Origin of the sequence: Aurantimonas manganoxydans SI85-9A1 (assembly GCF_000153465.1) — a bacterium.
GTDB lineage: Bacteria > Pseudomonadota > Alphaproteobacteria > Rhizobiales > Rhizobiaceae > Aurantimonas > Aurantimonas manganoxydans.
Genome location: NZ_CH672387.1, coordinates 1744046 through 1858455 on the forward strand (window position 1 = coordinate 1744046; position 114410 = coordinate 1858455).

Consider the following 114410-nt stretch of genomic DNA (forward strand, 5'->3'; position numbering starts at 1 on the left):
GATTACATCCAGGAGAAAGACAATGGTTTGCAGCCTCGAACTTCGGTTCGGGTGACTGCCTGTTCTCAATCATCATCGTGAAGAAGAAGACGGATCTCGAAGGTCGTCATTTTGGCCAGCTTTGCTGGTCATGCCCCGCTCAGGGTTTGGACGATCTGTCGACGAAGGGTTCCGGTGAAGGGTTCATCGCCCGGCACTGGAGACAACAAGCCTTTCGTCCCATGATCGATGTGCCTGACCGCACATTGTCGGGGTCTGTCTCAAGAAGCTGGTCTTTCGTCGATCGGGTTTAGCCGCCCGGTCGACAGATAGAACACCGCTGCAGGATCTTGGACGAGGTTGCACACCTTGCCGGGATTTGCGGTGTTCGAAGAGGACATTGTGAATGTTCGCCTCTCTCTCCTGGTGCCGCTCAGGCGGGGCCGGGATGGTGGGCATTGACGATGAGAATGATCAAGTGACTTAAGGGCATTTGGTGAATGCCTTGGCATGCACAGGCGATGAAGGACGTGATACGCTGCGATAAGCCATGGGGAGCTGCGAATAAGCTTTGATCCGTGGATTTCCGAATGGGGCAACCCACCTTTGACGCCTGTTAAGTTCAAGCGGTTGGCAAGACTTCGTGTTTTGCGAACCGTTTGGATTAACAGGTGTCTATAAAAGGTATCTAGCTCTGAATACATAGGGGTTAGAAGCGAACTCGGGGAACTGAAACATCTAAGTACCCGAAGGAAAGGACATCAACCGAGACTCCGTCAGTAGCGGCGAGCGAACGCGGACCAGGCCAGTGGCCATCGAGAGAAGAAGCGGAACAGGTTGGAAAGCCTGGCAAGAGTGGGTGATAGCCCCGTACGCATAATGTCTCCGATGGTCCTCGAGTAGGGCGGGACACGTGAAATCCTGTCTGAAATTAGGGGGACCACCCTCTAAGCCTAAGTACTCGTGCATGACCGATAGCGAACCAGTACCGTGAGGGAAAGGTGAAAAGCACCCCGACAAGGGGAGTGAAATAGTACCTGAAACCGAATGCCTACAAACAGATGGAGCTCAAGGTTCGTCCTGGGTGACATCGTACCTTTTGTATAATGGGTCAGCGACTTAGTCTGGCGAGCAAGCTTAAGCCGATAGGTGGAGGCGTAGCGAAAGCGAGTCTGAACAGGGCGTTCAGTTCGTCGGATTAGACCCGAAACCGAGTGATCTAGCCATGAGCAGGTTGAAGGTGCGGTAACACGCACTGAAGGACCGAACCCATATCTGTTGCAATAGATCGGGATGACTTGTGGCTAGGGGTGAAAGGCCAATCAAACTCGGAAATAGCTGGTTCTCCGCGAAATCTATTTAGGTAGAGCGTCGGATGAACACTCCAGGGGGTAGAGCACTGAATGGGCTAGGGGGTCTCACCGACTTACCAAACCTAATCAAACTCCGAATACCTGGAAGTGCTATCCGGCAGACACACGGCGGGTGCTAACGTCCGTCGTGGAGAGGGAAACAACCCTGACCACCATCTAAGGTCCCCAAGTTATGGCTAAGTGGGAAAGGATGTGAAGATTCCAAAACAACCAGGATGTTGGCTTAGAAGCAGCCATCATTTAAAGAAAGCGTAACAGCTCACTGGTCTAATCAAGAGTCTTTGCGCCGAAAATGTACCGGGGCTCAAGCCATACACCGAAGCTGTGGGCTCGTCTTTGACGAGCGGTAGCGGAGCGTTCCGTAGGCCTGTGAAGGCGGACCCGTGAGGGCTGCTGGAGGTATCGGAAGTGCGAATGCTGACATGAGTAACGATAAAGGGAGTGAGAGACTCCCTCGCCGAAAGTCCAAGGGTTCCTGCTTAAAGTTAATCTGAGCAGGGTTAGCCGGCCCCTAAGGCGAGGCCGAAAGGCGTAGTCGATGGGAACCACGTTAATAATCGTGGGCCTGGTGGAGAGTGACGGATCTCGTGTATCGTACGGTCTTATTGGATTGATCGTGCGGTGAAGAGGTTCCAGGAAATAGCCCCACCGTATAGACCGTACCCGAAACCGACACAGGTGGACTGGTAGAGTATACCAAGGCGCTTGAGAGAACTATGTTGAAGGAACTCGGCAAATTGCACGCGTAACTTCGGAAGAAGCGTGACCCCCATTTACGCAAGTGGGTGGGGGTGGCACAGACCAGGGGGTAGCGACTGTTTATCAAAAACACAGGGCTCTGCGAAGTCGCAAGACGACGTATAGGGTCTGACGCCTGCCCGGTGCTGGAAGGTTAAGAGGAGGGGTGCAAGCTCTGAATCGAAGCCCCAGTAAACGGCGGCCGTAACTATAACGGTCCTAAGGTAGCGAAATTCCTTGTCGGGTAAGTTCCGACCTGCACGAATGGCGTAACGACTTCCCCGCTGTCTCCAACATAGACTCAGTGAAATTGAATTCCCCGTGAAGATGCGGGGTTCCTGCGGTCAGACGGAAAGACCCCGTGCACCTTTACTATAGCTTTACACTGGCATTCGTGTCGGCATGTGTAGGATAGGTGGTAGGCTTTGAAGCGTGGGCGCCAGCTCGCGTGGAGCCATCCTTGAAATACCACCCTTATCGTCATGGATGTCTAACCGCGGTCCGTTATCCGGATCCGGGACAGTGTATGGTGGGTAGTTTGACTGGGGCGGTCGCCTCCTAAAGAGTAACGGAGGCGCGCGATGGTGGGCTCAGACCGGTCGGAAATCGGTCGTCGAGTGCAATGGCATAAGCCCGCCTGACTGCGAGACAGACAAGTCGAGCAGAGACGAAAGTCGGTCATAGTGATCCGGTGGTCCCGCGTGGAAGGGCCATCGCTCAACGGATAAAAGGTACGCCGGGGATAACAGGCTGATGACCCCCAAGAGTCCATATCGACGGGGTTGTTTGGCACCTCGATGTCGGCTCATCGCATCCTGGGGCTGGAGCAGGTCCCAAGGGTTTGGCTGTTCGCCAATTAAAGCGGTACGTGAGCTGGGTTCAGAACGTCGTGAGACAGTTCGGTCCCTATCTGCCGTGGGTGCAGGAGAATTGACAGGATCTGACCCTAGTACGAGAGGACCGGGTTGGACGTACCTCTGGTGGACCTGTTGTGGCGCCAGCCGCAGTGCAGGGTAGCTATGTACGGTCGGGATAACCGCTGAAGGCATCTAAGCGGGAAACCCACCTGAAAACGAGTTCTCCCTATCAGAGCCGTGGTAGACCACCACGTTGATAGGCCGGGTGTGGACGTGCGGCAACGCATGAAGCTTACCGGTACTAATCGCTCGATCGGCTTGATCATTCTCATTCGTCAATGCCCACCCCCAAAAGGGTGCGCAACACAAACACAATGCCCTCTCAAGACCAGCTTCCAACTTGCCATTTGCCGACCTGGTGGTTCTAGCGGGGCGGCCGCACCCGATCCCATTCCGAACTCGGCCGTGAAACGCCCCAGCGCCCATGATACTTCGTCTCAAGACGCGGGAAAGTCGGTCGCCGCCAGGTCTGCAAATCGCAAGTTGCCCAGAGACCCCTTCTTCTTCACGCCGCAACACACAAAGCCCCTCGCGCCCCCCAGCCGAGGGGCTTTTTGCGTTCGGGGTATGAAGTGAGGGGAGGCGGACGATGATGGAAACGCATGAGATCGCAGCCGAGGGCGTTCGCGCCGTCATCCGTGACGCAGGGGCCGAACTGGTGAGCCTGCGCGACGCGGCGGGGGAGGAACTCCTCTGGCAGGGCGGCCCCGAATGGCCGCGGCAGGCGCCGGTCCTGTTTCCCATTGTCGGGAAGCTCGCCGGCAACGTCCTGCGCGACGGCGGGAAGGCGCATACACTCGGGCAGCATGGCTTTGCCCGGGATTGCCGCTTCACCTGGATCGCGCATTCGACGCGGCGGTGCGTGCTCCGCCTCACCGACGACGCGGTGTCCCGACGCGCCTATCCTTATTCCTTCGTCCTCGAACTCATCTACGAGGTGACCGAGGCGACCCTGACTGTTACGACGCGGGTGAGCAATCCCGGTGAGCGGCCGCTGCCCTGCGGCGTCGGCGCTCATCCGGGGTTTCGCTGGCCTCTGGTCGACGGCGTGGCCAAGACGGACCATGCAATCCACTTCGACCGCGAGGAGACGGGCGTCGCCCTGTCGGTCAGCGATGCGCTGCTCGGCGCCGAAAAACCACTGCCTTTCGATGGCCGGACGCTGCCCTTGTCGGAAGCGCTGTTTGCGCGCGATGCGCTGGTGATGCCGGCTGTCGCCAGCCGCAGCATGACCTATGCCGCGCATGCGCCGGATGGTGAGACTGTCCGTTCGATCACCATCGGTTGGGACGGCTACAAGGATCTCGGCATCTGGTCGCGATCCGGCGGTGCGCCGTTCGTGTGCATCGAACCCTGGTTCTCGATGGCGAGCCCGGTCGGCTGGGATGGTGCCTTCATCGACAAGCCGGGGATCCTGGTCCTGCCGCCCGGGGCCAGCCGCGACTTTGTCTGGCGGATGCGCGTCGATGCGTGACATTCTGCGGTTACGGAGATAGCCCGGACCCGTTAGCCGATCCGGCATCGCGTGAGGACGGGTGGCGTACAGCGCCCTGACACGTATGGACTTTCGATACCGTGTGGTATGCGATCAGGTGGGAACTGCGAAGAGGAGCATCATCCGCCGATGGCATTGTCACGGGATTCCGCCAGCCGCGTCGATCGGATCTGCCTCGCCATCCGGCGGGCGATCATCGAACGCGCGCTGGCGCCGGGCGACAAACTCCCGGAGGACGCGCTCGGCGAACGTTTCGGCGTCAGTCGCACGATCGCACGGCAGGCGCTTGGCCAACTGGCCGGCGAAGGGCTGGTCGATCTCCGGCGCAACCGGATCGCGGTTGTGGCGACGCCCACTTTCGAGGAGGCGCGCGACACCTTCGACATCCGTGTCGAGTTGGAGCGGCTGGTGGTCCGGCATCTGGCCGGCGCGCTCGGCCCGGAGCAGATCGCCGAATTGAACGCCCATATCGCGGCGCAGGACAAGGCTGCCGGAGGTCCCGAGGCCGCGTCGATCCGGCTCGCGACGGACTTTCACGTGCTGCTTGCCCGGATGACCGGCAAGCCGATCCTCATTCGCTATGTCAGCGAGGTGGCCTATCGCAGCGGCCTGTCGCTCTCGGCCTATGGCCGCCCGCATTCCCCGGAATGCGCCGTCAACGAGCATCGCTCCCTGGTGGAGGCGCTGGCGAAGGGCGATCGCGACGCGGCCATGCGGCTGATGGCCGGGCATCTGGAAGCCGTGGCCGACCGTGCGTTCCTCCCCGATGCCGACCGGGGCACTAGGAACCTCGTCGATATTCTGGCGCCCTACGTCGAGGACTGACGCGGCGCGATCGCGTCCGCCAGTTGGCTTGCGAAGGCGCAGATGGTGGGCCCGGCGGGGCTGATGGCGAACGCGCCCGGAGGTGGCGCGCAGTCGCGGGCGCCGCGCTCCACGGTTGCTGGAGGCACCGCCGCTCTTCGTTGCTGGGGGCGCGCCGGAAGCGAGCAGAGTCGTGGTGTTCCAAAGCTCTGCGCATCCGGAGGCCAGCGTTCACCGCTAGCTTGACCGCCGCTGGACATCCCCATGAGTGGGATGCCGGACGGTCCTCTGCCTTCATCGCGACGTTCGCGCTCGACACCGCATTTAGCGGCGTGCTGACCCGTCCATTCCCGAATTCCGGAGAAAATCTCCCTGCGGGATTGCGCGCAGGAATAATTCGCATACACTTTGTGCTCTCAAGTGCATGCGAAAAATATAGGCATCTGCATGCCGACGGTAGAAGCAGGTGCTGCGGGACGTCACGCCATCTAGTTCGATCTTCAGGCCGGCCACGCGCCGGTGCGCTCCACCAACGAGACAGGGAAGACTTGCATGATCCGGACCCACATGATTGCCGCCGCCACCACCGCGCTCCTTCTGGTCGCCGGTCCGTCGCTCGCCGAAACGCTGACGGCGGGCGCCAATATCGGCAACGTGCCCTGGGAGTTCCAGGACGAGAATTCCGAGATCGTCGGCTTCGAGGTCGATCTGCTCAAGAAGGTCGCCGACCGCCTCGGCTATGACGAGGTCGACATCCAGAACGTGCCGTTCAACGGCCTGTTCTCCGCCGTCCAGTCCGGCCGCATCGACGTGGCGATCTCCTCGATCACCATCACCGACGAGCGGCTCCAGTCGGTGTCCTTCGCGCAGCCCTATTACGACAGCGACCAGTCGCTCTCGACCCGGGCCGATTCCGGCATCGCCGGCAGCGGCGACCTGAAGGGCAAGACCGTCGGCGTCGACACGGGCTCGACCGGCGACATCTATTCGACCGAGCGCGAGAGCGAATGGGGCCTGGCCGGCATCAGCCGCTACGAGGGCCTGAGCCCGGCCATGCTCGATCTCGCGGCGGGGCGCATCGACGCCTATGTCTCCGACATCCCCGCAGTCGCTTATTATCTCAAGGACAAGCCCGAGATGAAGGTCGTCGAGCGTCTGGCCACGGGCGAGCAATATTCGATGATGTTCGCCAAGGACAGCGAACTGGCGGGCAAGGCCAACGAGGTTCTGACGACCCTGAAGGACGAAGGCTACATCGCCGATCTGCACGAGAAATGGTTCGGCACGCAGCCGGAGGCGACCACCAGCACGGTGGAAGTGCGCGAGATGCCGAAGCCGAAGTCGTAATCCGACCGATGGGCCGGGCGCTTCGCGTCCGGCCCCGACGCCTTTTTCGGAACAGTCGGCGGCCTGATGGATATCGTCCACACCTTCTTCAACATCGACGTGCTCCTGCGCTATTACCCGCTGCTCCTGGAAGGCTTGTGGCGGACGATCGCGCTCGGAGCCCTGTCCATCGTGCTCGGCCTGGTCGGCGGCCTCGTTCTGGCGATGATGCGGATCTACGGGCACCCGATCCTGAAATTCCTCGTCGTCGCCTATGTCGACGTGTTCCGCGCGCTGCCGGTGCTGGTCTGGCTGGTCATCGTCTATTACGCGCTGCCCTTCGTCGGCATCCGGCTGTCGGCCTTCGCCTCGGCGACGACGGCGCTGACCATGATCTCAAGCGCCTATACGGCGGAGATTTACCGCGCCGGCATCGAGGCGATCCCGCGGGGCCAGTTCGAGGCGGCCCAGTCGATCGGGCTCAGCCAGTGGTTCCTGATGCGCGACGTGGTTCTGCCGCAGGCGATCCGCATCGTCATCCCGCCGCTCACCAACAATTCGATCAATGTCATGAAGGACACCGCGCTCGCCTCGGTGGTGGCGTTGCCGGACCTCCTGAAGCAGGCGACGCAGGCGCAGGCGCTGGCGGCCAATCCGACGCCGCTGATCGGCGCGGCGATCCTCTATCTCCTGCTGCTGTTGCCACTGGTGCGTCTCGTCGCCGTCTTCGAGGCGCGCCATGCCAGGAAGGGAGCGCGATGATGGGGGCGTCCCGGCCGATCATCGAGATGCGCGGCGTCGGCAAGCGCTTCGGCAAGTTCGAGGCGTTGAAGGACATCGACCTCGAGGTCGCCGCCGGCGAGGTCGTGGTGCTGCTCGGCCCGTCCGGCTCCGGCAAGTCGACGCTGATCCGCTGCATCAACCTTCTCGAGCAATATGATGCCGGCGACGTCGTCGTCGACGGCACGCGGGTCGAGGCGGGACGCAGGCTGCAGAGCGTGCGTCAGGAAGTTGCCATGGTCTTCCAGGCGTTCAATCTGTTTCCCAACCACACCGTTCTCGACAATGTCGCGCTCGGCCCTGTGCGGGTGCGCGGCCTCAGCTGGCAGGAGAGCCGCGCCCGCGCCCGGCGCCTGCTCGAACGGGTCGGCATTGCCGAACAGGCGGAGAAATATCCGGTCCAGCTCTCCGGCGGCCAGCAGCAGCGCGTCGGCATTGCGCGGGCGCTGGCCATGGAGCCGCGCATCCTCCTCTTCGACGAGCCGACCTCGGCGCTCGACCCGGAAATGGTCGGCGAGGTGCTCGACGTCATCAAGGGGCTGGCGGGCGAGGGGGTGACCATGATGCTGGTGACCCACGAGATGGGTTTTGCCCGGCAGGTGGCCGATCGCATCGTCTTCATGGAGGCCGGCGAGATCAAGGAGATCTCGACGCCCGAAACCTTCTTCACGGCGACCCGGAACGAGCGCGCCCGCGCCTTCCTCGACGCCGTCCTCAATCACTGACTCGCGCGGACAATCCCGCTCATTCTGGCAGAGACCGAAAGGCACATCCGATGGCACTCGACATGGACTTCGTCCGCCGGCAGTTTCCGGCGCTTTCCGGCGACTGGGTCTTCATGGACAATGCCGGCGGCAGTCAGGTGCTGTCGCGGGTGGCCGACCGGATTTCCGACTATCTGCTGACATCCAACGTCCAGACCGGCGCGACCTACGCGCCGAGCCAGCGCTCGACGGAACGGGTGCGCGAGGCGCGCAACGCCTTCGCCCGCTATCTGAACGCCGCCGATGCCGGCGAGATCGTCATGGGCGCCTCGACCACCATGCTGATCCGGGTGCTGTCGGAGGCGATGACCGGCAGCCTGTCCGCCGGCGACGAGATCATCGTGACCAACACCGACCACGAGGCCAATATCGGCCCTTGGCTGAAGCACGAGGCCCGCGGCGTCGTCGTCAGGTTCTGGAACTGCGATCCGGAAACGCTGGAGCTCGATCTTGACGACCTGAAGGACCTGATGAGCGAGCGCACCAAGCTCGTCTGCGTCACCCATGCCTCGAACATCTTCGGCACCATCAATCCGATCGCCGAGATCTCGCAGATTGCCCATGCGAGCGGCGCGCAGGTCTGCGTCGACGGCGTCGCTTATGCGCCGCACCGCGCCGTGGACGTCCAGGCGCTTGGCGCCGACTACTACATCTTTAGCGCCTACAAGGTCTTCGGCCCGCATGTCGGGGTGATGTGGGGCCGGCGGGACCGGCTTCTCGAGCTTGACAACATCTACCATTTCTTCTTCGGCAAGGACGCCGTGCCGCACAAGCTGGAGCCGGGCAACATCAATTACGAACTCGCCCATGGCGCGGTCGGCGCCATCGACTATGTCGAGGAACTGGGTGTCATGGCCGACGCCACGGCGGGCCGCGGGGCGATCGAGGCCGGTTTCCGCGACATTGCCGAACAGGAGCGGGCGATCACCGCGCGGCTTCTCGATTTCCTCGGCAGCCGCAATTCGATCCGCATCGTCGGCCGCAATTCGAGCGCCGTCGAGGACCGGGTGGCGACGATCAGCTTCATTGCCGGCGATCGCGATTCCAAGGCCATCGTCGACCAGGTCGATCCGCACATGATCGGCATCCGGCACGGGGATTTCTACGCCAAGCGCCTGATCCTGGATCTCGGCCTGGCGCCGCAGAACGGCGTCGTGCGGGTGTCGATGGTTCACTACAACACGCTGGACGAGGTCGACCGGCTGATCGCCGCCCTCGAACCGGCGCTCTAGACGCACTTTCCTATCCCGCTGCCTGGCCGAGACCGCGCCGGGCAGCCATTCCTTCGTTTCATCGATCCGGACCGCCCATGCCCTACGACCTCGTCATCCAGAACGGCACGATCGCCACCGCGTCCGACGTGTTCCAAGCCGATATCGGCATCCGCGACGGCGTGATCGTGCAGATCGGCCGCGACCTCGGTGAGGCGGTCGAGAGCATCGACGCCACCGGGCGCTATGTCCTGCCGGGCGGGATCGACAGCCATGTGCATATCGCCCAACCCTCGGGCGAGGGGATCGTCATGGCCGACGATTTCGAGAGCGGCACACGCTCGGCGCTGTTCGGCGGCAACACCACCATCCTGCCGTTCTGCCTGCAGGAGAAGGGCCGGCCGCTGCGCGAGGCGCTGAAGGCCTATCACGCGTTCGCCGACGGCAATTGCTACACCGATGTCAGCTTCCACCTGATCGTCTCGGACCCGTCGGACGCGGTGCTCGGCCAGGAACTGCCGGCGCTGGTGGAGGACGGCTACACCTCTTTCAAGGTGTTCATGACCTACGAGGATCTGCGGCTCAGCGACGGCCAGATCCTCGACACGATGGATGTGGCGCGCCGTACCGGCGCCCTTGTCATGGTCCATTGCGAGAACGAGGACGCGATCCGCTATCTCATCGGCCGCCACGAGGCCGAAGGCGACGTCGCGCCGCGCGCCCATGCGACGACGAGGCCGGTGGCGGTGGAGCGCGAGGCGACCCATCGCGCCGTGTCGCTTGCCGAGGTCGCCGACGTGCCGCTGGTGATCGTCCATGTGTCGAACCGGGAGTCCATGGAAGAGATCGAGCGTGCGCGACGCCGCGGCCGCAAGGTAATCGGCGAGACCTGCCCGCAATATCTTATGCTGACCGCCGACGATCTGGACGGGATGGACTGGGAAGGCGCCAAGTTCGTCTGTTCGCCGCCGCCGCGGGATGCGGAGAGCCAGGAGGCCTGCTGGGACGGGCTCGAACGCGGTGTCTTCGACCTGTTCTCCTCCGACCATTGCCCGTTCCGCTATGACGACCCGGCGGGAAAGCGCAATCCGAAGGGGATGACCAGCTTCCGGCACATTCCGAACGGCATTCCGGGCGTCGAATTGCGGTTGCCCATCCTGTTTTCCGAAGGGGTGAACAAGGGCCGGATCGACCTGCCGCGCTTCGTGGCGCTGACGGCGACCAACCAGGCCAAGACCTATGGCCTCTATCCCCGCAAGGGCACGATCGCCATCGGCGCCGATGCGGACATCGCGATCTGGGATCCGGCGCTGACCCGCACGGTCCGGCACGCCGAGATGCACGACGGCGCCGACTACTCGCCCTATGAGGGGCTGGAGCTCACCGGCTGGCCGACGATCGTCGTTCTGGGGGGCAAGCTGATGGTCTCCGACGGGGCGCTGGTCGGGCGCAAGGGCGACGGCCGGTATCGCAGCCGGGACCGCTCCTATCTGGCGACGCGGCGGGATCGTCCGACGGCGCTCTGAGCTGCCGACCGGGATGGGGACCCACGAGCGGGCTCAGCCCCGATGGCGCATGCCGCCATCCAGATCGGCCATTGTTCCCGACAGATAGCGGGCCGCTGGCGCGGCCAGCATCGCAACGATGCGGGCGACTTCGTCCGGTTCCGACGGGCGGCCGGAGGGCCGGTTGGCGATCATCTCGCGCCAGTGCTCGAAGTCGCCGAAGGCGCTTTCGGCGCGGCCGCGTGCGATGCTGACGATCCGTTCGGCGGCCCGGCTGACGCTGCGCGTCTCGCAGATGTTCACGAAGAGCGCGAGGGAGAAGAGATCGTGGTTTCGCATGGGGGCATTAGAGAGCAGCGAGGCGACCGGCGGAAGCGGCCCTGTACAGAACCAGCGCACGGGCGCTACCAATAGGGTGTTCCTATTTCCCGGAGCCTTCCTTGGACTCACGCCAACTCGCCTATTTCCGCCAGATCGTCGACAGCGGATCGATGAGCGCGGCCGCGCGGGTGCTCGGCATCGCCCAGCCGTCGCTGTCACAGCAGACCCGCAATCTGGAAACCCATCTGGGCACCGAACTCCTGTCGCGAACCGCGCGGGGCGTGGTGCCGACCGAGGCGGGGCAGGTGCTCTACGACCATTCCTGCCGGATCGGCGGACTGATGGCAGAGGCCGAGGACGCGGTGCGGGCGATCGGGGCCGAACCGTCGGGCCGGGTCGAGTTCGGCATGCCGGCTTCGGTCTCCATGGCGCTGTCGATCCCGCTGGCCGAGACGGTGCGGGTGGAGATGCCGCAGGTGCGCTTCTGTGCCACCGAGGCGATGAGCGGTCATATCCGCGAACTCGTCACCAGCGGCGAGATCGACCTGGCGCTGCTCTACGACCAGGACGGGATCGGCGATTGCCCGTCGCGGCTGATCCTGATGGAGGATCTCTGGTTCTATGCCGCGCCGGACGACTGGCCGTTTGCGACACCGCCCGGTGTCCCGGTGCCGCTGGCCGAGGTGATGGCGCTCGACCTCGTCCTGCCGTCGCAGCGTCACGGCCTGCGTCGGCTGATCGACCGGGTGGTCAAGGCCGAGCGGCTGCAGACGCGGGTCGTCACCGAGATGGATTCGCTGCAGCAGATCAAGGCGCTGGTCGCCCGCGGCAGCGGCCACACCATCCTGTCCCCGGCGGCGGTGCATGATCTGGCCGAGACCGGCCGGCTGCTGGGCAGCCAGATCGTCTCGCCCCGCATGCGCCGCCCGGTCTATCTGGTGCGCTCGGCCAGACGGCCGGTCTCGGCGGCGACCCGGGCCATCGAAACCCACTGCATCCGGGTCATCGAGGATCTGGTGCGGCGTGGGATCTGGCAGGCCGAGTTCCCCGACAGTCAGAGCGCGAGCCTATGACCGGCGCGAAGACGGCCTATTGGACGGCACTCCGCGCCGCGCTCTAGTTTGCTGTCTCGTAAGGGGCGATCCCTTCAGAAACCGTCAGGACGAAAGACCGGCGGTTCGCGCGGGGCGCGTGCGGTGGTCCGGCGGCAAGGAAAAGGCAGACGAGCGATGGACGAGGCGATCCGCAGGGAATGCATGGCCTATGTCGGGCGCGAGCATGAAGCGACCGACAGCATGGCGCCCGAGACGGCGGCCAAGCTGGCGCATGTCCTCGGCGTCGCAGCGCCGGAGGCCGACCTGCCGGCGGCGACCTGGCACTGGGCCTATTTCAACCACGGCTTTCCGATCGCGAACCAGGGCGAGGACGGCCATGAGCGGCTGGGCCTGTTCCTGCCGCCGGCGCCGTTCCACCGCCGCATGTGGGCGGCCGTCGACGTGACGGTGCATCGTCCCCTGCGGATCGGCGTGCCGGCGACGCGGCGCTCGACCATCACGGATGTCGCCTTCAAGAGCGGGCGGACCGGCGACCTCTGCTTCGTGACGGTCGACCATGCGATCGAGCAGGATGGCGGGCTCGCGATCGCCGAACAACAGACCATCGTCTATCGCGACCGTGGGCTGCCGGAAAAGGCGCTGCGGGCGCCGGGCGATCCCGTGCCGGACGGCTATGTCGTCCATCCGGACATGGAGCTGTTCTTCTATTCGGCGCTCACCCATAACGGCCACCGGATTCACTGGGACCGGAACTTCTGCCGCGAGGTCGAGGGTTATCCGGGGCTGATCGTCCACGGCCCGCTGATGGCGACGAAGCTCTGCGACGCCATGGCGGGTGCAGCATCCGTCCGCCGCTTCGCCTTCCGGGCGCTGGCGCCGGTCTTCGACACGACGCCGATCCGGCTGGTTCACCCGGCCGCCGGCACCGGCGGCGTGGGGCGCATCGAACGCTCCGACGGGGTGATCTCCATGCAGGCGACGCTCGAAACGGCCTGACCAACGGCCTTCCACCGGCCCTATTGCTCTCCTGCGCGGGCGAGAAGTGCTTCGGCCTGGGCGACCAGCGGCCGGTCCAGCATGGCGCCGTCGAGCCGGATCGCGCCGCCGCCGGCCGCCTCCGCCGCCGCAACGATGCGGCGCGCCCGGTTGATCGCGTCGTCACCGGGCCGCATCGTGTCGTGGAGGGGACCGATCTGCGCCGGGTGGATGCAGAGCCGCGCGCCGAATCCGAAGGCAAGGGCCCGGCGGGTTTCCGCGACGACGCGGTCGACATCGTCGATCGCCGGGGTCACCCCGTCGATGGGAGGTGCGAGACCGGCGAGCCGGGAGGCCAGTGCCAGTTCGGCGCGGTAGATCGCCATCGCCTCCGCGTCCTCCGGCAGGCCGAGATCGAGCATGAAGTCGATGGTGCCGAAGGCCAGCCGCACGACCCCGGGGGCGTCTGCAATGGCTCGTGCCGCCGCCAGGCCACGCGCGGTCTCGATCAGCGGGATCACCGGCTTCGGTATCCGGGCGACGTCCTGCGCCGTTTCGGCCTTGGCCAGCATCACGCCGGCAATGCCCGGATGGGCGAGACACTCCATGTCGGCATCATGCCATGGCGTGCCGGCGGCATTGATCCGCACGAACACGCCGGCGTCGGCAGCGAGCGCGGCGAGCAGGCCGGCCCGTGCCGCCTCCTTGTCGGCCGGCGCGACCGCATCCTCGAGATCGACGATGACTGCATCGGCGCCCGAGGCGAACGCCTTGGAGATCCGCTCCGGGCGGGTCGCCGGGACGAAGAGGAAGCTGCGGGCGTTGGCCGGATCGCGCATGAAAGGTCTCGTTTCGACATTGGCGGGCAGGGCGAGCCGCTGGCACGACGCGGCTTTATCCGATGACCGATCCTACCCAGCCGAACCGCCGTTCGAAACGGGCTGGCGTCTATCGGCCCGATAGTCGCGCCCTATCCGCCAGCTTGCCGCCAGATGCGGGGGCAGTCTCGCATTGTGAATGACGTCAGGGGCTTGTACGCAACCCTTGCGAAATCGATTCAGCTTGTTCGGCCGGGACCGGAAGCGATAAACCGGTTTCGTGGCCAATCGCTCGGCCTCCATAGGAGGCGGCTATCCCCTCCATCGCCGGCGCGGTCTGCCGGTTTCCGCGCCGGACGCTATGCTGTCCTGGAGCACAGGAGCGCAGCATGACCACGATCGACACCCATGACGAGATCCGCGAGGCGGTGGGCCGGCTCTGCCAGGATTTCCCGGGCAGCTACTGGCGCGAACTGGATGAGCGCCGCGCCTATCCGACCGAATTCGTGAAGGCGCTGACCGAGGCCGGTTTCCTCTCGGCGCTGATCCCGGAAGAATTCGGCGGATCGGGACTGCCGCTTTCGGCCGCCGCGGTGATCCTCGAGGAAATCCACCGCCAGGGCGGCAATGCGGGCGCCTGTCACGCGCAGATGTACACGATGGGCACGCTGCTCCGGCATGGCTCGGACGCCCAGAAGCAGGCCTATCTGCCGCAGATTGCCGAGGGGACGCTGCGGTTGCAGTCCTTCGGCGTCACCGAGCCGACCAGCGGCACCGACACCGGGTCGCTGCGCACCACCGCCCGCCGGGAGGGCGACGTCTACCGGATCAACGGCCAGAAGATCTGGATCTCGCGGTCCGAGCATTCCGACCTGATGATCCTGCTCTGCCGCACGACGCCGCTGGACCAGGTCGAGAAGAAGACGCAAGGGCTGTCGGTCTTTCTCGTCGACATGCCCGAGGCCAAGGCGAACGGCCTGACCATCCGGCCGATCCGCACGATGATGAACCACGCCACGACGGAGCTCTTCTTCGACGACGTGCCGGTGCCGGCCGCCAACATGATCGGCGAGGAAGGGAAGGGGTTCCGCTACATCCTCTCGGGTATGAACGCCGAGCGGATCCTGATCGCCGCCGAATGTATCGGCGACGCCAAATGGTTCATCGACAAGGCTGCCGCCTATGCCGGCGAGCGGGTCGTCTTCGGCCGGCCGATCGGCCAGAACCAGGGCATCCAGTTCCCGATCGCCAAGGCCTATGCCCGCATGCGGGCGGCCGAGCTGATGCTGCACGAGGCGATCCGGCTCTACGAGGCGAACGAGAACCCCGGCGCCGAGGCGAACATGGCCAAGATGCTGGCGGCAGAAGCGAGTTGGGAGGCTGCCGAGGCCTGCGTCCAGACCCATGGCGGTTTCGGCTTCGCCGAGGAATACGACGTGGAGCGCAAGTTCCGCGAGACGCGCCTCTATCAGGTGGCGCCGATCTCGACCAATCTCATCCTCTCCTATCTCGCCGAGCACGTGCTCGGCATGCCGCGGAGCTATTGATGTCGATCGCCGCCCGTCTCGCCCGTTTCGCACTCGCCGAAGATCCCGGTTCGCCCGCCGCCCGTCGCTTCGCCCGGCTGTCGCTCTTCGACTGGGCAACGGCGGGACTGGCCGGGCGCAGCGAGCCCGTGGCGATCGCGGCACGGCGCATGGCGGTAAGTGAATCCGGCTCCGGCGCAAGCCTCATCGGCGGCGGGACAGCGACGCCGCGCGCGGCGGCACTTGCCAATGGCGCGACCAGCCACGCGCTGGATTACGACGACACGCATTTCCTGCATATCGGCAATCCGAGCGTCGTCGTGATGTCCGCAGCCCTTGCGATGGCGGAGAGGGAAGGGGCGTCCGGCCAGGCCTTCCTCGACGCGCTGGTCGTCGGGCTCGAGGCGACCTGCCGGGTGGGCGACTGGCTGGGTCGGTCGCATTACGAGGCCGGCTTCCATCAGACCGGCACTGCCGGCGCCTTTGGTGCGACCGTGGCGGCCGGGCGCCTTGCCGGGCTCGACGAGGCCGCGATGATCTTCGCGCTGGGGCTCGCGACGACGCGCGCATCCGGGCTGAAGAGCCAGATGGGGACGATGGCAAAACCGCTGAACGCGGGCTTTGCCGCCGAGGCCGGCGTGAGCTGCGCGCTCCTGGCGCGGGCCGGCGTCGCCTCCAACCCGCACGGGTTCGAGGACCGCCAGGGTTTCGGGCCGACCCATGCGGGAACCGGGCACATGGCTGCCTTCGATGGACTCGGCGCAACCTGGGTCTTCCCCGACATCTCCTACAAGTTCCACGCCTGCTGCCACGGCCTCCACGCGACGCTCGAAGCGCTGCGAACCCTGCGAGACGACGGCCTGACGCCCGACGCCATCCGCAGCGTGACGATCTCGACCAACCCGCGCTGGCTCGACGTCTGCAACAAGCCGGAGCCGGCGACGGGGCTGGAAGCGAAATTCAGCTATCGCCTCGTTACCGCCATGGCCCTTCACGGGCTCGATACGGCGGACCTCGCCGTCTACGACGAGGCCAACTGCGTGCGCCCCGATCTCGTCGCGCTGCGCGACCAGGTCACGGTCGAGGCCGACCCGACGCTGACCGACACGCAGTCCCGCGTGTCCGTGGAGACGGTGGACGGCCGGCCACTGACCGCCAGTCACGGCCTTCTGGCCGCCGCCGACCCGGACACTATCGAGACCCGGCTTGCCGCAAAATCCGCCACGCTCCTCGGCGATGACCTGTCGAGCGCCCTCCTGCAGGCTGTCGACGGCCTCGGCAAGGCAGACAGCGTCAATGCGCTGGCGGTCCTTCTTGCGACGAAGGCGCCGGCTGACTGACCCGGCCTCCGGGGTCTGAGCCACAGACCAGAACTCCGGCATCCGAAGCAGTGTCACGGGGAACCTTATGTTCGGACAAATGGGTATCCATGTGGGTCTCAGTCTTCCGCCCGTCCGATAGGTTTCATGGACTTCGGCTGTAAAGCGAATGGTGGCTCAGTCACACCTTGTTTTCTCTGGTCAAACGCCGCGTCCGACGAAATCGTGTGGCCCACCTTCGCGCTTTTAGAACGCTACCCCTCGAATCTTCAGCCGAATTTGGCATCCTTATAGTGTGAGAGATTCGGCATTTGCTTTCGGACATGACCACGCACGAAAATTTATGCCAGCCATGCAGGACGTGGTCCTGCATTCGCAGGGGGGCGTAGCCCCCGTGCACCCCCGGGAAAGATCATGAAGCGAACAGAGGTACTAAAATTTCGGACTGACCCAAACGCCAGCGATGCCTATCGGCGCGCTGCTGGCCGCTCGAAAAAGACCTTCTCAGCATGGGTCCGGCAAGCGTGCGAGCGAGAAGCTAAGGGTATCGTACTCGATGAGGCTGCAAGACTCGATTTGGTCCGCGTTAGGCTGACGTTGAACCGTATCCAGGATCTCGTTGGCCACGGGGCCGCATCAGACCTCGTCGAAGAGACGTGCGCAATTCTCGATCGGCGGCTTGGCCATTCGGGATGATCATCAAAGCCTACCGTCTCCGTGCGAAATGGTCTCTGTCAGCGTTTAAACGACACGTTTTCCGCGGCAGAGAGAACGAAGAGATTTCGGTTCTCCGCGGATCCGAAAGCGACCTCGACTTCTATCAGCGGGGTGCCCGCGCCGTCGGCCGAACGCATGGAATCCGGCATTTCATCATTGCGTCGGAAGAGGAGATTGGTTCTGACGGGCTGTTGCGTGTCGCGGAACTTCTGTCGAAGTAATTTGGGTTCGATCTCCGAATGTTCGTCGCCGTGCTGCATCGTAAGCTTCGACAAGACGGAAACGTCATCTCCCACCTTCATCTCATGGTCCCCGAGACCGACCCTGCCGGCGGAGGCGTTCTCTCCTCGTCGCATTCATTCCTTCGGCACGAGAAGATTGCTCGTATCGCTGAACATCAATTCGGACACGAGCATCAACGTGGACGTCATCTGCCGGCCGTCGCCACAGCATTACGTTCTGAGGCGCCGGCGGTTTATGAAAACCTTGTCGCTAGCTTTCCGGACTTGAGACCCGGTGTGGGGCAGCGCTTCTCGCACCATGCTGCGGCTCGCCTAAAGCGCGAGGCTCAGATCGACCTGAAAGCGGTGGCCTCGTTCGCAGGTGCGGTCTGGTCACGCAGCAAGTCTGCCGGAATGGTCGAAAAGGCCTTCGCCGACTTCGGGCTAACTCTTCGACCTGGTGACAAACCCGGGGTAATTCTCGTCATTCACGACGCAGTCCCCATCCAAGCTCTCCACCGCCTGCTTCAGGAAAGGTCGGCAATAGTCAGAAAGGAATTCGCGCATGTCTTCCAGCCAGCCGCCATCGACCAAGCCCAGCGTGGCGCCGGAAATCCTTCGACAGACCCAGGAAATCCTTCGCCTGCTCAGCCCAGCAGGCGCGACGGGAGCCGGAGACGACGCCGTCAACCAGCTGATCTCGCTCCAGTCCTCTATGCTAGCGGTTGTGCGCGAGACGAATGCAAGCTTGGAAGCACTGCATCGGAAGATCGACCGGATCGACCGGATCGACCGCGGGGGGCCGGGCGCCGAGCACAGTTCCGAGCCCGCGTAAGCGAACCCTCATTGGATAAATTGCGTATCTTCACCGAAGAGGCGCTTTCCCTTGCACCGAGCAATATGGATCAATGGCTTCAGTGGCGCCGGGACGAAGCGGACCGGTTGTCGCGAGCGAGAGCAGAATGCGGAGAAACTCACTTGGCCTCCGCCGGACCAAGTGAGGATCTTCAGGCTGCTCTGCGAACAGCGAACGATCTCGTGGCGCGGTGTCAGCGTGAGGTTCAAGAACGCACTCTCGATATGCAGATGAAGTCGCCGAAAGGATTTCTCCGCCGGATCCTTGCCGTTCTTTGGGCGGAGAGGGCATCTACACCAACTGCATCGGCCCAGCCGCTGCAAGCGGCACAATCTAGGCTTCAGGCCGCTAAGAATTTACGGAAAGCGGCACTGGAAAGGGTGCAAAGGGATACCGAAAGGCGACGTGCACGAATGGAGCATCAAATCCGGTCGAGACCTGCGCGCCTGCACGACATCGAACTACGCGAGACGGCTTTAAGGAGTTTAACACGCGAGGTCGATGCTGACCCCTCGGTGCTTTTCTGCGGCTTCGACTACATCAAAACGCGTTTTGAAAAGCTCGTGGGGACTCAAGCACCCGGTACGTTTGAACCGTCTCTGAAACCACGGATCGGAAAGCTGTGATCGTCGAGAACCAGTTTCATCCGAGTTCGCCGATGCTCGCCGAAACGGCCGTTCGTTTCCGAATAGAGCGGCGCTGCCGCAGGCGAGAGAAGGTATCCTCCCAGCAACCGAATTCCCATTCCGAGGGCAGCACCATCCCTGCGAGACGTTTGATTTCATCATGCCGCAGAGCTTTCATCCCGTACGAGAGCGCAACGCCATCGAGCGAGTGACCGGTCTGCAATGCAATCACCGGTCTGCAATGCAATCGTGCGCTCAGATACCTCCGCGGCCCTCGCTACGTCTTTATAGGTGTGGCGCAGCGCGTGAAAGACCTCAGCCCGGGCGTCTTTCAGATCCCATTCCTTGAAAGGCGCTGAAATCGTTTCGAGGCGGCCCCCGCAGGTTTCTTCGCCCGATGGAAGCCTGGAAAAAGGAAGTCGTCGCCGCTTCGAAACGAATGCACCCAGTCCGCGAATCCAAGTTCGACTAGCCGGTCATGAACGACCATGAAGCGCCTGGCATTTTCCGACTTAAATGATCGTCCCGTAGCAAGATGCGAATTTGTCAGATTGAATATGTACTTTCGTTGCGTCGAAACGAGGCCAGCTTTCTGGAGCCACACCAGTTCACCAATTCGAGCACCAGTCAGCAGTGCGAGCAGCGGGACAATTGCTTCTTCCGGCTTCTGTCGCTCCGCCGACGCGGAAAGGATGACGTTGATCTTCTCAGGCCAGAAGCCGTGTCGGACAACAGATGCACTCTGAGCCTTTATCCGGACCTTTCCAAATTTCTCATACGGAAAAGGCACACCTGCGGCCGCACACGCATAGCGCAGAGCGCTCTTCACTCGGCCGACATAGCCGGTCATGATCGTGACTTCCGTGATGAAGCGCTTGTGTCTCATCACATCGGAATTCTGCGTCGCCATTTCGATGATCTGCGACACCGACATCCCCCGAAGCTGAGGATCAATCGAATGACGTTCTGGCAGGTGGGTTAAGCGATAGGCAAAGCTCTGTAGGTCTTGGAGATCGTATGATGCGACGGGTTTATCACCGACAAGCTCGACGAAAATTTCGCATCGGCGCCGCAGGTTCTTTCGTTCTTTAGGCGAAACCGAAGAGATTGTGAGATGGGCGTCATAGGCATCGAACGTCGTCGAGAAGAGTGGCCCACGATTCTCCAGTCTCGCGTTGATTTTCTCGTTTTCCGATATGAGTTTCTCGTTTCTCTCTAAGACGACCCCAAGCCGGCGCCCGAGGCTTTCATCTCGTAGCAAACGCTCGGCGTATCCGTCTGCAGTTTTAGACGTTTCGGATAGCGCGGCGAATGAGTCTTCGGCGGAGGATTTCGCGATGGATAGATCGCGGGTCAGTTCCAGTGCTTCCGCATTCGCTTCATCCTGTTCATGCCGGAGCTTGCGCACGGTGCGCTGCGAGATGTCGAGATCGCGCTCGTAGTCCGTCGCGAGACGGCGCGTCCGATCGCACAAAGCCAGGAATGACGACGACAACAGCTCTGACCGTTCGGTCAACTCTGCGACGCGATCGGCATCTGTCGTTTTTCCTCTCTTCCGCGAATGTCGTTGTTCCGCTTCCGAGAGCATTTTGCCAAGGGTCGCGATTTCCTTCTCGACGCCTTCGAGGATCTCCGTTCGGTTCACCCCGGCACCGCCGAACTCGGCGAAAAACTCTCTCGACATCATGTCCTCCACGCAGACCGCAACTCGGCGAGCAATCCTCGACGCGAGCCGCGGCTCATTCACCGGCAATCGTGAGCGCAACGGTGTGCGGCCGAGGATTGGGATCAGGTCGTGGGGAATCGCGTACTGGAAGAAGAACGACGATCCGCGCTTCCAGACATAGGACGGGGCACGCATGTGTAGGCTCCTGTGTATGGAGCCGGAGTCGCGTGAAAATTCGGTAAATTAACCAAGGACATGGTCGTGGCGGAGAGGAAGGGATTCGAACCCTCGATACGGTCTCCCGTATACTCCCTTAGCAGGGGAGCGCCTTCGACCACTCGGCCACCTCTCCAATTGCGCGGATTACCCGTCGTGGCACGTGCTTGCAAGGGCGTCGGCGAGAAAACTCGTGGGGAATTGCCGTCTTCGCCAAATTCCCGGTTCTTGGACGAGGTTCGGTGGGTGGCGAGCGCCTGCGCGCCGGGCCGCCGCAGTTCGGCGCGGCGGGGTTCGCTTGTGACCGGGTCGGGGCTTCGCTAAAGATCACAGGGAGTTGTCCCCGGGGTTCAGCGGCCGTGCGATCGGGGCGGCGGCAATGGTGTGATCATGCAGAAAAAAGCTTTCGGAATCGTCCTCGTCTGTCTCGTGCTCCAGGCGGCGATCGTCGCCGGCTACTGGGACATGCTGAGCAGTGAAAAGCTGCGGGTGTCGCAACGCGGCGATCCGGCCGAGGTGACGGCCGGGGCTGCCGGTGAGGACGCCGGTCGCCAGACGGTGGATGCCGAGGCGGTCCAGGATGATTCGACCGAAATGGCGGCGGGCGATTCGGAAGCGGATGCGGACACTGGGACGCTTGGCGCACAGGGTGCGGCCGAGCCGCGGGCCGCAGAGGGAGATGCGACTGCTTCGGCAACGTCCGGCGCGGCGCCGTCCGTTGAGATGAGCGAAGAGGCCGGGCAAGACGCCGAGGCGCTGCGGCAGCCGGCGACCGAGCCGGCGCAGACGGATGTCGCGACCTCAGGTGAGGCAGATGCTGGATCTGTCGAGGACCCTTCGGCTTCGCCCGAAGCCGGTGCGGTCACGGGTTCGGATGTCACGGCCAGCGCAGCCTCCGCGCCGTCGGCCAGCGATGATGCCGGCTCTTCGGCGACGAGCGCTGCGGGGACTGTCGCGGAGACGTCCGCGGATGCGGGCGAGGGCGGTGCCGGCAGTACCGGCACGGGCGACGATGCCGGTGGAACGGAGCCTCCTGTGGGAACCGCATCCGACGGCGAGAATCGAACGGTTGCGGGGGCGAGCGATGCCGGTTCCGCGCAGAATGGCGATGCGGCGGTGACCCCGACAGCCGATGCGGACGCTGCCGATGCATCGGATGCGTCTGGAGACGGTCGCCCTGAGGACGGTGCTGATGGTGATCCCGCGCTGGCCGCCAGTGAGGCCGGCGTGGCGAAGAATCCCGCGGTGGCCGGCTCTGTCGACGCTGCCGCTGCCGCGGCCATGGAGGCGAGCGGTCGGGGTGAGGGGCGTGCCGACGACGCGGCCGCAGTGGCTGCTTCCGATGTGCCGCGCTTCGATCTGTTGCGGGTCGAGCCCGACGGCTCCACCGTCATTGCCGGGCGCGCGCCGGCCGAGAGCCGCATCGCGTTGATGTCGGACGATACGGTGCTCGGCGGCGATACCGCCGGGATCGGCGGCGATTTCGCGGTGGTTCTCGACGCTCCGCTCCCACCGGGCGATCATGCGATCACCATTCGCGCGACGTTGCCGGACGGCACCGTTAGCCGCTCGCAGGAAACCGCGATCGTCAGCGTTCCGCCGCCCGATCGCCCGGGTGAGCTGCTGGCAATGGTCGAGGCGCCGAATGCGCCGACCCGGCTCATCGAGATGCCGGCCGCAGGTGCAGAGGCTGCCGCGAGTGGCGCGGCTTCGGAAGCAGCGCAACCGGCTCTGCCGTCTGAGGCGGCGTCGCCGTTCGAGAGTGGGGCAAGGACCTCCGACCCGGCGGATGCCGCCGGTGCATCTCCCACGCCGCGCGAGACAATTGCGCGTCTGCCTGCGGAAGGCGGATCCGCTCCTGCGGACACGGTTACGGAGGGTACTCCGTCGATGGCGGTCCCGGCGGAGATTGCAGCGGACAGTGCCGCTGGCACGCCGGGCGAAACGGATGTGACGGCGAGCGATGCGCCGGCACAGCCGGGCGGCGCCGTCATGCTGCCGCGGGAGACGAGTGCCGACGTCGTGCCGTCGAGCCCGTCCACCGTGCCGCTGCTGCGGGTCGAGGCGGTCGAGGTCGAGGGATCGCAGGTCTATATCGCCGGCGCCGCCGAGCGCGGCGCGCGGGTGCGGGTCTATGTCGACAATGTCTTCCTGGCCGAGGACGAGGCCGGTTTCGGCGATCGGTTCCTGGTCACCGGCGATACCGGCATGAGCGTCGGCGAGCATCTGGTGCGCGCCGACCAGATTTCGCAGGACGGCCGCGTCGTGGCCCGCGCCGAGGTGCCGTTCACGCGCCCCGAGGGCGCGACGGCCGCAGCGGTGGCACCAGCGCAGCAGGCGACCACGTCGCAAACGACAGATTCGCAGGACAGTGCAGCTTCCGACGCGGCCGGGAACACCGAAGAGGCTTCGTCGGCAGGCGAACCGGACACGTCACCGTCGTCGATGGCGGATGCCGAAGATGCGAGCCGGGCGACGGCTAGTGCCGGGCCGGTGGATACGGCCGAGACTTCTCCCGAGGCAGGGACCGAGAAGTCCGGTCGGGTGACGGTTGCGGACGCAAATGAGACTGCTGCCGGTACGCCGGATGCAGCCGAGGCGACACCGTCGGAACCTGCGGCCGGCGTGTCGGACGAAAGCCGCGTGACCGCGCGCAACGCCGACGGTGAAGAAACCGACGCGGCCGACGCAGCCAATGCAGCGTCGGGCGAGTCGGACGGTTCTTCGCCGAAGGTCGCCGTGTCAGAAGCTCCCAAGAGCGCGGACGCTGCCGCCGGCCCGGAGCAGGCCGAAGCGCAGAGGCCGCAGGCTGATCCGGCGGGCAGCCGCGCCGGGGATCAGCCGGAAGCCGAGACCCGGGCCGGTGGCGAGGAGGCCGACGTGCCGGTCAACCGGCAGCCGGCCCTCGCCAATGCCGATGGGCGGGTAATCATCCGCAAGGGCGATACGCTGTGGGAGATTTCACGGCGGACTTATGGTGAGGGCCAGCGCTACACGGTCATCTATCTCGCCAATGGCGACCAGATCCGCGATCCGGACCTGATCTATCCGGCGCAGGTGTTCCGCCTGCCGGAGACGCCGGCGGACGGCGAGGCGGGTGAAGGGGGCGATGCCGGTGCCACCGAGGCGAAGGGCGATGGCGAAGGCTGATCGCGCCGTGCCCACGGTGCGCAGGCGGCGCAAGGCCGCAAGTTGCGCACCGTCGTTGTATTCGGCCGGGCGGTGATCTAGACGCGGACGGACACAGACCAGACGTCGACGGCGCGGCGGGACAACCCGGCGCGCCGCTTCGTTGGAAAGGATCGACGTGGCGTCAGACCCCGGTAAACGCGTGTCCGGCGATAGCGGCCGGACCTTCGAGACGCTGGCCAATCTGTGGCCCTATATGTGGCCGTCGGAGCGCCCGGACCTGCGGATGCGCGTCGCCTATGCGACGATCTTCCTCGTTCTTGCCAAGCTCCTGACCGTCCTCGTCCCGTATTTCTACAAATGGGCGACCGACGCCCTCGACGGCGCAGATACGGCGAATGAATGGCTGCCGCTGGCGCTGACCGGGGCGATCACGCTGGTCGTCTCCTACAATGTCGCGCGGATCATCTCGGTCGGGCTCAACCAGTTGCGCGACGCCCTGTTCGCGCGGGTCGGCCAGCATGCCGTGCGGCGGCTCGCCTACCGCACCTTCGTGCACATGCACCGCCTGTCCCTGCGCTTCCATCTGGAACGGCGCACCGGCGGCCTGTCACGGATCATCGAGCGCGGCACCAAGGGCATCGAGGCGATCGTCCGCTTCACCATTCTCAACACGCTGCCGACGATCCTGGAATTCGCGCTGGTCGCGATCATCTTCGGCTTCGCCTACGGCCTGTCCTATCTCGCGGTCATCGCCGCGACGGTCTGGCTCTATGGCTGGTTCACCATCAAGGCGAGCGACTGGCGGATTTCGATCCGCCGCGACATGAACGATTCCGACACCGACGCCAACACCAAGGCGATCGACTCGCTGCTGAACTTCGAGACCGTCAAATATTTCGGCAACGAAGGCATGGAGGCGGAGCGCTTCGACCATTCGATGGCGCGCTACGAGACGGCGGCGACGCGTATCTGGACCTCGCTCGGCTGGCTGAATTTCGGCCAGGGCGTGATCTTCGGCGTCGGCATGGCGATCGCCATGGTGATGTCGGCGCTGGAAGTGCGGGCCGGCACACAGACGCTGGGCGACTTCGTCTTCATCAACGCCATGCTGATGCAGCTCTCGGTGCCGCTGAACTTCATCGGTTTTGTCTATCGCGAGATCCGGCAGGGGCTGACCGATATCGAGGCGATGTTCGCCCTGCTCGAGGTCGATGCCGAGGTGAAGGATCCGGTCGGCGCGCCGGCGCTCACCGTCACCGAGGGCGCGATCCGCTTCGAGGACGTGCGCTTCGGCTACGATCCGGCGCGCGAGATCCTGAAGGGCATTTCCTTCGAGGTGCCGCCGGGGAAGTCGGTGGCGATCGTCGGCCCGTCCGGCGCCGGCAAGTCGACGATCTCGCGACTGCTGTTCCGCTTCTACGACGTGAAGTCCGGCCGCATCCTGATCGACGGCCAGGACATCGCCAAGGTCCAGCAGGCGTCGGTGCGCGGCGCCATCGGCATCGTCCCGCAGGATACGGTGCTGTTCAACGACACGGTTCTCTACAACATCCGCTATGGGCGTATCTCAGCGACCGAGGAAGAGGTGCTGCGGGCGGCCGAACTGGCGCAGATCGCCGGCTTCATCCGCGAACTGCCGGAGGGCTTCAACTCCATGGTGGGCGAGCGCGGCCTGAAACTGTCGGGCGGCGAGAAGCAGCGTGTCGCCATCGCGCGGACCATCCTGAAGGCGCCGCCGATCCTGGTCCTGGACGAGGCGACCTCGGCGCTGGATACCCATACCGAGCAGGAAATCCAGACAGCCCTCGATCTCGTCTCGCGGGAGCGCACGACGCTGACGATCGCCCACCGGCTGTCCACCATCATCGACTGTGACGAGATCATCGTGCTGAAGGCCGGCGAGATCGTTGAACGCGGTTCGCATCGCCAGTTGCTGGAATCCGCCGGGCTCTATGCCGAGATGTGGGCCATGCAGCGCGAGGCCAGCGAAGCCGAGGAAGCCCTGCGGCGGGCGCGCGAGGCGGACGAGTTCGGCATCGTCGATCGCCGGCGCACGCCTGAAACCTGATCGGACGTTATCGCGGGACTGCCCGGATCGCGCTAAGGAACCGAGTTCGGTTCGTCACCATTGACCCTGTTCGATCCGACGGTGTCCCCGCGTCGCCAGTTTTGAAGGAACAAGACAGCCAGTGACCATCTTCACCTCGATCCGCAACGCGCTCGTGCCGATCCACCGGGCGGGCTATCCGTTCATCGCGGGCTTCTTCGTCGTCTCGCTGCTCCTGGGCTTCCTGTGGGAGCCGCTGTTCTGGGCCGGCTTGGTGCTGACCGCATGGTGCGCCTATTTCTTCCGCGATCCCGAGCGCGTCACCCCGGTCGCCGAGCATCTGGTGATCAGCCCGGCCGACGGCCGTGTCTCGCTGGTCGGCCACGTCATGCCGCCGGCGGAGCTCGACCTCGGCACCGAGCCGATGCTGCGCATCTCGGTGTTCATGAACGTCTTCGACTGCCATGTGAACCGCGCGCCGATGCGCGGCCGGGTGCGGCTGATCTCCTACCGCGAGGGTGAGTTCCGCAATGCCGAGCTCGACAAGGCCAGCGAGGTCAACGAGCGCTCCTCGATGGTGATCGAGGGACCGCGCGGGGAGATCGGCGTGGTGCAGATCGCCGGGCTGGTCGCCCGCCGCATCATCTGCTGGTCGAATGTCGAGGACCGGATCGAGGCCGGTGAGCGCTTCGGCCTGATCCGCTTCGGTTCGCGCCTCGACGTCTATCTGCCGGACGGCTTCGTGCCGCGGGTGGCCGAGGGCCAGCGCGCCGTGGCGGGCGAAACGATCATCGCCGAGTTCGGTGAGAACCTGAAGACGTGGCCGTCGAGGCGCGACTGATGGCGATCGAGTCGCCGTTTCCTCCCTTCGATCCGGGCAAGCCGGACGCCGAGGACGACAAGGTTCGCCGGCGCATCCCGTTCCGGCATATCGTGCCCAACCTCATCACCATCCTGGCGATCTGCGCCGGGATGACCGGCATCCGGCTGGCCTTCGAGGGACGGTTCGAACTGGCCGTCGGCATGGTGCTCGGCGCGGCGCTGCTCGACGGCATCGACGGGCGCGTGGCGCGTCTCCTCAAGGGACAGAGTCGGTTCGGCGCCGAGATGGATTCGCTTGCCGATATCGTCAATTTCGGCGTGGCGCCCGGGCTCGTTCTCTATGCCTACATGCTGCACGATGCCGGTTCGCTCGGCTGGATCGCAGCGCTGCTCTACGCCAGCGCCAGCGCGCTGCGGCTGGCCCGCTTCAACACCATGCTCGACGACCCCAAGCGGCCGAAATGGCAGTCGGCCTTCTTTGTCGGCGTGCCGGCGCCGGCGGGGGCGGGGATGGCGATGTTCCCGATCTATCTGAGCCTGGCGGGTTTCGAATCCGGCCTGCCGGAGGTCACCGCGGTCGTTGCCTCGGTCTATCTGGTCTTCATCGGGCTTCTGATGGCCAGCCGCATTCCGACCTGGTCGGGCAAGGGCGCGGGCATCCGGGTGCGCCGTGATTACGCCATCCCGATCATGCTGGCGGTCGTCTGCTATATCGCGGTGCTGTTGAGCTTCTTCTGGGCGACGGCGACGCTGACGGTGCTGGTCTATGGCGCGTCAATCTTCTTCTCGGTCCGCGCCTATCGCCAGCGGCAGAGCCGCGAAGCCGGACGCAGCATGTCCGGCATGTCGCTCTAGGGCGACCCTCAGGCGGGGTCGCGGTAGTCCAGAAAGCGATCCTGCCGCACGTCGAACAGCTTGCCCGTCGCCGTGACGTCGGCGAAGGCGAGGGGCACGATCTTGGCCGCGACTTCGCGCGGGGTCGGCAGGGACTTGGCGTCCTCGCCCGGCATCGCCAATGCGCGCATGGCGGTGCGGGTAGCGCCCGGATTGACCGAGTTGACGCGCAGCGGCAGGTTCTCGGTCTCGTTGGCCCAGGACTTCACCAGCGCCTCGCAGGCGGCCTTGGTCGCCGCATAGAGCGACCAGTAGGCCTTGGCGGAATGCGCCGCGCCCGAGGACATGATGATGGCGCGCCCGGCGTCGGACTTGCGCAGCAGCGGGTCGGTGGTCCGGATCAGCCGCCAGGTGGCGTTGACGTTTACCGTCATCGTCTTGTCGAAGACCTTCGCCTCGATGTGGCCGATGGGCGCGAGAACGCCAAGGAGGCCGGCGTTGGCCACCAGCACGTCGAGCTTGCCCCAGCGCTCGTGGATCGCCCCGCCGAGACGGTCGATGCCGCCCATGTCGGTCAGGTCCAGCGGCACCAGGGTGGCCGAGCCGCCCAGCGCCTTGATCTCGTCGTCGAGTTCCTCGAGACCGCCCACCGTGCGCGCGACCGCAATCACATGCGCGCCTTCGGCGGCAAGGCCCTTGGCGATCTGGTAACCGATGCCGCGGGAGGCGCCGGTGACCAGTGCGACGCGATCTTGAAGCTGCTTTGTCATCTGCTGTCTGCCGGTAGAATGGATATGGTCTGGGGTCTCAGCCGGCGCCGCCGAGCAGCGTCAGGGGACGGACGTTCTCGACGCCTTCCTGATCGGTCAGCGAGGTCGGATAGTCGCCGGTGAAACAGGCGTCGCAGAATTGCGGGGCCATCTTGTTGCGCGACGGCTCGTCGGTGGCCCGGTAGAGCCCGTCGATCGACAGGAAGGCGAGGGAGTCGACCTTGATGAAGTCGGCCATTTCCTCGACCGTCATGCGCGAGGCGAGCAGCTTGGCCTTTTCCGGCGTGTCGACGCCGTAGAAGCAGCTGGCACGCGTCGGCGGCGAGGCGATGCGCATGTGCACCTCGGTCGCGCCGGCCTCGCGGACCATCTGGACGATCTTCTGGCTGGTGGTGCCGCGCACGATCGAATCGTCGACGAGGATGACCCGCTTGCCCTCCAGCATGCGCCGGTTGGCGTTGTGCTTGAGCTTCACGCCCATGTGGCGGATCGAATCCGTCGGCTGGATGAAGGTCCGGCCGACATAGTGGTTGCGGATGATGCCGAGCTCGAAGGGCAGGTTGGATTCCTGCGCGTAGCCGATCGCCGCCGGAACGCCCGAATCGGGAACCGGCACGACGAGATCCGCCTCGGGGTGGCTCTCGCGGGCCAGCTCGCCGCCGATCTTCTTGCGGATTTCGTAGACGTTGCGGCCCTCGACGGTGGAATCGGGCCGGGCGAAATAGACATATTCGAAGATGCAGAAGCGGGCGCGCCGCGCCTGGAATGGGAAGATGCTCTCGATGCCGTCGTCGCTGATGACGACCATCTCGCCGGGCTCGATGTCGCGCACGAAATCGGCGCCGATGATGTCGAGGGCGCAGGTCTCGGAGGCCAGGATCGGCGAGCCTTCGAGATCACCGAGGACCAGCGGGCGGATGCCCAGCGGGTCGCGCACGCCGACCATCTTCTTCGACGACAGGCCGACCAGCGAGAAGGCGCCTTCGAGCCGCGTCAGCGCGTCGACGAGCTTTTCCACGAACAGCCGGGCGGCACTGGTGGCCACCAGATGCAGGATCGTCTCGGTGTCGGAGGTGGAGGAGAAGATCGAGCCGCGGCGCTGCAATTCGCGCTGCACGGTCATCGCGTTGGTGATGTTGCCGTTGTGGGCGACGGCGAAGCCGCCGGCCGACAATTCGGCGAAGAAGGGCTGAACGTTGCGCAGGCCGCCGCCGCCGGTGGTGGCGTAGCGGGTGTGGCCGATGGCCGAGGAACCGGGCAGGCGCTCGAGAACCGCCTGCTTGGTGAAGGTATCGCCGATCAGGCCGGCGTGGCGCTCGACATGGAACTGGCTCCCGTCGAAGGAGACGATCCCGGCCGCCTCCTGGCCCCGGTGCTGCAGGGCATGCAGGCCGAGCGTGGTCAGTGCGGCCGCATCGGTCCGTTTGAAAATGCCGAAAACGCCGCACTCTTCGTGCAGCGAGTCATCGCCGAAAGGCGTGTCATCCATCGATTTTATCCGCCGTTTGCCGTTGTCGGTCGGCCGTCCGTTAGATGCCCCACCCTATACGCGCTTATGTCGTCGCATGCGAGGCGGTGAGCGAAGAGATCATGCCGCGGCCGCAACGCCGGCTAGTTCGCCGGCTGCGCGGGGGTGTCGGTGCCTTCGATGACACCTTCGATCGAGGTCGGCTCGCCGGGCGTCGCCGTGCCCTCGGGAACGCCATCCGCATCCTGCGGTCCGCGGATGCTGTCGAGGATGACCTCTTCCGGGTTGTCGGGCAGGGCGGCCACGAGCTGCTGGCCGAGGTTGTCGAGGAAGGGCTTGGAGCGCGCGCCGGCGATCCAGTCCGGCTGGTTCTCGGGAGCAAGCCAGTTGAAAAACAGCATCGCCACGACGACGAGGAGCAGGCCGCGCACGGCGCCGAAGATGAAGCCGAGCGTGCGGTCGAGCGCACCGATGCGGCTGTCGATGATGAAGTCGGCGATGCGCAGGGTGATGAAGGAGACGATGATCAGGACGACGAGGAAGATCGCCGCCGCGGCCGCCACCATGGCGACGGTGTCGGAGGCGATATACTCGGCCGCATAGGGGGTCAGCGGCTTGTAGAAGAAGAAGGCCGCGGCCGCCGCGACAAGCCATGAGACGACCGACAGGATCTCCCGCGAGAAGCCGCGGACCATGGCGAGCAGCGCCGAGACCAGCATGATCGCGAAGAGAATCGCATCGAGAAGCGTGACGGTCATGAAGGATGGCCCCGTAGGCATATGGATCGTGCGGGCGGGCGCGGGATCGTTCGGGCTGCCCCGCTCGCCCACGCTGTAGCGCTTTTCATGACAGTTTTACACTAGGGACTTGCCGGAAAATCAAGCCTCGCTCCCATTGCTGCCCGCCGCGACCCGCGCGACGAGATCGGGCAGGGCCTCGATTTCATTGGCGACCATGTCGCGGGTGCGCGGCAGGTCGGGGCTGCCCGATGGCAGGACGGCCTGCCGGAATCCCAGCTTTTCCGCCTCCTTCAGCCGCTGCGCCGCCTGGCCGACCGGGCGCACCGAGCCGGACAGGCTGATCTCGCCGAAATAGACGCAATCGGCGGGCAGGGGCGCGCCGCTGAGCGAGGAGACCAGCGCCGCGGCGACGGCCAGATCGGCTGCCGGCTCCGAAATGCGGAAACCGCCGGCGACGTTGAGATAGACGTCGTGCTGGCCGAGCCGCACGCCGCAATGGGCCTCCAGCACCGCCAGTACCATGGCCAGCCGCGGCTGGTCCCAGCCGAGGACGGCACGACGCGGCGTGCCGAGGGCAGACGGCGCGACGAGGGCCTGGATCTCCACCAGCACCGGCCGGGTGCCCTCCATGCCCGCGAAGACCGCGGCGCCGGCGGCCTTCTCGTTGCGCTCGCCCAGGAACAGCTCGGACGGGTTCTGCACCTCGCGCAGGCCGAGATCGCCCATCTCGAAGACGCCGATCTCGTCGGTCGGACCGAAGCGGTTCTTGACGGTGCGCAGAATGCGGTAGTGATGGCCGCCTTCGCCTTCGAAATACAGGACGGCATCGACCATGTGCTCGACCACCCGCGGGCCGGCGATCTGGCCTTCCTTGGTGACGTGGCCGACGAGGATGACGGCGGCGCCGCTGGCCTTGGCGAAGCGGATCATCGCCTGCACGCCGACCCGCACCTGGGTCACCGTGCCCGGCGCCGATTCGGCGAGGTCGCTCCACAGGGTCTGGATCGAATCGATGATGACGAGGTCGGGACGTCGCGCCTCGGCAAGGGTCGCTAGGATGTCCTCGACATTTGTCTCGGCCATCAGTTGAACGTCGGTATCGGCCGCGTTGAGCCGCTGGGCGCGCAGCCGCACCTGCGCCACCGCTTCCTCGCCCGAGACATAGACGACGCTGTGACCGCGCCGCGACAGGGCGGCCGCGGTCTGCATCAGGAGCGTCGACTTGCCGATGCCCGGATCGCCGCCGATCAGGAGGGCCGAGCCGCGCACGATGCCGCCGCCGGTCGCCCGGTCGAGCTCGTCGATGCCGGAGACGATGCGCGGCGCCTCTTCGAGCTCGCCCGATAACGGCAGCAGCGCCGAGGGCGTGCCCTTCCGGCGACCGCGCTGGGGCCCGCCGCCGATGCCGCCGGAGGCGTTCTCCTCAACGACGGTGTTCCATTCACCGCAGGATTCGCACTTGCCCTGCCAGCGCGTGTAGACCGCGCCGCAGCTCTGGCAGATGAAAGAAGGTTTCGCTTTGGCCATGGGGCCTTCTTGGTTTCCAGGCGCGCGTCAGTCAAGAACAAAACAAAAACAAGCCTGCGGTCGGCCTGACATTGCGCCATGATTTCCGGACCGGCCAGCGACCGTCGGCACGGCAAGGGTTCGGCAATCTCGCGATGCGATGATCATCGCCGCAACCTGAGCGCGAGGCGACGATGCTGATCATCGGTTTTTATCTCGTGGCGGTGAATATCGCCGCCTACTGGGCCTTCGTGTTCGACAAGACGAAGGCGCGGGCCGGAGTGCGGCGCACGCCGGAGAGCACGCTTCTGCGCTACGCGCTGATGGGCGGTAGCGTCGGAGCCATCGCGGCGCAACAGATCATTCGTCACAAGACGCGCAAGGAGCCGTTCCGCACGCAGCTCTGGGCGATCGCGGCCATGCAGGCGCTTCTGATCGTGGGATTCGGCATGGCGGTTTTCGTGCTGGGGGCCGATACGGTGCAGCAGTGGGTCGTGGGGCAGGTCGGCTAGACCCAGCGGCGCTCGACCCTCGGGCCGAGGCCGGTTAGCAATTCATAGGCGATCGTGCCGGCCGCATTTGCTACCGCGTCGATCGACATGTTCGGGCCGAAGAACTCGGCCCGGTCGCCGGGCACGAGCGCGTTGTCCGGGACATCCGTGACATCGAGAAGCGTCAGATCCATCGAGACCCGTCCGAGCACGGGAACGCGCTGCCCGGCGACGACGGCCTGCGGTCCGGGACGCACGTCGCGCACGGCCACCCCGGCTCCCGAGGCGGCGCGGTGATAGCCATCGGCATAGCCGAGGCCGACCGTCGCGATCCGCGTGTCGCGTGTGAGCGGCGCGGCGGCGCCATAGCCGGCGGCCTCGCCGGCATTGGCGGTGCGGATCTGCAGGATGGCCGCGGTGAGGCGCGCAACCGGCCGCAGGACGCCGCGTGAAGCCGGCCCCGCCTCGCCGCCATAAAGGGCGATGCCGGGGCGGGTGAGGTCGAAGCCGAACTCGCTGCCGAGGAACACTGCGGCGGAATTGGCCAGCGATCGCGGCACGCCGGGAAACAGCGCGGCCAGTTCCAGAAACCGGGCCTGCTGCCGCGCGCTCTGGTCCGTGGGTTCGTCGGCCGAGGCGAGGTGGCTCATCACCAGGGCCAGATCGAGTTCACCGGATGCGGCGAGGTCAGCTGCGGCTTCGGCATCGGCGCGATCGAGGCCGAGCCGATGCATGCCGGTTTCGAGCTGGATCGCCGCCGGGGCGCGCCGTCCGGCGGCCTTCAGCCCGTTACACCACACGGCGATGTCGCCGGGCGTCGAGAGGACCGGGATAAGACCGGCGTCGAGATGCAGGGAAACGCTGTCTGGCTCGAGCCCTTGCAGGACGAAGATGCGCGCCGGCGCGGTGCCGTCATCGGGATGCGTCAGGGCATCGAGCGCGGCCCGTACGATCCGGCCTTCCTCGGCCCAGGCGACGAAGAAATCGCGGCAGCCCGCGGCGTGGAGCGTGCGGGCGGTCTCGGCCGCGCCGAGGCCATAGCCGTCGGCCTTGACCGCGGCGCCGGTGCGCGCGCCGGGATTGCGTGCGGCCAGCAGGGCCCAGTTGGCGGCCAGCGCGGCGCGGTCGATTTCGACCACGGGCATGCGCTCGGAATGGTGCGGAGCAGTCACGGCCGCACCGGCTATTCGAACCGTTCCGGCAGATAGCTGTCGTCGGCGAGATCGGTGAAGCGGGTGTATTCGGCCTGGAAGGCGAGGGGCACCGTCGCGGTCGGGCCGTGACGCTGCTTGGCGATGATCACCTCGGCCTTGCCGCGGGTCTCGTTCAGCGCCTGCTCCCATTTCAGATGGTCGTCCGTGCCGGGCTTGGGCTCGCGGTTGGCCAGGTAATATTCCTCGCGATACACGAACATCACCACGTCGGCGTCCTGCTCGATCGAGCCAGACTCACGCAGATCGGCGAGCTGCGGTCGCTTGTCGTCGCGGTTTTCCACCTGACGCGAGAGCTGCGACAGGGCGATGATCGGGACGGCCAGCTCCTTCGCGAGCGCCTTCAGGCCGGTGGTGATCTCGGTGATCTCCTGCACGCGGTTGCCCTGGGTGCGGCTCGAGCCCTGCATCAGCTGGACGTAGTCGATGACCATGACATCGAGGCCGCGCTGGCGCTTCAGCCGCCTCGCCCGCGCCGAGAGCTGGGCGATCGAGATACCACCAGTCTGGTCGATATAGAGCGGGATCCGCTGCATCGTCTCGGAGCAGCCGACGAGCTTGACCAGTTCCTGATCGTTGATGTTGCCGCGCCGGATCTTCGAGGAGGAGATCTCGGTCTGCTCGGAGATGATGCGGGTGGCGAGCTGCTCGGCCGACATTTCCAGGCTGAAGAAGCCGACGACGCCGCCGTTCTTTGCCTTGAAGGAGCCGTCCGCCTGCTCGGCGGGTTCGTAGGCGGCGGCGATGTTGAAGGCGATGTTGGTGGCGAGCGACGTCTTGCCCATGGCTGGTCGCCCGGCAAGGATGATCAGATCCGAGGCCTGAAGGCCGCCCATGCTGCGGTCGAGCGCGCTGATTCCGGACGAGACGCCTGACAGGCCGCCGTCGCGATCCTTGGCGGCGGTCGCCATCTCGACGGCAAGCGTCACGGCTTCGGTGAAGGACTGGAAACCGCCATCGTAGCGGCCGGTCTCGGCCAGTTCGAACAGCCGGCGCTCGGCGTCCTCGATCTGCGCCTTGGGCTCCATGTCCAGCGGCGCGTCGAAGGCGATGTTGACGACATCCTCGCCGATGCGGATCAGCGAACGCCGGATAGCGAGGTCGTAGATCGCCCGGCCGTAGTCGGAGGCGTTGATGATCGTCGTCGCCTCGGCAGCCAGACGGGCGAGATACTGCGCCACGGTCAGGTCGCCGACCTTGTCGCCGGCGGCCAGGAACGTCTTGATCGTCACCGGATTGGCGATCTTGCCCATCCGGATCATCTCGGAGGTCTTGGCGAAGATCTCCCGGTGCAGGGGCTCGAAGAAATGGTCGGGCTTCAGGAAGTCGTGGACGACGTAATAGGCATCGTTGTTGACCAGCATGGCCCCCAGCAGCGCCTGCTCGGCCTCGATGTTGCTCGGAGCCTCGCGATAGAGCGCCGCCGCGTCGTCGTCCATCTTGCGCGCTGCATCCGCCATGCCGCGTCACCTCTGCCATCGCTTCAGGAAGCGTTCTGACTACACCAGAGGGCCGTCCGCTGCCAGCGATTCGCACTGCCCGCGACGTCGATCCGGCGGCGAGCGATCCGCATCAGCGAAACCACCACGATGCGCGGCGTGACGGTGGATAAGATCGGGGATAACCGGCGCGGCTGTTGACGGGCTCCGGCTGTCTCTTCGGCGCAATCGGCTATTCCGCGGCCTGCCGGTCGGCGTTGGTTCGTTCGGCAGCGATCGACGGGACGGTGTCCCGCCGTTCCAGTTCGCGCAGCCTGGCTTCGGCTTCCAGCATGTAGTCCCGGGTGATGGGCAGGGTGTCGACCTTCCTGGTCAGCTGGACCTGGAACACGACGCAATCCTGCCAGCGGAACGCGGTTTCGGAGGCGGCGAGGTAGAACTCCCACATCCGGCAGAAGCGCTCGTCATACAGCGCCTTGGCCTCGTCGCGGCGGGCGGCGAAGCGGTCGCGCCAGTGGCGGATCGTCTCGGCGTAGTGCAGCCGCAGCACCTCGACATCGCTGATGATCAGGCCGGCGCGCTCGACCGAATGGGCGATCTGCGACAGGGACGGCAGATAGCCTCCGGGGAAGATGTACTTGTTGATGAAGGCATTGGTGTTGGCCGGTTCGTCCCAGCGCCCGATCGTGTGCAGCAGCATCACCCCGTCCTCGTCTAGGAGGCGGGCGCACTGGCGGAAATAATCGTCGTAGAAGTCGACCCCGACATGCTCGAACATGCCCACCGAGACGATGCGGTCGAACGGGCCGGCGGTGTCGCGGTAATCGGCGATCTCGAAGTGCAGATGGTCGGAGAGCCCGGCCTCATCGGCCCGCGACCGGGCGATGCCCAGTTGCTCGTCGGACAGGGTGATGCCGGTGACGTCGGCACTCAGATGGCGTGCGAGATACAGGCCCATGCCGCCCCAGCCGCAGCCGATGTCCAGCGTCTTCAGCCCCGGCCGGTCGAAGGCCAGCTTGGCGGCGATATGGCGCTTCTTGGCGAGCTGCGCTTCGTCGAGCCCGGCGTCGGGCCGGTCGAAATAGGCGCAGGAATATTGCCGGTCGACGTCGAGGAAGAGGTCGTAGAGCTCCGACGACAGATCGTAGTGGTGCTTGACGTTCCGGCGCGCCCGCTGCGGCGTGTTGTTCTGGATGACCCGGCGATAGATCAGGCGCAGCCGGGCGATCGCCCGCATCCAAGGTTCGTTCTGGGCCTTGTTGCCGGCGTTGCGGAAGACCAGCGCCAGCATGTCGAAGATCGTGCCCTCGGTGATGTCGACGCCGCCATTCATGTAGGCTTCGCCGAATTTCAGGCCGGGGTTGATCGCAACGCCGCGTTCGGCGGCGGCCGTGTTGAAGCGCAGATGCACCGGATCGCCGGTGCCGTCGCCCCAACGGGTCACGCCGCCGTCACTGTCGGTCACGGTGAGATCGCCGAAGACGAGAAGATGCTTCAGATACGTCGCGAGTATGCGGTTCATGTCACCACTCCTGCGCCGGCCTGAGCCTTGCGGCTCGCGGCGTCACGGGAACTGTCGCTTGGTATGCACTGCCTTCCTTATCTTATGAACCTCCGGCACGATGGGAAGGGGGGCCGATCGCAACGCAAAAGGGGCCGGCGATCAATGCCGGCCCCTCGCGTTACGGGTCGCTGCGGAATCGCCGGTTCGGGCAGGGCCCGCCGGCGGCTGCCGATCAGTTGGTCTCGTCGGACTCTGCGGTCGCTTCGTCGGTCTCGCCGGCTTCGACTTCTTCGCCGTCCAGCTCGTCCTCGTCCAGCTCTTCCTCTTCCTCGTCGATGCCGTAGATCGCATCGGCGGAGGTCAGGTCTTCACCGCGCGCCTGGCGCTCGGCTTCGTCCTGCGAACGGGCGACGTTGATGGTGATGCTGACGTCCACCTCGGGATGCAGCGCGATCGTGATCGGGTGCACGCCGATGGTCTTGATCGGCTGGTTGAGCTGGATGTCGTTGCGGTTGACCTTGAAGTCGGCCGCTGCGAGCAGGTCGGCGATGTCGCGGGTGGAGACCGAACCGTAGAGCTGACCGGTCTCACCGGCCTGGCGCACGACGATGAAGCTCTTGCCGTTGAGCGACGAGGCGACGCCCTGTGCCTCGGCCTTGCGCTCTTCGTTGCGCGCGATGAGCTGGTCCTTCTGCGCTTCGAAGCGCGCAGCATTGGCTTCGTTGGCACGCAGCGCACGGCCCGACGGCAGCAGGAAGTTGCGGGCGAAGCCGTCGCGCACCTTCACGGTCTCGCCCATCTGGCCGAGCTTGGCGATGCGTTCGAGAAGAATGACGTCCATTGGTCTGTCCTTTCAGGAGGTTTGGTTCTTGGATCAGTTGCGACCGGTCGGTGCCGGATCGTCCGGGCGCCGCCAGGTTTCGTAAATTCCCATCGCCAGAAACAGGACGATCGGGAAGGAAAGCAGGATCAGCGCCGCATAGCTGGAGAACAGGACCAGAAAACGGCCCTGGCGTCCGCGGGTTCGGCGATGCAGCGCCGCGAGGCCGACCAGCGTAAAGGCGGCGGCGAAGCCACCGAGGAGCACGTCGCCGAGGAGCCCGATCGTGCCGCCGGCAAAAGCCGCACCGGCCGCCACCGCGAAAATCACGAGGCTGATCTGCGGCAGCTGCGCGCTCGTCGGAATGTCGTCCTTCGGCCGCGGCAGACGTCCCGACACGCGCACGATGGCAGCACCCAGATAGAGCCCGACGATCAGCGAGATCGCCAGGACGGCCGGCTGGACAAAGGGGACGAGGCCGATGATCAGCTGCGCGATGGCACGGCGCTCGTCGTCGGTCGCCGTGTCCATGGCTCCGCCGCTCTGGCGCAGGGCGTCGACGACGGCCGGGATGAAGTCCTCGGGATCGAAGCCGAGATACCAGCCGAGAAAGATGCAGGAGCCGATCGCCATCAGCGTGATCGCCATGAGGACGCGCGACAGCGGGTACCAGTCGAGGGGCGGGGCGGCGTTCGCGGCACCCAGCGGGCGCGGAGAGTCATCGGCCAGCGGGCGGGCCAGTCCGACGAGGTGACCGGCGACGGCCGTCGGCAGCGCCATGGAGGCGAGCAGCGTCAGCGCGCTCGGCACGGACTGGGCAATGGCATAGATCGCCGCGGTGGCGACGGCGGCGGAGATGAAACCGGCGGTCGATCCCCAGCCGAGGCTGGCAATGGCGATGGGAATGGGGGCGGCCAGCGCAAGGCTGACGGCGGAACTCGACTGCAGCACGATACCGGCGAACAGCAGCGCGCTGGCAAGGCCGGATATGATCGCGATGATGATGGCGGTGGGCTGCATGAACTCGTTCGCTGTCCTGCTCGTGGCAGTTAGAGGCGAGATGCCCCAACTCGGCTTGCGGACGGTCGCGGCACGATGCCGGCTGTCGTCCCGTCATTCCGGCGCCGCCTGATGCGTCCGGAATGCCGGCGGCGCTCAAGGCGCCGCCGGAGATCTGGTCGGTCCTACTTCAGGACGTAGGGCAGAAGGCCGAGGAAGCGCGCGCGCTTGATGGCCTGGGCAAGAGCCCGCTGGTTCTTCTGCGACACGGCCGTGATGCGCGACGGCACGATCTTGCCACGCTCGGAAATGTAGCGCTGCAGCAGGCGCACGTCCTTGTAGTCGATCTTCGGCGAATCGGTGCCGGCGAACGGGTCGGACTTGCGACGGCGATGGAAGGGCCGGCGGGTGGGAAGCTGGGCGATATCGACCATCTTGGCTTACTCCGAATCGGTGTCGCGGGGGCGGCGGGGACGGTCGTCGTCGCGGTCGCGGCGCGGGCCGTCTTCGCGGTCACGACGCGGGCGGTCGCCACGATCGCCACGGCGCGGACGATCGTCGCGCTTCTGCATCATGGCCGACTGGCCTTCCTCGTGCTCTTCCACGCGGATCGTCATGTAGCGCAGGATGTCTTCGTTGAAGCGCATCTGGCGCTCCATCTCCTGCACCGCCGCCGACGGGGCGTCGATGTTCATCAGCGTGTAATACGCCTTGCGGTTCTTCTTGATGCGGAAGGTGAGGGTCTTCAGACCCCAGTTTTCCACCTTGCCGATCTTGCCGCCATTGGTCTCGAGAATGCCGCGGAGCTGCTCGACGAGCTGCTCGACCTGCTGGTTCGAGATATCCTGGCGCGCGAGAAATACGTGCTCGTACAGAGCCATGCGCTATCGCCTTTCCGTTTCACGTTCGCATTCGCCCGGGTACAGCGGCTAAGCCTCAACGACTTTCGTGCGAAACCCGCGGGAAGCAGGACGATCGGAAAGGCGTCAGTACAAGAACGGTCGAGAGCGGAGACACGGGAAACCGATACCTTTTGGCATCTGTTGTCGACGACATCGACAGCTTTCCGTTCAGCCCCCAGCTGAGACCCGGACAATGAGGATGGTGCCACTACCCGCTTGCGCGGCGTTTGGCAAGTCCCGCCGGCCATTCGCCAGGTGGGTGCCGCGCCTCGGCCGGGCTTTCGGGTCCCTGCTCCAGCACGGGCCGGGCCGCCTGCTTGACAGGACGGGCTTGACCAAACCATTGCCTGCACTCGTTTTGCAACCAGTAACACAAGGGAGAGTCGCATGACCACCGCACTGGTCTTTCCGGGACAGGGCAGTCAGAGCGTCGGCATGGGCCGCACTCTCTATGACAGCTTCGACGCCAGCCGTGCCGTCTTCGACGAGGTCGACGAGGCGCTCGGCGAAAAGCTGTCGGAGCTGATCTTCGAGGGGCCGGAGGATCGGCTGACGCTGACCGAGAATGCCCAGCCGGCCCTGATGGCGGTGTCGATGGCGGCGATCCGCGCCCTGGAGGCCGAAGGCTTCTCCGTCGAGACCGCGGCTTATGTCGCCGGCCACTCGCTCGGCGAATATTCGGCGCTCGCCGCGGTCGGCGCGCTGTCGATCGGGCAGACGGCGAAGCTGCTGCGCATCCGCGGCAATGCCATGCAGGAGGCGGTGCCGAGCGGTGCGGGCTCGATGGCGGCGATCATCGGCCTCGATGCCGAGGCGGTCGCCAAGCTCTGCGAGGACGCTGCCGAGGGCGAGGTCTGCGAGCCGGCCAATGACAATGGCGGCGGCCAGATCGTCATTTCCGGCAATGCCGCGGCGATCGACCGTGCGATTGCGCTGGCGCAGGAGCGGGGCGCCAAGCGGGCGCTGCCGCTGTCGGTGTCCGCGCCCTTCCATTGCCGACTGATGCAGCCGGCGGCCGATCGCATGGCCGAGGCCCTGGCCGATGCCGAGATTCTGGTTCCGCGCGTTCCGGTCGTGACCAACGTGACGGCCGCTCCGACATCCGATCCCGCCGAGATCCGCGAGCGGCTGGTGCGACAGGTGACGGGCCAGGTGCGCTGGCGCGAAAGCATTGAATGGCTGGCGGCCAACGGCGTGAATTCGCTGGTCGAGATCGGCAGCGGCAAGGTGCTGACCGGGCTCGCGCGCCGAATCGATCGCAGCCTCGAAGGGCGCGCCATCGGCACCGCGGACGATGTCCGCGCTTTCACCGCCGGCTGATCATCCTATCTAGAGAGAGCCGCGGGCGCCTGGCGCTGCGGAGCAGACCATAACGGAGGGAATCCGACATGTTCGATCTGACCGGGCGCAAGGCGCTCGTGACCGGCGCCAGCGGCGGCATCGGTGAGGCGATCGCCCGCGCCCTGCACGGCGCCGGTGCGACCGTGGGCCTGCACGGCACCCGACGCGAGAAGCTGGACGACTTGGCCGCCTCGCTGGGAGCGCGCGCGATGGTGTTTCCCGCCGATCTGTCCGACCGGGCCGAGCAGAAGCGGCTGGCCGAAACCGCAGAAGCCGAAATGCAGGGCGTCGATATCCTGGTCAACAATGCCGGCATCACCCGCGACGGGCTGTTCGTGCGCATGTCGGACGAGGACTGGGACGCGGTGCTGGAGGTCGATCTGACGGCGGCGTTCCGCCTGACGCGCGGCGTGACCCATCCGATGATGCGGCGCCGCTTCGGGCGAATCATCAACATCACATCGATCGTCGGCGTCACCGGCAATCCCGGCCAGGCAAATTATTGTGCGGCGAAGGCGGGCATGATCGGCCTGTCGAAATCGCTCGCGCAGGAGATCGCCTCGCGCTCGGTGACGGTGAACTGCATCGCGCCCGGCTTCATCGCCAGCGCCATGACCGAGAAGCTGAACGACAAGCAGAAGGACGCGATCATGGGCGCGATCCCGATGAAGCGCATGGGCGAAGCCGACGAAATCGCCGCATCGGCGGTGTATCTGGCGTCCAACGAGGCCGGCTACGTCACCGGCCAGACCCTGCACGTCAACGGCGGCATGGCCATGATCTGAGGGCACGGCTGCCCCGCCGCTGGCCGCTTGGCCACCGCGGCAGGGCATGCTATGCGCCGGCACTTCGAATTTTCCGCTGTCGTTGCCTGCGGACTGGCCGCGACGAGGATGACCACAACGCTTGATAATGCGTCGTGCCACGTCTAACGAAAGCGGCGAAACCAATCGCAATAGAGGACTGACAATGAGCGATACCGCTGAGCGAGTGAAGAAGATCGTCGTCGAACACCTGGGCGTCGAGCAGGAGAAGGTCACGGACAACGCGAGCTTCATCGACGATCTGGGCGCCGACAGCCTCGATACGGTCGAGCTCGTCATGGCTTTCGAGGAAGAGTTTGGCGTCGAGATTCCCGATGATGCCGCCGAGACCATCCTGACGGTCGGCGACGCGGTCAAGTTCATCGAGAAGAACCAGGCCTGACCCAATCGGGCGGCCTAACCGCCTGGGCGAAGAGCGATTGATGAGACGAGTAGTCATTACAGGCGTCGGCATGGTCACGCCCCTCGGGGCGGGTGCCGGCGTCACATGGAAACGTCTGCTGAACGGCGAAAGCGGCCTGAAGCGTGTCGACAACTTTCAGGTCGATGACCTGGCGTGTCAGATCGCCGGGCAGATTCCGCGCGGCGACGGCCAGGACGGCACCTTCGATCCGGACCACTGGATGGAGCCGAAGGAGCAGCGCAAGGTCGATGACTTCATCATCTACGCTGTCGCGGCCGCGTCCGAGGCCCTCGACGATGCCAACTGGCATCCCGAGACCTACGAGGACCAGATCGCTTCCGGCGTTCTGATCGGTTCGGGGATCGGCGGCCTGCAGGGGATCGAGCGGACCTCGCTGATCCTCGCCGAGAAGGGGCCCCGGCGCATCAGCCCGTTCTTCATTCCCGGCAGCCTGATCAACCTGGCCTCCGGTCATGTGTCGATTCGCAACGGATTGAAGGGCCCGAATCATTCGGTGGTTACGGCCTGCTCGACCGGCGCGCATGCGATCGGCGACGCGTCGCGACTGATCGCGCTCGGCGATGCCGACGTGATGGTGGCGGGCGGTGCGGAATCACCGGTCGGCCGCCTCGCAATGGCCGGCTTTGCCGCCTGCAAGGCGCTGTCCACCCACTTCAACGACAACCCGACGGCCGGTTCGCGGCCCTACGACCGCGACCGCGACGGCTTCGTCATGGGCGAGGGCGCCGGTGTGGTCGTTCTGGAAGAATACGAGCACGCCAAGGCGCGTGGCGCGAATATCTACGCCGAGGTCATCGGCTACGGCATGTCGGGCGACGCCTATCACATCACGGCTCCCGCTTCCGACGGCGACGGCGCGTTCCGCTGCATGTCGGCGGCGATGAAGCGGGCCGGCGTGCAGCCATCCGAGCTCGACTACGTGAATGCGCACGGCACCTCGACGCCGCTGGGCGACGAAATCGAGCTCAGGGCGATCGAGCGGCTGGTCGGCGATGCCGCCAGCGGCATCACCATGTCGTCCACCAAATCGGCGATCGGGCATCTGCTCGGCGCAGCGGGCTCCGTCGAGGCGATTTTCTCGGCGCTGGCGATCCGCGACAATGTCGCACCGCCGACGCTGAATCTCGACAATCCGTCGGTGGAGACCAAGATCGATCTCGTTCCGCACGAGAAGCGCGAAAAGCGCATCGACGTGGCACTGTCGAACTCCTTCGGCTTCGGCGGCACCAACGCTTCGCTCGTGCTGCGACGCGTGGCCGACTGACAACGATGGCGGCGGCGCATGATGCCGCCGCTGCCGTTCCGGCTTTCGCCACAATCCGATGGTGCTTCGGCAGCCACGAGGCAATTTCATTCGGGGGTATGCGGTGACCGACGAACGCGGCGAGGGCGCTCGCTCAGGCAAGGGCCGTCGTGGCCGGGGTTCGGCTCCGGCGCACAAACGCTCGCGGGCTTCCCGCAACCAGCTCGTCATCTTCCTGAATTTCTGCCTGTCGACCGCGCTCTTCGTGATGCTCGCGGCCGGTGCGCTGATCTATTGGGGCGTCGGCCAGTTCGAGGGCGCAGGCCCGCTGCAGGCCGAGACCACCTATGTCGTGCCGCGCAACAGCGGCCTGCAGACGATTGCCAGCGGGCTCGAGCGGGAAGGCGTCATCAGCGACGCGACCGTGTTTGAATACGGCGTGCGCTTCGCCGGGACCGCGGGTGACCTGAAGGCCGGCGAATACGCCTTCGCACCGGGCACCTCGATGCGGGAGGTGATGGAGAAGCTCCGCGAGGGACGCTCCATCATGCATTCGGTGACCATTCCGGAGGGCTGGACGGCCGAACGGGCCTTCGAGCGGATTGCCGCCGAGCCGTCCCTGACCGGCGACATGCCGGAGATGGTGCCGGAAGGCACGCTGATGCCCGACACCTACCTGTTCCAGCGCGGCCTGACCCGCAAGGAAATCGTGCGGCGGATGCGCGAGGCACAGAACAAGCTCGTCGCCGAGCTCTGGGAGACGCGGGCCGACGATTTGCCGATCGACGATATCGGCCAGTTCCTGACCCTCGCCTCGATCGTCGAGCGCGAGACCGGCATCGCCGGCGAGCGCCCGCATGTCGCGTCGGTGTTCGTCAACCGGCTGCGCAAGGGCATGCGCCTGCAGTCGGACCCGACATTCCTCTATGGCGTCTATGGCGGCGCAGGCAAACCGTCCGACAAGCCGGTGACGCAGTCCGACATCGACAGCGATACGCCCTACAACACCTACAAGATCAAGGGTCTGCCGCCCGGTCCGATCGCGTTGCCCGGCCGCGCCGCGCTGGAGGCGGTGGCCAATCCGCTGGAGACCAAGGACATCTACTTCGTGGCCGACGGCACCGGCGGCCATATCTTCGCCGAGACGCTGGACGAGCACAATCGCAACGTCCGCGACTACCGTGCGCTGGAACGCCAGAACCGGGCCGAGCAGTAGCAACGCCGCCGTTCCCGACGGCGCGAGGGGAGAACCGCTATGCCGGTGCAAAGCATGACGGGCTTTGCCCGCCACGAGTCGACGCAGGCCGGCGCCGAGTTCGTCTGGGAGCTGCGCTCGGTCAACGGCAAGGGGCTCGACCTGCGGCTGCGTCTGCCGCAGGGCTTCGAAGCGATCGAGGGGGATCTGAAGCGCGCGGCCGCCACCTGGCTCAGCCGCGGCAACATCCAAGCCAATCTCCAGATCCGGCGCGACGAGACGGCGCCGGCCTTCACCATCAACGATGCGATGCTCGGCCAGCTTCTGGCGCTGTCCAGCCGGCTGGTCGCCGATGGTCACGCCGGCCCGCCGAGCGCCCACGGCATCCTGGCGATCAAGGGGATCGTCGAGGTCGCCGAGAGCCGGCTCGACCCCGAGGAGCGCGAGGCGCAGCTCGCTGCCGCCAGGACGACCTTCGTCGCTGCCGTCGAAAGCCTTGTCGCTGCGCGGCAGGCCGAGGGCGCCGCCCTTGCCGACATCCTCTCCGAACGGCTCGCCGAGATCGAACGTCTGGCCAATGTGGCCGAGGCCGACCCGTCCCGCAGCATCGAGGCCTGCCGGGAGCGACTGCGCGCACAGGTCGCCGAACTGATGGGCGCCGACGAGCGGCTCGACGAACAGCGCCTGCACCAGGAGGCGGCGATGATCGCCGCCCGCGCCGATATCCGCGAGGAGATCGACCGGCTGCAGACCCATGTGGCGGCGGCGCGGGCGCTGCTGTCGAACGGCGGGCCGATCGGCCGACGCCTCGATTTTTTGTCGCAGGAATTGAACCGCGAATCGAATACGGTCTGCTCCAAGTCGAATGCGACTTCGCTGACCGCCATCGGACTGGAACTGAAGGTGGCGGTCGATCAATTCCGTGAGCAGGTGCAGAACATAGAATGACGTCGATTTTCGAAACGGAATCGGGGGCGCCGATCGCACGCCGTGGGTTGATGCTGGTGCTGTCGTCACCGTCCGGCGCCGGCAAGTCGACCATCGCGCGCAATCTCCTGGAGTCCGATCCCGGCTTCCAGCTCTCGGTCAGCGTGACGACGCGCAAGCGGCGGGCCAGCGAGATCGACGGCGTGCATTACCGCTTCATCGACCGCGCCGAGTTCGAGCGGCTGCGTGACGGGGGCGCGCTGCTGGAATGGGCCGAGGTTCACGGCAATTTCTACGGCACGCCCCGGGCCGCGGCCGAAAAGGCCATGCGCGACGGTCGCGACATGCTGTTCGACATCGACTATCAGGGCGCGCTGCAACTGCAGGAGCAAGCCAAGGCGGACGTCGTCTCGGTGTTCATCCTGCCGCCGTCCATGACCGAACTGAAGACCCGCCTCCTGCGGCGCGCCGAGGATTCCGGCGAGACCATCGCGGTTCGCCTGAAGAACGCCAAGGTCGAGATCGAACGCTGGCGGGACTATGACTACGTCGTCGTCAACGAGGATCTGGACAAGGCGTTTTCGGCCGTGCGGTCGATCATCAACGCCGAGCGGCTGCGCCGCGACCGGCGGCCGGGCCTGTTCGACTTCACGGCCAAACTTCTCTCCCAGACCGTGTGCTGAGACGGGCGCGCTTGCGCCCATCACCGGCTGACAATCTGAGTCAGCCGGCTAGTCCAAGCCGTTGGCAAGGCGGACGAATTCACTGATCGAAAGGGTTTCGGCCCGGCGCTGCGGATCGATATCGGCCGCCACGAGAAGCGCTTCGCCGCCAAGGCTCTTCAGACTCTGGCGCAGCATCTTGCGGCGCTGGCCGAAGGCGGTGGCGGTCACGCGTTCGAGCGCGGCGAGGCTCGCCGGCTCGGGCTCGGCGCGCGGCCGGAGCTGGATCACCGAGGAGGTGACCTTGGGCGGCGGGGTGAAGGCTTCCGGCGGTACGTCGAAGAGGATCTTGGCCTGCGTCCGCCACCCGGCGAGAACGCCGAGACGGCCATAATGCTTCGAGCCGGGCACCGCCACGATGCGTTCGGCCACCTCGCGCTGGAACATCAGGGTCAGGCTCGACCAGACAGGCGGCCATTGCGGCGTCGCGATCCAGTTGAGCAGCAGCTGCGTTCCGACATTGTAGGGCAGGTTCGCGACGATCTTCAGCGCGTCGGCGCCGTCGGGGTGTGCAACCTCCGCCAGATCGAAGTCCAGCGCATCGGCGCGGCGGATGTCCAGCCGCCCGGGATAGTGCGCGGCGATGGCCTCGAGCGCCGGAATGCAGCGACTGTCCTTCTCGACGACCACGACATGCGAGGCACCTTCGGCGAGCAGCGCGCGGGTCAGGCCGCCGGGACCGGGGCCGATCTCGACGATTGTCGCCCCCTCCAGCGGCAGCGCCTGTCGGGCGATGCGACCGGTGAGGTTCAGATCGAGAAGGAAGTTCTGGCCGAGGCTGCGCTTGGGATCGAGGCCGTGTTCTTCCAGGACCGCACGCAGGGGCGGCAGGCTGTCGATGGGGCTCACGCGTTGGCCGTCACGGTGCTGCCTGCACTCTTGCCGATTTCGGCCATGCGCCCGGCCAGCCGGATCGCCGCGAGGAAGCTGTCGGGCCGGGCGTCGCCCGAGCCGGCAATGTCGGCGGCCGTGCCGTGATCGGGCGAAGTCCGGATGATCGGAAGGCCGAGCGTGGCGTTCACCGTCTGGTCGAAGGCCAGCGTCTTGGCCGGGATCAGCGCCTGGTCGTGATACATGCAGACGGCGACGTCGTAGTGGGCACGGGCCAGCGGATGAAACATCGTGTCGGCGGGCAGCGGCCCGGCCGCGTCGATGCCGGCAGCGCGCAGGCGCGCGACGGCCGGGCGGATCACCGTCTCGTCCTCGGTGCCGATCGCCCCCTTCTCGCCGGCATGCGGGTTCAGACCGGCGATCGCGAGACGCGGGCGCGCAATGCCGAGGCGGGCGCGGTAGTCCGCGGCGACGATCCGGCAGGTCGTCTCGATCAGCTCCGCGGTGAGCTGGGCCGGCACTTCGGCGATGGGGATATGGATGGTCACCGGGACGCAGGAGAGGTCCGGACCGGTCAGCAGCATGACGGGCGTAAAGGGACGTCCGAGCCGCAGCTGACACAGATGCGCCAGATATTCGGTATGGCCCGGATGGTGGAAGCCGGCGTCGTAGAGCGCCTTCTTGTCGATCGGTCCGGTGACGACCGCAGCGGCGCCGCCTTCCAGCACCAGTGCCGTCGCCCGGTCGATCGCCTCGATCGTGCCGGCGGCATTGGCCGGGTCGGTCCGGCCGGGAGTATCGGACTGGCGGTTGACCAGCGGCAGGACGGGCAGGGTGCCGGCGGGCACGCCATGCGCTTCCGCCGGATTGTGGATCATCGCGATGGCCAGATCGCGGCCGAGACGGCGGGCCCGCGACGCGAGGACGTCGGGATCGCCGATCACGAAGAAAGCCGGCAGATCGGCCCGGTGGTCGCCATGGATCGCGATCACGATGTCCGGGCCGACACCCGACGGATCGCCGAGCGTCACCGCGATCGGTGCATCCATCGCAAAATCCCGCATGAACTGCCCCTTAGCGGCGAACGATCTGAGCTCTATCGCGCAGCTTCTTCAGATAGGCTGCGTCGGGTTCGGCCTGTTCGCCGAGCTTTTCCATCTCCCGTGCCTGGAAGACGAGAGCCGCGGCCTTGTCGTCGGAGATGTTGCGGGTGTTGCACACGGCGATGAATTCGACACCGCGTTCGGTGGCCTGGGCCGGCGTGGTGCGTCCCACCGAGGTCGCCTGGATGTCCTTCTTCCAGCGCGGCGGCAATTCCGGCTGTGCGACGCGGCCGAGGTCGCGAACGGTGACGTCGCGCAGGCCCTTGGCGAACTCGTAGGTCGACTCGCAGGACTGGAAGCGCGAGCGCATGCTTTCGGCCTCGCGCTTGCGCTGTGCCATCAAGGCCGAACGCTGGGCGTCAGGGATGACGAAGATCACCTGCTGGAGGGTGTATTCGGTGGTGCTCGGCTTCTCGCCGCCCTGGGCCAGCATCCGCTGGACCACATCCTGCTCGCTCAGTCGCTCGGTGCTGCGCATGTTGGCCTGGACGGCCTGCCCCCAGCCCATCTGCACGCGGATGTAGTCCTTGAAGCCGTCCGAGGAGAAACCGGCGCGCGACAGCACCTGTCCGAGCTGCTCGCGGGTCAGTTTGTTCTCGGCAGCGAAGCGGCCGAAGGCCTCGTCGACCGCCTCGTCCGGAATGGCGATGCCGCGGCGCCCGATCTCCTGCTTCTTCAACGCCTCGTCGATCAGCTCGTCGGTCGCCTTCTGTGTGGCATTGCCGCCGACGCGGCGCAGCTGCAGGAAGGCGGCCCGCTGGCGGATCTGGTAGCTGGTGATCGGCATGCCGTTTACCACCGCCTTGATCTCGCTGGCGGCCTGTACCGATACGGTGGTGGCGGGCAGCGTGGCCGCGGCCGACCCGGCAAGGACGAATGCGAGGGCCGCGCGTCTGGCGACGTTTCCAACGATCATGACTGCTTCAACTCCCTGAATGCGGCGCGTCCCGCTCCGGCGCCCTGTCGTGCGCCCGCTCATGGCGTCCATCCGCCCGGATGTCGCACAGGGCAAGGCTCCCGCAAAGCCGTTTCGCCTGCAAGCCCGGACTGCTCGTAGCGTGCAGCTTTGGCGAAACCGTGATCTGGTCGGCCGTTCGCCCGGCGGCGGGGCGAACGGATGTCAGCCGTCGTCGCCGAGATCGTAGGAATAGCCGAAATCGGAAATCGTGCGGAGCCCGATGGTGAACATCAGCCGCGAGGAATCCGATTCCTGCGAATAGCGGTTCACCGTATCCTGGTAGGAGACGAGCAGGCTGAAGCACTCGTCGGCATAGCCGATGCCGAAGGTCTTCTCGACCACCGACTGGTTCTTGATGTCGTAGCCGACCGAACCGAAAGCGCTCCAGTTCTCGGCGAATTTCAGCGTGCCCGAACCGGTGATCTGGCTGCGATCCTCGATCGAGCCATAGATCGGCTGGGCGTCGATGTTGGTGTAGGTCACCGTCGCGGTGGCGTCGGACGAGCCGTAGGTTCCGAACACGTCGGTGCGCCGGACAGCGAAGCTCTCCTCGTCGAAGCGGGCCTGGGTGCCGAGGGTGACGCCGATCGGCGTGCCGACGGCGATCGAGCCGACATAGTCGGAGCGGCCGGACTCCAGACCGGAATCGTAGCCGACCAGCGCCAGATCGGTCTGCGCGAAGGAGTTCACGCCGCCCAGATGGTAGGACTGGCCGAACACGGCGTTGACCGAATAGCCGCCGTCGAAATTGCCGGCGTATTTGACGCCGACATTGGCGCGCGAGCCACCCTCGATCCGGTCGTAGCCGGAGAACTTGTCGAGTGCGAACAGATTGGCGGTGTTGAACACCAGCGTCTGCGCGTCCTCGTTGGGCAGGAGACCGATCTTCTGCTCGTCCGGCCGCAGGATGACCTGACCGATCGGCTCGATCACATGCGAGGAATTGGCCGTCTCGATCAGATAGGGGTAGCGCGCTTCCATCGCCGCGGTCGCCATGCCGCGCGTGCCGGTATCGTCCAGCGACAGGGCGCCCTGAGGGCCGAAGGTATTGTTGAAGCCGCTCGAATACATGTCGGCCGCATAGAAGTCACCGCGAGCCGACGCCATCGGAGTCAGTACCAAACCAGACTGCAGCGTATACGCGTCACGCCACGCCAGATCCGTCGATACCCGTGTGTAATCTCCCTCTAATGCGTTGTAGCGCAGGAGATCCGTCCGATACTGACTTTGGCCGGCGAAAGGTGCCCGGCAGGCTTCGTACATGTCGTTGACGAGGTAGAGCGAGGTCGCGCAGATCGGGTTGACCGAACCGTCGTCACGGTGCAGCGACGCGACGTTCATCTCCAGCTTCACTTCGCCGCCGAGAACGCCTTCCTGCTCGATGCGCTCGTAGTCGAAGCTCGGCGCCACCAGCGGCTGGGTATCCGCGGCGTTGGGGTTGACCGACTGGTACTGGAACTTCTGGCCGCGCAGGTCGAAATAGCTCTGGTCGCCCAGACCGGTCAGATAGATCTCCGACGTCTTCACGGTGTCGCCGTAGCCGGGGATCTCGTAGGTGGCGGAGAAGTTCTCGTCCGACTGCACCATGACGTCCCAGCCGAGCGTCCAGCGCTCGCTGAGGGCGAACTGCGCCTTCGACCCGATCATGCCGCGTTCGGTGTTGTCGAAGTCGGGGGAGGCTCTGATGAGTTCGCCGGTCGTCGTGTTGTAGACATTGTCGCCGGCGAAGGCATCCGGGTCGTTCTGGCTGATGCCGGCGGCCTGCAGCGTGAAGAAGCCGTTCTCGAAGGCCTGGCGGTACTCGGCCTCGGCCAGGAAGCCCTGCTTGGTGTAATATGTACCGGACAGGGTGACGTCCTTGTCGTCGGCAATGTCGATGAAATACGGGGTGCGCAGGCCGTAGCCCAGATTGCTCGACGACTTGAAGGTCGGTGTCAGGAAACCGGTCTTGCGCTTGACCGTCGGGTCCGGCGACTGGAAGTACGGCATGTAGGCGATCGGCACGCCGAGCAGTTCGAACTTGGCGCCGTAGTAGCGCACTTCCTTCTCGGTCTGGTCCCAGACGATCCTGCGGGCCTTCACCTGCCAGAGCGGCGCCCGATCCGGGTTTTCGCGGCAGGCTTCGCAGGCCGTGTAGACACCCTGCTGGAAGGTCGTGACGCTGCCGTCCTGACGCACGGCGTCACGGGCGGCGAAACGGGTGTTGTCCGGGGTCTCGATCCGCAGCGCCTTGACGAAGCCGTCGCGGAAATCATCGGTGATGTCGATGCTGTCCGCGTAGACCTTATTTCCGTCCGGCTGTTGCAATTCCACATCGCCCGAAGCCACCAGGCGACGGGTGTTCTGGTCGTAGGTGACGTTCCGCGCGACCAGCTTGTAGCTGCCATAGTCGATCCGCACACCGCCGGAAGCGGTGACGATGGAGTTGTCGGTATTGTAGGTGACGGTATCGGCTTCCAGGAACATCTGGGCGTCGTCCGGCACCGACATGTCGGCCGGAATGACCGCCTGTGCCCACGCTGCCTGGCCCCCGAAGCCGAGGCCGCAAATGGCTGTTCCCGCAAGGAGAACCGCCCGTATGCTGGCCTGCGCGTCGCGGCGTTCTGCGCGACTGGCCCCCCTCGCAACCATACTCAACCATCCTCTTGATGGAGCAGGATCGTCACCCCAGACAATCCTGCCGCCAAGACCGGAAACCACGCTGCCATAACCGGTGGTACCACGTCATTGCTTCCGAGAGCTTTCGCCAAGAACGTGACGACGTAAAGCACGAATCCGGCCATAACACCGCCCGCAATCGTCCTACCAGACTGGCCCGTGCGCGAAAACCTCGTGGCGACGGTCGCGGCGAGCAATGTCATGGCGATGAACAGGGCCGGCTGCGCCACTAGCGTGTGGTACTGCATCCGGAAGGCGTCGGTGTTGAAGCCGAGACTGGCGGCAACGTCGATCTTCGAGCCGAGCTGCCAGATGGAGATCGCCTCGGGATCGGCGATCCGCTGTTCGACATATTCGGGGCGCAGGCTGGTGGGAAGCTTGTATTCCTGCGGGAATTCCGGCCGGTAGCCGACCCGCGTCACCCGCGGCTTCTCCAGAAGCCAGTATTCGTCGTTGAGAACCGCACGCGCCGCGTCGATGCGCTCCTTCACGATGCCTTCGTCGTTCATGACGAAGGCGGTGATGTCGCCGAGAACCGTGCCGCTGCGCGCCACCGTCTTGGCGCCCAGGATCGACTGGATGCCGTCGCCCTCCTGACGCAGCCACGGAACGCGGTCCGAGCTCGAGACGTCGCCCCCGGCGGTCATGGTGGTCTGCATGTCCTCGGACAGGGTCTTCGTATAGGCGGTCAGCGGATTGTAGACGAAGGTCGCCACGATCCCGATCAGGAACGAGCCCACCACGAAGGGCAGGAGGATCTGCCAGATCGAGACGCCGGAGGCACGCGCCACGACGAGTTCCAGGCGCCGGTTGAGGGTCAGGAGCGTGTAGATCGACGAGAACAGGACGATGAAAGGGAAGGCCTGGCCGATGAAGCTCGGCACCCGCAGCAACGAGAAGAGGGCTGTGGCGCCGAAGCCGAGATCCTCGAAGCGGCTGCGGCGGCTGACCTCGATCAGGTCGATCAGGTAGATCAGCGCGAAGACCGTTAGCAGCGTCGACAGGAAGCTGACGACATACAGGCGGAAGAAATAGCGGTTGAGGGTCCAGTTCCTCATCGCGCAGCCCCCGCGGCCCGGCGCCGGCCGAACAGGGCGGCATAGCCGTCCTGCAGGGCGGTCGTCGCCTGTTGCAACGGCGCCCAGCCGGCGAGGTCGAAATTGCGCCAGATCAGCACGCTGTTCAGGACGATGGCGGCCAGCGGCAGCAGATAGGAGATCACCACCCAGAAGACGCCCTGCTCGATCTGGGAAAGCGTGACGAAGCCGGCGGCTTTCAGCACCAGCCCGCCGCACAGGCCGACCGTCATCGCCGGGCCGGTGCCCTGGCGGTTGGTCGAGGGCTGGCCGGCAACGACGATCGCCCACAGGACGAAGGCGATGGCGAAAAGCCAGTTGGTCATGCGGTCGGTCAGTTCCTCGGTGAAGCTGTGCGGCCGTTCCTGGTAGAGGCCATCATTGGGATCAGGCCAGATCAGCGCCGCGGTGCTGCGCTCGGAGGCGCGCACCCAGCTGTTGTCGGTGGCCGGCCGCAGCGCGGCGAGATCGAAGGCATAGGTCTGGAACTGGATCACCGAGACGCTGTTGTCGGCAGTGTTGCGGCGGTGGAGCTGGCCGTCGAACAGGAGCAGCAGCGAACTGGCGTCCTCGTCGATGATCTTCGCCTCGCGGGCGAAATAGGTGAGGTCGCTGGCCGGGTCGCGGGTGTCGGCGATCACGAGGCTCTCGACGGTCGCACCGTTCACGTCGCCGATGCTGATGACGATGCCGTCCTGCACCTGCTCGAAGCGGCCGGGCTTCAGAAACAGGGTGATCATGTCGGCGTTGATCGAGCGGATACCGTTCTGGAACGCGCTCATCGAGGCTGGCCCGACGACATTGCCGATCAGGAGCATGATCAGGCCGCCCAGAAGGCCGAGGGCAACGATCGGCCGCGCGATGACGGCCTGAGAGGCCCCGGCGGCCGAGATGACGGCCCGTTCGGAATCGGAATTCAGCGAGTTCAGCGCCTGGATCGCACCGATCAGCAGCGCGAAGGGCAGGACCCCGGCGAACAGGTCCGGCAGTAGCATCAGGGCGATCCAGAAGATGTTGCTGGCGGCCGATGCGCTGGTCTTGACCACGTCGATGCGCGACAGCGCCTGGACGATCCAGACGATCAGCACCAGCGAGGTCAGCGAAGAGGCCGCATACACGAAGGCTCGCTTGAAGATGTAGCGTTCCAGAATCGTCATGCGGTTCCGGTTCCCGCGGCTGCAGATCTGCCCATTGCCTCGCTCGATTTTTCACTTGCGGCCGGCGTGGGCCTGGAGAAACAGCCGGCGGCCGGCTCTCGTCTTGGAAGGAAGATTACACCAGCTTGGCTAAAGAAGGGCGAAGAACGATGGTGAACAGGGCGTATCTTCGGCCGCGGGCCTTGCAATGCGGCCCGTCCCGACCATCATTGCCCGCGTCGCCGCATGCCGCCCCCGGACGGCTGTCCCGCCGCGACACGATTTCATTCGACCTGCAGGAGACGTCATGGCCAGCCTTCCCTCGATCGAGTTCGTCGCAAAGGATGCACCAGCCAAGGGTGTGCTGGTCGTCCTCGCCGGCAAGGATGCCGGCCTGGCGGCGGGTGCGGGCGACGCGGTTCGGTCCCTCGTATCGCGCGCCGCGGGTATCGCCAAGTTCAAGGGCAAGCACCTTGCGACACTCGACGTCCTGGCGCCCGCCGATGTCGATGCCGACCGGCTGCTGGTCGTCGGCACGCATGCCGACAAGCCGCTGACCGACGAGGACTGGCTGAAGCTCGGCGGAATCATCGCCGCGAAGACCAAGGGCGCGTCGGAGGTGACGATCCACTGCGAGCGGGCCGACGGCGACGTCTCGGCCGCCGAAGCCGCGATGCTCGCAGCGGGCGCAAGCCTGCGCGCCTATGATTTCGACCTCTACAAGACGAAATCATCGCGCAAGAACGGCGAGGACGAGCCCAAGGTCGCCTCGAAGATCGCCCTGGCCGTCGCAGATGTCGCCGCTGCAATGGACGCCTACGCGGTCCAGGAGGCGATCGCCGCCGGCACGATGCTCGCCCGCGACCTCGTCAACGAGCCGGCGAATGTTCTCGGGCCGGTCGAGTTCGCCGACCGCATCGCGGCGTTGTCGCAGCAGGGCATCGACGTCGAGATCCTCGGCGAGGCGCAGTTGCGGGAGCTGAAGATGGGCGCGCTACTGGGCGTCGCGCAGGGCTCGCCGCGGCCGCCGCGCCTGGCCATCATGCGCTGGAACGGCGGTCCGGACGACGAGGCGCCGATCGCTTTCGTCGGCAAGGGCGTCGTCTTCGACACCGGCGGCATCTCGATCAAGCCGGCGGGCTCGATGGACGAGATGAAGGGCGACATGGGTGGTGCGGCCGCCGTGGTCGGCGTGATGCGCGCGCTGGCCGGCCGTTCCGCCAAGGTCAACGCCATCGGCATCGTCGGCCTCGTCGAGAACTCCGTCGACGGCAATGCCCAGCGGCCGGGCGACATCGTCACCGCAATGTCGGGCACGACGATCGAGGTGCTGAACACCGACGCGGAAGGGCGGCTCGTTCTGGCCGATGCGCTCTGGTACTGCCAGGACCGCTTCAAGCCGAAGTTCATGGTCAATCTGGCGACACTGACCGGGGCCATCATCGTGGCGCTCGGCAACCAGCATGCCGGCCTGTTCTCCAACAATGACGAATTGTCCGACCGGCTGCTGGCGGCGGGCATCGGCGCGGGCGAGAAGGTCTGGCGCCTGCCGCTGGCGCCGGAATACGACAAGATGATCGAGGGCAAGTTCGCTGATATCAAGAATATCGGCGGTGGACGGGCGGCCGGCGCGATCACCGCGGCGCAGTTCCTGCAGCGCTTCGTCAACGACGTGCCATGGGCGCATCTCGACGTCGCCGGAACGGCGATGGGCTCGCCGGCCAACGAGTACAACCAGTCCTGGGCGTCGGGTTTCGGCGTGCGCCTCCTGGACCGGCTGGTGTCCGACCACTACCAGGCAGGCTAGGACGGGGCCCGATGACCGAGGTCCTGTTCTATCACCTGACCCAGAGCCGGCTCGAGGAGGCGCTGCCCGACCTTCTCGAGAAGAGCCTGGGGCGGGGGTGGCGCGTCGTGGTGCAGTTCTCCTCGGAGGAACGCCGCGACGCCCTCGACCATCATCTCTGGGTCTATCGCGACGAGAGCTTCCTGCCGCATGGCAGCGATTCAGACAGCAGCGGTGCGTTGCAGCCGATCCTCCTGACGGTCGAGGCGGAGCAGAAGGCCAACGATCCGCAGGTGCGGTTCCTCGTCGACGGGGCCGTGCCGGCGAGCCTCGAGGGTTATGTGCGGGCGGTCTACCTCTTCGACGGCCACGACGCCGAACAGCTCGATCTGGCGCGCTCGCGCTGGAAGGTGGAGAAGGCCGCCGGGCACGCCGTCACCTACTGGCAGCAGAACGACGACAGCCGCTGGATCAAGAAGGCCTGAGCCGGCGATCGCTCTGCCGGATGTCAGCGTTCGCTGCTGCGACCACCGAGCCAGCGTTCGTCGCGCGTATCGGCCGGTGCGGTCTGCCGCGCCAGATGGGCAGGCACCGTCTTCGCCGCGGTGAGCGTCGCCCGGTACCAGCCCGGTTGCAGATGGACGATCAGGGCGAGAGCGAGGAGATTGGCGAAGCTCGCAAGCTCCAGCGTTTCCTCGATCCAGACGGCGTTGCGAGCCTCGGCCCATTCGGCACCGACGAGCATCAGCGCGCTGGCGCCCACCGGCACGAGCCAGAACAGTGTGACCTCGCGGATGCTACGGGCCAGCGGCACCCGGCGGTACAGCAATAGCGCCACGGCGCCGAGCGCCAAGGCAAACGGGATGAGATCCTTGTATGTGCCGGTCAGGCACGGACCACCCTCGTAGAAGCTGCTGGAGCAGGCCGGCGTCTCGCGCATGCTGGCCATGGCGCAGCCGAAGCTGCCGAGCAGTGTCACGTAGAAGGTCTCGAAGTCGAACCGCAAAGCGGCGATCAGGAAGCCGATGGCGGCGAGCGCGACGGTTGCGACCTGCAGCAGTTCATGCGGGCTGTTCTCGGCGATCGTCGCGTCGCCATCGATACCGCCCACCAGAAGGAGGCTGCAGGCGATCGCGACCAGAATCGCCCCCGCTGCGATGGCCGCGAACACCGCCAGCTCCCGCCAATGCAGCCGTTGTCGCACGACATGCAGTATGTCTCCGGGAAGGCCTGACAGGCCGGTATATGAGATGCGCATGCAAGGTGCTTTCCTGAAGCGCTCTCCATGACTGTCCGAAGGAACGGGCGGCCAGAGGGCGGCTTCGACATGGCGGGGCCGCCACGCGGGGACAGCCAGCGCCGACCGAACGCCGGCAACGACGTGTTGCAGGCGTGTGCAGCCAAGATGTCATTTTCGTGACGTCCACCGCAAGCCAGGAACGTTGCTTGCGATCACGACCGTCCGTTCACGCGTTGCCGCTTCGCGGCGGTCGATAGCGTTATTCTGCAGCCATCGCAGAATCATGTTCCTCGGTCAGGCCGAGCCAGTCTTCCTCGCAGGCGGCGAGCGTCTTGGCGGCCGCGGCGCGCTGCTTGTTGAGCTCGCTCGCCTTGGCCGGATCGCTCGTGTAGAGCGCCGGATCGCCGAGCTTCTCGTCGAAGGCTTCGATGGTCTTCTGGAGTCGCGAGATCTGGATCTCGAGCTGGCTGATCTTCTTCCTGAGCGGCTTCAGGGCCTCACGGCGCTCGGCGGCCTGGCGGCGCTGGTCGACCTTGGAAACCGGCGCGGGCGCAGGGGCGACCTCGCCGGCGCTGCCCACGGGCGGAGCGCCGCTGCCCTTGGTCGCGCCGGACAGGACCAGCTTCTTGTAGTCTTCCAGATCGCCGTCATAGCGCGACACCGTGCCGTCGGCGACGATCCACAAGCGGTCCATCGTCGCCTCGACCATGTGGCGGTCATGGCTGATCAGGATGACGGCGCCGGGATAGTCGTTCAGGGCCCGCACCAGGCTCTCGCGCGCCTCGATGTCGAGATGGTTGGTCGGCTCGTCGAGGATCAGAAGGTTGGGGGCATCCAGCGTGGCAAGGCCCATCAGCAGCCGGGCCTTCTCGCCGCCCGACAGCTTCTCGGCGGCGGTGTCCATCTTCTGGGTCGGCAGGCCCATCTGCGCCACCTTGGCGCGGACCTTCGGCTCGGTCGCATCGGGCATCAGCCGGCGGACATGCTGCACGGCGCTTTCGGCCGGGCGCAGATCGTCGATCTGGTGCTGGGCGAAGAAGGCGATCTTCAGCCCCGGCGCGCGGGTGATGGTGCCGCTCTGCTCGCGCAGGCGCTGGGCCAGGAGCTTGGCGAAGGTGGACTTGCCGTTGCCGTTCTGGCCGAGGAGGGCGATCCGGTCCTCGGTGTCGATCCGCAGATCGAGGCCCGACAGGATCGGCCGGCCGGGCTCGTAGCCGACGGTCACATGTTCCATGCGGATGATCGGGGAGGCGGCCTGCTTCTCCGGGCCCTCGAAGACGAAGGGCGTGACGTGCTCCTCGACGATGCCCTGCAGCGGCTGCATGCGTTCCAGCGCCTTCAGGCGCGACTGGGCCTGCCTGGCCTTGGACGCCTTGGCGCGGAAGCGCTCGACGAAGGCCTCCATGTGCTTCTTGGCGGCTTCCTGCTTGACGATCGACTTCTGCAGGAGCTCCAGCTTCTCGGCCCGCTGGCGCTCGAACTGGTCGTAGTCGCCCCGGTAGAAGACCAGCTTCTTCTGGTCGAGATGGACGATCGAATTCACCGCGTTGTTCAGGACGTCGCGGTCATGGCTGATGACGATCACGGTGTAGGGATAGCGCGAGACGAAATTCTCGAGCCAGAGCGTGCCTTCCAGATCGAGATAGTTCGTCGGCTCGTCGAGGAGCAGCAGATCGGGCCGCGAGAACAGCACCGCGGCCAGCGCGACGCGCATCCGCCAACCGCCCGAGAAGGACGAGGCGGGCCGGGCCTGGGCCGCCATGTCGAAGCCGAGGCCCGACAGGATGGACGAGGCGCGGGCTTCCGCGGAATGGGCCTCGATATCGGCAAGGCGGGTATGGATGTCGGCGATACGGCCCGGATCGGTCGCCGTATCGGCCTCGGCCAGCAGATCGACGCGTTCGCGGTCGGCCTTCAGCACGATCTCGATCAGCGACTCTTCGGTGCCGGGGGCCTCCTGGGCGACCTGACCGAGGCGGGTGTTCTTCGGGAACGACACATTGCCGGTCTCGGCCGCCAGTTCGCCGGTGATGATCCTGAACAGTGTCGACTTGCCCGCGCCGTTGCGGCCGACAAGGCCGACCTTGCTGCCGGCCGGCAGCGACAGGCTGGCATTGTCGATGAGAAGGCGCCCGGCGACGCGCGCGGAAAGATTGGTGATCTGAAGCATGGCGCAGCTTTTGCCACGCCATGACGCGGTGCGGAAGGGGACGATGGGAGACAGTTGCCCGCCAAGGCAGTCGCGACCGGCGCCGCGACCGCTCCCTCGCTAGGAGTATCCGGTCTCGCGCTGGTAGGTCACGAGGTCGAACCCCGGCGCCGCCCGGCCGAATCCGGTAAGGATCGCATGGGCCTGACCGCGATGGTGGGTCTGATGATTGAAGACGTGGAGCAGCGCGGCGCCGAGCTTCTGGGTGAATTCCCGCGGTTCGGAAAGCGAACGGTAGGAGATGGGACTGTCGAGGTCGTGATCGGACAGGCCGTCGATCCAGTGGGCGATCCGGGCGTCCTCGGCCTGTCTTGCCTGCTGCAAATCGGCGAAATCCTCGAACAGGATGGCGTCGAGCCGGTCCGGCGCGTCCCCTGCGCCGGTGAAGCGCCGCATCCAGATCCGGTCGGCGACGAGGAGATGGTTGAGCGTGCCCAGCATGGAGCCGAAGAACACGCCGCGGTCGGCCCGCAATTCGGTGGCGGTGAGATCGGCGGCGGCACGGTAGAGCCGTTCGTTGCACCAGCGATTGTAACCCGCCAGCAGGCGGGCGGTGTCGGTCGAAAGCATCGCAGGTCTCCGCATGGGATGGTGGCGGGGGCGGCCGTGGCCAACGAGAATTTCGCGTCTGGCCGGCCCAGGCAAGGTGCAGCTTGCGAAATCGCGCCGGGGACGGGACGGGTGCGCTGCAACGCCTTGCTCCGGCCAAGGCGCGTCGCTATAGGTCGCCCACTTTCCCCGATCCAATCGAAAAGGACTAGGACATGGCGGTCGAACGCACGTTCTCTATGATCAAACCCGACGCGACCCGTCGCAACGTGACTGGCGCGATCACCGCCATGCTGGAAGAGGCCGGCCTGACGGTCGTGGCGTCGCGCCGCGTGTGGATGAGCCGCCGCGAGGCCGAGGGCTTCTACGCCGTCCACAAGGAGCGCCCGTTCTTCGGCGAACTCGTCGAGTCGATGTCGTCGGGCCCGACGGTCGTCCAGGTGCTACAGGGCGAGAACGCCATCGCGCGCAACCGCGAAATCATGGGCGCCACCAACCCGGCCGACGCCGCCGAGGGCACCATCCGCAAGGCCTTCGCCCTGTCGATCGGTGAGAACTCGGTGCACGGCTCCGACGCGCCGGAGACGGCTGCGCAGGAGATCGCCTACTGGTTCTCCGAGACCGAAATCGTCGGCTGATCGCCGGCGTTTCAGGTGACTGAACGAAGAAGGGAGGCCGATGGCCTCCCTTTTTTCGTTTCAGGGCAGGATACGCGCGTTTCGGGCGTCAGATCCGGTGCCAGCGATCGGTTGCGGCATCGTCGGTGTCCTTCGCCTCGACCCAGCCGCCGGTGCTGCCGTCAACCAGATGCTCGCGCTTCCAAAAGGGCGCCTGGGTCTTCAGGAAGTCCATCAGATAGGACGCGGCCTCGAAGGCGGCCTGACGATGGGCGGAGGAGCAGGCGACGAACACGATCTCCTCGCCGGGCGCAACGCGGCCGTAGCGGTGGATCGCACGGCAACCGAACAGCGGCCAGCGCGCCAGGGTCTCGCGGGCGATCCGCGCGATCTCGCGTTCGGCCATGCCGGGGTAATGTTCGAGTTCCAGCGCGGCGAGGCGGCCGCCTTCGTCACGGCAATAGCCCGAGAAGGTGACGAGGCCGCCGACGGCGGCGCCGCCGGTCATGGCCGCGATCTCGGCGGCGATGTCGATGTTCTCCGCCTGGATCCGGACCACCGGCGCGATGTCGGCGGACGAGGCCGGGACGGCGGTTCCCTCAGCCATTCTCAGCCCCCGGTCATCGGCGGGAACAGCGCGATCTCACGGGCACCGGCGACGGGTTCGGAATGGTCCGCATGTTCCTGATCGATGGCGACGCGGATGAATTCCGGCGACTGAAGCGCTGCCGCGTAGGTCTCGCCGCGCCCCTTCAGCCAGGTCAGGAGATCAGCGACCGTGACGATTCCCGCCGGCAGTTCGACCTCTTCGTCGGAGACGCCGATGCGTTCGCGCACCCATGCGAAATAGGCGAGTTTCATGGGAGAACCTCCTGCAATGGACATCGGGTTGCCAGGCGCGAGTGACCGCGATGCGGCCCCGGCCGTGGTCAGTCCGCGATGTGCTTCAGACCGGCGCGGAAATAGTCGTAGCCGGTGTAGAGCGTCACGATCGCCGAGATCCACAAGAGCAGGATCCCGGTCTCGGTGGCGAGGGGGTAGATACCGTCGGCCGCGGGCCCGGCAAGCAGGAAGCCGATCGACACCATCTGGATGGTCGTCTTCCATTTGGCGAGCTGGGTGACCGGCACCGAGACCTTCAGTTCCGCCAGATATTCGCGCAGGCCCGAGACGAGGATCTCGCGGCACAGGATCACGATGGCCGCCCACAGGCTCCAGCCGGCGATGGTGCCGTCGGCCGCCAGCAGCAGCAGTGCCGCGGCGACGAGCAGCTTGTCGGCGATCGGGTCCAGCATGCGGCCGATGGTCGAGGTCTGCTGCCAGGCGCGCGCCAGATAGCCGTCGAGGAAATCGGTGACACTGGCTGCCAGGAAGATGATCAGCGCCGACCAGCGCGCATAGTCAGGGCTTCGCAGCGTCCCTTCCAGGAAGAAGCAGAGGACGACGAGCGGCACGCAGACGATGCGCGCATATGTGAGGAGATTGGGTAGGCTGTAGGCGCGAGATGCCATGGAAAGTCCGCTTCGGCTGTGCGTGTCAGTACAAGCCCGCAAGCCGGGCTTTCGTCAACCGCCATTGTCCGCATGACACATGACGGTCAGTTCATCCACGCTCGTGGAAGTGGTCGTAGATCGATTTCGCCATGGCCGCCGAGATGCCCTCGACTTCGCGCAGATCGCTGAGGGCGGCCCGCGACACGGCCTTGGCCGTCCCGAAATGGTGGAGCAGGGCGCGCTTGCGCGACGGGCCGATGCCGCCGATCTCGTCGAGCGGATTCTTCACCAGCTCCTTCTTGCGCCGTGCCCGATGGGTGCCGATGGCGAAGCGGTGTGCCTCGTCACGCAGCCGCTGCAGGAAGTACAGCACCGGATCGCGCGGCGGCAGCGAGAAGGGCTCGCGCTCGCCGGTGACGAAGCGCTCGCGGCCGGCATCTCGGTCGACGCCCTTGGCGACGCCGATCGTGGTGACCCGGTCGGCGATGCCGAGCTCGTCGAGAATTTCGCGGACCGCGGAGATCTGCCCCTTGCCGCCGTCGATCAGGACGAGGTCCGGCCAGGCGGGCATGGACGAGTCGGACAGGGCGTCCTGCGGATCCTCCTCGTCTTCGGTCTGGGCAGACAGCGGGACGTCGCCGTGCTCCTTGATCAGCCGCGAGAAGCGCCGGCGCATGACCTCCTTCATCATGCCGAAATCGTCGCCGGGCGTGATGTCGTCGCCGCGGATATTGAACTTGCGGTAGTGATTCTTGGCGAAGCCCTGCGGGCCGGCGACGATCATGCCGCCGACGGCGGCGGTGCCCATGATGTGGGAGTTGTCGTAGACCTCGATCCGACGCGGCGTGCGCGCCAGTCCGAAGGTTTCGGCGACGCCCTTGAGGAGCCGCGCCTGCGACGAGGTCTCGGCCAGCCGGCGTCCCAGCGCCTCGCGGGCATTGGCCGTGGCATGGTCGACGAGGTCGCGCTTCAGGCCGCGTGCCGGTACGCCGATCTGCACCCGGTGCGAGGCCTTCAGGCTCAGCGCTTCGGCCAGAAGCGGGCCGTCGTCGACCATCAGCGGCAGCAGGACGAGGCGCGGCACCGGCTTGTCGTCGTAGAACTGGGCAAGGAATGCGCCGAGCACCTCGCTCGGCTCCAGCGAGGAATCGGCCTTCGGGAAATAGGCGCGGTTGCCCCAGTTCTGGCCGGTGCGGAAGAAGAACACCTGGATGCAGGTCATGCCGCCTTCCTGGTGGATGGCGAAGACGTCGGCCTCCTCGATCCCGGTCGGGTTGATGCCCTGATGGCTCTGGACGTGGGAGAGGGCCGCGAGACGGTCGCGGTAGATCGCGGCGCGCTCGAAATCGAGGTCGTCGGAGGCCTCCTGCATGGCCGCCGACATGCCATTCTTGATCTGGTTGGAGCGGCCGGACAGGAACGCCTTGGCCTCACGCACGAGGCCATCATAGTCGGCGATCGAAATCTCGCCGGTGCAGGGCGCCGAACAGCGCTTGATCTGGTGCAGCAGGCAGGGCCGGGTGCGGCTTTCGTAGACCGAATCCGTGCAGGTGCGCAGCAGGAAAGCGCGCTGCAGCGAATTGATCGTGCGCCCGACCGCCCCGGCCGAGGCGAAGGGGCCGAAATAGCTGCCCTTTCGCGAACGGGCACCGCGATGCTTCATGATCGCCGGCGCCTCGTGATCCTCGCTCACCAGGATGTAGGGGAAGGATTTGTCGTCGCGCAGCAGCACGTTGTAGCGCGGGCGCAGGCGCTTGATGAGGTTCGCCTCGAGCAGCAGCGCCTCGGTTTCCGTGCGCGTCGTCACGAATTCCATCTGCCGCGTCTCGCGGATCATCCGCGCGATGCGCTGGGTGTGGCCGCCCAGCCGCGTGTAATTGGCGACGCGCTTCTTCAGCGAGCGGGCCTTGCCGACATAGAGGACGTCGCCGTCCTTGCCGAACATGCGATAGACGCCCGGCTGGTTCGGCAGACGCTTGGCGAGCGCGGCAATGAGCTCGGCCCCGGTGAGGTCGCGCGCCAGCTGCTGACCGGCATCGTCCCAGTCGATCGAGGCCAGCAGCGCGGCACTCGCCGCGGCGGCCCTGCCGTCGGGAGCGTCGCTGCCCTCGTCCAACGGGTCGGACTCAGCGCCGTCGATCAAATCGTCGTCTGTCTCTTCAGGCTCGTCGATCATTTTATCCTGGCCGGAGAGGGGCTTGGCGCCGCTTCCGGATATCTATAATCAGGGTCCGCCATGCGTCGGCCAAGGGGATGCCGGTGCGGTTCGCCCCTTCTATATGATTCCGCACCGGCGAGAATGCAGGGGGTGGCGATCACTTCCGCGCATCCGGCGACAGCGCATCATGGCAGGTGTCGCGATTCGGCAACTATCGCCGGAAAACGTGCCGAAACGATGCAGCCATTCGCGATGTCGGCTGTTTCCTTTTGGAACGATCCCCACATCGGATTGAGAGCCATGTGGTGCCTCGCCCCGAACGGGCCCGCAGGCGCCACGATCGCCAGCCGGGACATTTGCCGGCGGGGTCGGAAGGAGAAGGCGCATGCTGAACCTGCTTCGCAGTCTCGCGGTCGGAACCGCTGCGGCCGTTGCCCTGGTGCCTGCCGCGCGCGCAGCCGACGTGATCTATGAAGAGCCGCAGCCGCCGGTTGCGGCCCCGATTGCCCCGTCGACGCCGGTCTATGTCTGGTCGGGAGCGTATGCGGGCGCGTTTGTCGGCTACAACACCTCGAATTTCGACCAGTCCACCGGCGCGAGCTTCGACGGCGACGGCTTCGTCGGCGGCGTCTACACCGGCTACAACTGGCAGGCGGATCAGTTCGTCTTCGGTCTGGAAGCCGATCTCGGCGGCTCCGACGTCGATGCGAGCGGCACCAATGCGGCCACCGGCGCGCAGCTCGATGCCGACAGCAACATCTTCGGCTCGTTCCGGGCCCGCGTCGGCGTCGCGGTCGATCCGTTTCTGGTGTTCGCGACCGGCGGCTTGGCCGCGGCGCGCAACGAGCTCTCGCTCAACGGCTTTTCCGACAGCCAGACAAGCATCGGCTATACGCTCGGCGCCGGCGTCGAAGCGCGCGTCAGCGACGATGTGACGACGCGCCTCGAATATCGCTATTCGGATTTCGGCAGCGAGACCTACGATCTCGGCAATACCAGTGTGTCGTCGGGCTTCGACGAGCATTCGATCCGGGCCGGCATCGCGCTGAAATTCTAGCGGCCGGCCCGGTCGGAATCAGCTCGCCGGCATAGACGGCTTGAGATCGGCATAGGCCGGGAACTGCTGCTCGAAGCGCTGCAGCCAAGCCGCCAGCTGCGGCCTTTCGCCCTCGATCTTGCCCGGGAAGCGCATGGTGGCCCAGCCGAGCAGCGCCGCGACGGCGAAATGGCCGATGGTCAGGTTTTCGGGAAGCTCCAGGATCTGCTGTTCGAGCGTTGCCAGGCCGCGGTCGGCTTTGCGCAGCTGCTTGTCCACCCAAGGCTGGTGACGCTTGTCCTCGGGCCGGTAGCGGACCTCGTAGACCGACAGGATCAGGGCATCGACGATGCCGTCGGCCGTCGCCTCGACGGTGGCGGCGATGCGCCACGGCTCGATCGCCTGCGGCACCATCTGGTTGCCGCTCAGGCGGTCGAACAGGGCGCAGATCACACGGCTGTCATAGACCGTGGCGCCGTCGTCCATGACCAGCACGGGGATCTTGCCGAGCGGATTGGCCGTGATCAGCTCATCGGGCTCGGCGGTGGTGTCGACCGGCACGGTCTCGATGGCGATGCCGCAATGGCTGGCGGCCATGCGGACCTTGGCGGCAAAGGGGGAGGGGGCGGAATAATAGAGACGCATGCTGTTCGACGATCCTATTTGGAGACGTAGCCATACCCGGTGCGTCCCTCCTCCGGGAAGCGGCGCAGCGATTCGCAATTGGCACCATAGACGTGCCACTCGTCGAGACCCAGAACGCAGCCCTCGGCCCGCCAGGACGCCACCGGCGAGAAGCCGCCGAGATATTCGCCGGCTGCCGCGAAGCCCATCGGATGCTCGATGACGTAGTAGACGGTGCGGCTGACATGGTCGGACAGAAGGGCGGTCGCCTGGCAGTAGCGGCGCTCGATCGGCGCTGCGGGCAGCGGTTCGTCGGCGCGCTGCGGGAAATAGGCCTTCTCGAACATGCCGCTGAATTCGAGGATCTCCAGCTTCACGCCGACCATGGTCGGCGCGCCGTATTCGAACTGGTCCTCGACCTGCCCGAGGACGTCGGCATCGTCGCAGGCCGGGACCAGCGCGGCGCGCAAGGGGGCAGGCTCGCCGTAGCGCAGATCGGCCGCCTGGGCGGGCAGGGCCGCCACACCGGCGACGAACAGGGCAAGGGCGGCAGCGATGGCACGATACATGGGACAGCCTTCCACGTCGGATCCGTTTGGGTTTCGGTAGCACGAAAACGCCGCGGGCGACCTCACGGGTGCGGCGACGACGACGTAAAAACCGAAAATGTTGCCGCCTCGCCGCTTCCCAGCAGCGGCGCGAGGGTCGTCAGCACCGCTTCGGCCTCGGCGGCGAAGACGAAGGGCGGGTTGATGACGGTCAGGCCGGTGCCGACGAAGCGTTCGTCGGCCGTATAGGGCTCGCGGAAGAATTCCGCCGTCACGCGCTCGCTGACGGGCAGGGCATCAAGACGCTCGTGCAGGGCGGCAACAAGGGCCGGGCGCTTCAGTGGATACCAGACGGCATAGATTCCGCCGGCCCAGCGCTGCAGTGCCTTGGCGAGGCCTTCAGCGATGGCGTCGACCTCGTCGGTGCGCTCGAAGGGCGGGTCGATCAGGACGAGGCCACGCTTCTCCTTTGGCGGCACGTGGGAGCCGAGCGCCAGCCAGCCGTCGAGGGCGATCGCCTTGGTCTGGACGTCGCCGGCAAAGAGCGTCTTCAGCGCCGCGGCATCGGCGGGATGCAGCTCATAGGCGGAAAGGCGGTCCTGCGGACGCAGCAGGCGCCGCGCGATGAGCGGCGAGCCGGGATAGCGGTCTTCGGAGAGATCGGAGGCCAGCGCCCCGCGGTATTCGGCCAGGAGCGGATCGTCCATGACGTCGGCCGCGGCCTGGACCAGCCGGCCGACGCCATCCGCATGCTCGCCGGTCCGCCGCGCTTCGTCCGATGTGAGCGAATAGCTGCCGCGGCCCGCATGGGTGTCGAAGACGCGGAACGGCTTCTCCTTGCGCTTCAGATAGGCGATCAGCCGGGTCAGCAGGGCGTGCTTGACCACGTCGGCGAAATTGCCCGCGTGATAGGCATGGCGATAGTTCATCGGACGTCGTGTTCCTTCGGTGCAGGTGCCCGCGCGCGAACACTCTCCAGCGGCGTGGGGCGATGCCGGATCGCAGCTGGCGAACGCTGTGTTCATCCGCCTTACCGCGCTGCGGCAAGTCCCCATCTCTCGCGGCAACGCCGGCACATGCCGGCCGTCTTTGCATCCGGAAGAGGACACCGCAATGGCTGACGAGAAACTGTTCGAGCCGCTCGATCTCGGCCCCACCCATCTGGCCAATCGCGTCGTCATGGCGCCGCTGACCCGAAGCCGCGCCACCGACGCCGGCGATCTGCGCGACATCCATGTCGAATATTACAGCCAGCGGGCCGGTGCCGGCCTGATCATCACCGAGGCGACGAACATCTCGGCGGAAGCCCGCGGGTACGCCTATACGCCGGGCATCTTCACCGACCGCCATGTGGCGGACTGGACGAAGGTGACCGATGCCGTCCACGCGAAGGGCGGCAAGATGTTCCTGCAGCTCTGGCATGTCGGCCGCATCTCGCACCCCGACCTGCAGCCGGGCGGCGCGCTGCCGGTGGCGCCCTCGGCGGTCAAGCCCGACATGAAGGCCTTCACGGTCGACGGCTTCAAGGACATTCCGGCGCCGCGGGCGCTGGACAAGGACGAGTTGCCGCGTGTCGTCGCCGACTACGTCAAGGCGGCCGAGAACGCCAAGGCCGCCGGTTTCGACGGCGTCGAGGTGCATTCGGCGAATGGCTATCTTCTCGACCAGTTCCTGCGTGACGGCGCCAACCAGCGCACCGACGAATATGGCGGCTCCATCGAGAACCGCATCCGGTTCCCGCTCGCGGTCGTGGATGCCGTGGTCGGCGTCTGGGGCCCGGAGCGCGTCGGCATCCGCATCTCGCCGGTCAGCCCGGCCAACGACCTGACCGACAGCGATCCCGAGCCGCTGTTCAGCCGCTATGTGGAGGAGCTGGCGAAGCGCAAGCTGGTCTATCTCCACGTCGTCGAGGGCGAGACCGGCGGGGCCCGCGATCCGCAGGAGTTCAAGGCCTGGTCGCTGAAGGACAAGTTCGACGGTCTCTACATGGGCAACAACGCCTATGACCGGACGATGGCGATCGAGCGCGTGGCAAATGGCGAGACCGATCTCGCCTGCTTCGGCCGGCCGTTCATCTCCAACCCGGATCTCGTCGAGCGGCTGAAGCTCGACGCGTCGCTGGCCGAATGGGACCAGGCGACGATGTATGGCGGCGACGAGAAGGGGTATATCGACTACCCGGCATTGAGCGAGGACGAGCGTTCGCGACTGGCCAAGGCGGCGTAGTCGAAGTCGAACACGACGCAGCCAATCTAGACAGGAGAAGGGTCGGGCCGTCGGGTCCGGCCCTTCCTTGCGTATGGGGTCAGCCGATCGCCGGGGTCGATGGTCTTGATCGCAAAAATGAATTGGGGCGCGTCCGGGAGTTGCGGTATCGTCGCGCCATGAACAAACCGCTTCCCGTCGCCATCGGGCATTCCGCCTGTCCGCATGATTGCCCTTCCACCTGCGCGCTCGACGTCGAGATCCTCGAGAACCGGACGATCGGCCGGGTGCGCGGGGCGGCGGCGAACGACTACACGGCCGGCGTCATCTGCGCCAAGGTCGCGCGCTATGCCGAGCGAATCCATCATCCCGACCGGCTGATAACGCCGCGGCAGCGGGTCGGCGCGAAGGGCGAGGGCGGCTGGCGCGAGATTGCCTGGGACGACGCGCTCGACCTCGTCGCCGAGCAGTTCGTGAAGGCCGAGGCGAGGCACGGAACGGAGGCGGTCTGGCCCTACCAGTATGCCGGCACGATGGGGCTGGTGCAGCGCGACGGCATTCACCGGCTGCGCCATGCCAAGCGCTATTCCGGCCAGTTCGATTCGATCTGCACCAACATGGCCTGGACCGGCTGGTTCGTCGGTGCCGGTGCCATGCGCGGCGCCGATCCGCGCGAATTGTCGAAGTCGGACTGCATCGTCATCTGGGGCACCAATGCGGTCGCCACCCAGGTCAATGTGATGACCCACGCTGCCAAGGCCCGCAAGGAGCGCGGCGCGAAGATCGTCGTCATCGACATCTACGACAACGCCACGATGAAGCAGGCCGACATGGCCCTGAAGCTGCGGCCGGGGACCGACGCGGCGGTCGCCTGCGCGCTGATGCACATCGCGTTCCGGGACGGCACGGCGGACCGGGATTATCTCGCTCGCTACACCGACGATCCGGCCGGGCTGGAGGCGCATCTGGCCACACGGACGCCGGAATGGGCGGCCGCGATCACCGGCCTCGACGTCGCCGACATCGAAGCCTTTGCCGCGCTGGTCGGGCGGACACCGCGCAGCTATTTCCGCCTCGGCTACGGCTTCACCCGCCAGCGCAACGGCGCGGTGGCGATGCACGCCGCCATGTCGGTGCCGGCCGTCTACGGCCACTGGCGCCACGAAGGGGGCGGGGCGTTCCACTCCAACTCCGACATCTTCGGCCTCGACAAGTCCGAGATCATGGGGGCTGCCGATCGCGACCCGTCGATCCGCTATCTCGACCAGTCGCGCATCGGCGCCGTCCTGACCGGCGACGCCGACGCGCTCGCCGGCGGTCCGCCGGTTGCAGCCATGCTGATCCAAAACACCAATCCCGCCAATGTCTGCCCTGAGCAGCGGTTGGTGCGGCAGGGCTTGCTGAGGAACGATCTCTTCACCTGCGTCCACGAGCAGTTCATGACCGATACGGCGCAGATCGCCGACCTGGTGCTGCCGGCGACGATGTTCCTGGAGCATGACGATATCTATCGCGGCGGCGGGCAGAACCACATCGTTCTCGGGCCCAAGCTGGTCGATCCGCCGGAGACGGTGCGCACCAACCATTTCGTCATCGAGGAACTGGCCAAGCGCCTCGGCGTCGCCGACCATCCGGGCTTCGGCCTCGACGAGCGCACGCTGATCGACAACATGCTGAAGGCAGCGGGCGATACGGAGGGGTTCGAAGGCCTGCAGCGCGAGCGCTGGATCGACCGGCAGCCGCCCTTCGAGGAGGCGCATTTCCTGAACGGCTATGCCTGGCCGGACGGCAAGTTCCGCTTCAAGCCGGACTGGACCGGGGGGCAGGCACCGAACCGGCCCCCGGACAGCATGGGGCCGCAGGGGCCGGTCGCCGGTCTGCCGGAGTTTCCCGACCATGTCACGCTGATCGAAACCGTGGACGACGCGCATCCCTACCGGCTGGCGACCTCGCCGGCGCGGCAGTTCCTCAACTCGACCTTCGCGGAAACCCGCGGATCGCGTTCGCGCGAGGGGGCGCCGGAACTACTCGTCCATCCCGAGGATGCGCTGCGCGAGAGCCTCGGCGACGGCGAGATCGTCACCATCGGCAACAGCCGTGGCAGCGTCCGGCTGCCGGTCAAGGTCAGCGATACGGTCAAACCCGGGGTGCTGATCCACGAGGGCCTGTGGGCCAACGCGGACTTTCTCGACGGCGAGGGCATCAACGTCCTGACGGGAGCCGATCCTGTTGCCCCCTTCGGCGGCGCAGCGTTCCACGACAACCGGGTCTGGCTGCGCACGGCACGGGCATAGCCGGCCGGGTCGTCGTGTGGCGTCGAGGTCGGGGTCTCAGGCCGTCTTCAGTCGCTTGGGCGGTGAAGCTGAGGTTCTGAATCAGAGTCCGCTCGCGCCCGTAAGGTGCTGAAAGGGCGGGCGGTTCGCGCGCTCTCGAAGCCGCAGGTTTGGCCTGAACACAAAAAAGCCGGCGCGAAGAGCGCCGGCCTTCCTGTTCGTACGGACCGGACGGTCCGCCGAAATCAGTTGAACTTGTAGGAGACCTTGGCGGTCACGGTGTGGAAGTCGAAATCGTCGTCGACGACGAAATCGGTCGAGCCGCCGACGCCACCGGAGAATGCCGGGCCGCCGTTCAGGCGCGTGTAACCCGAACCACCGAGGTTGGTGTAGAGATACTCGGCACCGAAGGACATGTTGTCGGTGAACTTCACCTCCATGCCGCCGCCGACGGTGTAGCCGAAGCTGTCCTCGTCCTCGGAAACGACGGCCGGCGTCGCGCCGGTCACGGCCGGGGAGTTCGTCGAGAACGAATAGTCGACGTCGCCATAGGCCAGACCACCGGTGACATAGGCGAGGGCGTCCGGGGTCACCAGATAGCCGACGCGGGCGCGCACGGTGCCCAGATAGTTCAGCTCGCGGTCGGTCCGGTAATAGGCAGGCGCATTCGAATCGGCGTTGGACGAGCGGGTGAGGTCGATGGCGTTGATGTCGGCGAGGACACCGAAGACGACGCTGTCCATCTGGTAGTCGTAACCGATATGCGCACCGCCGAGGAAGCTGGAGTCGACATTCGAGTCGAAGTTCGAGCCGAAGGCGGTCTGCACGGCCGAGCCGCCGAAGGCGAAGCCGTTGGTGCGCAGGTCGACATTATCGGGATCCTGCGGGTTGAACGCGCCGCCGCCCTGGACGCCGAGATAGATGCCGGTCCAGCCGGACGCAACCGGGCTGATCTCCATCGGGGCCGGAGCCATCGGCTCTTCGTAGATCACGTCGGCGGCCTGGGCGTAGGACGCGAAGGTCAGGGCGGTGGAGGCCGTCAGGATCGAGAGAAGGTAGGTGCGCATGGAATTCCTCGTTTGTTGATGTCCATGCTTATGCGGCGTTGTACTTGGTTCGCCTATGCCCGCTCTGCCACACCTGCGTATTCGCCAGCCGGGAATTCATCACTGATGTGTGATGAGGAAATAAAGCGCTCGAATGGTGAGCCGTGCGCTGTGGCGGAAGACGGAAAAGAAAAGTAAACAGCGATCACATTCTTGCGAACAAGACGTGAGCCGAAGTGTTCCTGCCTGTGCAGTATTTGTGACGGTGCATAGCTCAGGCCACGCGGTCCGCGGCTCTCAGCCTTCGGCCGCCGCTTCCCGCCATTCGGGAAGCGGAAAGATCCGGTCATAGGCCCAGTTGAAGGCGAAGGCGTAGACCGCATAGAACGCCGCGAAGCTCGCATCCATCACGAACGCCTGCACGATGCCGATCTCCAGATACAGCGCGATCACGGGCAGCAGGAAGGCGAGCAGGCAGGCCTCGAACACGATCGCATGGACGACCCGGATCAGCGGCGTCTTGCGGGTGGTGCCCCGCACGCGCTGCATCAGATGGTCGAAGCCCAGATTGTAGACGTAGTTCCACAGCGTCGCGATGGTCGCGCCGATGACCGTGACGACGCCGATATCGGCGAAGGGTAAGTGGAAGAGCCATGCCCCGGCCGGGGTGACGAGGGCCAGCCCGACGATCTCGAAGCTGACGGCATGACGGATACGATCGGGAGTTGAGCGCATGGCGACCCTGCTTGTCCTGTGCCGGGTCGTCCCGGCGATATGATGGGAGGAAAGGAAGGTCGTCCTTCACGGCGCATATGGCACCGCGGAGCGCCGATCGCAACGAGCATGCCCGGCGCAAGCCGGGTCAGGCGGTCATCGGCACGGCGTTGCATCGCTCCGGATCAGCCGTTGCGGCGGGCATCCGGCGACACGAGGATCGGGTCGCCATCGCCGAGGCGCATGGTCTCGTCTTCCACCGGCGGCGCCGGCTTGACGATGGCGCGTCCGTTGGACATGCGCACCGCGCCGTCCAGAACCAGCCTCAGGGCGTGCGGGTAAAGCCGGTGTTCGGCCCGCAACAGCCGCTCGGCGACGGTTTCCGGCGTGTCGCCCGGCACGAGGGCGATGGCCGCCTGCGCTATGATCGGGCCTTCGTCCATGCGGTCGGTGACGAAATGCACCGTGCAGCCATGGATGCGCATGCCGGCATTGATGGCGCGCTTGTGGGTGTCGAGGCCCGGAAACAGGGGCAGCAGGGACGGGTGGATGTTGATCAGCCGGCCCTCGAAGCGTCGGACGAAATCGGCCGACAGCAGCCGCATGTAGCCGGCCAGGCACACCACGTCCGGCGCCATCTCGTCGAGCGCCCGGATCAGCGCCGCCTCGTGGGCGGCCCGGTCCGCATAGGCGGTCTGGTCGATGGCGACGGCGGGGATGTCGTAGCGCCGCGCGGTGTCGAGCCCGGGCGCATCCGGCCGGTTCGACACGACGCCGGCGATCTGGCCGGGATAGCCCGGGTCCATGCAGGCGGCGATCAGCGCACTCATGTTCGAGCCGCGGCCCGAAATGAGGACCGCGATCTTCTTGCGCCGCACCGCGTTCATGCCAGCGCCAGTGCGCCGTTGAAGGTCACCGCGGCGTCCTGGCGCGGGCGGATGCGGCCGAGCGGCACGACCGTCTCGCCAGCGCTCTGGAGAATGGCGCTGACGGCCGCGGCGTCCGCGTCGGAGACCACCACGATCATCCCGATGCCGCAGTTGAAGGTGCGCAGCATCTCGGCTTCGGCCACGCCACCCGCCTGGGCGAGCCAGCCGAAGACCGGCGGCACGGGAACCGCGAAGAGGTCGATGTCGGCGCGCATCGTGTCGGGCAGGACGCGCGGAATGTTTTCCACGAAGCCGCCACCGGTGATGTGAGCGAGGGCCTTGATGCCACGGGTTTCGGCGAAGGCGGCGAGCAGCGGCTTCACATAGATGCGGGTCGGCGCGATCAGCGTCTCGCCGAGGCTGCGGTCGGCATCGAAGGGCGCCAGATCGGAATAGGCGATCCCGGAGCGCTCGACGATGCGGCGGACCAGCGAGTAGCCGTTGGAATGGACGCCGGACGAGGTGAGGCCGAGGATCATGTCGCCGGACTCGATATTGCCGGCCGGCAGGAGGCGGTCGCGCTCGACCGCGCCGACGGCGAAGCCGGCCAGATCGTAGTCCTTGTCGGCGTAGAGCCCCGGCATCTCGGCGGTCTCGCCGCCGATCAGCGCGCAACCGGCCTGCCGGCAGCCCTCGGCGATGCCCTTGACGATGGCCTCGCCCTCGCTCGGATCGAGCTTCCCGGTGGCGTAATAGTCAAGGAAGAAGAGCGGTTCGGCGCCCTGCACGACGAGATCGTTGACGCACATGGCAACGAGGTCGACGCCGATCGTGTCGTGCAGCCCTGTCTCGATGGCGATCCGGAGCTTGGTGCCGACGCCGTCATTGGCGGCGACCAGCAGCGGATCGACAAAGCCGGCGGCCTTCAGGTCGAACAGGCCGCCAAACCCGCCGATCTCGCCATCGGCGCCGCGCCGCGCCGTGGAGCGCACATGCGGCTTGATGCGTTGCACGAGATCGTTGCCCGCGTCGATGTCGACGCCGGCGTCGCGATAGGTCAGTGGAGTCGTTTCGGCCATGGTCCCCGCACCGTTTTGGTCGAGTTGACATGATCGCCGGCTGTGAGCAAGACCCGGCTTCCAATGCTAAGGATTGTCGCCATGGTACGACAATGACCGGCGATGGACCAAAACACGGCCCCGGGCACCCGCTGACCCTGCCGAACGTCATCACGATTGCCCGCCTTTGCGGCGTGCCGGTGCTGGTCTGGGCGCTGATCGAACGCGACTGGACGCTGGCCTTCGCGATCTTCGTCGTGGCCGGCCTCTCGGACGCGGTCGACGGCGTGATTGCGCGCCGCTGGAACCAGCAATCCGAACTTGGCCTCTATCTCGACCCCATCGCCGACAAGGTGCTGCTGGTCTCGGTCTTCGTCGGCCTGGCGCTGCTCGAGCGCTTGCCGGGCTGGCTGGCGATCGCGGTGGTCAGCCGCGACCTCCTGATCGTCGCCGCGGTGCTCCTGTCCTACGTCATGAGGCGGCCGGTTACGGTGCGGCCGCTGCTCGTCTCCAAGCTCAATACCGTGTCGCAGATCGTGCTGGCCGGCGTGGCGCTCGGCGAGCCGGCCTTCGGCCTGTCGCTGACCGGAGAAATCGAATTTCTGGTGGCGGTCACCGTGGTCTTGACCGGTGTGTCGGCCGCCGCCTATCTCGTTGATTGGCTTCGACACATGAACCCCAACGACGATCCGTCCGACCGCAGAGGCGACCCCCAATGACCGATCGAAGCGCGCTGATCCGGCGGCAGGTCCTGTTCTGGAGCGTGGCGGCGCTGGTCTCCATTCTCCTGCTGTGGGTGTTCTCCGGAATCCTCCTGCCGTTCCTGGTCGGCATGGTGATCGCCTATTTCCTCGATCCGGTCGCCGACTGGTTCGAGCGGCGCGGCTTCTCGCGGCTGATGGCGACCATCGTCATCCTGATCCTGTTCGTCTTGTTCTTCGCCGCGGCGATCCTCGTCGTCGTGCCCGTGGTCGGTTCGCAGATCGCCAGCTTCGTCGAGCGCATCCCCGATTATCTCGATCGCCTGCAGGCGATTGCGGTCTCGGCCCGCAGCGGCCCGCTGGCCTTCCTGTTCACCGGGGAGGAGATGAACTTCAAGCAGGACTTCGCCCAGTTCGCCAGCGAAGGCACCGGCATCGTCACAAGCTTCCTCGGCGGCCTGTGGTCGTCGTCGCTCGCCGTCGTCAATTTCGTCTCGCTGTTCATCGTCGCACCGGTGGTTGCCTTCTACCTGTTGCTCGACTGGGACCGGATGGTCGACAAGATCGATGCGTGGACGCCGCGCCAGCATGTCGACACGGTCCGGCGGCTGGCGCGGGAGATCGACCGGTCGGTGGCCGGTTTCGTGCGCGGGCAGGGCAGCGTCTGCCTGATCCTCGGCACGATCTATGGCGTCGGCCTGACGCTCACAGGATTGAATTTCGGACTGCTGATCGGCCTGTTCGCCGGGTTGATCTCGTTCATTCCCTATGTCGGCTCGGCGATCGGCCTCATCCTGGCGCTGGGCGTGGCGCTGGTGCAGTTCTGGCCGGACTGGGTTTCGATCCTGATGGTCGCGGTGGTGTTCTTCGTCGGCCAGTTCTTCGAGGGCAACATCCTGCAGCCCAAGCTCGTCGGGGCGTCGGTCGGCCTGCATCCGGTCTGGCTGATGTTCGCCCTGTTTGCCTTCGGCGCCCTGTTCGGCTTCGTCGGCCTGCTGATTGCCGTTCCGGCCGCCGCCGCGGTCGGAGTGCTGGTGCGCTTTGCCCTGTCGCAATATCTGCAGAGCGAGATGTATTACGGCCGCACGCAGCCGCAGCGACCCGCCGTGCAGATCGAGACGCAATCGGCGCCGCCCGCCGTCGGCACCGTGCCGCGCGGCGAGGCGGGCGAGTAGGACGCGATCGCGATGCCGACCCAGATCCCGCTCGAACTGCCGCATGCGGCCTCGCTCGCCCGCGAGGACCTGATCATGTCGCCATCGAACCGGCTCGCCGTGGAGGCGATCGATTCCTGGCCGCAGTGGCGGCATTCGGTGCTTCTGATCGTCGGGCCGCCCGGATCGGGCAAGACCCATCTGGCCAATGCGTGGAGCGAACGGGCAGGGGCGACGGTGGCGCGGCCCGACGCGACCGAGGCGAGCCTTGCGGCAGACGATTTTCGCGTGGTGGTCGACGATGCCGACCGGACGGCCCTGTCGGAGCGCGAGCTGTTCGGCCTCGTCAATGCGGCCCGGCTGGGCGGCGGCAGCCTTCTGTTGACGTCGCGGGTGATGCCGCAGGCGATGAATGTCGCGACGGCGGATCTGCGCTCGCGCCTCGCCGCGGCGACCATCGCCGAGCTCGGCGCGCCCGATGACCCGCTGCTGACCGGCGTGTTGATCAAGCTCTTCGCTGATCGCCAGATCGCCGTGTCGCCGCGGGCGGTGAACTATCTCGTGCAGCGCATGGAGCGCTCGCTCGATGCGGCGGGTTTCCTGGTGGCCGAGATCGACCGGGAAGCGCTGGCGACGCGCGAGCGGATCGGCACGCGATTGCTCAAACGGGTGCTTGACCGCGGCACCGCCGCGATGCGTCATGCGACTGTCGCATCCGGCCGCTAACCGGCGGCGACGGAGGAGTTTGCATGGACGACACCACACCGCCCCGACCGGAACGCAAGCCGCGCGCACCGCGGCGCCGTACGGCGACCTCGCGGAGCAATACCAGGGCATCCGCCGCGGCGGCGCCCGTTGAAAATACCGCGTCCGGCAATGGCGAGGCGAAGGATCTGGCGCGCACGCCGATCCGCCGCAGGCCTGCGAAGGCCCCGGCAAAGTCCGCGCTGACAGAGCAGCGGGTCGCCGCCAGCACGAAGCAGGCGGATGCCGGCTCCGGCACGTACAAGCCCGAGGAGGGCGCCCCGGCCGCCGTCTCGACCGACACACGGGTCAGTGAAGCCTCGGTCATCCTCGAGGCCCCGACGGCCGAGGTCGAAGCCCGCACGGCGGCGCAGAACCTGGCGGCCGAGACCGAGCTGCCGGCGGACCGCTTCGTCAATCGCGAGATCTCCTGGCTGCAGTTCAATCGCCGGGTGCTGGAGGAATCGCTCAATCCGGCGCATCCGCTGCTCGAGCGCGTCCGCTTCCTGTCGATCTCGGCCGACAATCTCGACGAGTTCTTCATGGTCCGTGTCGCCGGCCTCGCCGGTCAGGTGCGCGAGAAGATCTCGGTGCGCAGCATCGACGGGCTGACGCCGCAGGAACAGCTCAACCAGATCCTGGTCGACGTTCACAATCTGCAGGAAGAGCAGCAGGCCTCGCTCGCCGAACTGGTGAAGACGCTGCGCGAGGAGCGTATCCAGATCGTCGGCGCCGGCGATCTCAAGCGCGAGGACCGCGCCTGGCTGGAGAATCATTTCAACGAGACGATCTTTCCGGTGCTGACGCCGCTGTCGGTCGATCCGGCGCATCCGTTCCCCTTCATCCCCAATCTCGGCTTCTCGATCGCCCTGGCTCTGGTCCGCGAGCGCGATTCGCAGAAGATGAACGCTCTGCTGCGGCTGCCCGTGGCGCTGCAGCGCTTCATCCAGATGGAGCCGAACGCGGCGGGCATGACGCGCTTCGTGCCGCTGGAAAGCGTCGTCGCCCTGTTCATCGGCAAGCTCTTCCCCGGCTACAGGGTCAGCGGCGCTGGCACGTTCCGGATCATCCGCGACTCCGATATCGAGGTCGAGGAAGAGGCCGAGGACTTGGTGCGGCTGTTCGAGAGCGCGCTGAAGCGGCGCCGGCGCGGCTCGGTGATCCGCATCGAGTTCGATTCGGTGATGCCGGAATCGCTTCGCAACTTCGTCGCCAACGAACTCGAAGTGCCCGATTCCCGCGTCTCGGTGCTCGACGGCATGCTGGCGCTCGATTCGGTGTCGCAGCTCTGCAAGCTGCCGCGCGACGACCTGAAGTTCACGCCCTACATCCCGCGCTTTCCCGAGCGCATTCGCGAACACAACGGCGACTGCTTCGCCGCGATCCGCGAGAAGGACATCATCGTCCACCACCCGTACGAATCCTTCGACGTGGTGGTGCAGTTCTTGCGCCAGGCGGCGCAGGACCCCAATGTCATCGCCATCAAGCAGACGCTCTACCGGACCTCGAACGATTCCCCGATCGTGCGGGCGCTCATCGACGCGGCCGAATCCGGCAAGTCGGTGACGGCGCTGGTCGAGCTGAAGGCCCGCTTCGACGAGGAGGCCAATATCCGCTGGGCGCGCGACCTGGAACGGGCCGGCGTGCAGGTGGTGTTTGGCTTCATCGAGAAGAAGACCCACGCCAAGCTGTCGCTGGTGGTACGACGCGAAGAGGGCAAGCTCGTCAACTTCGTCCATATCGGCACGGGCAACTACCACCCGATCACCGCGCGGATCTACACCGACCTGTCCTACTTCACGGCGGATCCGGCGATCGCCCACGACGTGCAACTCGTGTTCAACTACATCACCGGCTATGCCGAGCCGACCGAAGTCAAGAAGCTGGCGATCTCGCCGCTGACGATGCGCAACCGCATCGTCGACCTGATCCGGGCCGAAGCCGAGCATGCGAAGGCCGGGCGTCCCGGGCAGATCTGGATGAAGATGAACTCGCTGGTCGATCCGGCGATCATCGACGCCCTGTACCGCGCCAGCCAGGTGGGCGTGGAGATCGATCTCATCGTGCGCGGCATTTGCTGCCTGCGGCCGCGCGTCACCGGCCTGTCCGACAACATCCGGGTGAAATCCATCGTTGGCCGTTTCCTCGAGCACAGCCGCATTTTCTGCTTCGGCAACGGCCAGGGGCTGCCCTCGGAGGGGGCGATCGTGTATCTGGGCTCGGCCGACATGATGCCGCGCAATCTCGACCGGCGGGTCGAGACGCTGGTGCCGATTTCCACGCCGACGGTCCACAGTCAGATCCTGTCCCAGATCATGCTGGGGAATATTCTGGACAATCAGCAGAGCTGGTCGGTAGCCGCGGACGGTACATCGCGCCATATCGTACCCTCGCCGGGCGAACAGCCGTTCAATGCCCAACGCTATTTCATGACAAATCCGAGTCTGTCGGGGCGCGGTAAAGCACTGAAGACGGATGCTCCAAAACTCATTGCAAGACAGCGGGCAGAACATTCCCGGTTTGACTGAGCCGATCGCGCAGGGACGGCTGCAGGACCGTCAGCCGGTCGCGGTCGTCGATATCGGGTCGAACTCGGTTCGACTGGTCATCTACGAAGGCAATTGCCGTTCGCTGACGGTGCTCTTCAACGAGAAGGTCCTGAGCGGTCTCGGCAAGGGGCTGGCGCGCACCAACCGGCTCGACCCGAAGGCCATCGACAGTGCGCTCGCCGCGCTGTCGCGCTTTCGCCGGCTCGCCGCGCAGGCCAATGTTCGCGAGATTCACCCCATCGCGACGGCCGCTGCCCGCGAGGCCCAGAACGGGCCGGACTTCATCGCGGCGGCGGAAGCTGCGATCGGCTGCGAGATCGTCATCCTGTCGGGCGAGGACGAGGCCCGCTACGCGGCCGAGGGCGTGCTGTCGGGGTTCCACAATCCAAGCGGGATCGGCGGGGATCTCGGCGGCGGCAGCCTGGAACTGGTGGATATCGACGCAGGCGGCTTTCAGGGCGGGCTGACCCTGCCGCTGGGCGGTCTGCGCCTGCGCGACCTGTCGGAAGGCGATCTGACGCGTGCCCAAGCGGTGGCCGAGAGCCATCTGTCGGCCTGCGCTCTGGCCGGCAAGGGCGAGGGGCGGCCGTTCTTCGCCGTCGGCGGCACCTGGCGCAACCTCGCCAAGCTGCACATGGAGCAGGAGAAATATCCCCTGCATGTGATGCACGGCTATGAGATCGATGCCGCCGGCATCGACGGTTTCCTCGACATGGTCGTGCGCACGCCGGCCGACAAGCTGCCGGGCATCGGCGCGGTCTCCAAGTCGCGCCGACCGCTGCTTGCCTATGGCGCGGTGACGCTGAAGAGCATCATCCGGCACCTGAAGCCGTCGAAGATCGTCCTGTCGGCGCTCGGGGTGCGCGAGGGCTATCTGCACGCGCTGCTGTCGCCGGAAGAGCGGGCGAAGGACCCGCTGCTGGAATCGGCCCGCGAACTGTCGATCCTGCGCTCGCGCTCGCCCGATCATGCCCGGGAACTGGTGGAATGGAGCCGGCGCACCTTCGAGGCCTTCGGCATCGACGAGACGCCGGCGGAGGAACGGCTGCGGCAGGCCGCCTGCCTTCTCGCCGACATCGGCTGGCGGGCGCATCCCGACTATCGCGGCAAGCAGTCGCTGTCGATCATCGCCCATGCCGCGTTCCCGGCGGTCGACCATCGCGGGCGCGTCTATCTCGGGCTGACCAACTATTACCGCCACGAAGGCAGCTTCGAGCAGGTGCACCTGCCGGAGATCGAACGCCTCGTGGACGACCGCCTGATGCGCCGGGCGCGCATTCTCGGCTCGCTGTTCCGGGTGGCCTATCTGCTGACCGCCTCGATGCCCGGCGTCCTCGACCAGATCAAATGGGCGCAGGACCCGCGCGGCGGCTTCACGCTGGTGATCCCGCAGCACCTGGCCGACCTCGTCGGCGAGCGCCCGGAAGGGCGCCTGCAGCAATTTGCCAAGGTCGTGGAAAAGACCCTGCGCATGGAAGTGCGCTGAGGGACGGATCGCCGCGTCAGAGCGCGACGATCTCCACCTTGCGGTTGCGATAGACGAGGGCGGTTTCGCCCTTCAGAAGGTTCAGCGCACGGTCGCCGAAGATTTCGCGGCGCCAGCCGTCCATCGCGGCGATCGGCGCCTCATCGCCCTTCCAGGCGAGCTTTTCCAGATCGTCGCCCGAGGCGATCATCTTGGCGGCGACGCCGTTTTCCTCGACGACGATCTTCAGGAGCACCTTGAGGAACTCGACGGCTGCCGCCGTGCCTTCGGGAAGCTGCGGCGGGCGCGGGATCGACGGCAGGTCGGCGCGCGGCACGGCCTGTGCGCGCTGCACGGCGGCGACGATCTCGCGGCCGGCATTGCTGCGCTCGAAGCCCCGCGGGATGGTCCGCAGCCGCGAAAGCGACTGTTCGTCGGTCGGCGCCTGCTGGGCGATCTCGTAGATCGCGTCGTCCTTGAGGATGCGACCGCGCGGCTTGTCGGCCTCGCGCGCCTCGCGCTCGCGCCAGGCGGCGACTTCCTTGAGGATCTGCAGCTCGATGGGCTTGCGCACCCGCAGCTTCAGGCGCCGCCAGGCGTCGTCGGGATGCAGATCGTAGGTGGCCGGATCGGTGAGGACCGCCATCTCCTCGTCCACCCAGCGCGTGCGACCCTTTTCGGCGAGCTGCGCGGAGAGGAAGCGGTAGACGTCGCGCAGATAGGTCACGTCGGCCAGCGCGTAGGCGAGCTGCTGGTCGCTCAGCGGACGCCGGCGCCAGTCGGTGAAGCGCGAGGTCTTGTCGATGCGGCCGTCGGTGGTGCGCGCCACGAGCTGGTCGTAGGCGATCGACTCGCCGAAGCCGCAGACCATGGCGGCGACCTGGGTGTCGAAAAGCGGCACCGGGATGATGTCGCCGAGCTTGTGAATGATCTCGACGTCCTGCCGGGCGGCGTGGAAGACCTTCACGATGCGCTCGTCGCGCATCAGATCGAAGAACGGCGCCAGGTCGAGGCCGTCCGCCAGCGGATCGACCAGCACGGCCAGATCGTCCGACGCCATCTGGATGAGGCAGAGCTCGGGCCAGAAGGTGGTCTCGCGGATGAATTCGGTGTCCACGGTGACGAATTCGGCGGCGGCGAGCCGCGAACAGGCTTCGGACAATTCGGCGGTGGTGGTGATCGTATGCATGGCCATCCTTTAGACCGATCCGCGGCGCGGGCGAAACCCGGAAGCGTCGCGCGCGGACGGAATCTTGACATGGGGCATGACGCATGCGCTTGTCCGCGGCGATTCCGCCGATCGAGAACGACCCGCCTGCGCGCGCATCGACGCAGCGTCGGCGCGGACCAGCCATTAGGAAGAACGCCATGCATCGCTATCGCAGTCACAGCTGCGCCGCCCTTCGCAAGGAGGATGTCGGCAACACGGTTCGCCTGTCGGGCTGGGCCCATCGCATTCGTGACCACGGCGGCCTGCTGTTCATCGATCTGCGCGACCATTACGGCCTGACCCAGGTGGTCGTGGATCCCGATTCCCCGGCCTTCGCCATTGCCGAGACGGTGCGCGGCGAGTGGGTGATCCGGGTCGATGGCGAGGTGAAGGCGCGCTCGGCCGAAACGGTCAACCCGAAGCTGCCGACCGGCGCGATCGAGGTCTTCGCCAAGGAGATCGAGGTGCTGTCGGCCGCCAAGGAGCTGCCGCTGCCGGTCTTCGGCGAGCCGGACTATCCGGAGGACATCCGCCTCAAGTACCGCTTCCTGGATCTGCGCCGCGAGACGCTGCACAAGAACATGATGCGGCGCACGCAGATCGTCTCGAAGATGCGCACGCTGATGGGCGATGCCGGCTTCTTCGAGTTCCAGACGCCGATCCTGACCGCGTCGTCGCCCGAGGGCGCCCGCGACTTCCTGGTGCCGTCGCGGCTGCACAACGGCATGTTCTACGCGCTGCCGCAGGCCCCGCAGCAGTACAAGCAGCTGATCATGATGTCCGGCTTCGACCGATACTTCCAGATCGCGCCGTGCTTCCGCGACGAGGATCCGCGCGCCGACCGCTTCTATGGCGAGTTCTACCAGCTCGACGTGGAGATGAGCTTCGTCGAGCAGGAGGACATCCTGTCGACCATGGAGCCGGTCATCCGCGACGTGTTCGAGGCGTTTGCCGACGGCAAGCCGGTGAGCCAGAGCTTCCGCCGCATTCCCTACGCCGAATCCATGCGCAAATACGGCTCCGACAAGCCCGACCTGCGCAACCCGATCGAGATGCAGGCGGTGACCGAGCATTTCGCCGGCTCGGGCTTCAAGGTCTTCGCCAACATGATCGCCGGTGATCCGGCGGTCGAAGTCTGGGCGATCCCGGCCAAGACCGGCGGCAGCCGCGCCTTCTGCGACCGGATGAATTCCTGGGCGCAGGGCGAGGGCCAGCCGGGCCTCGGCTACATCTTCTGGCGCGAGGAGGCGGGTGCCGTCTCCGGCGCCGGGCCGCTGGCCAAGAACATCGGCGAGGAGCGCACCGAGGCGGTCCGCACCCAGCTCGGCCTCGAAGCGGGCGATGCCTGCTTCTTCGTCGCCGGCCGTCCGGAGGCCTTCACGGCCTTCGCCGGTGCGGCCCGCACGCGGGTCGGCGAGGAACTGAACCTCGTTGATCGCGACCGGTTCGAGCTGGCCTGGATCATCGATTTCCCCTTCTACGAATGGCAGGAAGAGGAAAAGAAGATCGACTTCGCCCACAATCCGTTCTCGATGCCGCAGGGCGGCATGGAGGCGCTTGAGGGCGAGGAGCCGCTGAAGCTGAAGGCGTTCCAGTACGACATCGTCTGCAACGGCTTCGAGATCGCCTCGGGCGGCATCCGCAACCATCTTCCCGAGACGATGGTGAAGGCGTTCGAGATCGCCGGCTATTCGAAGGAAACGGTCGAGGAGCGCTTCGGCGGGCTCTACCGCGCCTTCCAGTACGGCGCGCCGCCACATGGCGGCATGGCCGCCGGCGTCGACCGCATCGTGATGCTGCTCTGCGGGGCGAAGAACCTGCGCGAGATCGCCATGTTCCCGATGAACCAGCAGGCGCACGACCTCCTGATGGGTGCGCCGAACGAGGCCTCGCCGGCGCAGCTGCGCGACCTCGGCCTGCGCATCGCGCCGCAGACCAAGGCCTGAGGACGCCGCCGGACGGGCACTCCGTTCGGCACATCTTCAGACTGGCATGAAAAAGGCCCCGTGCGTCCAGCACGGGGCCTTTGTCGTTCGAACCGCCGGGATCGCGGGCTACTTCGCGTCCGTGTTGGCATCGACGGTGAGCGAGAGAACCTTCGGCAGGGTCTGCGGGGCGCCCATCGCGGCGCCCATGATCTGGGTGGCGGCGATCGGGTTCTCCGGCGCGATGGTGATCGACAGGGCCTGCGGGTCGTTGAGGAACGTCGTCACGGCGCCGGTGACCTCTTCCTGGAACTCCGGGTTCTGCAGATAGCCGAGCACCGCCGGCAGCATCGCCGTCAGGTTCTGCACCAGTTCCTCGCGGCTCTGGCCGTTCTCCTTGGCGTAATAGTCGAGCAGCTTGCCGGTGAGGGATTCGTCGGTGAAGGTGATGTCGGCCGAGTTCAGCGAGAGCTGCGAGATCAGCCCCATCACCGCCATGCCGGTGGCCTGCTGGTTGTCGGGATTGCTCGCCATCTGCTCCTGCAGCTGCGACAGCGAATCCGCGAAGGCGGTCGTGTAGCCCGAGATCGCGTAGGTGAAGGACAACTCGCCCGCGTCCTCGACCGACAGCAGGAAGGGATCGAGCTCCAGAAGACCGCTCTCGGGCTCCCAGTTCGCCGACCCGTTCAGCGAGCCGCTGATGGTCTCGTAGCCGACGTCGCGGATGGCCTGGGTCGCCTCGGGCGAGTCGCCCGTCGTCAGGTCGGCGGTGAAGGCACCGACATTGATCTCGGTGGCCAGGCTGCCGCTGTCGCCGATCTCGTTCTCCATCGAGGCGTCGGACAATTCGAATACGGTCTTGCCGTCCCTCGCGAGGTTGATGCTGCCGATCGTCGCCTTGTCGAAGAAGAAGTTGGAGAGCTTCATGGCGGCGGGGGCGGCAGCCGTATCGGTGCCGGCGAGCATCAGGCCCTCGATGCTGACGTCGCTGATCTGGGCGCGCTTGCCGTCTTCCGTCTGGTCGAGCTCGGGGAAGGCGAGGCGCTCGACCGTCCAGCCCTCGGGCGTCGATCCGGCGACGTTCTCGAAGGTCAGGTCACCGACATCGGAGTCCTCGCCGAAGGAGACGTCCTTCAGGATGACGTTCTCGCCGTCGGCTTCGGCGCTCGAATAGGACATCGAATGATCGCCGTTCTGCACGAGCGTCTTCAGGCGCTCGCCGAAGGCCTGCGCATCGACCGCGAAGGCCGAGGTCGAGGAGAGAAGCAGCACGGCTGTCGCGGCTGCGGAAATGCCTGTCGTGGCGCGCATGGGAAAACCTTTCGCTGGAAGCCGGTGAGCCGATCGGTCCGGTGCCCGGTCGTCGTGCCCTGCGCGACACATATGGCCAAGTCGGTTCGCCGTTAAAGGGGGGCGCGGCGGCATGCGGCATTTGCCCGTCGGGCCGGCGCCGACAAAGTTCGGGATAAGCCCGTTCCGGTGTTGTTCCCATTCGGTGCATGGCCTAGAGGAAACGGCATGGGCAAGGCTACCGAACCGCCGGCTGGTGGCGGCGACATCGAACCGATCGATCTGAAGGCAGCGCTGGAAGAGCGCTACCTTGCCTATGCGCTGTCGACCATCATGGGCCGGGCGCTGCCGGACGTGCGCGACGGCCTGAAGCCGGTGCATCGGCGCATCGTCCATGCCATGCGCATCCTGCGGCTCGACCCTGGCCAGGGCTACAAGAAATGCGCCCGCATCGTCGGCGACGTGATGGGCAAGTTCCATCCGCATGGGGACGCGTCGATCTACGACGCCCTGGTCCGGCTTTCGCAGGATTTCGCCATCCGCTACCCGCTGATCGACGGGCAGGGCAATTTCGGCAATGTCGACGGCGATAGCCCGGCGGCGATGCGCTACACCGAAGCGCGGATGACCGATGTCGCGACGCTGCTTCTGCGCGGCATCGACGAGGACGCGGTCGATTTCAAGAAGACCTACAACGAGGAGGAAGAGGAACCGATCGTCCTGCCGGGCGCGTTCCCGAACCTTCTCGCCAACGGCTCGTCCGGCATTGCCGTCGGCATGGCCACGTCGATCCCGCCGCACAACGCGGCCGAGCTCTGCGACGCGGCGCTCAAGCTGATCGAGAACCCGGACGCCACAACGGACGCGCTGCTGCGCTTCGTGCAGGGGCCGGATCTGCCGACCGGCGGCGTCATCGTCGACAACCAGGCGCAGATCCGCGAGGCCTACGACACCGGACGCGGCTCGTTCCGGGTGCGGGCGCGATGGGAGACCGAGGACCAGGGCCGCGGCGGCTACGTGGTCGTCGTCACCGAGATTCCGTATCAGGTCCAGAAATCGCGGCTGATCGAGAAGATCGCCGAGCTGCTTCTGGCGCGCAAGCTGCCGCTCCTCGGCGACATCCGCGATGAATCGGCCGAGGACGTACGCATCGTCATCGAGCCGAAGAGCCGCACGGTCGATCCCGAACTCCTGATGGAATCGCTGTTCCGGCTGACCGATCTGGAATCGCGCATTCCGCTCAACATGAACGTCCTGTCCGGCGGCAAGGTGCCGCGGGTCATGTCGCTCAAGGACGTTCTGGCCGAGTGGCTGGCGCATCAGCGCGATGTGCTGGTGCGCCGCTCGCGCTTCCGGCTGGCCCAGATCGAGCGGCGGCTGGAGATCCTCTCCGGCTATCTGATCGCCTTCCTGAACCTCGACGAGGTGATCCGGATCATCCGCGAGGAGGACGAGCCGAAGACCGAACTGATGCGGACCTTCGAGCTGACCGACACCCAGGCCGAAGCGATCCTCAACATGCGGCTGCGCTCCCTGCGCAAGCTGGAGGAATTCGAGCTCAAGCGCGAGTTCGACACGCTGACCGGGGAGAAGGCCGAGAAGGAAGCGCTGCTGGCTTCGGACGAACGCCAGTGGGCGGGCATCGCCGCCGAAGTGCGCGAGGTTCGCGAGACCTATTCGAAGAAGACCAAGATCGGCCGTCGCCGCACCATGTTCGCCGACGCGCCGAACCGGGCGCTCGACGACATCACGGTGGCGCTGATCGAGAAGGAGCCGATCACCGTCGTCCTGTCGAAGAAGGGCTTCCTGCGCGGCATGAAGGGCCATCTGGCCGACTTCTCGTCGCTGGCTTTCCGCGAGGGCGACGGGCTGCAGCTCGCCTTCCACGCTATGACCACCGACAAGCTTCTGTTTCTGTCGACCGGCGGCCGCGCTTTTACCCATGGCGCCGACAAGCTGCCGGGTGGACGCGGGCAGGGCGAGCCGATCCGCCTCGCCTTCGAGCTCGAGGACGATCAGGACATCGCGCTGGCCTTCGTTGCCGATCCCGAGCGCCGCCGCCTGCTGGTCTCCTCCGACGGCAATGGCTTCGTCGCCAGCGAGGCCGACATGCTGGCCAACACCCGCAAGGGCAAGCAGCTGATGAATGTTGCCGGCAAGACCAAGCTCGCGCTGGCCGCGCCGGTCGGCGCGGGCGACCATGTCGCGATCGTCGGCGAGAACCGCAAGCTGCTGGTCTTCCCGCTGGTGCAGGTGCCGCAGATGACCCGCGGCAAGGGCGTACGGCTGCAGCGCTATAAGGATGGCGGCCTGTCGGATGCCCGCGTCTTCGCCATGGCGGACGGGCTGACCTGGACCGATTCCGCCGGCCGCAGCTTCACCCGTTCGGAGACCGAACTGCTGGAATGGCGCGGCGACCGCGCCCAGGCTGGCCGTCTGGTGCCGAAGGGCTTTCCCAAGACAAACCGCTTCGACGGCTAGGCATCGGCCATGCCCGACATGCGGGCGAGGTGACGCACGAAGCGTGGGGCTCGCGGCGCGTCAGACGCCGCCGCTCTGCTCCGCAAGCCGCCGCCGCTGACCGCGCACGCGTCGCAACTCGGCGACCGAATGGACGACCAGCGTCGCGATCACCACCCCGCCGCCCGCCATTGCCAGATCGACCGGACGCTCGCCGAAGATCAGCCAGACCCAGACCGGCGCCAGCACGGTTTCGATCAGGAAGGCCATGGAGACGACCGGGGCGGGCACGAACATCGGTCCGATCGCCAGGCAGATCATCGCGACGGGGATCAGCACGCCGCCATTCAGGATCAGCCAGATGATCGCCTCGGAATGGAGCCCTTCGCCGGCGACGAAGGGCAGGGCGATCAATGCCGGCAGAAGACCGCCCAGCGCCGCAGTGTAGCGCATGTCGGTGCGCGAGCGCCGCGACAGGGTCAACGCGAGGGCGATCAGAAAGGCGGTCGCCAGCGCCGAGAGGTCACCCGTCCAGTTGCCGGTCTCGAAGCCCGCGCCGATGATCAGGAGGACGCCGAAGAGCGTCGCCGGGATCGCCAGCACCGTGGCCAAGGGCGGACTCTCGCCGATCAGCCACCGGGACAGGATCGCCGCGAACATCGGATTGAAGGCGAGGATGAAGACGACATTCGCCGCGCTGGTGTTGAAGACGGCGAAGACGAAAGTGGTGGCCGCCATCGAGAAGATGGCGACGATCAAAAGGCCGGTCCAGCCGGCGATCAGCTTCTGGCCGCGCGGATTGCGAATCCGGTCGACCTGCCAGATCAGGAGAACGGCGAGGCCGGTCAGCAGGCCGCGGACCGCTAGCACGGTCCAGAAGGCGCTCTCCGACATGCGGATCAGCGGAATGTCGAAGGACAGGACCAGTCCGCCGATGCCGACGATGGCAAGGCCCTGACCATAGGACTGGGCCGAAGCGGCGGCTTCGGTCTGGGACGATACGACGGACATGGGAACCTGCGAACGGTAAGTTACCCTGACCGGCTATCGTGCCGCGCGCAGCATGGCAACCGGCAGGGCGATGACCGGCGTCAGCCCTCGTAGCGTTCCCATCCCTTGGGCATCAGGTGCTCCTGCGGGCGGAAGCGGATCTTGTAGTCCATCTTGCGCGAGCCGTTCACCCAATAGCCAAGATAGAGATAGGGCAGGCCCAGCTTCCGCGCGCGCTCGATATGGTCGAGGATCATGAAGGTGCCGAGACTGCGCTCGCTCTCGTCGGGTTCGAAGAACGAATAGACCATCGACACGCCGTCGGCCATGACGTCGCTGAGCGCGACCGCGACAAGTTCTCCGTCGGAATGCGGGCTGAACGCCGAATCCGCACCGCGTCGGCGGTACTGCACCAACCGCGTATCCACCTGGCTGTCCTCGACCATCATGGCGTAGTCGAGAACGCTCATCTCGGCCATGCCGCCCTCGGCGTGGCGATGGTCGAGATAGCGCCGGAACAGCGAATATTGCTCGCTCGACGGTTCGGCCTGGTCCATCCGGCCGATCAGGTCGCGATTGCGCGTTGCCACGCGGCGCATGGAGCGCGTCGGCTGGAACTCGTCCACCAGGATGCGCACCGACACACAGGCGCGGCAGCGCTCGCAGGCGGGCCGGTAGGCGATGTTCTGGCTGCGGCGGAAACCACCCTGACTCAGGAGATCGAGCAGCGAGGGCGCGCGCTCGCCGGTCAGATGGGTGAACACCTTCCGCTCGGACTGCCCCGGCAGATAGGGGCAGGGCGAGGGCGACGTGAGGAAGAATTGCGGCGTCTGCGGATGATGAACCGTCAAGACCGAGCCTCCCGTCTCACAACGAATAATACCATGGGCCCACGATCGAAAATGTTAACCACACCAGAATTACCAGGGGAACACCGGCCTTGGCGAAGTCGACGAAACGATAGCGGCCGGGTCCCATGACCATGAGGTTCGTCTGGTAGCCGATCGGTGTGGCGAAGGATGCGTTGGCGGCGAAGATGACGCAGGCGAGAAAGGCCTGCGGCGGTGCGCCCAGCCGGTTGGCGATGTCGAGTGCGATGGGCGTGAACAGCACGGCGGTGGCGTTGTTCGACAGGAAGTTCGTCATGATCGCGATGACGATGAACAGGGCCGAGAGAATGATCGCCGGCGACTGGCCGTCCAGCGCGGCGACCGTGCCTTCGGCGATCATGGCGGCGCCGCCGGTGCGCTCCAGCGCCGTCGCCGCGGCGATCGCCGCGCCCACCAGCATGAAGATCGAGCGGTCGACCGAGCGGGCGGCTTCGCCCACCGTGAGGCACCCCGTCGCGACCATCAGCACTGCGCCGGTCACGGCGAGGACGTCGATGGGCAACAGGCCGGTCGCGGAGCCGGCGATGATGCCGAGGAAGATCGCGACGGCGAGCTTGGCCTTGGTGCTCTGCGGGATCGCCTGGGCGCTGTATTCCAGGAGCAGCAGATCGTGGTTGCCCTTGAGCGACGAGATCGCCGCCTCGCGGCCGCACAGCAGCAGCGTGTCGCCGGGCTCGAGCCGAATTTCCGAGAGGGCCGAGCGGGCCATGCGGCTCTTGCGCTGCAGGCCGAAGAGGGTGATCCCGAACTGGGTGCGCAGGCCCGAGAACTGCATCGTGCGGCCGGCATAGCGCGAGCCCGGTGCCACCACCGCCTCGGCCATCACCATGTCCGGCCCGATCTTGCGCTGTTCGGCCGAGTCGCCGGACGGATCGAGGGTCTTGATGGTCAGATTGCCGGCTGCCAGCGCCTTGGAGAAGGCCCGGCGCGTCGCCGTGACGATCAGCCGGTCGCCGGGCTGCAGCGAGACGCCGTCGAAGGGCGGCAGGAAGGTCTCGTCGTCGCGCAGGATCATCCGCGGCATCAGATCGCCGAGATCGGTGAACAGGCCGGCCCGCGCCGTGCTGCCGACGAAGGCATGCTCCTCGGTGATGTCGATCTCGCCGAGGAACTGCTTGCCGCCGGCATCGACGACGCGGCCCTGCGGGCCTTCGCGCGGGGTGAGGATGCGCGGCATCACCTTGATCACGTAGATGCCGCCGACCACCGCGATGGCGAGGCCCGGAATGGTGAAGTCGAAGAAGTCGAGGGTGATGCCCGAGCGGGCTGCGACGCCCGCCACGAGGAGGTTGGTGGACGAGCCGATCAGCGTCGTGACGCCGCCGAGGATCGACAGGAATGACAGGGGCATGAACACCCGCGAGGGTGAGATGCCGCGCTGGGTCGCCAGCATGGTGAGGATGGGGATGAAGATCACCACCACCGGCGTGTTGTTGAGGAAGGCCGACAGGACCGCGGCTGTCAACAGAACCACGGCGATCGCGCCGGCACCGGCCGTGCCGCCGATCCGCGACAGCAATTGCGTCGGCTGCGCCATGGCATCGGTGGCGAAGAGGCCCTGGCCGACGATCAACAGCGCCAGGACGGTAATCAGCGCCGGATTGGCGAAGCCGGCGAGCAGGTCGCCGCTGGTGACCGCGAAGCCGGCCGCGTCCCGATAGGGGAACAGCGCGAAGAGCAGCAGAAATGCACTCAGAGATGCCGCGGCGACGGCCTCGATCGGCCAGCGCTCCAGCGAATACCCGATCACACTCACCAGGATGAAAAGGTAAGTGACCCAGACGTGTAGCGAATCCATAAACCGCCGCGTTCCGTTGTCCGCCTGACCTTATCCGTGTCGGGGGGGCGAATGGCAACCCGTGGGGTCGATCGAACAGGATCGGCGGAAGCGGAGTTCAGCGCGATCAGCGACGGGAAGAGGGCGGACGGCGGTGGCGTCCGCCAGGGAAACCGTCGGGTTCAGCGGTCGCGGACGACCGCGGTTCCGAGCAACAGGTCGTGCAGCAACTGCTTGCGGCGCGTGAACAGGGCAACCAGCAGGACAAAGGGCGTCAGCACCGAGACGGAGGCCCAGAACAGGACGCCATGCAGGACCGCCAGCGTCGGGTCGACCCCTGCGCCGTCGAGGCGCGCGACACGCAGGCCGGCCACCCGCATGCCCGGCGTGGCCTGCTTGGCGCCGCCCATGGTGAAGGCGATGTAGACGATGGCGATCACCGGCAGGAGGATCGCGTAGAGGCCCCAGGCGAGGCCGAAGGAGACGATGCCGAGGATGAAGACGAGGATCGCCGCCGGCACCGACAGAAGCAGCACCAGCGCATAATCGACCACGAAGGACATCATCCGCCGGGTGCGCACGCCATCATAGAGCCGCGGCGCGTCGAGATCCGTCGCGCGTGCTTCGGCCGTCCGGGTCATGGTGTCGTCGTACACGGGCTGTCCTTCGTCGCAGTTTCCTGTCGTCCTCCAGATGGTGACGATCACGGCCGCGTGCAACGCCGGTGCCGCAGTGACGGCTGCCATGCGAGGCGCGAGCGGCCCGTCAGCGGCGGGGCATGCGCGCGGCGATGGTCGGCGAGAAGTAGCTGAGGATGCCGGAGGCGCCGGCCCGCTTGAACGCGGTCAGGCTCTCGATCATCGCCCGCTCGCCGTCGAGCCAGCCATTGCCGGCCGCCGCCATGATCATCGCGTACTCCCCGGAGGTCTGGTAGGCGAAGGTCGGGACGCCGAATTCGCGCGACAGGCGCGAGACGATGTCGAGATAGGGCATGCCGGGCTTGACCATGATCATGTCGGCGCCCTCGGCGATGTCCTGCGCGGCCTCGCGCACAGCCTCGTCGCTGTTGCCGTAGTCCATCTGATAGGTGCGCTTGTCGCCCTTCAGCATGCCGCCCGAGCCGACCGCGTCGCGGAACGGGCCGTAGAAGGCCGATGCGTATTTCGCCGCATAGGACATGATCAGCGTGTCGCGATGGCCGACCTCGTCGAGCGCCTGCCGAATGCAGGCGACGCGCCCGTCCATCATGTCGGACGGCCCGATGATGTCGCAGCCGGCCTCGGCCTGCACGACGGCCTGGCGGCAGAGCGCCTCGACGGTCTCGTCGTTGAGGATCCGGTCGCCCTCCATGATGCCGTCGTGGCCGTGGGAGGTATAGGGATCGAGCGCGACGTCGCAGAGGATGCCGACCTCGGGCACGGCGGCCTTGATCGCCCGGCTTGCCCGGCAGACGAGATTGCCCTCGTTGAAGGCCTCGCTGCCGCGCTCGTCGCGCTTGTCGGCATCGGTATAGGGAAACAGCGCGACGACCGGGATACCCAGATCCCGCGCGCGCCTGGCGGCTTCGACGCAGCCCTCGACCGAGAGGCGGAAGACCTCCGGCATGGAGGGCACCGGTTCCGGCGCGCCGCCGCCTTCGCGCACGAAGATCGGCCAGATCAGATCGTCGGCGGTCAGACTGGTCTCGCGCACCAGCCGGCGCGACCAGTCGGACTGGCGCAGCCGCCGCATCCGCAGGCCTGCCGTCGCCGCATCGATCCGCGTGGTGATCGAAACTCCAGAATCGCCGGTCCGTGTCATGCGGCAGCATCCTATCTGTCTGTCGGGCGCATCCGTCCCGCGCCTTTCATGGAGAAGCGAGAACGGCGTCCATCATGCGCGGGGCCGATCGCCGCGCGGTCGGCTTCTGCGTATGCCCTCGGCGCCGCGACTTCAAGATTGACGCGCTCTTCGCGTCCACCGTAGGTTCCGGCGCGTCGGGCGCTCGCCCGGCCCGCATGCGGTCATCCGCACGCCGTGTCTTCCCGCGCGACCGCATGCAAGGCGGCAAGGGCGCCGAACGGTCCGGAAGGTGGAGCCTCGTGATCAAGGGATTTGCCCAGCGCGCCAAGGCCGAAGCGTTCAATCGTGCGCTGGCGGTCTGGCTCTATCGCCTGGCGGCCATCGTGATGTTCGTCGCCGGCGTCGGCTACTGGATCCGTCTCGTCGGCATCGACGAGGGGCCGCTCAACCGCTTCGACCTGATGCCGCTGTGGTGGAAGATCGCCGCGCCGGCGCTGGCGGTGCTCTACCCGGTGGCCGGAATCGGCCTGTGGCTGACGGTCGGCTGGGGCGCTGTCGTCTGGGTGCTGATCGCCCTGATCGAAGCAGTCATGCATCTCGGCTTTCCCGAGTTGTTCGGCGCCAACCTCCTGTGGCTCGGCTTCCATCTGTGGGGTCTGGGCATGCTGGCGGTGATCCGCGCCGTCGGGCTGTACGAGCGGCGGCGCCTGCGCGGCTATTGAGGCGGCGGCCGTACCGGGCTCTGGCGGCCTGCCGGGACGCCGAAAGGAATTGTTCAGATCGGGGATAGGTCTTGTTAATCAAGACTTTGGATGCGCAAGTGTAAGGGCGCATTAAGCCTGCGGTTTAAGTCGAATTTTAGATGCGCTGCCTATGTTGGGTCTCAAGATGGGGTCGATAGAGAACATCCATCAGCTCAACAGCGGAGACTACTATGAACGCTCAGATGAAGGCAGACGCCGCCCCGCAGGTCGGTCCGAAGGATGAACTGAAGTCGCTTTACCTGGAGACCCTGCAGCTGGTCGAGCGGCTGCACCGCCGCCTGCTGGACGTCATCAAGGACGAGTTCGACCGCAACAGCCGCACCGACATCAACGCGGTCCAGGCGCTGCTGCTCTTCAACATCGGCGACTCGGTGCTGACCGCCGGCGAGCTGCGCACCCGCGGCTTCTATCTCGGCTCCAACGTCTCCTACAATCTGAAGAAGCTCGTCGATCTCGGCTTCATCAACCACCAGAAGTCGCGGGTCGACCGCCGCGCGGTGAAGGTGTCGCTGACCGATACGGGCCGCGAAGTCGCCGCGATCGTCGCCGAGCTCTATGACCGTCATATCGGCTCGATCGACAAGGTCGGTGGCCTCGACGAGCAGGAATTCCAGAAGATGAACCGTTCGCTGCAGCGGCTGGACCGCTTCTGGAACGACCAGATCCTGTACCGCCTCTAGACCCAGTCCTACAGACCTCCGCGCATTTGCCTCGCGACCCTCGGGTCAGCGGGGCCTTTGCCGTTCGGACACCGCGGGGCGAGGTGCTCGGGATCGCGCAGGGCAGGGGATCGCCGTTCCCGCCACAGCCCGGCGCCTGAGTTCGCAGCCGGTTCCGGGACCGGGCCGCCGATTCTGTCGTTGTGCGAACCGCTCAAGAGTGGTCAGGATGGGCGGCAGGAACTCGGATCGTGAGCCATGCCGGTGTATCTGGACCGCCTCGTGACCACGCTGGACGCCGCCGCCATGACGGACCGCGGCTCGGCGCCTGTCCGGGTTCAGGGAGCGAATTCTCCGCCACGCGCCGCGATCTTCCAGCCGTTGCAGCTTTTCGCAGATCGCCGGCGGCTCCTCGAGCCGGGCACAGACGCGCATCGCCTGACCGCCGCGCATCGGTTCCACGCCTTACGGCATCGCAGATCCCTCGGCGGCGTATCGAACACGCTTTTCCCAAGGGACAGGGCCGCAGTTCGGCGCGGCAACATCATCCATTCGCGGGATCGGAATCTCCCGTTCTCGAAGCGGACGCAAGCATAGGGACGCGCATCACCACGCCAGAGCCAAGGGAGGAATTCATGTCCAAGACCAATGGGAGCTGCTGCGCAGGTCCGGGCTATGCATCGCCGCAGGAGGCGATGAAGGCGCCGCGCGAGACCGTCGTCTACACGATCTGCATCTACACCGGGACCGGGATCGAGAAGCCCGACTACCTGGCCACCATCGATGTCGATCCGGACAGTGCGACCTATGGCGAGGTGATCCACCGGACCGAAATGCCGAATGTCGGGGACGAACTCCACCACATGGGCTGGAATGCCTGCTCCTCCTGCAACACCGACGGCAGCATGGAGCGCAAGTACCTGATCATTCCGGGCGTGCGCACGACGAACTTCTACATCGTCGACACCGCCACCGATCCGCGCCGGCCGACGCTGTTCAAGACGATTGACGGAAACGAGATCAAGGCGAAGACGAACCTCTCGGCGCCGCACACGGTACATTGCCTCGGCGCCGACATCATCGTGTCGATGCTGGGCGACGCCGAGGGCAACGGCCCCGGCGGCTTCCTGCATCTGGACAAGGATTTCAACATCATCGGGCGCTGGGAGGAGGATCTCGGCGCGATGCGGTACAATTACGACTTCTGGTACCAGCCGCGCCATAACATGATGATCTCGACCGAATGGGCGTCGCCCAACACCTTCATGCCGGGGTTCGATCTGGAGGATGTGGCGCGCGGCAAATACGGCCAGCATGTTCATTTCTGGGATTTCGCGAATCGAAGGGTCGAGCAGAGCATCGATCTGGGCGCGGAGGGCATGATCCCGCTGGAGGCCCGGTTCCACCACAACCCCGACAGCACGCATGGCTTCGTCGGGGCGGCGCTGGCCTCGAACATCTTCCACTACCACAAGGACAACGGCACGATCGAGATCGAGAAAATCATCGACGTGCCCACCGTGGATGTCGAAGGCTTCCCGGTTCCCATGCCCAGCCTGATCACCGACATCCTGGTGTCGATGGACGACCGCTTCCTCTATTTCTCGAACTGGCTGCATGGCGACCTCAGGCAGTACGACGTGTCCGACCCGGCGAACCCGAAACTGACCGGCCAGGTCTGGATCGGCGGGATGCTGGGCAAGGCACCGGAGGTGAACGGCCACACGGTCGACGGCGCGCCGCAGATGATCCAGCTGTCGCTGGACGGCAAGCGGCTCTACGTGACGACGTCGCTCTTCTCGACCTGGGACAACCAGTTCTATCCGTCGATGAAGGAGAAGGGCGGGATCATGCTGATCGTGGACTGCGACACCGAGGAGCGCGGCATGACGATCCGCGATGATTTCATCATCGATTTCAACGACGAACCGCATGGACCGGCGCGGGCCCATGAAACCCGCTATCCCGGCGGCGACTGCTCGTCGGATATCTGGGTCTGACGGGCGACGGTCAGCCGCATCCGGCGAGGCCGGATGCAGCCTTTGGAGAGACGCCGGCATGCGCAGGCACAGCGTCACATTGCGCAATCGCGGCGGGTTGGTCCTTTCCGTGGGCGAGGATGAGCCGATCATCCACGCCGTCGAGGCGGCCGGCCATGTCCTGCCGATCGGCTGCCGCTATGGCGGCTGCATCACCTGCGCCGCCCGGCTGGTTTCCGGCTCGGTCCGCCAGCCGAATGGCACGGCGCTGAACCGCCGCCAGTCGGAGGCCGGCTACGTGCTGCTCTGCGTGGCGCGCCCGAAGGAGGATTGTGTCCTCGATGTCGGCGTGGAGAGCCATGACAGGCTCTACGTCAATCCGTTCGCCAGCGCCGCGGCAGCGGACCAGTTGGCGCGCGCAAAGGGCAGGTCAGGACGGCGCTGTGCGTGAGTCGGAAGGCGGGGTGCCGGTCGCGCTGCGCGATAGGGTAGCGCGGAGGACGATGGCCGGCTGGTCACGGCGAGCTCGTCACGTTTCCTGCCGGGCAAACGCCATGGCGTGGTGCAGCCGGATCGCGAGCACGTTCGTTGCGATGCGCAGGCCAACCGTCAGCGGCCTGACTTCGCATCGCGAAAACAAGCCGGGGCGCTCGATATGTCTTGCCATACGGCAGGCGATTCAAAGGGGGAATGGTACGCCCAAGGGGAATCGAACCCCTCTCTCCACCGTGAAAGGGTGGCGTCCTAACCGATAGACGATGGGCGCAGCGACGGCGTGTATACGGTGAGTCTCCGGCGACCGCAAGAGCCGGAAAAGGGGTTTTTCGCCGTTGCGAGAAGTTTTTGCGACAGTCCGGAATTTTGCCTTTTGCCGGTCGGCGACGGCCGGAACGCTGGCCACGCCAGCCTTGGCCGGGGCGCCGATCCACCTAAGGAATCAGAGGGTTGGCTATTTGCGACCGCGGCAGGACCAGTTCCAGTCGCGCTTGTGCCCGACATCGACGTGGATCGCCTTGGTGTGACAATAGGTGCCGACGCCGCCGCGGCCCGGCAGCGACCGCACATAGGCGGCAACGGCCATGTTGTCGGCGCCGGGGATGATGATGTCGGCAGCCTTGCAGCCCATGTGCTGGGAGCGGCGCGCGCCGTTGACCCGCTTGTTGTGGGTCGGGCTGCGATAGCCGGAGGTGACGATCACCTTGGTGCCGTAGCGCCGCTCGACGGTACGCAGGATCCGCACGAGATCCGACGGGAAGCAGGAGGTCTCGACGCTCTCGCGCTGAACCATCAGGCCGTTCGGCGCCAGGCGAGCCATGCCGGTCGACAGGGAGGCGACCCGGTAGGAGCTCTCGACGTCCTCGATCATGTCTTCGTCGGCCGAGGCGCGCTGGCCGATCTCGAACAGCGAGGAGGGGTCGACGCCGGGAAGGGCCTCGGTGCCGGCCGCCGCGCCCTCGCGTTGCAGGACGACACGGCGCGACTTGCCCTTGTCGACATTGGCGATGGGCGTGCGGGCCTCCGAGCGGGCGAAGAGCGAGGAAAACAGCGAACGGTCGGAGGAGCGGCCTGCCGCGCCACTCGTGGATGCCTCGGTCGCATAGGCGACCATGGCCTTGTTCTCGCTGCCGGTCGGAATCAGCGGGGTGGTGGCCGGCATGTCGGCAATGGCGCGCGGCGGCGTCTGTGCTTCGGCCGTCTCGGTCGCCGGCGCACTGGTGTCGGCCGCTGCACTCGCAGCCTCCGTGCCCAGCGCTTCGCCGGTCGCCGACGTCCCGGCGTCCGCTTCGGATGCAGCCGCGACATCGACGGCAGCCGCGTCCTCGGTTCCGGGCGCCGTAGCGGTCCCCGCAAATCCGAAGGCCGAGGTATCGTCGATGGCGGAGACGCATCCCGACAGGATCGGCGCGGTCGACAGAAGCGCCAGCATCAGGAGATGCGGCGTCATCGCAAGGCGGCGGTGGCCCGGGCGGTCAGTTTTCAATCGTTTCCCCTCTCGGCAGCGTGTTCGCGAACCCGCCACGTCAGTCCTGCAACGACCCGGCCATCCTGCCGCGTCTCATGGTCCCCACCATGTGTCGCCACTGACAGTCTCGATGGTCTTACCAAGCGTCAGGTCGTGCACGGCGAAAGCATTGTCTCTCAATAACGCTCTGCCGTCTATGGTGGGAATGCGGCGGCACGATGGTCGCCGCATGTCCCGGTGGAAGCTTACCAGCTTCCGGTGTTCTGCATCGAGGCCCACGGCTCCGCGGGCTCCTTGGCCTCGCCCTTCTGCAGCAACTCGATCGAGATGTTGTCGGGCGACTTGATGAAGGCCATGTAACCGTCGCGGGGCGGACGGTTGATGGTGACGCCTTTGTCCATCAGGTCCTGGCAGGTGGCGTAGATGTCGTCGACCTCATAGGCGAGGTGGCCGAAATTGCGCCCGCCGGAATATTCCTCGGGGTCCCAGTTGTGGGTGAGCTCCAGAAGCGGCGCGCGGGTTTCCTTGGCGCCCGGCATGTCGTCCTGCCCGGCGAGGAAGATCAGGGTGAAGCGACCCTTTTCGCTCTCGACACGGCGGGTTTCCACCATTCCCAGCTTGTTGCAGTAGAAGTCGAGCGACGCGTCCACGTCGCTGACGCGAACCATCGTGTGCAGATAGCGCATTCGGTCTTGCCTTTCTTGTGGTGATGGCGCCGATGGTAGCGTGTTTGACCGGTGAGCCAACCCTTGCGGCGCAGAAAAAGCAACGACGGGACATGGGGCCGGCCCCGGATCGGGCAGGGCGCTGCCGGTCGTCCCTGGCCGCGGCCCATTTACTGGAGCGGCAACGCAGACGACGTCAGTTGGCGGCTGCAGTCAGCGCCATCGTTGCTGTCGTCGCGCCAATAGAACGCCGCCATGTCCGGGCGACAACCGGCATATCCTTGGAAAAGCCCGTCGGTGGCCTTGCCCCGATCGGGCTCATTGATGCTAAGTTCGGCCATTGCGATTCGGATGGTGGAAGTACAGGCGGAACCCCGAATGCCGGACAGAATCTCTGAAAACGCCGAGGACCGGGCCGGTCTGTCCGACACCGCGGATGTCGGCCTGTCCGTCATCTCGGGCCATATCAAATGGTTCGACGTCTCCAAGGGCTTCGGCTTCATCGTGCCCGACGACGGGGGCGCGGATATTCTCCTTCATGTCACCTGCCTGCGGCGCGACGGCCATGCGACGGCGCTCGAGGGCGCGCGGGTCGTCTGCGAGGTGCAGCAGGGCGAGCGCGGCCTGCAGGCTTTCCGGGTGCTGTCGATGGACCAGTCCACCGCGGTCCATCCCTCGCAGCTGCCGGCCCCGCGCACCCATTCGGTGGTCACCGCCAGCAGCGACCTCGTCTCGGCCGTGGTGAAATGGTTCAACCGGACCAAGGGCTACGGTTTCCTGACGACCGGCGAGGGGACCGAGGACATTTTCATTCACATGGAAACCCTGCGCCGGTTCGGCATGACCGAGCTGCGGCCCGGCCAGGACGTGCTGGTGCGTTTCGGGCAGGGCGACAAGGGACGCATGGCGGCGGAGATCCATCCTGGGACGGGTCCCGTTCAGCCGCCGTCCCACTGAGTTGAGGCAGATCCGATGGCAATGAGACGCGCGATCCTGGCGGCCGGTTTTGCGGCGGTGGCCGTCGTCGGGGCAGCCTACTACGCGGTGGCGGGCAACGGCCTGTCGACGGCGATGCTGGAGACGGCGACCGGCAGCCATGCCATCAAGGTCGAACTGGCGCAGACACCGGAGACGCGTGCCACCGGCCTGATGAACCGCGAATCGATGCCGGCGGACCAGGGCATGCTGTTCGAGTTCGACGAGACCCGTCCGGTCGCGATGTGGATGAAGAACACGCTGATTCCCCTCGACATGCTGTTCATCGATCCGGACGGGGTGGTGAAGCGGGTGAAGACCAATGCCCGGCCGCTGTCGCTGGATACGATCCCGTCCGGGGCACCGGTAAAATACGTTCTGGAGCTGAATGGCGGCGCCGCGGCCCGCTTCGGAGTGGCCGCCGGCGACCGACTTCGTCACCCGATCATTCCGCAGCCTTGACTTCCCGACCATTGCCCGCCAAACCCCGCATCGACAGGCACGTCACCAGTGTCCGGAGCGTAGCGCAGCCTGGTAGCGCATCTGGTTTGGGACCAGAGGGTCGCAGGTTCGAATCCTGCCGCTCCGACCAATGGTCGACGGACACCGGTTTTTGACACGGGCGTGGCGAAGCCGCGCCGCCGCCGACGAGGCCCAGATGGTTGCGAGAATCTATCGTCCGACCCGTACCGCCATGCAGTCGGGCAAGGCGAAGACGCGCGATTGGATGCTGGTCTACGAACCCGAGCAGCCCAAGCGCGTCGAGCCCCTGATGGGCTATACCTCGTCCGGCGACATGCTCTCCCAGCTCAGACTCTCCTTCGAGACCCGCGAGCAGGCCGTCGAATACGCCGAGCGCAACGACATCCCGTACCGGGTCGAGGAGCCGAAGGAAACGCGGCGCCCGAAGATCGCCTATGCGGACAATTTCCGCTATGACCGGCGCCAGCCCTGGACGCACTGACGGTCGACCGTCTGTTCCGGTGCCAGGCCGCCTACGGCCCCGTAGCTCAGAGGATAGAGCACCGGCCTTCTAAGCCGATGGTCGCAGGTTCGAATCCTGCCGGGGTCGCCAGCCGGTTCTCGATCGGGGCATGCGCCCAAAAGCGACGCGGGCCGCGCGTTCATGGTCGTTTTTTCACAATACCCTGAGCTCGGTCTAAACTAGGCGTTCTGCAACGGGCCGCAGATCCGCGCTCCGAATGGCGGCGCAGTGTGCTGCAGCGCCGGGCAACGGAACAGGACGCCAGCCGTTGCAACAATCAGTCGACCGCGAGCAACTTTGATGAACAACGAGTCTCTTCCCGGTTCCGAAAGCGATCAGAGCGGCGTCAACGACGGGGCGAGCGATGTCGACGCGCTGGCGCGCGAGCGCGTTGCGCTGCGGCGCGAACGTGACGGCTACAAGAACGCGTATGAGGAACTCAGCGCGGAGGTCGGAACGCTGCGGTCCGAGCGGGATGGCTACAAGGGTGCCTACGAACAGCTCGCCTCCGAAGTCGGAATGCTACGATCGGAGCGCGACGGGTACAAGGGCGCTTATGAGCAAGTGGAGCCGCGGTTCAACTACCTTCGTATGGTTGCGGGACCGGTAACTCGTGAGGAGGTCGCCCCTACGCTGGTTGGGAAGCCAAGCATCTTCATCGTGACGCTCCCTAAGAGCGGGACGGTGTATATTGCACACACGCTACGCCAGTCGCTTGAGTATGATTTCACATCTGTGATGGTCACTCCAACCTTCCCAAAGAACATTGTCTGGGAATCGATGGCGGTTGATTTCGTCAAAGGTGGAATGGTTTCGGCATCCCATATGGCACCTGACGCAATCAACCTCGCCGCTTTGAAAGATGCCGGGATTAGGAAAGCGGTGTTGCATTTCCGAGATCCCAGAGCCGCTCTCGCAAGTTGGTTTCATTTCCGAACGGCTTATGGCCAGTTCCCCTCGGAAAGAGAACGTCTTAGCCGCGTCGCCGTGGAGTTGCCCGAGTCGTTCCTTGCGCTTTCGAAACCGGAGCAGATGGATCACTTCATCGAGTCATTCTACCGTCCATGTATCGATTGGATGGTGGGTTGGCTCGATGTCATCGATCGAGACCCGGAATTCGAAGTGCTTCTGAAGACACACGACGACCTGAAAGGACAGGAGACCGCGTATCTCCAGTCAATTCTAGATTTCTACGAAATCGACGCTTCGTCGAAGCTGGTCGAAAAATCGGAAGCGACCCACTTTCGCAAAGGCGACAGCACCAGTTGGAAGGCGGATGTGACCGAGGCACAAGCCAAACGGCTGGCAGATATGATCCCCGAAGTTCTACGGCTGCGCTTCGGCTGGAACTAGGGAAACATCATCACGACATCGGCTCGAAATACTGGCCGCGACAGAGATAGCGCATGATCTGGTTGGCCAGAACGTCCGGTTCCTGTGTTCCCGCCTCCAGCCGGATTTCCGCCTGCTCGGGTGCCTCATAGGGGCTGTCGATGCCGGTGAAGTCCTTGATCAGCCCGGCGCGGGCGCGCTTGTAGAGGCCTTTCGGGTCCCGCTGCTCGGCGATCTCCAGCGGGGTGTCGACGAAGACCTCGATGAATTCGCCATCCTCGAACAGGCTGCGCGCCATCCTGCGGTCCGACCGATAGGGCGAGATGAAGGAGGCGAGCACGATCAGGCCGGCATCGACGAACAGGCGTGCCGCCTCCGCCACGCGGCGAATGTTCTCGACACGATCGGCTTCGGAGAAGCCCAGGTCGCGGTTGAGGCCGTGGCGCAGATTGTCGCCGTCGAGAAGATAGGTGTGCCGGCCGCGCGCAAAGAGGCTCTTCTCCACCAGATTGGCGATCGTCGACTTGCCGGCGCCTGAGAGCCCCGTGAACCAGATCACCGCCGGCTTTTGCCCCATGGCGGTCGCACGGCGCTGCTTGTCGAGATCGAAGGTCTGCCATCGCACATTCGGCGCATGGGAGCGTTCGGTTTCGGCCATGTCGGCACCATCAATGTCGGCAGGCCGTGACCCGCAGGAAGGGCGATGCAGAGCGCGCACCCCGCAGGGCCGGCTCTTTCCGTTCGCCGGGCAATGCCCGGTTTCGGACGCGTCGTCGTGGCATCATCGAGTGCCGGATGGTTGCTGTCCGGTCAAGGAAATGCAGGACGCCCATGGCCCGTGCAGCGGCGTTTGCCCGCGCCTCGGGACGGTTTTCGCGCGGGTTGCGGCGGGAAGGGCACAGCCGCAAAGCGGATCCGGGCGTAGGATTGTTTTCGCACCTTTCACACTCCAGCCACCAACAATCTTCATCGGCTAGTGAGGCGGGTGTGGGCATCATCGACAGGCAGACACGCTTGGAGGCAGACGATGTTACAGGCACGCTCGACGATCCTGGTGGATCATTGCAAGGCGGCCATGGCGGGCGACTTTCGCCATCCGGCCAGTGTGATGAACATGCTGGGGATCGACTACGAATACGCGCAGGACGATCCGCGCGTGGACGTTCGCGTCTTCCATGGATGCACGAACGTCCCGCGGGGACTGCCGTCCTACGTCCGCGCCATCGGCTGAGCCGCGCCGCGGCCAGCCCGCAGGCCCGGGTTTCAGCCAGGCGGCCCCGCATCGGCATCGCGACGCGGGGCCCTGACGATCAGCGGCCGTGAACGGCGGCGAAGCCCGCTTCCATGTCCGCCTGCAGATCGACCACATCCTCGAGCCCGATCTGCAACCGGATCAGGCTGCCCGCGGCCGGTCCCTTCGCGATGGTCCGGTCGCCCAGCGACGCCGGCACGGCGAGACTTTCGTGTCCGCCCCAGGAATAGCCCAGGCCGAAGACGCGCAGCGCGTCGAGAAAGCGCTCGGCCGCATCCGCATCCCCGTCGAGAACAAAGCCGAACAGGCCGCTCGCGCCGCTGAACTGACGCTGCCACAGGGCATGGTCGGGGAAGGATGGCAGGGCCGGGTGCAGCACGTCGAGGACGTCGTCGCGACCCTCCAGCCATTGCGCCAGCGCCAGGGCGGACGCCTGGTGCCGCTCCAGCCGCACGCCCATGGTCTTCAGGCCGCGCAGGACGAGATAGGTATCGTCGGGCGCGCCGTTGACGCCGAGCTGCATCTGCGTGTCGCGCAACTGGGCAAGGGTCGCCGCGTTCGCCGACACGCTGCCCATCATCAGGTCGGAATGGCCGCCCGGATATTTGGTCAGCGCATGGATCGACAGATCGACGCCATGCTCGAGCGGCCGGAAGAACAGCGGCGTCGCCCAGGTGTTGTCCAGCATCGTCACGGCGCCGCCGGCATGGGCCGCGTCGCAGACCGCAGCCACGTCCATGATCTCGAAGGTGTTGGAGCCGGGCGCCTCGAGGAAGACGACCTTCGTCTCCGGCCGCATCAGCCCGGCGATGTCCGCGCCGATATGCGGATCGTAATATTCGACGTCGACGCCCATGCGCCGCAGCGTGCCGTCGCAGAAGCGGCGGGTGGGGAAATAGACCGAATCGACCACCAGGCAGTGATCGCCGGCGGACAGGAACGCCAGCAGCGGCACGGTGACGGCGGCGAGCCCCGACGGCACGAGGATCGTGCCTGCGGCGCCCTCGAGTTCGCTCAGTGCATCTTCGAGGACCTTGGTCGTGGGGGTTCCGGACAGGGCGTAGCTGAACGGTGCCTTGGCCCGGTTCTTCAACTCCCTGGCGGTCGGAAACAGCACGGTGGAGCCGTGCACGACGGCCGGATTGACGAAACCATGCTGCGTGGACGGGTCGAACGGGCCGTGCGCGAGTTGCGTATTCATCCCCAGACGCGTGTCACCGGGCTGCGTGGATCGAGTGCTCAATTGTTGGGCTTCCTGATTGTTTGCGAGACGTGGATTGCCGTAATCGTCAAAATCGGCGGGAGAAAAGCGTCACATGCTTGACCTGCACAAATTTATGACATGAGATCAAGCCGCCTCGTGAAGATGCGTTTGCGATGCGGCTGCGGCTGTATGTGTGCGTCTCTCAACGATAAAGAAAAGCATGAACTGAAATCCATGCCTGGAAAGGTTTCCTGATGAAATTGAGACTTTTGACTGCCGTGCTGGGTCTGACCGTCGCCGGAGTGGCCGTCAGCGGTGCGTCCGCCCAGACGCTGCAAACGGTCAAGGATCGCGGCGTCCTGCGCTGCGGTGTCAACACCGGTCTGCCGGGCTTCGCCTCGCAGAACGATCAGGGTGCCTGGCAGGGTCTCGACATCGACTACTGCAAGGCAATCGCCGCCGCCGTGTTCGGCGACCCGTCCAAGGTCGAATACTCGCCGCTGTCGGCCGTTCAGCGCTTCCCGGCGCTGCAGAACAACGAAGTCGACGTTCTGGCCCGCAACACCACCTGGACGATGGACCGCGACACCACGCTGGGCCTGACCTTCGCCGGCGTGAACTACTATGACGGCCAGGGCTTCATGGTGAAGAAGGACCTCGGCGTGAACTCCGCGCTCGAACTGTCCGGCGCGACGGTCTGCGTGCAGAGCGGCACGACCACCGAGCTGAACCTGGCGGATTATTTCCGCACCAACAACATGGAATACAACCCGGTCGTCATCGAATCCCAGTCGGACGTGAACTCGGCCTATGACAGCGGTCGCTGCGACGTGCTGACCACCGATGCCTCGGGTCTGGCGGCCTCGCGCCTCGAGATGGGCAATGCCGACGAGCACACCATCCTGCCGGAGATCATCTCCAAGGAGCCGCTCGGACCTGCCGTGCGCCAAGGCGACACCGAATGGTTCAACGTCGTCAAGTGGACGCACAACGCGCTGCTGAACGCCGAAGAGCTGGGCGTCACCCAGGAGAACGTCGAAGACATGAAGACCTCGGAGAATCCCGAGATCCGGCGTCTGCTCGGCGAAGACAAGAACTTCGGCGAGTCCATCGGCCTGTCGCAGGACTGGGCCGTGAACATCATCAAGGCCGTCGGCAATTACGGCGAGATCTTCGAGCGCAACATCGGTGTCGATACGCCGCTGGAAATCGCTCGTGGCCAGAACGCCCTGTGGACCAAGGGCGGCCTGCAGTACGGCATGCCGATCCGCTGAGCTGATCAAGCCGGGCCGGGCGCGTCTGTCGCGTCCGGCCCGCCCGGCATGGCCCGTTTGCCCCTTGCGGCCGCCGGGGATCGTCAACTTCCGCAACGCCCGGGAGCGTAGATGACCGTCGAAACCCATTCCGTGCCGCGTCAGGGCGGCGGGGCCAGTTTCCTGAACAATCCAACGGTCCGCAGCATCGTCATCCAGGTCGCCCTGGTGGTCGGTCTCGCGCTTTTCACGTGGTGGATCGTCGACAACACGGCGCGGAACCTCGCAGCCGCCAATATCGCGTCCGGCTTCGGCTTCCTCGCCGAGCGGGCGGGCTTCGACATCGCCATTACGCCCTTCACCTATTCGAGCAACGCCACCTATGGGCACGCGATCCTCATCGGGATCGCGAACACGCTGGTCGTGGCGATCAGCGGCATCATCCTGGCGACCATCGTCGGCTTTCTCGTCGGCATCGGGCGCCTGTCGCGCAATTTCCTCGTCCGCTCGATCTCGACCGTCTATGTCGAGACCTTCCGCAACATTCCGCCGCTGCTGGTCATCCTCTTCTGGTACTTCGGCGTGCTGTCGGTTCTGAGCGGGCCGCGCGGCATCGACGAGAGCCCGGTCGGCGTCTACCTGACCAATCGCGGCCTGCAGATCCCGGCCATCCTGTTCGAGCCGGTCGCCTGGGCCACGCTTGCGGCCCTTGCCGTGGGAACCGCCGCCACAATCCTCTACGCGCGGCGCAGCAAGAAGCATCAGATGGCCACCGGCGAGCGCCGGCCGGTGCTGTGGCCGGCCATCGGCATGATCGTCGGCCTGCCGCTGCTGGTCTTCGTCGCCACCGGTATCCCGGCGACGCTGGAGTTTCCCACCGCGACGCGCTTCAACCTCGCCGGCGGCATCCAGATACGACCTGAATTCATCGCCCTGTGGCTGGCCCTGTCGATCTACACCGCGGCCTTCGTGGCGGAGATCGTGCGCGCCGGCATCCTGTCCGTCTCGAAGGGACAGACCGAGGCCGCCTCGGCGCTCGGACTGACGCGCGGCAAGCTGCTGCGGCTGGTCGTCGTGCCCCAGGCGTTCCGGGTGATCATTCCGCCCCTGACCAGCCAGTATCTCAACCTGACCAAGAACTCGTCCCTCGGACTGGCGATCGGCTATCCCGAACTCGTCGCCGTCGGCTCGACCGTCCTGAACCAGTCCGGCCAGTCGATCGAGGTCGTGGTGATCTGGATGACGGTGTATCTCGGCCTCTCCATTACGGTGTCGCTCATCATGAACTGGTTCAACGCCAAAATGGCGCTCGTCGAGCGATGATCGGGGGCGAATAGATCATGGAAGAACAAGTCGCCCGTTTCGTTTCCACCGAGGAAAAGCTGCCGCTGCCGCCCCCGCCCAGCGAGGTCGGGTTCATCGGCAATGTCCGCCGCAACCTCTTCGCGACGCCGCTCGACAGCGTCCTCAGCGTGATCGCCGGCGCATTCATCGTCTGGGCCGCGATGAACATCTTCAACTGGGCGTGGCTCGATGCTGTCTTCACCGGCAGCGATCGCACCGCGTGCCTCGTCGAGGATGGCGGCCATGGCGGCGCCTGCTGGGCCTTCGTCAGCGCCAAATTCGGCCAGTTCATGTACGGCGTCTATCCGTTCGGCGAACGCTGGCGCATCGACGTCACGGTGGTGCTTCTGGCGCTGCTGGTGGCCGGCCTCGCGATCCCGCGGATGCCCCACAAGCGCCTGAATGCGATCCTGCTGTTCGCGGTGTTCCCGTTCGTGGCGCTGGTGCTCCTGACCGGCGGCGAGTTCCGCTTCGCCGGCGGCACGGTGGCGCTGGTCTTCCTGGTTGCGGCCGTCGCCACGCTGAGCAGCGTCCTGGCCAAGCCCGACGTCGACATCTCGCAGAGGCCGGTCAAGATCGCCGCCGGTTTCGCCGGTCTGGCGCTCCTGCTGTTGCTGGTTTCGGCAGCGGTGGATGCGGATCTGTTCCGCTTCCTCGGCTACCGGTTCTCGATCCTCTCGGTCGCCGCATTCGTCGCGTCGCTGGCGGCGATCGCGCTCGCGGTCTGGGCCGGCTTCCATGCCGGGTCCGAGGGGGCGGGCGTCTTCGGGCTGCTGGTTCCGACCCTCGCGGCGCTGGCCTTCATCGTGCTGATGACCGGCGACTTCGGGCTCCGGCCGGTTCCCACCAATTTGTGGGGCGGCCTGATGGTGACCCTGGTCGTGGCGGTCAGCGGTATCGCAGCGTCGCTGCCGCTGGGTATCCTGCTGGCGCTCGGCCGGCGGTCGTCGATGCCGGCGGTGCGCCTGTTCTGCATCGTGTTCATCGAGTTCTGGCGTGGTGTGCCGCTGATCACCGTGCTGTTCATGGCAAACTTCATGCTGCCGCTGTTCCTGCCGGAGGGCGTGACGTTCAACCAGCTCCTGCGGGCGCTGGTCGGCGTGGCGCTGTTTTCGGCCGCCTACATGGCCGAGGTCATCCGCGGCGGCCTGCAGGCGATTCCGAAGGGGCAGTATGAGGGCGCCGACGCCATGGCGCTCACCTATTGGCAGAAGATGCGGATGATCATCCTGCCGCAGGCGCTGACGCTGGTGATCCCGGGGATCGTCAACACCTTCATCGGGCTCTTCAAGGACACCAGCCTCGTCTACATCATCGGCCTGGCCGACCTTCTGGGCACGGTCCGGCGCGGCTTCAACGATCCCGACTGGATCACCCCCACCACACCAGCGACCGGCCTGGTCTTCGCCGCGTTCATCTACTGGCTGTTCTGCTTCTCCATGTCGCGCTACTCGATCTACACCGAGCGGCGACTGGATACCGGACACAAAAGCTGAAGGAATCTCCCATGGCCGTCGACATCGACACCAAGCCGGGCAATGCAGACCGCATGGCTATCTCCGACGAGATCGCGGTCGAGCTTCTGGGCGTCAACAAGTGGTACGGGGAATTCCACGTGCTGCGTGACATCAACCTGACCGTGCGCCGCGGCGAGCGGATTGTCATCTGCGGGCCGTCGGGCTCCGGCAAGTCGACGATGATCCGCTGCATCAACCGGCTGGAGGAACACCAGAAGGGCACCATCACCGTCGACGGGATCGAACTGACCAACGATCTGAAGAAGATCGACGAGGTGCGCCGCGAGGTCGGCATGGTGTTCCAGCACTTCAACCTCTTCCCGCATCTGACGATCCTGGAAAACTGCACGCTGGCGCCGATCTGGGTCCGCAAGACGCCCAAGAAGAAGGCCGAGGAGGTGGCGATGCACTACCTCTCGCGGGTCAAGATCCCCGAGCAGGCCCACAAATATCCGGGCCAGCTCTCCGGCGGCCAGCAACAACGCGTCGCCATTGCCCGCTCGCTGTGCATGAGCCCGAAGATCATGCTGTTCGACGAGCCGACCTCGGCACTCGATCCCGAGATGATCAAGGAAGTGCTCGACGTCATGGTCGGGCTGGCGGAAGAGGGCATGACGATGCTGTGCGTCACCCACGAGATGGGCTTCGCGCGGCAGGTGGCCAATCGCGTCATCTTCATGGATGCCGGCCAGATCGTCGAGCAGAACGAGCCGGAGGCGTTCTTCACCAATCCCGAGCACGAGCGCACCAAGCTCTTCCTGTCGCAGATCCTGCACTAGCACGCCGCCTGACACTCGCGCGGCGGACATCGGCCGCAGCGGGCCGATGGAGCAGGGCGGACGGCGCCGGATTGCCTGATGCCGTTCCTTCGTGACGGCAAGGGAACCTCATTGTGATCAGGCCGTTGGTGCATATCTGACCGAGGGGATGCGCCATTGTCTGAACGATCGAGCGAGGGGCGTGAAGACAAGCGCTCCACCACCCTGTCCCCGACGATCGGCCTCGTCACCAACCAGCATATTGAAGCCGGCCCGCGCTGGGCGGTGATCGGCATCTTCTTCATCCTGCTGTTCGGGGCGCTGTATCTGACGGCGAGCTTCGTCCTGCCGGTCATCATCGCGCTGCTCTTCGCGCTGGTCATGAGCCCGGTGGTGCGGTTTCTGCGGCGGCGCTTGAAGATCTGGGAGCCGATCTCGGCCTTCTTTCTCGTCGTCGGCGCGCTGGTGACGATGGTGCTCGGCTTCTACATGCTGAGCGATCCGATCACGAACATCGTCAACGACGCGCCGCGTTACGCCGCCGCCGTGGATCAGGAACTGCGCTCGGTGCAGGAGCGGTTCGCCCGGCTGGAGGCGGCACAGCAGAATGTCGAGCAGGCCGCGGCGCGGAACGCGCCCAATGACGGCCAGCCCGACGAGGTCGTCGTCAAGAACCCCGGGCTTCTGGACAATGTGACGACCGCAGCGCCGCAGATCGTCGCCTCGGTGGGCTTCTCGCTTGTCTTCCTGTTCTTCCTCCTGGCATCGGGCGACCTCTTCTACCAGAAGCTCGTCCGTGCCATGCCGACCCTGTCGGACAAGAAGCGGGCGCTCAACATCGCCCACGAGATCGAGCGCGAACTGTCGCGCTACCTGTTCACGATCACGCTGATCAACGTCACCCTCGGCCTGACCATCGGCACGCTGCTCTGGTGGGTCGGCATGCCGACGCCGATCATCTTCGGCGCACTGGCGACGCTGTTGAACTTCATCCCCTATATCGGCGCGCTGATCGGCATGTTCCTCGTCGGCGTCATCGCGCTGGCCGAGTTCGGCAGCCTGTCCAACGCGCTGGCGCCTGTGCTGGTCTATCTTGCCTGCACGACGGTGGAGGGTCAGCTCGTGACACCGATGATCGTCGGCCGCCGGCTGGAGATGAACGCGGCCGCGGTCTTCCTGTCGGTGGCGTTCTGGGGCTGGATCTGGGGCGTCGTCGGCATGTTCCTGGCCGTGCCCGTGATGGTCGCTCTCAAGGTGCTGGCGAGCTATGTCGAGCCGCTCGGACCGTTCGGCGATTTCCTGTCGGTCGGTTCGAAACGCCCTACGAACGACGACGACTGACGGGCTCCGGGGCGGGGTGTCCTGATCTCATCCTATGATCGTGGAGAATCGAAAAGGGCGGTCCAAGCGCCGCCCTTTTGCGTCCGGATATCGCCATCCAGCCTGCGCTGCGGCATATGGCTCGACCTGACCTGCAAAGTGGTTCGGCGACAGGCCAGTTATCGCAGCTATCATGTGCGTATCGGACTTCAGGTTCGGCTCGCGGTTTCACAGATGATGCAGGCGCTCTGCGATGTGTCGGACAGGTCATCGCCACCGTTCCTCCGCGGTGTAGTGCCGCGGACCTGGATTGGCGCTCCGCCTGGAGCCACATCGACGAGGCTGCATCCCGGAAACGAAAAAGGGCGGCCCGAGGGCCGCCCTTTCCTTGTTCGGGTGTGACCGTCCGGCCTAACGCTGGGCGGTGTTGACCGGCTTGACCAGCGGGGTGATGCGCCGGACGGTGACCCGCCGGTTCTCGCGGTTCTCCGCCTGCGTATCGACCTTCAGGTCCTGCTCGCCATAGCCCTGGGTGACGAGGTTCTCCGGCGGCACGTCGAAATACTGGGTCAGTGCCGTGGCGACGCCGTCGGCGCGCCGGTCGGAAAGGGCGAGATTGGCCCGCTCGCTGCCCACCGCGTCCGTATGGCCTTCGATCAGGAAGGTCTCGTCCGGGTTCTCGGCAATGACCCGTGCGATGGCATCGGCCAGGGCCCGCAGGTCGCCGACCTCCTCCTGGGTGATCTCCGCCGATCCGAAGTTGAAGTTGATCGTGCTGAGATCGATGCGGCGCACCTTGTCGCGCACGCGCTCCGACCGGCGGACCTCGTTGAGGGAGTAGATGCGGTCGACGGTCTCGACGGGCGGGGCGACGATGGTCCGGTAGTAGAGCTCCTCGTCGGGATCCGTCACGTCGACGATGTAGTCCTCGCGCGGGATGCGCAGGTCGAGCGGCGGCAGGTCGGCGCCGACGTCGCTGTAGTAATAGTCGTCCTGACGCTCGTCGTCCTGATACGGATCGTAGAACAGCACGACTTCGCTTCCGTCCGGCATGATGCGCGAGCGGCGCACCACATCGCCGTAACGGTTGGTGATCGTCACCACCTGGACGCCGTTCGGCCGGACCACCGTCTCGCGGGTGCGATCGCCGCGCAGGCGGTCGTAATAACGCTCCTGCGCATCGACCGCGATGCGGTCGTCGTCATTGCCGCGGATGAAATAGGCCGCGGCTCCGCCGGCGAGCGCGCCGACGGCGCCGGCACCGACGATCGACAGGATGTCGCGATTGCCGACGCGGTCGACGACCTCGACGCCCGGCGGCAGCGGCGCCTGCTGGTTGACGGTGGTGTTGTTCACGACGGTGTTGTTGGTCGTCGTGCTGTTGTTGATTACCGTGTTGTTCGTCGTGGTGCTGCCGGCACTGCCGTCCGCCGCCGCGGCGTTCGGCGCCTCGATCCGTTCGCCTTCCTCGGCGGTGATCGGAGTCACCTCCACCGGCTCGGCGAGCTGCTGGACGCGGGCGTCGCTCGCGGCGACGCCGCCTTCCGGCACGGCCTCGGTCTGGACGGATTCGTCCACCGCTTCCGGCTGCGATTCCGGAGCGGTCGGCTCGGGCTGCGCGGTGGCCTCGGCGGCGGGCTGCTGGTCGGCTGCAGGCTGCTCCCCGGTTGCTGGGTCGGCCGGCTGTTCAGGCGACGTTCCCGCCGGCTGTTCGGCGGTGTCAGCCGCGGGCGCAGCGCCGTCGGTGCTCTCCGGCTCCGCTGCTTCGGCAGGGGCGTCCGGCTGCGGCTCGGCGGCCGGCTCGGCCGTCTGCGCTTCCGCATCCTCTGCCGCAGGCGCTGCGGGTGCGACATCCTGGGGCGCGGCTTCCGCCGCAGGCTCGGACGGGGCTTCGGGTTCGGCGGCCGGCTCCTCTACCGGCGTCTCGGCTGCCGGTTCGCCGGCCTCCGGCTCGGCTGCTGGAGCCGCTTCCTCGACGGGTTCCGCCGGGGCTTCGGCCTCGGTCGGGGCCGCTTCCTCGGCAGCCGGCTCAGGCTCGACCTCCGGTGCTTCAGCCTGGGGCTCTTCAGCCTGGGGTTCCTCAGCGGGGGCTTCGGCTGCCGGCTCCGGCTCAGGCGCGACGGTTTCTGCCGGGGCTTCGGCCGGCGGTGCCTCGGGTTCCGGTGCCGGCTCAGGCTGCGGCTCCTCGACGGGAGCGGGCTGCGGCTCGGCGGCGGGCTCCTCGACCGGTGCGGCTTCCTCTACCGGGGCGGGCTCCTGCGCAGCCGGAGCTTCCGGCTCAGGGGCCGCATCCTGCGGCAACAATTCCTCGGCCTGCGCGACGCGGATAGTCGCCGCCTCCTGCGCGTAAGCGGCGATGGGCCCTGAGAGGGCTGTCGAGGCCGCCAGCGCGGCGACACCGACGAACCTGCCGGTCCTGTTACTTTTCGGCATGTAAATGACCTTTTCGAAACCGTCCCTTGCAGCATTGAGAGGTCGCACGGCCGGTTTCGCGGTCCGGTGCCAGTCCTCCCGCCCGCCATGGCTGCCGGCCGGCTGGCCGGTGCACCCATGTCGAGGCGAGGCAGGAACGTTCCACCGGTGCCGCTGTTCCGCGAAAGGCGGTGTCCGGCTGATTAATCCTTGGGCGGGCGCCAGTCGTAGAGCCAGGCGAGATCGCCGGCGAGGCTGGCCGCCGAGCGCGATGCCAGCACCGCATTGCGGCCGAGGCTGAGCGGAAACGGCAGGTGGTAGACGAAGCGGTGAAA

Annotated in this window: 100 protein-coding genes, 4 tRNA genes and 2 rRNA genes (1 of these 106 cut by a window edge); 56 read left to right on the plus strand and 50 right to left on the minus strand. The window is 65.9% G+C overall.

The window, feature by feature from the left end; translation table 11 throughout:
* The first annotated feature begins 451 nt into the window (after positions 1–451).
* From SI859A1_RS08275 to hydA, 9 genes are all read left to right on the plus strand, one after another.
* A 23S ribosomal RNA gene (locus SI859A1_RS08275) occupies positions 452–3273 on the plus strand.
* Positions 3274–3361: 88 nt separating this feature from the next.
* A 5S ribosomal RNA gene (rrf, locus tag SI859A1_RS08280) occupies positions 3362–3476 on the plus strand.
* A 120-nt stretch (positions 3477–3596) separates the two neighbouring features.
* Positions 3597–4481 (plus strand): aldose 1-epimerase family protein, encoded by an 885-nt coding sequence (locus SI859A1_RS08285; RefSeq protein WP_009209348.1) that lies wholly within the window; start codon positions 3597–3599, stop codon positions 4479–4481.
* A 150-nt stretch (positions 4482–4631) separates the two neighbouring features.
* Positions 4632–5327, plus strand: a complete 696-nt coding sequence (locus SI859A1_RS08290; RefSeq protein ID WP_040325561.1) for a GntR family transcriptional regulator — start codon at positions 4632–4634, stop codon at positions 5325–5327.
* A gap of 531 nt (positions 5328–5858) precedes the next feature.
* Positions 5859–6653: a transporter substrate-binding domain-containing protein gene (locus SI859A1_RS08295; protein ID WP_040325563.1), complete on the plus strand. Its 795-nt coding sequence runs from the start codon at positions 5859–5861 to the stop codon at positions 6651–6653.
* Between the two features lie 66 nt (positions 6654–6719).
* The gene (locus SI859A1_RS08300; RefSeq protein WP_009209351.1) at positions 6720–7394 is read left to right on the plus strand and encodes an amino acid ABC transporter permease; all 675 of its coding nucleotides are present in this window, start codon (positions 6720–6722) and stop codon (positions 7392–7394) included.
* Positions 7391–8137 (plus strand): amino acid ABC transporter ATP-binding protein, encoded by a 747-nt coding sequence (locus SI859A1_RS08305; RefSeq protein ID WP_009209352.1) that lies wholly within the window; start codon positions 7391–7393, stop codon positions 8135–8137. Before SI859A1_RS08300 ends, SI859A1_RS08305 begins: the two co-directional genes overlap by 4 nt.
* 50 nt (positions 8138–8187) lie before the next feature.
* Positions 8188–9408: a cysteine desulfurase-like protein gene (locus SI859A1_RS08310; RefSeq protein ID WP_009209353.1), complete on the plus strand. Its 1221-nt coding sequence runs from the start codon at positions 8188–8190 to the stop codon at positions 9406–9408.
* A 77-nt stretch (positions 9409–9485) separates the two neighbouring features.
* Positions 9486–10913, plus strand: a complete 1428-nt coding sequence (hydA, locus tag SI859A1_RS08315) for a dihydropyrimidinase (RefSeq protein ID WP_009209354.1) — start codon at positions 9486–9488, stop codon at positions 10911–10913.
* Between the two features lie 33 nt (positions 10914–10946).
* On the opposite strand, the gene SI859A1_RS08320 is transcribed toward hydA, so the two are convergent.
* Positions 10947–11231 (minus strand): SDR family oxidoreductase, encoded by a 285-nt coding sequence (locus SI859A1_RS08320; protein WP_040325566.1) that lies wholly within the window; start codon positions 11229–11231, stop codon positions 10947–10949.
* A 101-nt stretch (positions 11232–11332) separates the two neighbouring features.
* On the opposite strand from SI859A1_RS08320, the gene SI859A1_RS08325 reads away from it, so the two are divergent.
* Together SI859A1_RS08325 and SI859A1_RS08330 are read left to right on the plus strand one after the other, a co-directional pair.
* Entirely contained in the window at positions 11333–12286 is a 954-nt protein-coding gene (locus SI859A1_RS08325; protein ID WP_009209356.1) for a LysR substrate-binding domain-containing protein, read from the plus strand.
* A gap of 156 nt (positions 12287–12442) precedes the next feature.
* Positions 12443–13264 carry an HTD2 family dehydratase gene (locus SI859A1_RS08330; protein ID WP_009209357.1) on the plus strand — a complete coding sequence of 274 codons (822 nt, stop codon included), beginning with the start codon at positions 12443–12445 and terminating at the stop codon, positions 13262–13264.
* A gap of 20 nt (positions 13265–13284) precedes the next feature.
* Here the strand turns inward: SI859A1_RS08330 and SI859A1_RS08335 are convergent, their stop codons facing one another.
* Positions 13285–14082 (minus strand): HpcH/HpaI aldolase/citrate lyase family protein, encoded by a 798-nt coding sequence (locus SI859A1_RS08335; protein WP_009209358.1) that lies wholly within the window; start codon positions 14080–14082, stop codon positions 13285–13287.
* A 368-nt stretch (positions 14083–14450) separates the two neighbouring features.
* Here SI859A1_RS08335 and SI859A1_RS08340 point away from each other — a divergent pair, with 368 nt between their 5' ends.
* Positions 14451–15608: an acyl-CoA dehydrogenase family protein gene (locus SI859A1_RS08340; RefSeq protein WP_009209359.1), complete on the plus strand. Its 1158-nt coding sequence runs from the start codon at positions 14451–14453 to the stop codon at positions 15606–15608.
* Complete coding sequence (locus tag SI859A1_RS08345; protein WP_009209360.1) at positions 15608–16927, plus strand: MmgE/PrpD family protein; 1320 nt, start codon at positions 15608–15610, stop codon at positions 16925–16927. Before SI859A1_RS08340 ends, SI859A1_RS08345 begins: the two co-directional genes overlap by 1 nt.
* Positions 16928–17640: 713 nt before the next feature.
* On the opposite strand, the gene SI859A1_RS08350 is transcribed toward SI859A1_RS08345, so the two are convergent.
* On the minus strand, positions 17641–17925 hold the full coding sequence (locus tag SI859A1_RS08350; RefSeq protein WP_148233779.1) for a hypothetical protein: 285 nt from the start codon (positions 17923–17925) through the stop codon (positions 17641–17643).
* A gap of 484 nt (positions 17926–18409) precedes the next feature.
* Here SI859A1_RS08350 and SI859A1_RS08355 point away from each other — a divergent pair, with 484 nt between their 5' ends.
* Together SI859A1_RS08355 and SI859A1_RS21415 are read left to right on the plus strand one after the other, a co-directional pair.
* The gene (locus tag SI859A1_RS08355; RefSeq protein WP_040325570.1) at positions 18410–18679 is read left to right on the plus strand and encodes a hypothetical protein; all 270 of its coding nucleotides are present in this window, start codon (positions 18410–18412) and stop codon (positions 18677–18679) included.
* An 11-nt stretch (positions 18680–18690) separates the two neighbouring features.
* The gene (locus tag SI859A1_RS21415) at positions 18691–19326 is read left to right on the plus strand and encodes a hypothetical protein (protein WP_148233780.1); all 636 of its coding nucleotides are present in this window, start codon (positions 18691–18693) and stop codon (positions 19324–19326) included.
* 331 nt (positions 19327–19657) lie between these two features.
* Here SI859A1_RS21415 and SI859A1_RS08360 read toward each other — a convergent pair whose 3' ends face one another.
* Positions 19658–21187, minus strand: a complete 1530-nt coding sequence (locus SI859A1_RS08360; RefSeq protein ID WP_009209362.1) for a site-specific integrase — start codon at positions 21185–21187, stop codon at positions 19658–19660.
* Between the two features lie 67 nt (positions 21188–21254).
* A tRNA-Ser gene (locus tag SI859A1_RS08365) sits at positions 21255–21344 on the minus strand.
* 254 nt (positions 21345–21598) lie between these two features.
* On the opposite strand from SI859A1_RS08365, the gene SI859A1_RS20315 reads away from it, so the two are divergent.
* From SI859A1_RS20315 to SI859A1_RS08385, 4 genes are all read left to right on the plus strand, one after another.
* Positions 21599–24358, plus strand: coding sequence for a LysM peptidoglycan-binding domain-containing protein (locus tag SI859A1_RS20315; protein ID WP_060567664.1), 2760 nt, complete (start codon positions 21599–21601; stop codon positions 24356–24358).
* Positions 24359–24593: 235 nt separating this feature from the next.
* Entirely contained in the window at positions 24594–26408 is a 1815-nt protein-coding gene (locus SI859A1_RS08375; protein WP_192847185.1) for an ABCB family ABC transporter ATP-binding protein/permease, read from the plus strand.
* Between the two features lie 121 nt (positions 26409–26529).
* On the plus strand, positions 26530–27228 hold the full coding sequence (locus tag SI859A1_RS08380) for a phosphatidylserine decarboxylase (protein WP_009209365.1): 699 nt from the start codon (positions 26530–26532) through the stop codon (positions 27226–27228).
* A 5-nt stretch (positions 27229–27233) separates the two neighbouring features.
* Positions 27234–28064, plus strand: a complete 831-nt coding sequence (locus SI859A1_RS08385; protein WP_024350491.1) for a CDP-alcohol phosphatidyltransferase family protein — start codon at positions 27234–27236, stop codon at positions 28062–28064.
* Between the two features lie 8 nt (positions 28065–28072).
* Here the strand turns inward: SI859A1_RS08385 and SI859A1_RS08390 are convergent, their stop codons facing one another.
* The 4 genes from SI859A1_RS08390 to radA form a co-directional block, all read right to left on the minus strand.
* The gene (locus SI859A1_RS08390) at positions 28073–28813 is read right to left on the minus strand and encodes an SDR family NAD(P)-dependent oxidoreductase (protein ID WP_009209367.1); all 741 of its coding nucleotides are present in this window, start codon (positions 28811–28813) and stop codon (positions 28073–28075) included.
* Positions 28814–28850: 37 nt separating this feature from the next.
* Entirely contained in the window at positions 28851–30302 is a 1452-nt protein-coding gene (purF, locus tag SI859A1_RS08395; protein WP_009209368.1) for an amidophosphoribosyltransferase, read from the minus strand.
* Positions 30303–30424: 122 nt separating this feature from the next.
* Positions 30425–31039, minus strand: coding sequence for a CvpA family protein (locus tag SI859A1_RS08400; protein ID WP_009209369.1), 615 nt, complete (start codon positions 31037–31039; stop codon positions 30425–30427).
* A 120-nt stretch (positions 31040–31159) separates the two neighbouring features.
* Complete coding sequence (radA, locus tag SI859A1_RS08405) at positions 31160–32548, minus strand: DNA repair protein RadA (protein WP_009209370.1); 1389 nt, start codon at positions 32546–32548, stop codon at positions 31160–31162.
* A gap of 173 nt (positions 32549–32721) precedes the next feature.
* On the opposite strand from radA, the gene SI859A1_RS08410 reads away from it, so the two are divergent.
* The gene (locus SI859A1_RS08410) at positions 32722–33039 is read left to right on the plus strand and encodes a DUF1294 domain-containing protein (RefSeq protein ID WP_040325574.1); all 318 of its coding nucleotides are present in this window, start codon (positions 32722–32724) and stop codon (positions 33037–33039) included.
* Here the strand turns inward: SI859A1_RS08410 and alr are convergent.
* The 7 genes from alr to rpsF form a co-directional block, all read right to left on the minus strand.
* Positions 33036–34190, minus strand: a complete 1155-nt coding sequence (alr, locus tag SI859A1_RS08415) for an alanine racemase (protein WP_009209371.1) — start codon at positions 34188–34190, stop codon at positions 33036–33038. The two genes, SI859A1_RS08410 and alr, sit on opposite strands and share 4 nt — an antisense overlap.
* Positions 34191–34201: 11 nt before the next feature.
* Positions 34202–35689, minus strand: a complete 1488-nt coding sequence (locus tag SI859A1_RS08420) for a replicative DNA helicase (protein WP_024350496.1) — start codon at positions 35687–35689, stop codon at positions 34202–34204.
* 211 nt (positions 35690–35900) lie between these two features.
* Entirely contained in the window at positions 35901–37190 is a 1290-nt protein-coding gene (locus SI859A1_RS08425; RefSeq protein WP_009209373.1) for a cyclopropane fatty acid synthase, read from the minus strand.
* Between the two features lie 214 nt (positions 37191–37404).
* Positions 37405–38013, minus strand: coding sequence for a 50S ribosomal protein L9 (rplI, locus tag SI859A1_RS08430; protein ID WP_009209374.1), 609 nt, complete (start codon positions 38011–38013; stop codon positions 37405–37407).
* A gap of 33 nt (positions 38014–38046) precedes the next feature.
* Positions 38047–39012, minus strand: a complete 966-nt coding sequence (locus tag SI859A1_RS08435; protein WP_009209375.1) for a hypothetical protein — start codon at positions 39010–39012, stop codon at positions 38047–38049.
* Positions 39013–39176: 164 nt separating this feature from the next.
* Complete coding sequence (rpsR, locus tag SI859A1_RS08440; protein WP_024350500.1) at positions 39177–39425, minus strand: 30S ribosomal protein S18; 249 nt, start codon at positions 39423–39425, stop codon at positions 39177–39179.
* Between the two features lie 6 nt (positions 39426–39431).
* A complete protein-coding gene (rpsF, locus tag SI859A1_RS08445) occupies positions 39432–39872 on the minus strand; it encodes a 30S ribosomal protein S6 (protein WP_009209377.1) in 441 nt (146 codons plus the stop codon).
* A 408-nt stretch (positions 39873–40280) separates the two neighbouring features.
* Between rpsF and fabD the strand changes: the two genes are divergently transcribed.
* The 7 genes from fabD (at position 40281) to gmk (ending at position 46530) form a co-directional block, all read left to right on the plus strand.
* Entirely contained in the window at positions 40281–41213 is a 933-nt protein-coding gene (fabD, locus tag SI859A1_RS08450) for an ACP S-malonyltransferase (RefSeq protein WP_009209378.1), read from the plus strand.
* Between the two features lie 68 nt (positions 41214–41281).
* Positions 41282–42019, plus strand: coding sequence for a 3-oxoacyl-[acyl-carrier-protein] reductase (gene fabG / locus SI859A1_RS08455; RefSeq protein ID WP_009209379.1), 738 nt, complete (start codon positions 41282–41284; stop codon positions 42017–42019).
* A gap of 184 nt (positions 42020–42203) precedes the next feature.
* Positions 42204–42440 (plus strand): acyl carrier protein, encoded by a 237-nt coding sequence (locus tag SI859A1_RS08460; protein ID WP_009209380.1) that lies wholly within the window; start codon positions 42204–42206, stop codon positions 42438–42440.
* A gap of 40 nt (positions 42441–42480) precedes the next feature.
* On the plus strand, positions 42481–43746 hold the full coding sequence (fabF, locus tag SI859A1_RS08465; protein ID WP_040325580.1) for a beta-ketoacyl-ACP synthase II: 1266 nt from the start codon (positions 42481–42483) through the stop codon (positions 43744–43746).
* A 103-nt stretch (positions 43747–43849) separates the two neighbouring features.
* Complete coding sequence (gene mltG, locus SI859A1_RS08470) at positions 43850–44941, plus strand: endolytic transglycosylase MltG (RefSeq protein ID WP_009209382.1); 1092 nt, start codon at positions 43850–43852, stop codon at positions 44939–44941.
* Between the two features lie 39 nt (positions 44942–44980).
* Complete coding sequence (locus SI859A1_RS08475; protein WP_009209383.1) at positions 44981–45868, plus strand: YicC/YloC family endoribonuclease; 888 nt, start codon at positions 44981–44983, stop codon at positions 45866–45868.
* Entirely contained in the window at positions 45865–46530 is a 666-nt protein-coding gene (gene gmk / locus SI859A1_RS08480) for a guanylate kinase (protein ID WP_009209384.1), read from the plus strand. The genes SI859A1_RS08475 and gmk overlap by 4 nt, the downstream gene beginning before the upstream one ends.
* A gap of 48 nt (positions 46531–46578) precedes the next feature.
* Here gmk and rsmA read toward each other — a convergent pair whose 3' ends face one another.
* From rsmA to SI859A1_RS08510, 6 genes are all read right to left on the minus strand, one after another.
* Positions 46579–47418 (minus strand): 16S rRNA (adenine(1518)-N(6)/adenine(1519)-N(6))-dimethyltransferase RsmA, encoded by an 840-nt coding sequence (rsmA, locus tag SI859A1_RS08485; RefSeq protein WP_009209385.1) that lies wholly within the window; start codon positions 47416–47418, stop codon positions 46579–46581.
* The gene (pdxA, locus tag SI859A1_RS08490; RefSeq protein WP_244400948.1) at positions 47415–48449 is read right to left on the minus strand and encodes a 4-hydroxythreonine-4-phosphate dehydrogenase PdxA; all 1035 of its coding nucleotides are present in this window, start codon (positions 48447–48449) and stop codon (positions 47415–47417) included. Before pdxA ends, rsmA begins: the two co-directional genes overlap by 4 nt.
* A 25-nt stretch (positions 48450–48474) precedes the next feature.
* Positions 48475–49419 (minus strand): SurA N-terminal domain-containing protein, encoded by a 945-nt coding sequence (locus SI859A1_RS08495; protein WP_050767485.1) that lies wholly within the window; start codon positions 49417–49419, stop codon positions 48475–48477.
* 204 nt (positions 49420–49623) lie between these two features.
* Entirely contained in the window at positions 49624–51951 is a 2328-nt protein-coding gene (locus SI859A1_RS08500) for an LPS-assembly protein LptD (protein ID WP_244400950.1), read from the minus strand.
* Between the two features lie 143 nt (positions 51952–52094).
* Positions 52095–53177 (minus strand): LPS export ABC transporter permease LptG, encoded by a 1083-nt coding sequence (gene lptG / locus SI859A1_RS08505; RefSeq protein WP_009209389.1) that lies wholly within the window; start codon positions 53175–53177, stop codon positions 52095–52097.
* Complete coding sequence (locus SI859A1_RS08510; protein WP_009209390.1) at positions 53174–54352, minus strand: LptF/LptG family permease; 1179 nt, start codon at positions 54350–54352, stop codon at positions 53174–53176. The genes lptG and SI859A1_RS08510 overlap by 4 nt, the downstream gene beginning before the upstream one ends.
* A gap of 286 nt (positions 54353–54638) precedes the next feature.
* Between SI859A1_RS08510 and SI859A1_RS08515 the strand changes: the two genes are divergently transcribed.
* Together SI859A1_RS08515 and SI859A1_RS08520 are read left to right on the plus strand one after the other, a co-directional pair.
* Complete coding sequence (locus tag SI859A1_RS08515; protein WP_040325583.1) at positions 54639–56138, plus strand: leucyl aminopeptidase; 1500 nt, start codon at positions 54639–54641, stop codon at positions 56136–56138.
* Positions 56139–56149: 11 nt separating this feature from the next.
* On the plus strand, positions 56150–56602 hold the full coding sequence (locus tag SI859A1_RS08520; protein WP_009209392.1) for a DNA polymerase III subunit chi: 453 nt from the start codon (positions 56150–56152) through the stop codon (positions 56600–56602).
* Positions 56603–56625: 23 nt separating this feature from the next.
* On the opposite strand, the gene SI859A1_RS08525 is transcribed toward SI859A1_RS08520, so the two are convergent.
* From SI859A1_RS08525 to SI859A1_RS08535, 3 genes are all read right to left on the minus strand, one after another.
* Positions 56626–57375 (minus strand): hypothetical protein, encoded by a 750-nt coding sequence (locus SI859A1_RS08525; protein WP_040325585.1) that lies wholly within the window; start codon positions 57373–57375, stop codon positions 56626–56628.
* Positions 57376–57616: 241 nt separating this feature from the next.
* Positions 57617–59527 carry an ABC-F family ATP-binding cassette domain-containing protein gene (locus SI859A1_RS08530; protein ID WP_009209394.1) on the minus strand — a complete coding sequence of 637 codons (1911 nt, stop codon included), beginning with the start codon at positions 59525–59527 and terminating at the stop codon, positions 57617–57619.
* 99 nt (positions 59528–59626) lie between these two features.
* Positions 59627–60136, minus strand: coding sequence for a DinB family protein (locus SI859A1_RS08535; RefSeq protein ID WP_009209395.1), 510 nt, complete (start codon positions 60134–60136; stop codon positions 59627–59629).
* Between the two features lie 194 nt (positions 60137–60330).
* On the opposite strand from SI859A1_RS08535, the gene ndk reads away from it, so the two are divergent.
* Positions 60331–60753: a nucleoside-diphosphate kinase gene (gene ndk, locus SI859A1_RS08540; protein WP_009209396.1), complete on the plus strand. Its 423-nt coding sequence runs from the start codon at positions 60331–60333 to the stop codon at positions 60751–60753.
* 88 nt (positions 60754–60841) lie between these two features.
* Here ndk and SI859A1_RS08545 read toward each other — a convergent pair whose 3' ends face one another.
* The 4 genes from SI859A1_RS08545 to uvrC form a co-directional block, all read right to left on the minus strand.
* Positions 60842–61339, minus strand: coding sequence for a molybdenum cofactor biosynthesis protein MoaE (locus tag SI859A1_RS08545; RefSeq protein ID WP_050767486.1), 498 nt, complete (start codon positions 61337–61339; stop codon positions 60842–60844).
* A gap of 2 nt (positions 61340–61341) precedes the next feature.
* Entirely contained in the window at positions 61342–61593 is a 252-nt protein-coding gene (gene moaD / locus SI859A1_RS08550) for a molybdopterin converting factor subunit 1 (protein ID WP_040325587.1), read from the minus strand.
* A 68-nt stretch (positions 61594–61661) separates the two neighbouring features.
* Positions 61662–62243, minus strand: coding sequence for a CDP-diacylglycerol--glycerol-3-phosphate 3-phosphatidyltransferase (gene pgsA / locus SI859A1_RS08555; protein WP_009209399.1), 582 nt, complete (start codon positions 62241–62243; stop codon positions 61662–61664).
* A 91-nt stretch (positions 62244–62334) separates the two neighbouring features.
* A complete protein-coding gene (uvrC, locus tag SI859A1_RS08560) occupies positions 62335–64401 on the minus strand; it encodes an excinuclease ABC subunit UvrC (RefSeq protein ID WP_009209400.1) in 2067 nt (688 codons plus the stop codon).
* 367 nt (positions 64402–64768) lie between these two features.
* Here uvrC and SI859A1_RS08565 point away from each other — a divergent pair, with 367 nt between their 5' ends.
* A complete protein-coding gene (locus SI859A1_RS08565; protein ID WP_009209401.1) occupies positions 64769–65440 on the plus strand; it encodes an outer membrane protein in 672 nt (223 codons plus the stop codon).
* 18 nt (positions 65441–65458) lie between these two features.
* Here SI859A1_RS08565 and SI859A1_RS08570 read toward each other — a convergent pair whose 3' ends face one another.
* The 3 genes from SI859A1_RS08570 to SI859A1_RS08580 all read right to left on the minus strand — a co-directional run bounded on the left by SI859A1_RS08570 (position 65459) and on the right by SI859A1_RS08580 (position 67520).
* Positions 65459–66064 carry a glutathione S-transferase gene (locus tag SI859A1_RS08570; protein WP_009209402.1) on the minus strand — a complete coding sequence of 202 codons (606 nt, stop codon included), beginning with the start codon at positions 66062–66064 and terminating at the stop codon, positions 65459–65461.
* 14 nt (positions 66065–66078) lie between these two features.
* Complete coding sequence (locus SI859A1_RS08575; protein WP_050767487.1) at positions 66079–66612, minus strand: hypothetical protein; 534 nt, start codon at positions 66610–66612, stop codon at positions 66079–66081.
* A 62-nt stretch (positions 66613–66674) separates the two neighbouring features.
* Positions 66675–67520 (minus strand): 23S rRNA (adenine(2030)-N(6))-methyltransferase RlmJ, encoded by an 846-nt coding sequence (locus tag SI859A1_RS08580; protein ID WP_009209403.1) that lies wholly within the window; start codon positions 67518–67520, stop codon positions 66675–66677.
* A 184-nt stretch (positions 67521–67704) separates the two neighbouring features.
* Here SI859A1_RS08580 and SI859A1_RS08585 point away from each other — a divergent pair, with 184 nt between their 5' ends.
* Together SI859A1_RS08585 and SI859A1_RS08590 are read left to right on the plus strand one after the other, a co-directional pair.
* On the plus strand, positions 67705–68817 hold the full coding sequence (locus SI859A1_RS08585) for an alkene reductase (protein WP_009209404.1): 1113 nt from the start codon (positions 67705–67707) through the stop codon (positions 68815–68817).
* Between the two features lie 158 nt (positions 68818–68975).
* Positions 68976–71090 carry a molybdopterin oxidoreductase family protein gene (locus SI859A1_RS08590; protein ID WP_009209405.1) on the plus strand — a complete coding sequence of 705 codons (2115 nt, stop codon included), beginning with the start codon at positions 68976–68978 and terminating at the stop codon, positions 71088–71090.
* A 224-nt stretch (positions 71091–71314) separates the two neighbouring features.
* Here the strand turns inward: SI859A1_RS08590 and SI859A1_RS08595 are convergent, their stop codons facing one another.
* The 4 genes from SI859A1_RS08595 to purM form a co-directional block, all read right to left on the minus strand.
* Positions 71315–72136, minus strand: coding sequence for an outer membrane protein (locus tag SI859A1_RS08595; protein WP_009209406.1), 822 nt, complete (start codon positions 72134–72136; stop codon positions 71315–71317).
* A gap of 276 nt (positions 72137–72412) precedes the next feature.
* A complete protein-coding gene (locus SI859A1_RS08600; RefSeq protein WP_009209407.1) occupies positions 72413–72850 on the minus strand; it encodes a PACE efflux transporter in 438 nt (145 codons plus the stop codon).
* A gap of 164 nt (positions 72851–73014) precedes the next feature.
* Positions 73015–73716: a phosphoribosylglycinamide formyltransferase gene (gene purN / locus SI859A1_RS08605; RefSeq protein WP_009209408.1), complete on the minus strand. Its 702-nt coding sequence runs from the start codon at positions 73714–73716 to the stop codon at positions 73015–73017.
* Positions 73713–74777 (minus strand): phosphoribosylformylglycinamidine cyclo-ligase, encoded by a 1065-nt coding sequence (purM, locus tag SI859A1_RS08610; RefSeq protein WP_009209409.1) that lies wholly within the window; start codon positions 74775–74777, stop codon positions 73713–73715. The genes purN and purM overlap by 4 nt, the downstream gene beginning before the upstream one ends.
* A 92-nt stretch (positions 74778–74869) precedes the next feature.
* Here purM and SI859A1_RS08615 point away from each other — a divergent pair, with 92 nt between their 5' ends.
* The 5 genes from SI859A1_RS08615 to SI859A1_RS08635 are packed head-to-tail and all read left to right on the plus strand — an operon-like array spanning position 74870 to position 81390.
* Positions 74870–75475 (plus strand): CDP-alcohol phosphatidyltransferase family protein, encoded by a 606-nt coding sequence (locus SI859A1_RS08615; RefSeq protein ID WP_009209410.1) that lies wholly within the window; start codon positions 74870–74872, stop codon positions 75473–75475.
* Positions 75472–76632, plus strand: a complete 1161-nt coding sequence (locus SI859A1_RS08620) for an AI-2E family transporter (protein WP_009209411.1) — start codon at positions 75472–75474, stop codon at positions 76630–76632. Before SI859A1_RS08615 ends, SI859A1_RS08620 begins: the two co-directional genes overlap by 4 nt.
* A 12-nt stretch (positions 76633–76644) precedes the next feature.
* Positions 76645–77337, plus strand: coding sequence for an AAA family ATPase (locus tag SI859A1_RS08625; protein ID WP_009209412.1), 693 nt, complete (start codon positions 76645–76647; stop codon positions 77335–77337).
* A gap of 23 nt (positions 77338–77360) precedes the next feature.
* Complete coding sequence (locus tag SI859A1_RS08630) at positions 77361–79883, plus strand: RNA degradosome polyphosphate kinase (protein ID WP_009209413.1); 2523 nt, start codon at positions 77361–77363, stop codon at positions 79881–79883.
* Positions 79876–81390, plus strand: a complete 1515-nt coding sequence (locus SI859A1_RS08635) for a Ppx/GppA family phosphatase (RefSeq protein ID WP_009209414.1) — start codon at positions 79876–79878, stop codon at positions 81388–81390. The genes SI859A1_RS08630 and SI859A1_RS08635 overlap by 8 nt, the downstream gene beginning before the upstream one ends.
* Positions 81391–81406: 16 nt before the next feature.
* Here SI859A1_RS08635 and rnd read toward each other — a convergent pair whose 3' ends face one another.
* The gene (rnd, locus tag SI859A1_RS08640) at positions 81407–82558 is read right to left on the minus strand and encodes a ribonuclease D (RefSeq protein WP_040326408.1); all 1152 of its coding nucleotides are present in this window, start codon (positions 82556–82558) and stop codon (positions 81407–81409) included.
* A gap of 179 nt (positions 82559–82737) precedes the next feature.
* Here rnd and aspS point away from each other — a divergent pair, with 179 nt between their 5' ends.
* A complete protein-coding gene (aspS, locus tag SI859A1_RS08645; RefSeq protein WP_009209416.1) occupies positions 82738–84525 on the plus strand; it encodes an aspartate--tRNA ligase in 1788 nt (595 codons plus the stop codon).
* 108 nt (positions 84526–84633) lie between these two features.
* On the opposite strand, the gene SI859A1_RS08650 is transcribed toward aspS, so the two are convergent.
* On the minus strand, positions 84634–85815 hold the full coding sequence (locus SI859A1_RS08650; protein WP_040325593.1) for an aq_1923 C-terminal domain: 1182 nt from the start codon (positions 85813–85815) through the stop codon (positions 84634–84636).
* Positions 85816–86022: 207 nt separating this feature from the next.
* Between SI859A1_RS08650 and parC the strand changes: the two genes are divergently transcribed.
* The gene (gene parC, locus SI859A1_RS08655) at positions 86023–88275 is read left to right on the plus strand and encodes a DNA topoisomerase IV subunit A (RefSeq protein WP_009209417.1); all 2253 of its coding nucleotides are present in this window, start codon (positions 86023–86025) and stop codon (positions 88273–88275) included.
* A gap of 60 nt (positions 88276–88335) precedes the next feature.
* Here the strand turns inward: parC and SI859A1_RS08660 are convergent, their stop codons facing one another.
* The 5 genes from SI859A1_RS08660 to hemB all read right to left on the minus strand — a co-directional run bounded on the left by SI859A1_RS08660 (position 88336) and on the right by hemB (position 93711).
* Positions 88336–89265: a DMT family transporter gene (locus SI859A1_RS08660; protein WP_009209418.1), complete on the minus strand. Its 930-nt coding sequence runs from the start codon at positions 89263–89265 to the stop codon at positions 88336–88338.
* Between the two features lie 80 nt (positions 89266–89345).
* Positions 89346–90095, minus strand: a complete 750-nt coding sequence (locus tag SI859A1_RS08665) for an arginyltransferase (protein WP_009209419.1) — start codon at positions 90093–90095, stop codon at positions 89346–89348.
* Positions 90096–90111: 16 nt separating this feature from the next.
* A complete protein-coding gene (locus SI859A1_RS08670; protein ID WP_009209420.1) occupies positions 90112–91932 on the minus strand; it encodes an SLC13 family permease in 1821 nt (606 codons plus the stop codon).
* A 161-nt stretch (positions 91933–92093) separates the two neighbouring features.
* Positions 92094–92552, minus strand: a complete 459-nt coding sequence (locus SI859A1_RS08675) for an RDD family protein (protein ID WP_040326409.1) — start codon at positions 92550–92552, stop codon at positions 92094–92096.
* Between the two features lie 124 nt (positions 92553–92676).
* The gene (gene hemB, locus SI859A1_RS08680) at positions 92677–93711 is read right to left on the minus strand and encodes a porphobilinogen synthase (protein WP_009209422.1); all 1035 of its coding nucleotides are present in this window, start codon (positions 93709–93711) and stop codon (positions 92677–92679) included.
* Positions 93712–93992: 281 nt separating this feature from the next.
* Here hemB and SI859A1_RS08685 point away from each other — a divergent pair, with 281 nt between their 5' ends.
* From SI859A1_RS08685 to SI859A1_RS08705, 4 genes are all read left to right on the plus strand, one after another.
* Positions 93993–94415: a DUF6163 family protein gene (locus SI859A1_RS08685; protein ID WP_040325595.1), complete on the plus strand. Its 423-nt coding sequence runs from the start codon at positions 93993–93995 to the stop codon at positions 94413–94415.
* A gap of 224 nt (positions 94416–94639) precedes the next feature.
* Entirely contained in the window at positions 94640–95137 is a 498-nt protein-coding gene (gene ldtR, locus SI859A1_RS08690) for a transcriptional regulator LdtR (RefSeq protein ID WP_370195042.1), read from the plus strand.
* A gap of 614 nt (positions 95138–95751) precedes the next feature.
* Positions 95752–97116, plus strand: a complete 1365-nt coding sequence (locus SI859A1_RS08700; RefSeq protein WP_009209425.1) for a selenium-binding family protein — start codon at positions 95752–95754, stop codon at positions 97114–97116.
* Between the two features lie 58 nt (positions 97117–97174).
* The gene (locus SI859A1_RS08705; RefSeq protein ID WP_009209426.1) at positions 97175–97546 is read left to right on the plus strand and encodes a 2Fe-2S iron-sulfur cluster-binding protein; all 372 of its coding nucleotides are present in this window, start codon (positions 97175–97177) and stop codon (positions 97544–97546) included.
* Positions 97547–97786: 240 nt separating this feature from the next.
* On the opposite strand, the gene SI859A1_RS08710 is transcribed toward SI859A1_RS08705, so the two are convergent.
* The 3 genes from SI859A1_RS08710 to SI859A1_RS08720 all read right to left on the minus strand — a co-directional run bounded on the left by SI859A1_RS08710 (position 97787) and on the right by SI859A1_RS08720 (position 99744).
* A tRNA-Glu gene (locus tag SI859A1_RS08710) sits at positions 97787–97861 on the minus strand.
* 183 nt (positions 97862–98044) lie between these two features.
* A complete protein-coding gene (locus SI859A1_RS08715; protein WP_244400952.1) occupies positions 98045–99076 on the minus strand; it encodes a YcbK family protein in 1032 nt (343 codons plus the stop codon).
* A gap of 227 nt (positions 99077–99303) precedes the next feature.
* On the minus strand, positions 99304–99744 hold the full coding sequence (locus SI859A1_RS08720; protein ID WP_009209428.1) for a VOC family protein: 441 nt from the start codon (positions 99742–99744) through the stop codon (positions 99304–99306).
* Between the two features lie 357 nt (positions 99745–100101).
* On the opposite strand from SI859A1_RS08720, the gene SI859A1_RS08725 reads away from it, so the two are divergent.
* From SI859A1_RS08725 to SI859A1_RS08750, 6 genes are all read left to right on the plus strand, one after another.
* Complete coding sequence (locus tag SI859A1_RS08725) at positions 100102–100680, plus strand: cold-shock protein (protein WP_009209430.1); 579 nt, start codon at positions 100102–100104, stop codon at positions 100678–100680.
* Positions 100681–100695: 15 nt separating this feature from the next.
* Positions 100696–101160, plus strand: a complete 465-nt coding sequence (locus SI859A1_RS08730) for a DUF192 domain-containing protein (RefSeq protein ID WP_009209431.1) — start codon at positions 100696–100698, stop codon at positions 101158–101160.
* A gap of 53 nt (positions 101161–101213) precedes the next feature.
* Positions 101214–101290, plus strand: a tRNA-Pro gene (locus SI859A1_RS08735).
* A 66-nt stretch (positions 101291–101356) separates the two neighbouring features.
* Complete coding sequence (locus SI859A1_RS08740) at positions 101357–101662, plus strand: ETC complex I subunit (protein ID WP_024350550.1); 306 nt, start codon at positions 101357–101359, stop codon at positions 101660–101662.
* 35 nt (positions 101663–101697) lie between these two features.
* Positions 101698–101773, plus strand: a tRNA-Arg gene (locus SI859A1_RS08745).
* 210 nt (positions 101774–101983) lie between these two features.
* Entirely contained in the window at positions 101984–103036 is a 1053-nt protein-coding gene (locus SI859A1_RS08750) for a sulfotransferase domain-containing protein (protein ID WP_040325597.1), read from the plus strand.
* Between the two features lie 10 nt (positions 103037–103046).
* On the opposite strand, the gene cysC is transcribed toward SI859A1_RS08750, so the two are convergent.
* Positions 103047–103673, minus strand: a complete 627-nt coding sequence (gene cysC / locus SI859A1_RS08755) for an adenylyl-sulfate kinase (RefSeq protein ID WP_009209434.1) — start codon at positions 103671–103673, stop codon at positions 103047–103049.
* A 369-nt stretch (positions 103674–104042) separates the two neighbouring features.
* Here cysC and SI859A1_RS08760 point away from each other — a divergent pair, with 369 nt between their 5' ends.
* A complete protein-coding gene (locus tag SI859A1_RS08760; protein WP_024350553.1) occupies positions 104043–104246 on the plus strand; it encodes a hypothetical protein in 204 nt (67 codons plus the stop codon).
* A gap of 79 nt (positions 104247–104325) precedes the next feature.
* Here the strand turns inward: SI859A1_RS08760 and metC are convergent, their stop codons facing one another.
* The gene (metC, locus tag SI859A1_RS08765) at positions 104326–105468 is read right to left on the minus strand and encodes a cystathionine beta-lyase (RefSeq protein WP_009209436.1); all 1143 of its coding nucleotides are present in this window, start codon (positions 105466–105468) and stop codon (positions 104326–104328) included.
* A 257-nt stretch (positions 105469–105725) separates the two neighbouring features.
* Here metC and SI859A1_RS08770 point away from each other — a divergent pair, with 257 nt between their 5' ends.
* The 5 genes from SI859A1_RS08770 to SI859A1_RS08790 all read left to right on the plus strand — a co-directional run bounded on the left by SI859A1_RS08770 (position 105726) and on the right by SI859A1_RS08790 (position 111684).
* A complete protein-coding gene (locus SI859A1_RS08770; protein ID WP_040325598.1) occupies positions 105726–106745 on the plus strand; it encodes an amino acid ABC transporter substrate-binding protein in 1020 nt (339 codons plus the stop codon).
* A gap of 111 nt (positions 106746–106856) precedes the next feature.
* Positions 106857–108047, plus strand: a complete 1191-nt coding sequence (locus SI859A1_RS08775) for an amino acid ABC transporter permease (protein WP_009209438.1) — start codon at positions 106857–106859, stop codon at positions 108045–108047.
* Positions 108048–108064: 17 nt separating this feature from the next.
* Positions 108065–109564: an amino acid ABC transporter permease gene (locus SI859A1_RS08780; protein ID WP_009209439.1), complete on the plus strand. Its 1500-nt coding sequence runs from the start codon at positions 108065–108067 to the stop codon at positions 109562–109564.
* 53 nt (positions 109565–109617) lie between these two features.
* A complete protein-coding gene (locus SI859A1_RS08785) occupies positions 109618–110364 on the plus strand; it encodes an amino acid ABC transporter ATP-binding protein (protein WP_009209440.1) in 747 nt (248 codons plus the stop codon).
* Positions 110365–110520: 156 nt separating this feature from the next.
* Positions 110521–111684, plus strand: a complete 1164-nt coding sequence (locus tag SI859A1_RS08790) for an AI-2E family transporter (RefSeq protein WP_148233783.1) — start codon at positions 110521–110523, stop codon at positions 111682–111684.
* 390 nt (positions 111685–112074) lie between these two features.
* Here the strand turns inward: SI859A1_RS08790 and SI859A1_RS20875 are convergent, their stop codons facing one another.
* Together SI859A1_RS20875 and SI859A1_RS08805 are read right to left on the minus strand one after the other, a co-directional pair.
* Positions 112075–114096 (minus strand): OmpA family protein, encoded by a 2022-nt coding sequence (locus tag SI859A1_RS20875; RefSeq protein WP_081451357.1) that lies wholly within the window; start codon positions 114094–114096, stop codon positions 112075–112077.
* Between the two features lie 182 nt (positions 114097–114278).
* Positions 114279–114410, minus strand: the end of a protein-coding gene (locus SI859A1_RS08805) for an FAD-dependent monooxygenase (protein WP_338024750.1). The gene runs 1026 nt beyond the window's last position; only the last 132 of its 1158 coding nucleotides appear in the window; its start codon lies off the right edge, out of view; it ends in the stop codon at positions 114279–114281.

Coding starts and splice junctions, on each gene's coding strand:
- SI859A1_RS08375 (WP_192847185.1), top strand. CDS start 24,594: ATGTGGCCGTCGGAGCGCCCGGACCTGCGGATGCGCGTCGCCTATGCG.
- SI859A1_RS08705 (WP_009209426.1), top strand. CDS start 97,175: ATGCGCAGGCACAGCGTCACATTGCGCAATCGCGGCGGGTTGGTCCTT.
- SI859A1_RS08545 (WP_050767486.1), bottom strand. CDS start 61,339: ATGGCTGAGGGAACCGCCGTCCCGGCCTCGTCCGCCGACATCGCGCCG.
- rnd (WP_040326408.1), bottom strand. CDS start 82,558: ATGCATACGATCACCACCACCGCCGAATTGTCCGAAGCCTGTTCGCGG.
- rpsF (WP_009209377.1), bottom strand. CDS start 39,872: ATGGCTCTGTACGAGCACGTATTTCTCGCGCGCCAGGATATCTCGAAC.
- SI859A1_RS08510 (WP_009209390.1), bottom strand. CDS start 54,352: ATGACGATTCTGGAACGCTACATCTTCAAGCGAGCCTTCGTGTATGCG.
- hydA (WP_009209354.1), top strand. CDS start 9,486: ATGCCCTACGACCTCGTCATCCAGAACGGCACGATCGCCACCGCGTCC.
- SI859A1_RS08620 (WP_009209411.1), top strand. CDS start 75,472: ATGACCGATCGAAGCGCGCTGATCCGGCGGCAGGTCCTGTTCTGGAGC.
- SI859A1_RS08615 (WP_009209410.1), top strand. CDS start 74,870: ATGACCGGCGATGGACCAAAACACGGCCCCGGGCACCCGCTGACCCTG.
- SI859A1_RS08725 (WP_009209430.1), top strand. CDS start 100,102: ATGCCGGACAGAATCTCTGAAAACGCCGAGGACCGGGCCGGTCTGTCC.
- SI859A1_RS08630 (WP_009209413.1), top strand. CDS start 77,361: ATGGACGACACCACACCGCCCCGACCGGAACGCAAGCCGCGCGCACCG.
- SI859A1_RS08525 (WP_040325585.1), bottom strand. CDS start 57,375: ATGCGCATCTCATATACCGGCCTGTCAGGCCTTCCCGGAGACATACTG.
- SI859A1_RS08775 (WP_009209438.1), top strand. CDS start 106,857: ATGACCGTCGAAACCCATTCCGTGCCGCGTCAGGGCGGCGGGGCCAGT.
- SI859A1_RS08600 (WP_009209407.1), bottom strand. CDS start 72,850: ATGCGCTCAACTCCCGATCGTATCCGTCATGCCGTCAGCTTCGAGATC.
- SI859A1_RS08500 (WP_244400950.1), bottom strand. CDS start 51,951: ATGTCGGTGCCGGACGACGCCCAGATGTTCCTGGAAGCCGATACCGTC.
- SI859A1_RS08625 (WP_009209412.1), top strand. CDS start 76,645: ATGCCGACCCAGATCCCGCTCGAACTGCCGCATGCGGCCTCGCTCGCC.
- SI859A1_RS08320 (WP_040325566.1), bottom strand. CDS start 11,231: ATGCGAAACCACGATCTCTTCTCCCTCGCGCTCTTCGTGAACATCTGC.
- fabD (WP_009209378.1), top strand. CDS start 40,281: ATGACCACCGCACTGGTCTTTCCGGGACAGGGCAGTCAGAGCGTCGGC.
- ndk (WP_009209396.1), top strand. CDS start 60,331: ATGGCGGTCGAACGCACGTTCTCTATGATCAAACCCGACGCGACCCGT.
- SI859A1_RS08585 (WP_009209404.1), top strand. CDS start 67,705: ATGGCTGACGAGAAACTGTTCGAGCCGCTCGATCTCGGCCCCACCCAT.
- SI859A1_RS08330 (WP_009209357.1), top strand. CDS start 12,443: ATGGACGAGGCGATCCGCAGGGAATGCATGGCCTATGTCGGGCGCGAG.
- aspS (WP_009209416.1), top strand. CDS start 82,738: ATGCATCGCTATCGCAGTCACAGCTGCGCCGCCCTTCGCAAGGAGGAT.
- SI859A1_RS08355 (WP_040325570.1), top strand. CDS start 18,410: ATGTCTTCCAGCCAGCCGCCATCGACCAAGCCCAGCGTGGCGCCGGAA.
- SI859A1_RS08590 (WP_009209405.1), top strand. CDS start 68,976: ATGAACAAACCGCTTCCCGTCGCCATCGGGCATTCCGCCTGTCCGCAT.
- SI859A1_RS08660 (WP_009209418.1), bottom strand. CDS start 89,265: ATGTCCGTCGTATCGTCCCAGACCGAAGCCGCCGCTTCGGCCCAGTCC.
- metC (WP_009209436.1), bottom strand. CDS start 105,468: ATGAATACGCAACTCGCGCACGGCCCGTTCGACCCGTCCACGCAGCAT.
- fabF (WP_040325580.1), top strand. CDS start 42,481: ATGAGACGAGTAGTCATTACAGGCGTCGGCATGGTCACGCCCCTCGGG.
- SI859A1_RS08780 (WP_009209439.1), top strand. CDS start 108,065: ATGGAAGAACAAGTCGCCCGTTTCGTTTCCACCGAGGAAAAGCTGCCG.
- SI859A1_RS08340 (WP_009209359.1), top strand. CDS start 14,451: ATGACCACGATCGACACCCATGACGAGATCCGCGAGGCGGTGGGCCGG.
- uvrC (WP_009209400.1), bottom strand. CDS start 64,401: ATGATCGACGAGCCTGAAGAGACAGACGACGATTTGATCGACGGCGCT.
- SI859A1_RS08475 (WP_009209383.1), top strand. CDS start 44,981: ATGCCGGTGCAAAGCATGACGGGCTTTGCCCGCCACGAGTCGACGCAG.
- SI859A1_RS08400 (WP_009209369.1), bottom strand. CDS start 31,039: ATGACCGTCACGCTTCTCGATGCGATTCTCTTCGCGATCATGCTGGTC.
- SI859A1_RS08410 (WP_040325574.1), top strand. CDS start 32,722: ATGCTGATCATCGGTTTTTATCTCGTGGCGGTGAATATCGCCGCCTAC.
- SI859A1_RS08345 (WP_009209360.1), top strand. CDS start 15,608: ATGTCGATCGCCGCCCGTCTCGCCCGTTTCGCACTCGCCGAAGATCCC.
- SI859A1_RS08770 (WP_040325598.1), top strand. CDS start 105,726: ATGAAATTGAGACTTTTGACTGCCGTGCTGGGTCTGACCGTCGCCGGA.
- SI859A1_RS08310 (WP_009209353.1), top strand. CDS start 8,188: ATGGCACTCGACATGGACTTCGTCCGCCGGCAGTTTCCGGCGCTTTCC.
- fabG (WP_009209379.1), top strand. CDS start 41,282: ATGTTCGATCTGACCGGGCGCAAGGCGCTCGTGACCGGCGCCAGCGGC.
- SI859A1_RS08360 (WP_009209362.1), bottom strand. CDS start 21,187: ATGCGTGCCCCGTCCTATGTCTGGAAGCGCGGATCGTCGTTCTTCTTC.
- rpsR (WP_024350500.1), bottom strand. CDS start 39,425: ATGGTCGATATCGCCCAGCTTCCCACCCGCCGGCCCTTCCATCGCCGT.
- SI859A1_RS08515 (WP_040325583.1), top strand. CDS start 54,639: ATGGCCAGCCTTCCCTCGATCGAGTTCGTCGCAAAGGATGCACCAGCC.
- SI859A1_RS08425 (WP_009209373.1), bottom strand. CDS start 37,190: ATGAACCGCATACTCGCGACGTATCTGAAGCATCTTCTCGTCTTCGGC.
- pdxA (WP_244400948.1), bottom strand. CDS start 48,449: ATGGATGCACCGATCGCGGTGACGCTCGGCGATCCGTCGGGTGTCGGC.
- lptG (WP_009209389.1), bottom strand. CDS start 53,177: ATGAGGAACTGGACCCTCAACCGCTATTTCTTCCGCCTGTATGTCGTC.
- gmk (WP_009209384.1), top strand. CDS start 45,865: ATGACGTCGATTTTCGAAACGGAATCGGGGGCGCCGATCGCACGCCGT.
- SI859A1_RS08750 (WP_040325597.1), top strand. CDS start 101,984: ATGAACAACGAGTCTCTTCCCGGTTCCGAAAGCGATCAGAGCGGCGTC.
- cysC (WP_009209434.1), bottom strand. CDS start 103,673: ATGGCCGAAACCGAACGCTCCCATGCGCCGAATGTGCGATGGCAGACC.
- SI859A1_RS08650 (WP_040325593.1), bottom strand. CDS start 85,815: ATGCGCGCCACGACAGGCATTTCCGCAGCCGCGACAGCCGTGCTGCTT.
- SI859A1_RS08305 (WP_009209352.1), top strand. CDS start 7,391: ATGATGGGGGCGTCCCGGCCGATCATCGAGATGCGCGGCGTCGGCAAG.
- SI859A1_RS08670 (WP_009209420.1), bottom strand. CDS start 91,932: ATGGATTCGCTACACGTCTGGGTCACTTACCTTTTCATCCTGGTGAGT.
- SI859A1_RS08390 (WP_009209367.1), bottom strand. CDS start 28,813: ATGACAAAGCAGCTTCAAGATCGCGTCGCACTGGTCACCGGCGCCTCC.
- SI859A1_RS08435 (WP_009209375.1), bottom strand. CDS start 39,012: ATGCAGCCCACCGCCATCATCATCGCGATCATATCCGGCCTTGCCAGC.
- SI859A1_RS08535 (WP_009209395.1), bottom strand. CDS start 60,136: ATGCTTTCGACCGACACCGCCCGCCTGCTGGCGGGTTACAATCGCTGG.
- purN (WP_009209408.1), bottom strand. CDS start 73,716: ATGAACGCGGTGCGGCGCAAGAAGATCGCGGTCCTCATTTCGGGCCGC.
- SI859A1_RS08675 (WP_040326409.1), bottom strand. CDS start 92,552: ATGACCCGGACGGCCGAAGCACGCGCGACGGATCTCGACGCGCCGCGG.
- SI859A1_RS20315 (WP_060567664.1), top strand. CDS start 21,599: ATGCAGAAAAAAGCTTTCGGAATCGTCCTCGTCTGTCTCGTGCTCCAG.
- SI859A1_RS08495 (WP_050767485.1), bottom strand. CDS start 49,419: ATGATCGTTGGAAACGTCGCCAGACGCGCGGCCCTCGCATTCGTCCTT.
- SI859A1_RS08295 (WP_040325563.1), top strand. CDS start 5,859: ATGATCCGGACCCACATGATTGCCGCCGCCACCACCGCGCTCCTTCTG.
- moaD (WP_040325587.1), bottom strand. CDS start 61,593: ATGAAACTCGCCTATTTCGCATGGGTGCGCGAACGCATCGGCGTCTCC.
- SI859A1_RS08420 (WP_024350496.1), bottom strand. CDS start 35,689: ATGGCGGATGCAGCGCGCAAGATGGACGACGACGCGGCGGCGCTCTAT.
- purM (WP_009209409.1), bottom strand. CDS start 74,777: ATGGCCGAAACGACTCCACTGACCTATCGCGACGCCGGCGTCGACATC.
- SI859A1_RS08580 (WP_009209403.1), bottom strand. CDS start 67,520: ATGAACTATCGCCATGCCTATCACGCGGGCAATTTCGCCGACGTGGTC.
- radA (WP_009209370.1), bottom strand. CDS start 32,548: ATGGCCAAAGCGAAACCTTCTTTCATCTGCCAGAGCTGCGGCGCGGTC.
- hemB (WP_009209422.1), bottom strand. CDS start 93,711: ATGACACGGACCGGCGATTCTGGAGTTTCGATCACCACGCGGATCGAT.
- ldtR (WP_370195042.1), top strand. CDS start 94,640: ATGAAGGCAGACGCCGCCCCGCAGGTCGGTCCGAAGGATGAACTGAAG.
- SI859A1_RS08760 (WP_024350553.1), top strand. CDS start 104,043: ATGTTACAGGCACGCTCGACGATCCTGGTGGATCATTGCAAGGCGGCC.
- SI859A1_RS08530 (WP_009209394.1), bottom strand. CDS start 59,527: ATGCTTCAGATCACCAATCTTTCCGCGCGCGTCGCCGGGCGCCTTCTC.
- SI859A1_RS08300 (WP_009209351.1), top strand. CDS start 6,720: ATGGATATCGTCCACACCTTCTTCAACATCGACGTGCTCCTGCGCTAT.
- SI859A1_RS08285 (WP_009209348.1), top strand. CDS start 3,597: ATGATGGAAACGCATGAGATCGCAGCCGAGGGCGTTCGCGCCGTCATC.
- SI859A1_RS08700 (WP_009209425.1), top strand. CDS start 95,752: ATGTCCAAGACCAATGGGAGCTGCTGCGCAGGTCCGGGCTATGCATCG.
- pgsA (WP_009209399.1), bottom strand. CDS start 62,243: ATGGCATCTCGCGCCTACAGCCTACCCAATCTCCTCACATATGCGCGC.
- SI859A1_RS08350 (WP_148233779.1), bottom strand. CDS start 17,925: ATGAAGGTGGGAGATGACGTTTCCGTCTTGTCGAAGCTTACGATGCAG.
- SI859A1_RS08595 (WP_009209406.1), bottom strand. CDS start 72,136: ATGCGCACCTACCTTCTCTCGATCCTGACGGCCTCCACCGCCCTGACC.
- SI859A1_RS08730 (WP_009209431.1), top strand. CDS start 100,696: ATGGCAATGAGACGCGCGATCCTGGCGGCCGGTTTTGCGGCGGTGGCC.
- parC (WP_009209417.1), top strand. CDS start 86,023: ATGGGCAAGGCTACCGAACCGCCGGCTGGTGGCGGCGACATCGAACCG.
- SI859A1_RS08570 (WP_009209402.1), bottom strand. CDS start 66,064: ATGCGTCTCTATTATTCCGCCCCCTCCCCCTTTGCCGCCAAGGTCCGC.
- rplI (WP_009209374.1), bottom strand. CDS start 38,013: ATGGACGTCATTCTTCTCGAACGCATCGCCAAGCTCGGCCAGATGGGC.
- SI859A1_RS08565 (WP_009209401.1), top strand. CDS start 64,769: ATGCTGAACCTGCTTCGCAGTCTCGCGGTCGGAACCGCTGCGGCCGTT.
- SI859A1_RS20875 (WP_081451357.1), bottom strand. CDS start 114,096: ATGCCGAAAAGTAACAGGACCGGCAGGTTCGTCGGTGTCGCCGCGCTG.
- SI859A1_RS08720 (WP_009209428.1), bottom strand. CDS start 99,744: ATGCGCTATCTGCACACGATGGTTCGCGTCAGCGACGTGGACGCGTCG.
- SI859A1_RS08740 (WP_024350550.1), top strand. CDS start 101,357: ATGGTTGCGAGAATCTATCGTCCGACCCGTACCGCCATGCAGTCGGGC.
- SI859A1_RS08575 (WP_050767487.1), bottom strand. CDS start 66,612: ATGTATCGTGCCATCGCTGCCGCCCTTGCCCTGTTCGTCGCCGGTGTG.
- purF (WP_009209368.1), bottom strand. CDS start 30,302: ATGGATGACACGCCTTTCGGCGATGACTCGCTGCACGAAGAGTGCGGC.
- SI859A1_RS08335 (WP_009209358.1), bottom strand. CDS start 14,082: ATGCGCGATCCGGCCAACGCCCGCAGCTTCCTCTTCGTCCCGGCGACC.
- SI859A1_RS08520 (WP_009209392.1), top strand. CDS start 56,150: ATGACCGAGGTCCTGTTCTATCACCTGACCCAGAGCCGGCTCGAGGAG.
- SI859A1_RS08785 (WP_009209440.1), top strand. CDS start 109,618: ATGGCTATCTCCGACGAGATCGCGGTCGAGCTTCTGGGCGTCAACAAG.
- SI859A1_RS08460 (WP_009209380.1), top strand. CDS start 42,204: ATGAGCGATACCGCTGAGCGAGTGAAGAAGATCGTCGTCGAACACCTG.
- SI859A1_RS08290 (WP_040325561.1), top strand. CDS start 4,632: ATGGCATTGTCACGGGATTCCGCCAGCCGCGTCGATCGGATCTGCCTC.